Annotated in this window: 111 protein-coding genes, 4 tRNA genes, 1 pseudogene and 1 riboswitch (1 of these 117 cut by a window edge); of the genes and pseudogenes, 52 read left to right on the forward strand and 64 right to left on the reverse strand. The window is 72.2% G+C overall.

All coding sequences use genetic code 11. The features are described 5' to 3' along the window. Positions 1 to 46 precede the first annotated feature (46 nt). The 6 genes from PT931_RS03710 to PT931_RS03735 form a co-directional block, all read right to left on the reverse strand. Positions 47 to 934 carry a hypothetical protein gene (locus tag PT931_RS03710; protein ID WP_456244278.1) on the reverse strand — a complete coding sequence of 296 codons (888 nt, stop codon included), beginning with the start codon at positions 932 to 934 and terminating at the stop codon, positions 47 to 49. Next, complete coding sequence (locus tag PT931_RS03715; protein WP_456244279.1) at positions 934 to 1434, reverse strand: SigE family RNA polymerase sigma factor; 501 nt, start codon at positions 1432 to 1434, stop codon at positions 934 to 936. The genes PT931_RS03710 and PT931_RS03715 overlap by 1 nt, the downstream gene beginning before the upstream one ends. A 193-nt stretch (positions 1435 to 1627) precedes the next feature. Beyond that, positions 1628 to 1828, reverse strand: a complete 201-nt coding sequence (locus tag PT931_RS03720; RefSeq protein WP_456244280.1) for a DUF397 domain-containing protein — start codon at positions 1826 to 1828, stop codon at positions 1628 to 1630. A gap of 17 nt (positions 1829 to 1845) precedes the next feature. Beyond that, positions 1846 to 2673, reverse strand: coding sequence for a helix-turn-helix domain-containing protein (locus tag PT931_RS03725; RefSeq protein WP_456244281.1), 828 nt, complete (start codon positions 2671 to 2673; stop codon positions 1846 to 1848). 92 nt (positions 2674 to 2765) lie between these two features. After that, the gene (locus PT931_RS03730) at positions 2766 to 3752 is read right to left on the reverse strand and encodes a helix-turn-helix domain-containing protein (protein ID WP_456244282.1); all 987 of its coding nucleotides are present in this window, start codon (positions 3750 to 3752) and stop codon (positions 2766 to 2768) included. A 118-nt stretch (positions 3753 to 3870) separates the two neighbouring features. After that, positions 3871 to 4755, reverse strand: coding sequence for a LuxR C-terminal-related transcriptional regulator (locus PT931_RS03735; protein ID WP_456244283.1), 885 nt, complete (start codon positions 4753 to 4755; stop codon positions 3871 to 3873). Positions 4756 to 5082: 327 nt separating this feature from the next. Between PT931_RS03735 and PT931_RS03740 the strand changes: the two genes are divergently transcribed. From PT931_RS03740 to PT931_RS03760, 5 genes are all read left to right on the forward strand, one after another. Next, a complete protein-coding gene (locus tag PT931_RS03740; RefSeq protein WP_456244284.1) occupies positions 5083 to 5241 on the forward strand; it encodes a hypothetical protein in 159 nt (52 codons plus the stop codon). Positions 5242 to 5260: 19 nt separating this feature from the next. Further along, the gene (locus tag PT931_RS03745) at positions 5261 to 5521 is read left to right on the forward strand and encodes a hypothetical protein (protein ID WP_456244285.1); all 261 of its coding nucleotides are present in this window, start codon (positions 5261 to 5263) and stop codon (positions 5519 to 5521) included. A 13-nt stretch (positions 5522 to 5534) separates the two neighbouring features. Next, positions 5535 to 6038, forward strand: coding sequence for a hypothetical protein (locus PT931_RS03750; RefSeq protein WP_456244286.1), 504 nt, complete (start codon positions 5535 to 5537; stop codon positions 6036 to 6038). A 24-nt stretch (positions 6039 to 6062) separates the two neighbouring features. Then, positions 6063 to 7610 (forward strand): hypothetical protein, encoded by a 1548-nt coding sequence (locus PT931_RS03755; protein ID WP_456244287.1) that lies wholly within the window; start codon positions 6063 to 6065, stop codon positions 7608 to 7610. A gap of 139 nt (positions 7611 to 7749) precedes the next feature. Continuing rightward, complete coding sequence (locus PT931_RS03760; RefSeq protein ID WP_456244288.1) at positions 7750 to 8673, forward strand: aldo/keto reductase; 924 nt, start codon at positions 7750 to 7752, stop codon at positions 8671 to 8673. Positions 8674 to 8814: 141 nt separating this feature from the next. On the opposite strand, the gene PT931_RS03765 is transcribed toward PT931_RS03760, so the two are convergent. From PT931_RS03765 to cobC, 5 genes are all read right to left on the reverse strand, one after another. Then, positions 8815 to 9348, reverse strand: a complete 534-nt coding sequence (locus PT931_RS03765) for a hypothetical protein (RefSeq protein ID WP_456244289.1) — start codon at positions 9346 to 9348, stop codon at positions 8815 to 8817. 120 nt (positions 9349 to 9468) lie between these two features. Continuing rightward, a complete protein-coding gene (locus PT931_RS03770) occupies positions 9469 to 9654 on the reverse strand; it encodes a hypothetical protein (RefSeq protein WP_456244290.1) in 186 nt (61 codons plus the stop codon). Between the two features lie 27 nt (positions 9655 to 9681). Then, positions 9682 to 10866 carry a uroporphyrinogen-III C-methyltransferase gene (cobA, locus tag PT931_RS03775; protein WP_456244291.1) on the reverse strand — a complete coding sequence of 395 codons (1185 nt, stop codon included), beginning with the start codon at positions 10864 to 10866 and terminating at the stop codon, positions 9682 to 9684. After that, entirely contained in the window at positions 10863 to 11894 is a 1032-nt protein-coding gene (cobT, locus tag PT931_RS03780) for a nicotinate-nucleotide--dimethylbenzimidazole phosphoribosyltransferase (protein ID WP_456244425.1), read from the reverse strand. The genes cobA and cobT overlap by 4 nt, the downstream gene beginning before the upstream one ends. 5 nt (positions 11895 to 11899) lie before the next feature. Next, positions 11900 to 13012, reverse strand: coding sequence for an Rv2231c family pyridoxal phosphate-dependent protein CobC (gene cobC / locus PT931_RS03785; RefSeq protein WP_456244292.1), 1113 nt, complete (start codon positions 13010 to 13012; stop codon positions 11900 to 11902). Between cobC and PT931_RS03790 the strand changes: the two genes are divergently transcribed. Next, positions 12994 to 15156, forward strand: coding sequence for a transglycosylase domain-containing protein (locus tag PT931_RS03790; protein ID WP_456244293.1), 2163 nt, complete (start codon positions 12994 to 12996; stop codon positions 15154 to 15156). The genes cobC and PT931_RS03790 overlap by 19 nt on opposite strands. Before the next feature lie 33 nt (positions 15157 to 15189). Here PT931_RS03790 and PT931_RS03795 read toward each other — a convergent pair whose 3' ends face one another. Together PT931_RS03795 and PT931_RS03800 are read right to left on the reverse strand one after the other, a co-directional pair. Beyond that, a complete protein-coding gene (locus PT931_RS03795; protein ID WP_456244294.1) occupies positions 15190 to 15594 on the reverse strand; it encodes a hypothetical protein in 405 nt (134 codons plus the stop codon). Then, on the reverse strand, positions 15591 to 16355 hold the full coding sequence (locus PT931_RS03800; protein WP_456244295.1) for an SURF1 family cytochrome oxidase biogenesis protein: 765 nt from the start codon (positions 16353 to 16355) through the stop codon (positions 15591 to 15593). The genes PT931_RS03795 and PT931_RS03800 overlap by 4 nt, the downstream gene beginning before the upstream one ends. Before the next feature lie 69 nt (positions 16356 to 16424). Between PT931_RS03800 and PT931_RS03805 the strand changes: the two genes are divergently transcribed. The 3 genes from PT931_RS03805 to PT931_RS03815 are packed head-to-tail and all read left to right on the forward strand — an operon-like array spanning position 16425 to position 18685. Continuing rightward, a complete protein-coding gene (locus tag PT931_RS03805) occupies positions 16425 to 17036 on the forward strand; it encodes a GNAT family N-acetyltransferase (protein ID WP_456244296.1) in 612 nt (203 codons plus the stop codon). 9 nt (positions 17037 to 17045) lie between these two features. Continuing rightward, on the forward strand, positions 17046 to 17957 hold the full coding sequence (locus PT931_RS03810; RefSeq protein WP_456244297.1) for an ATP-binding cassette domain-containing protein: 912 nt from the start codon (positions 17046 to 17048) through the stop codon (positions 17955 to 17957). Then, positions 17954 to 18685, forward strand: coding sequence for an ABC transporter permease (locus PT931_RS03815; protein WP_456244298.1), 732 nt, complete (start codon positions 17954 to 17956; stop codon positions 18683 to 18685). Before PT931_RS03810 ends, PT931_RS03815 begins: the two co-directional genes overlap by 4 nt. A gap of 44 nt (positions 18686 to 18729) precedes the next feature. Here the strand turns inward: PT931_RS03815 and PT931_RS03820 are convergent, their stop codons facing one another. From PT931_RS03820 to PT931_RS03855, 8 genes are all read right to left on the reverse strand, one after another. Continuing rightward, a complete protein-coding gene (locus PT931_RS03820; protein WP_456244299.1) occupies positions 18730 to 19689 on the reverse strand; it encodes a hypothetical protein in 960 nt (319 codons plus the stop codon). Positions 19690 to 19967: 278 nt separating this feature from the next. Then, the gene (locus PT931_RS03825) at positions 19968 to 21311 is read right to left on the reverse strand and encodes a M20/M25/M40 family metallo-hydrolase (protein ID WP_456244300.1); all 1344 of its coding nucleotides are present in this window, start codon (positions 21309 to 21311) and stop codon (positions 19968 to 19970) included. A gap of 88 nt (positions 21312 to 21399) precedes the next feature. Further along, positions 21400 to 21966: a uridine kinase family protein gene (locus PT931_RS03830; RefSeq protein WP_456244301.1), complete on the reverse strand. Its 567-nt coding sequence runs from the start codon at positions 21964 to 21966 to the stop codon at positions 21400 to 21402. A gap of 155 nt (positions 21967 to 22121) precedes the next feature. Then, on the reverse strand, positions 22122 to 23600 hold the full coding sequence (locus PT931_RS03835) for a cobyric acid synthase (protein WP_456244302.1): 1479 nt from the start codon (positions 23598 to 23600) through the stop codon (positions 22122 to 22124). Then, positions 23597 to 24592: a cobalamin biosynthesis protein gene (locus tag PT931_RS03840; protein ID WP_456244426.1), complete on the reverse strand. Its 996-nt coding sequence runs from the start codon at positions 24590 to 24592 to the stop codon at positions 23597 to 23599. The genes PT931_RS03835 and PT931_RS03840 overlap by 4 nt, the downstream gene beginning before the upstream one ends. A gap of 135 nt (positions 24593 to 24727) precedes the next feature. Continuing rightward, complete coding sequence (gene ssb / locus PT931_RS03845) at positions 24728 to 25195, reverse strand: single-stranded DNA-binding protein (protein WP_456244303.1); 468 nt, start codon at positions 25193 to 25195, stop codon at positions 24728 to 24730. A 70-nt stretch (positions 25196 to 25265) separates the two neighbouring features. Continuing rightward, positions 25266 to 26267, reverse strand: a complete 1002-nt coding sequence (locus PT931_RS03850; RefSeq protein WP_456244304.1) for an ADP-ribosylglycohydrolase family protein — start codon at positions 26265 to 26267, stop codon at positions 25266 to 25268. Next, positions 26268 to 26777, reverse strand: coding sequence for a hypothetical protein (locus PT931_RS03855; RefSeq protein WP_363728056.1), 510 nt, complete (start codon positions 26775 to 26777; stop codon positions 26268 to 26270). A gap of 91 nt (positions 26778 to 26868) precedes the next feature. On the opposite strand from PT931_RS03855, the gene PT931_RS03860 reads away from it, so the two are divergent. The 3 genes from PT931_RS03860 (at position 26869) to PT931_RS03870 (ending at position 28571) form a co-directional block, all read left to right on the forward strand. After that, positions 26869 to 26941: transfer RNA gene (locus PT931_RS03860), tRNA-Arg, on the forward strand. A gap of 327 nt (positions 26942 to 27268) precedes the next feature. Next, positions 27269 to 28231: an alpha/beta fold hydrolase gene (locus tag PT931_RS03865; RefSeq protein ID WP_456244305.1), complete on the forward strand. Its 963-nt coding sequence runs from the start codon at positions 27269 to 27271 to the stop codon at positions 28229 to 28231. Positions 28232 to 28280: 49 nt separating this feature from the next. Beyond that, on the forward strand, positions 28281 to 28571 hold the full coding sequence (locus PT931_RS03870) for a YiaA/YiaB family inner membrane protein (protein WP_456244306.1): 291 nt from the start codon (positions 28281 to 28283) through the stop codon (positions 28569 to 28571). 113 nt (positions 28572 to 28684) lie between these two features. Here PT931_RS03870 and PT931_RS03875 read toward each other — a convergent pair whose 3' ends face one another. Genes PT931_RS03875 through PT931_RS03885 form a run of 3 tightly spaced genes read right to left on the reverse strand, consistent with a single transcriptional unit; the run spans position 28685 to position 31478 of the window. Then, entirely contained in the window at positions 28685 to 29779 is a 1095-nt protein-coding gene (locus PT931_RS03875) for a hypothetical protein (RefSeq protein ID WP_456244307.1), read from the reverse strand. Then, on the reverse strand, positions 29776 to 30480 hold the full coding sequence (locus tag PT931_RS03880; protein WP_456244308.1) for a TIGR03943 family putative permease subunit: 705 nt from the start codon (positions 30478 to 30480) through the stop codon (positions 29776 to 29778). The genes PT931_RS03875 and PT931_RS03880 overlap by 4 nt, the downstream gene beginning before the upstream one ends. Then, on the reverse strand, positions 30477 to 31478 hold the full coding sequence (locus PT931_RS03885) for a permease (RefSeq protein WP_456244309.1): 1002 nt from the start codon (positions 31476 to 31478) through the stop codon (positions 30477 to 30479). Before PT931_RS03885 ends, PT931_RS03880 begins: the two co-directional genes overlap by 4 nt. 108 nt (positions 31479 to 31586) lie before the next feature. Here PT931_RS03885 and PT931_RS03890 point away from each other — a divergent pair, with 108 nt between their 5' ends. From PT931_RS03890 to PT931_RS03915, 6 genes are all read left to right on the forward strand, one after another. Then, a complete protein-coding gene (locus tag PT931_RS03890; protein WP_456244310.1) occupies positions 31587 to 32249 on the forward strand; it encodes a 4'-phosphopantetheinyl transferase family protein in 663 nt (220 codons plus the stop codon). A gap of 112 nt (positions 32250 to 32361) precedes the next feature. Further along, the gene (locus PT931_RS03895; protein ID WP_456244427.1) at positions 32362 to 33162 is read left to right on the forward strand and encodes a metal-dependent hydrolase; all 801 of its coding nucleotides are present in this window, start codon (positions 32362 to 32364) and stop codon (positions 33160 to 33162) included. Between the two features lie 7 nt (positions 33163 to 33169). Beyond that, on the forward strand, positions 33170 to 34114 hold the full coding sequence (locus PT931_RS03900) for an alpha/beta hydrolase (RefSeq protein WP_456244311.1): 945 nt from the start codon (positions 33170 to 33172) through the stop codon (positions 34112 to 34114). Between the two features lie 153 nt (positions 34115 to 34267). Next, positions 34268 to 34399, forward strand: a riboswitch (cyclic di-AMP (ydaO/yuaA leader). Positions 34400 to 34440: 41 nt separating this feature from the next. Then, a complete protein-coding gene (locus tag PT931_RS03905; RefSeq protein ID WP_456244312.1) occupies positions 34441 to 35397 on the forward strand; it encodes a C40 family peptidase in 957 nt (318 codons plus the stop codon). 184 nt (positions 35398 to 35581) lie between these two features. Then, the gene (locus PT931_RS03910) at positions 35582 to 36547 is read left to right on the forward strand and encodes a C40 family peptidase (RefSeq protein ID WP_456244313.1); all 966 of its coding nucleotides are present in this window, start codon (positions 35582 to 35584) and stop codon (positions 36545 to 36547) included. A 323-nt stretch (positions 36548 to 36870) separates the two neighbouring features. Further along, the gene (locus PT931_RS03915; RefSeq protein WP_456244314.1) at positions 36871 to 37752 is read left to right on the forward strand and encodes an alpha/beta hydrolase; all 882 of its coding nucleotides are present in this window, start codon (positions 36871 to 36873) and stop codon (positions 37750 to 37752) included. Between the two features lie 77 nt (positions 37753 to 37829). Here PT931_RS03915 and PT931_RS03920 read toward each other — a convergent pair whose 3' ends face one another. The 5 genes from PT931_RS03920 to PT931_RS03940 all read right to left on the reverse strand — a co-directional run bounded on the left by PT931_RS03920 (position 37830) and on the right by PT931_RS03940 (position 43125). After that, a complete protein-coding gene (locus tag PT931_RS03920; protein WP_456244315.1) occupies positions 37830 to 38312 on the reverse strand; it encodes a GNAT family N-acetyltransferase in 483 nt (160 codons plus the stop codon). Between the two features lie 181 nt (positions 38313 to 38493). Beyond that, the gene (locus PT931_RS03925) at positions 38494 to 39690 is read right to left on the reverse strand and encodes a hypothetical protein (protein WP_456244316.1); all 1197 of its coding nucleotides are present in this window, start codon (positions 39688 to 39690) and stop codon (positions 38494 to 38496) included. A gap of 486 nt (positions 39691 to 40176) precedes the next feature. Continuing rightward, positions 40177 to 41121 carry a sigma-70 family RNA polymerase sigma factor gene (locus tag PT931_RS03930; protein WP_363728044.1) on the reverse strand — a complete coding sequence of 315 codons (945 nt, stop codon included), beginning with the start codon at positions 41119 to 41121 and terminating at the stop codon, positions 40177 to 40179. 200 nt (positions 41122 to 41321) lie between these two features. Next, positions 41322 to 42224, reverse strand: a complete 903-nt coding sequence (locus PT931_RS03935) for a DMT family transporter (RefSeq protein WP_456244317.1) — start codon at positions 42222 to 42224, stop codon at positions 41322 to 41324. A 10-nt stretch (positions 42225 to 42234) separates the two neighbouring features. Beyond that, a complete protein-coding gene (locus PT931_RS03940) occupies positions 42235 to 43125 on the reverse strand; it encodes an N-acetylmuramic acid 6-phosphate etherase (protein WP_456244318.1) in 891 nt (296 codons plus the stop codon). Positions 43126 to 43242: 117 nt separating this feature from the next. Between PT931_RS03940 and PT931_RS03945 the strand changes: the two genes are divergently transcribed. The 5 genes from PT931_RS03945 (at position 43243) to PT931_RS03965 (ending at position 48312) form a co-directional block, all read left to right on the forward strand. Beyond that, entirely contained in the window at positions 43243 to 44499 is a 1257-nt protein-coding gene (locus PT931_RS03945) for an FAD/NAD(P)-binding protein (protein WP_456244319.1), read from the forward strand. A 134-nt stretch (positions 44500 to 44633) separates the two neighbouring features. Further along, positions 44634 to 45050 carry a hypothetical protein gene (locus PT931_RS03950; RefSeq protein WP_456244320.1) on the forward strand — a complete coding sequence of 139 codons (417 nt, stop codon included), beginning with the start codon at positions 44634 to 44636 and terminating at the stop codon, positions 45048 to 45050. Beyond that, positions 45047 to 45349: a hypothetical protein gene (locus PT931_RS03955; protein WP_456244321.1), complete on the forward strand. Its 303-nt coding sequence runs from the start codon at positions 45047 to 45049 to the stop codon at positions 45347 to 45349. The genes PT931_RS03950 and PT931_RS03955 overlap by 4 nt, the downstream gene beginning before the upstream one ends. Positions 45350 to 45404: 55 nt before the next feature. Further along, a complete protein-coding gene (locus tag PT931_RS03960; protein ID WP_456244322.1) occupies positions 45405 to 47216 on the forward strand; it encodes a serine/threonine protein kinase in 1812 nt (603 codons plus the stop codon). 211 nt (positions 47217 to 47427) lie between these two features. Continuing rightward, entirely contained in the window at positions 47428 to 48312 is an 885-nt protein-coding gene (locus tag PT931_RS03965) for a dioxygenase family protein (protein ID WP_456244323.1), read from the forward strand. 230 nt (positions 48313 to 48542) lie between these two features. Here the strand turns inward: PT931_RS03965 and PT931_RS03970 are convergent, their stop codons facing one another. Beyond that, a complete protein-coding gene (locus tag PT931_RS03970) occupies positions 48543 to 49457 on the reverse strand; it encodes a sigma-70 family RNA polymerase sigma factor (protein ID WP_456244324.1) in 915 nt (304 codons plus the stop codon). A gap of 284 nt (positions 49458 to 49741) precedes the next feature. Between PT931_RS03970 and PT931_RS03975 the strand changes: the two genes are divergently transcribed. Continuing rightward, on the forward strand, positions 49742 to 50365 hold the full coding sequence (locus tag PT931_RS03975; protein ID WP_456244325.1) for a TetR/AcrR family transcriptional regulator: 624 nt from the start codon (positions 49742 to 49744) through the stop codon (positions 50363 to 50365). A gap of 45 nt (positions 50366 to 50410) precedes the next feature. Then, positions 50411 to 50935: a GNAT family N-acetyltransferase gene (locus PT931_RS03980; protein ID WP_456244326.1), complete on the forward strand. Its 525-nt coding sequence runs from the start codon at positions 50411 to 50413 to the stop codon at positions 50933 to 50935. Here PT931_RS03980 and PT931_RS03985 read toward each other — a convergent pair. Beyond that, a complete protein-coding gene (locus PT931_RS03985) occupies positions 50916 to 51902 on the reverse strand; it encodes a hypothetical protein (RefSeq protein WP_456244327.1) in 987 nt (328 codons plus the stop codon). The two genes, PT931_RS03980 and PT931_RS03985, sit on opposite strands and share 20 nt — an antisense overlap. A 129-nt stretch (positions 51903 to 52031) precedes the next feature. On the opposite strand from PT931_RS03985, the gene PT931_RS03990 reads away from it, so the two are divergent. After that, on the forward strand, positions 52032 to 55265 hold the full coding sequence (locus PT931_RS03990; RefSeq protein WP_456244328.1) for an ATP-binding protein: 3234 nt from the start codon (positions 52032 to 52034) through the stop codon (positions 55263 to 55265). Here the strand turns inward: PT931_RS03990 and PT931_RS03995 are convergent. Beyond that, positions 55262 to 57313 (reverse strand): hypothetical protein, encoded by a 2052-nt coding sequence (locus PT931_RS03995; RefSeq protein ID WP_456244329.1) that lies wholly within the window; start codon positions 57311 to 57313, stop codon positions 55262 to 55264. The two genes, PT931_RS03990 and PT931_RS03995, sit on opposite strands and share 4 nt — an antisense overlap. A gap of 122 nt (positions 57314 to 57435) precedes the next feature. On the opposite strand from PT931_RS03995, the gene PT931_RS04000 reads away from it, so the two are divergent. Both PT931_RS04000 and PT931_RS04005 read left to right on the forward strand, forming a co-directional pair. Next, positions 57436 to 58824: an N-acetyltransferase family protein gene (locus tag PT931_RS04000; RefSeq protein WP_456244428.1), complete on the forward strand. Its 1389-nt coding sequence runs from the start codon at positions 57436 to 57438 to the stop codon at positions 58822 to 58824. Positions 58825 to 58871: 47 nt separating this feature from the next. Continuing rightward, positions 58872 to 59708: a hypothetical protein gene (locus tag PT931_RS04005; RefSeq protein WP_456244330.1), complete on the forward strand. Its 837-nt coding sequence runs from the start codon at positions 58872 to 58874 to the stop codon at positions 59706 to 59708. On the opposite strand, the gene PT931_RS04010 is transcribed toward PT931_RS04005, so the two are convergent. Then, on the reverse strand, positions 59698 to 60651 hold the full coding sequence (locus PT931_RS04010; RefSeq protein WP_456244331.1) for a pyridoxal-phosphate dependent enzyme: 954 nt from the start codon (positions 60649 to 60651) through the stop codon (positions 59698 to 59700). The genes PT931_RS04005 and PT931_RS04010 overlap by 11 nt on opposite strands. 29 nt (positions 60652 to 60680) lie before the next feature. Here PT931_RS04010 and PT931_RS04015 point away from each other — a divergent pair, with 29 nt between their 5' ends. After that, positions 60681 to 61655, forward strand: a complete 975-nt coding sequence (locus PT931_RS04015; RefSeq protein WP_456244332.1) for a hypothetical protein — start codon at positions 60681 to 60683, stop codon at positions 61653 to 61655. 326 nt (positions 61656 to 61981) lie between these two features. Here PT931_RS04015 and PT931_RS04020 read toward each other — a convergent pair. From PT931_RS04020 to PT931_RS04035, 4 genes and pseudogenes are all read right to left on the reverse strand, one after another. Then, positions 61982 to 62515 (reverse strand): annotated as a pseudogene (locus PT931_RS04020) (methyltransferase); the annotation flags it as partial. Positions 62516 to 62548: 33 nt separating this feature from the next. Continuing rightward, the gene (locus tag PT931_RS04025) at positions 62549 to 63502 is read right to left on the reverse strand and encodes a methyltransferase family protein (protein WP_456244333.1); all 954 of its coding nucleotides are present in this window, start codon (positions 63500 to 63502) and stop codon (positions 62549 to 62551) included. Positions 63503 to 63543: 41 nt separating this feature from the next. Beyond that, positions 63544 to 64725, reverse strand: a complete 1182-nt coding sequence (locus PT931_RS04030; RefSeq protein ID WP_456244334.1) for a 4-hydroxybenzoate 3-monooxygenase — start codon at positions 64723 to 64725, stop codon at positions 63544 to 63546. A gap of 241 nt (positions 64726 to 64966) precedes the next feature. Beyond that, positions 64967 to 65039 (reverse strand) — tRNA-Lys (locus PT931_RS04035). A 143-nt stretch (positions 65040 to 65182) separates the two neighbouring features. Between PT931_RS04035 and PT931_RS04040 the strand changes: the two genes are divergently transcribed. Continuing rightward, a tRNA-His gene (locus PT931_RS04040) sits at positions 65183 to 65255 on the forward strand. Positions 65256 to 65399: 144 nt separating this feature from the next. Here the strand turns inward: PT931_RS04040 and orn are convergent. Then, positions 65400 to 66014: an oligoribonuclease gene (orn, locus tag PT931_RS04045; RefSeq protein ID WP_456244335.1), complete on the reverse strand. Its 615-nt coding sequence runs from the start codon at positions 66012 to 66014 to the stop codon at positions 65400 to 65402. A 60-nt stretch (positions 66015 to 66074) separates the two neighbouring features. Between orn and PT931_RS04050 the strand changes: the two genes are divergently transcribed. The 3 genes from PT931_RS04050 to PT931_RS04060 all read left to right on the forward strand — a co-directional run bounded on the left by PT931_RS04050 (position 66075) and on the right by PT931_RS04060 (position 70541). After that, a complete protein-coding gene (locus tag PT931_RS04050; protein ID WP_456244336.1) occupies positions 66075 to 67034 on the forward strand; it encodes an NAD-dependent epimerase/dehydratase family protein in 960 nt (319 codons plus the stop codon). A 424-nt stretch (positions 67035 to 67458) separates the two neighbouring features. Further along, positions 67459 to 67881, forward strand: coding sequence for a hypothetical protein (locus PT931_RS04055; protein ID WP_456244337.1), 423 nt, complete (start codon positions 67459 to 67461; stop codon positions 67879 to 67881). A 164-nt stretch (positions 67882 to 68045) separates the two neighbouring features. Continuing rightward, positions 68046 to 70541 (forward strand): tetratricopeptide repeat protein, encoded by a 2496-nt coding sequence (locus PT931_RS04060; protein ID WP_456244338.1) that lies wholly within the window; start codon positions 68046 to 68048, stop codon positions 70539 to 70541. 108 nt (positions 70542 to 70649) lie between these two features. Here PT931_RS04060 and PT931_RS04065 read toward each other — a convergent pair whose 3' ends face one another. Both PT931_RS04065 and PT931_RS04070 read right to left on the reverse strand, forming a co-directional pair. Beyond that, entirely contained in the window at positions 70650 to 71585 is a 936-nt protein-coding gene (locus PT931_RS04065) for a GNAT family N-acetyltransferase (protein ID WP_456244339.1), read from the reverse strand. Positions 71586 to 71731: 146 nt separating this feature from the next. Next, positions 71732 to 72646 (reverse strand): hypothetical protein, encoded by a 915-nt coding sequence (locus PT931_RS04070; protein ID WP_456244340.1) that lies wholly within the window; start codon positions 72644 to 72646, stop codon positions 71732 to 71734. A 121-nt stretch (positions 72647 to 72767) separates the two neighbouring features. On the opposite strand from PT931_RS04070, the gene PT931_RS04075 reads away from it, so the two are divergent. Then, positions 72768 to 73625, forward strand: coding sequence for a helix-turn-helix domain-containing protein (locus PT931_RS04075; RefSeq protein WP_456244341.1), 858 nt, complete (start codon positions 72768 to 72770; stop codon positions 73623 to 73625). Positions 73626 to 73780: 155 nt separating this feature from the next. Further along, positions 73781 to 74281 carry a hypothetical protein gene (locus tag PT931_RS04080; RefSeq protein WP_456244342.1) on the forward strand — a complete coding sequence of 167 codons (501 nt, stop codon included), beginning with the start codon at positions 73781 to 73783 and terminating at the stop codon, positions 74279 to 74281. 64 nt (positions 74282 to 74345) lie between these two features. Here PT931_RS04080 and PT931_RS04085 read toward each other — a convergent pair whose 3' ends face one another. The 4 genes from PT931_RS04085 to PT931_RS04100 form a co-directional block, all read right to left on the reverse strand. Next, the gene (locus PT931_RS04085; protein WP_456244343.1) at positions 74346 to 75416 is read right to left on the reverse strand and encodes a helix-turn-helix domain-containing protein; all 1071 of its coding nucleotides are present in this window, start codon (positions 75414 to 75416) and stop codon (positions 74346 to 74348) included. Next, a complete protein-coding gene (locus PT931_RS04090) occupies positions 75417 to 76016 on the reverse strand; it encodes a CAP domain-containing protein (protein ID WP_456244344.1) in 600 nt (199 codons plus the stop codon). A gap of 76 nt (positions 76017 to 76092) precedes the next feature. Then, complete coding sequence (locus PT931_RS04095) at positions 76093 to 77568, reverse strand: M1 family metallopeptidase (protein ID WP_456244345.1); 1476 nt, start codon at positions 77566 to 77568, stop codon at positions 76093 to 76095. A 97-nt stretch (positions 77569 to 77665) separates the two neighbouring features. Beyond that, positions 77666 to 80557, reverse strand: a complete 2892-nt coding sequence (locus PT931_RS04100) for a M36 family metallopeptidase (protein WP_456244346.1) — start codon at positions 80555 to 80557, stop codon at positions 77666 to 77668. Positions 80558 to 80919: 362 nt separating this feature from the next. Between PT931_RS04100 and PT931_RS04105 the strand changes: the two genes are divergently transcribed. Both PT931_RS04105 and PT931_RS04110 read left to right on the forward strand, forming a co-directional pair. Continuing rightward, the gene (locus PT931_RS04105) at positions 80920 to 82014 is read left to right on the forward strand and encodes a hypothetical protein (protein WP_456244347.1); all 1095 of its coding nucleotides are present in this window, start codon (positions 80920 to 80922) and stop codon (positions 82012 to 82014) included. Between the two features lie 10 nt (positions 82015 to 82024). Beyond that, positions 82025 to 83023, forward strand: coding sequence for an endonuclease/exonuclease/phosphatase family protein (locus PT931_RS04110; protein WP_456244348.1), 999 nt, complete (start codon positions 82025 to 82027; stop codon positions 83021 to 83023). 19 nt (positions 83024 to 83042) lie between these two features. Here PT931_RS04110 and PT931_RS04115 read toward each other — a convergent pair whose 3' ends face one another. Next, positions 83043 to 85127, reverse strand: coding sequence for a HelD family protein (locus PT931_RS04115; RefSeq protein ID WP_456244349.1), 2085 nt, complete (start codon positions 85125 to 85127; stop codon positions 83043 to 83045). A 138-nt stretch (positions 85128 to 85265) separates the two neighbouring features. Here PT931_RS04115 and PT931_RS04120 point away from each other — a divergent pair, with 138 nt between their 5' ends. Beyond that, entirely contained in the window at positions 85266 to 86468 is a 1203-nt protein-coding gene (locus PT931_RS04120) for an ROK family protein (RefSeq protein ID WP_456244350.1), read from the forward strand. 4 nt (positions 86469 to 86472) lie between these two features. On the opposite strand, the gene PT931_RS04125 is transcribed toward PT931_RS04120, so the two are convergent. From PT931_RS04125 to PT931_RS04145, 5 genes are all read right to left on the reverse strand, one after another. After that, entirely contained in the window at positions 86473 to 87339 is an 867-nt protein-coding gene (locus PT931_RS04125) for a GDSL-type esterase/lipase family protein (RefSeq protein WP_456244351.1), read from the reverse strand. Between the two features lie 60 nt (positions 87340 to 87399). Then, on the reverse strand, positions 87400 to 88614 hold the full coding sequence (locus tag PT931_RS04130) for a L,D-transpeptidase (protein ID WP_456244352.1): 1215 nt from the start codon (positions 88612 to 88614) through the stop codon (positions 87400 to 87402). Positions 88615 to 89005: 391 nt separating this feature from the next. After that, entirely contained in the window at positions 89006 to 89704 is a 699-nt protein-coding gene (locus PT931_RS04135) for a YcnI family copper-binding membrane protein (protein WP_456244353.1), read from the reverse strand. 18 nt (positions 89705 to 89722) lie between these two features. Beyond that, positions 89723 to 91333, reverse strand: coding sequence for a copper resistance CopC/CopD family protein (locus PT931_RS04140; RefSeq protein ID WP_456244354.1), 1611 nt, complete (start codon positions 91331 to 91333; stop codon positions 89723 to 89725). Beyond that, positions 91330 to 91926: a zf-HC2 domain-containing protein gene (locus tag PT931_RS04145; RefSeq protein ID WP_456244355.1), complete on the reverse strand. Its 597-nt coding sequence runs from the start codon at positions 91924 to 91926 to the stop codon at positions 91330 to 91332. The genes PT931_RS04140 and PT931_RS04145 overlap by 4 nt, the downstream gene beginning before the upstream one ends. Positions 91927 to 91994: 68 nt before the next feature. Between PT931_RS04145 and PT931_RS04150 the strand changes: the two genes are divergently transcribed. The 8 genes from PT931_RS04150 (at position 91995) to PT931_RS04185 (ending at position 96647) form a co-directional block, all read left to right on the forward strand. Beyond that, complete coding sequence (locus PT931_RS04150; RefSeq protein ID WP_363727889.1) at positions 91995 to 92522, forward strand: sigma-70 family RNA polymerase sigma factor; 528 nt, start codon at positions 91995 to 91997, stop codon at positions 92520 to 92522. 49 nt (positions 92523 to 92571) lie between these two features. Next, positions 92572 to 93096 carry a MauE/DoxX family redox-associated membrane protein gene (locus PT931_RS04155; protein ID WP_456244356.1) on the forward strand — a complete coding sequence of 175 codons (525 nt, stop codon included), beginning with the start codon at positions 92572 to 92574 and terminating at the stop codon, positions 93094 to 93096. Between the two features lie 2 nt (positions 93097 to 93098). Next, positions 93099 to 93842: a DsbA family protein gene (locus tag PT931_RS04160; RefSeq protein WP_456244357.1), complete on the forward strand. Its 744-nt coding sequence runs from the start codon at positions 93099 to 93101 to the stop codon at positions 93840 to 93842. Between the two features lie 4 nt (positions 93843 to 93846). Beyond that, entirely contained in the window at positions 93847 to 94893 is a 1047-nt protein-coding gene (locus tag PT931_RS04165; protein ID WP_456244358.1) for a hypothetical protein, read from the forward strand. A 136-nt stretch (positions 94894 to 95029) separates the two neighbouring features. Further along, the gene (bcp, locus tag PT931_RS04170) at positions 95030 to 95503 is read left to right on the forward strand and encodes a thioredoxin-dependent thiol peroxidase (RefSeq protein WP_456244359.1); all 474 of its coding nucleotides are present in this window, start codon (positions 95030 to 95032) and stop codon (positions 95501 to 95503) included. Between the two features lie 45 nt (positions 95504 to 95548). Further along, positions 95549 to 95968 (forward strand): PLD nuclease N-terminal domain-containing protein, encoded by a 420-nt coding sequence (locus PT931_RS04175; protein WP_456244360.1) that lies wholly within the window; start codon positions 95549 to 95551, stop codon positions 95966 to 95968. 79 nt (positions 95969 to 96047) lie between these two features. Continuing rightward, complete coding sequence (locus PT931_RS04180; RefSeq protein WP_456244361.1) at positions 96048 to 96563, forward strand: HNH endonuclease signature motif containing protein; 516 nt, start codon at positions 96048 to 96050, stop codon at positions 96561 to 96563. 11 nt (positions 96564 to 96574) lie between these two features. Then, positions 96575 to 96647, forward strand: a tRNA-Leu gene (locus PT931_RS04185). Positions 96648 to 96698: 51 nt separating this feature from the next. Here PT931_RS04185 and rdgB read toward each other — a convergent pair. From rdgB to murI, 4 genes are read right to left on the reverse strand one after another with little or no spacing between them, the layout of a single operon-like run. Then, positions 96699 to 97292, reverse strand: a complete 594-nt coding sequence (rdgB, locus tag PT931_RS04190) for an RdgB/HAM1 family non-canonical purine NTP pyrophosphatase (protein ID WP_456244429.1) — start codon at positions 97290 to 97292, stop codon at positions 96699 to 96701. 55 nt (positions 97293 to 97347) lie between these two features. Then, positions 97348 to 98094 (reverse strand): ribonuclease PH, encoded by a 747-nt coding sequence (gene rph, locus PT931_RS04195; protein ID WP_456244362.1) that lies wholly within the window; start codon positions 98092 to 98094, stop codon positions 97348 to 97350. Positions 98095 to 98115: 21 nt separating this feature from the next. Continuing rightward, positions 98116 to 98862: an MBL fold metallo-hydrolase gene (locus PT931_RS04200; RefSeq protein ID WP_456244363.1), complete on the reverse strand. Its 747-nt coding sequence runs from the start codon at positions 98860 to 98862 to the stop codon at positions 98116 to 98118. Beyond that, positions 98859 to 99641, reverse strand: a complete 783-nt coding sequence (gene murI / locus PT931_RS04205; RefSeq protein ID WP_456244364.1) for a glutamate racemase — start codon at positions 99639 to 99641, stop codon at positions 98859 to 98861. Before murI ends, PT931_RS04200 begins: the two co-directional genes overlap by 4 nt. Positions 99642 to 99858: 217 nt before the next feature. Between murI and PT931_RS04210 the strand changes: the two genes are divergently transcribed. Then, complete coding sequence (locus PT931_RS04210) at positions 99859 to 100299, forward strand: hypothetical protein (protein ID WP_456244365.1); 441 nt, start codon at positions 99859 to 99861, stop codon at positions 100297 to 100299. A gap of 109 nt (positions 100300 to 100408) precedes the next feature. Here the strand turns inward: PT931_RS04210 and PT931_RS04215 are convergent, their stop codons facing one another. From PT931_RS04215 to clpS, 5 genes are all read right to left on the reverse strand, one after another. Next, complete coding sequence (locus tag PT931_RS04215) at positions 100409 to 101359, reverse strand: PLP-dependent cysteine synthase family protein (RefSeq protein WP_363727877.1); 951 nt, start codon at positions 101357 to 101359, stop codon at positions 100409 to 100411. Between the two features lie 100 nt (positions 101360 to 101459). Next, complete coding sequence (locus PT931_RS04220) at positions 101460 to 101819, reverse strand: MoaD/ThiS family protein (protein WP_456244366.1); 360 nt, start codon at positions 101817 to 101819, stop codon at positions 101460 to 101462. 55 nt (positions 101820 to 101874) lie between these two features. Beyond that, a complete protein-coding gene (locus tag PT931_RS04225) occupies positions 101875 to 102369 on the reverse strand; it encodes a Mov34/MPN/PAD-1 family protein (protein WP_456244367.1) in 495 nt (164 codons plus the stop codon). 47 nt (positions 102370 to 102416) lie between these two features. Beyond that, positions 102417 to 102908 carry a DUF2017 domain-containing protein gene (locus PT931_RS04230; RefSeq protein ID WP_456244430.1) on the reverse strand — a complete coding sequence of 164 codons (492 nt, stop codon included), beginning with the start codon at positions 102906 to 102908 and terminating at the stop codon, positions 102417 to 102419. After that, the gene (gene clpS, locus PT931_RS04235; RefSeq protein WP_363727874.1) at positions 102884 to 103174 is read right to left on the reverse strand and encodes an ATP-dependent Clp protease adapter ClpS; all 291 of its coding nucleotides are present in this window, start codon (positions 103172 to 103174) and stop codon (positions 102884 to 102886) included. Before clpS ends, PT931_RS04230 begins: the two co-directional genes overlap by 25 nt. A gap of 85 nt (positions 103175 to 103259) precedes the next feature. Here clpS and PT931_RS04240 point away from each other — a divergent pair, with 85 nt between their 5' ends. From PT931_RS04240 to PT931_RS04250, 3 genes are all read left to right on the forward strand, one after another. Continuing rightward, a complete protein-coding gene (locus PT931_RS04240; protein WP_456244368.1) occupies positions 103260 to 104573 on the forward strand; it encodes a BTAD domain-containing putative transcriptional regulator in 1314 nt (437 codons plus the stop codon). An 86-nt stretch (positions 104574 to 104659) separates the two neighbouring features. Then, positions 104660 to 105064, forward strand: coding sequence for an acyl-CoA thioesterase (locus PT931_RS04245; protein WP_456244369.1), 405 nt, complete (start codon positions 104660 to 104662; stop codon positions 105062 to 105064). 107 nt (positions 105065 to 105171) lie between these two features. Then, positions 105172 to 105666, forward strand: coding sequence for a beta-class carbonic anhydrase (locus PT931_RS04250; protein ID WP_456244370.1), 495 nt, complete (start codon positions 105172 to 105174; stop codon positions 105664 to 105666). A gap of 132 nt (positions 105667 to 105798) precedes the next feature. Here the strand turns inward: PT931_RS04250 and PT931_RS04255 are convergent, their stop codons facing one another. Genes PT931_RS04255 through PT931_RS04270 form a run of 4 tightly spaced genes read right to left on the reverse strand, consistent with a single transcriptional unit; the run spans position 105799 to position 110937 of the window. Continuing rightward, on the reverse strand, positions 105799 to 106257 hold the full coding sequence (locus PT931_RS04255; protein ID WP_456244371.1) for a cellulose binding domain-containing protein: 459 nt from the start codon (positions 106255 to 106257) through the stop codon (positions 105799 to 105801). A gap of 38 nt (positions 106258 to 106295) precedes the next feature. Continuing rightward, complete coding sequence (locus PT931_RS04260; RefSeq protein ID WP_456244372.1) at positions 106296 to 109016, reverse strand: bifunctional lysylphosphatidylglycerol flippase/synthetase MprF; 2721 nt, start codon at positions 109014 to 109016, stop codon at positions 106296 to 106298. Continuing rightward, entirely contained in the window at positions 109016 to 110308 is a 1293-nt protein-coding gene (locus PT931_RS04265) for an alpha/beta hydrolase (protein WP_456244431.1), read from the reverse strand. Before PT931_RS04265 ends, PT931_RS04260 begins: the two co-directional genes overlap by 1 nt. Positions 110309 to 110364: 56 nt before the next feature. Then, the gene (locus PT931_RS04270) at positions 110365 to 110937 is read right to left on the reverse strand and encodes a TetR/AcrR family transcriptional regulator (RefSeq protein ID WP_363727868.1); all 573 of its coding nucleotides are present in this window, start codon (positions 110935 to 110937) and stop codon (positions 110365 to 110367) included. 78 nt (positions 110938 to 111015) lie between these two features. Here PT931_RS04270 and PT931_RS04275 point away from each other — a divergent pair, with 78 nt between their 5' ends. Then, a complete protein-coding gene (locus tag PT931_RS04275) occupies positions 111016 to 112137 on the forward strand; it encodes an FtsX-like permease family protein (protein ID WP_456244373.1) in 1122 nt (373 codons plus the stop codon). Beyond that, the gene (locus tag PT931_RS04280; RefSeq protein ID WP_456244374.1) at positions 112137 to 112751 is read left to right on the forward strand and encodes an ABC transporter ATP-binding protein; all 615 of its coding nucleotides are present in this window, start codon (positions 112137 to 112139) and stop codon (positions 112749 to 112751) included. The genes PT931_RS04275 and PT931_RS04280 overlap by 1 nt, the downstream gene beginning before the upstream one ends. A gap of 64 nt (positions 112752 to 112815) precedes the next feature. Here PT931_RS04280 and PT931_RS04285 read toward each other — a convergent pair whose 3' ends face one another. Then, positions 112816 to 113053: the final stretch of an isochorismatase family protein gene (locus tag PT931_RS04285; RefSeq protein ID WP_456244375.1), read on the reverse strand. It continues 308 nt past the right edge of the window; the window shows 238 of its 546 coding nt (coding positions 309-546); its start codon lies beyond the right edge, outside the window — the gene reads right to left on this strand; it ends in the stop codon at positions 112816 to 112818.

The raw sequence follows: 113053 nt of genomic DNA on the forward strand, positions 1-113053 counted from the left end.
GCGCGGGGCCGATTCCTCCGCCCCGCGCGCGCCCCCGGTCAGGTGCTCAGTAGCTCAGGCCGGGCAGGGTCACCAGGGTGAGCAGGGAATCCTCGGTCAGCGCGGGCTGCGCCCGCTCCCCCTCGGCCACCGGCACGGTCCGCCACGCGGCGGCCTCGACGTACCCGCCGTCCGCGCGCTTGGCCCAGGCCCGGATCTCCACAGTCGACTGCCCGGAGTTCGGTTTGGTACTCAGGGTCCGCTGCACGGCCACCTTCGTGCCGTCGCCCAGCGTGCTCTCGTGGCAGTACGTCTCCCCGAGCTTCGACAGCGACGCGCAGGTGCCGTCCCGCCCGGACTTCGAGATCATGATGATGAACGCGCCCTGGAGCGGGCTCCCCCCACCGGGGATGTTGCCCTGCGCGGCGTAGCCCGGCGGCGGGTTGCCGTCCGTGGAGCCGAAGTGCTCCCGGGTCAGCAGCGGGTCGTCGTTGGAGTTCAGGCTGGTGGGGCACAGCACGACCCCGGCCGGTACGAAACTGGCCCGCCCGCTGTGGAGGACCGCGGTGAGCGCCGCCGAGTGCGGGCCCGGGGGTGGCGGCTCCTGCTGGACACCGGGCGATGTCGGGGTGGGGAACAGGCTCGCCGGCACCACCGCCATCGCACAAGGATCCACCGGCGCCGAGGTGCTCGGTGCCGGGGTGCTCGGTGCCGGGGTGCCGGTGCCCGGTGCGCCGGCCAGGCTGGGCGCGCCTCCCGGGCCGCCGACCGTGCTGAGCAGCAGTGCTGTCGCCGCGACCGCTCCGAGCGCGACCCCGCCGGCCGCGCTGGCCCGGGTCATGAGGGTGCGCTTGCGGGCCCGGCGGATCAGCGCCGCCGCGTCCAGCCCGCGCGGGGGTTCCGAGCCGAGCGCGGTGGTCAGCGCGTACCGGGCGGTCTCTTCGCCGTCGTCCATCATCGGTGTCCCTCCAGCATGCCGTGCTCCTCGGTGACCAGCTGACGCAGCACGGCCAGCCCTTTCGCGGACTGGCTCTTCACGGTGCTCTCGCTACAGCCGAGGACCTCGGCGACCTCCGCGACCGGCAGGTCCTCCCAGTAGCGGAGCACCACGACGGCGCGTTGCCGGCTGGGCAGCGCGGCGATGGCCCGGCGCATGTCGAGCGCCGCGTCGGTGCCGTGCTCGGGGCCCGCGATGTCCGGTACCTCGGTGACGGTGCGTTCGCGTCGCCAGAAACGGCGGGACGCGTCGATGACCGTGCGGGCCAGTACCTTCCGCGCGTACGCCTCCGGCGAGCCCCCGCCGATCCGGGGCCAGGCGCGGTACACCTTGATCAAGGCCGTCTGCACCAGGTCCTCGGCACGGTGCCAGTCCCCGCAGAGCAGGAACGCCGTCTGCTGCAACCGGTGGCCGCGCGCGGCGACGAACTCGGCGAACTCCGCGTCGTGCTTCCTCAACTGTCACCTCCCTGTCCGGGAGGGAGACGAGGTGGCACCCTGCCGGGGACGCCTGGGATCGGCGGGAACTTTCCGTTGTTGCCTGGGCACGCGGGGTCACGCTGCTGGGGGCAGGTGCTCGGCATGCGGGGCGGTCACTCAGGCGGACCCGTTGGCGGGAGGGGGCCGCTGCCCGGGGCCGGGGCTGGCTGTCTCAGAGGTGCTCGGCCCGGATGGCGGCGACGAAGACCGCCCAGTCGGCCGGGGTCACCGCGAGGACCGGCCCTGACGGGTCCTTGCTGTCCCGAAAACCAACCACTCCGACGGGTACGAAGTCGAAGGTGCACTCCACACAGTTGTCCCCCGCGCCACCGCTGCGGCGAGCTCTGACAAACCTTGCGCGGTCGAAGTCCATCGCCCGTCTCCTCGTTGTCAACGACCGGTCGCCAGCCGCGCCACGAGTTTAGCTGTGTCATCTGGGTTGAGCGCGATCTCTCTCAGCCGAGAGAACATCGCGATGAAGTCCTCTACATCGGCAGGCTCGTCCAGGTAGACCGTAGCCAGTCTGTGTTCGAGGGCGACGATGCCCGGGTCCAAGCCGTCAGCGAATTCCATCACCGCGAATGGTCCATGTAGTGCGGGATGCCCCACCGTGTCGAACGGAACGACTTGCAGCGTCACACTCGGCAACTCCCCTAGTTCCAGGAGCCGTCGGAGTTGCGCTCGCATGATTCGCTCGTCGCCAACCACGCGGTGGAGCACGATCTCTTCCATGATGAGCCGGAAAGACGGCCCAGCAGCCGTGGTCAGCAGCACGCTCCTAGACATTCGGGCCGCCAGGAACTCATCGATCTTCTCCGGTGGTGAATCCGGCAAATGCGACCGCATGAGCGCCAACGCATACTCGGGATGCTGCAAGATGCCCGGCACGAGTATTGGTTCGTAGTTGTGCACCGTCGCCGCCACGGCTTCAAACTTCCGGTATGCGCCCCAGACCGCTCGTTGCTCGCCAGCCTCAGCCAACGCCAGGAGCGCGGCCCGACGCGGCCCGGTGACCTTGAAGACGTCGAGGAGTCGTTCCGCGTCCCAGGGTGTGATGCCGGTCAGGCCGGTTTCGATACGGCTCATCTTCGAGTCCGACCAGCCGACCCGGCGGCCGACCGCCCGGATGGTCATGCGCGACTCTTCTCGGAGCAGCCGCAGGTGCCGGGCGAGCCGGCTACGGAGCGGATACGGCGTGCTGCGCCCATCGCTGACCATGACCACAATTGTCCGCCGTGGACGGACCTCCCCGGGAGTACCGAAACGCACATGCACTTTTGCACCCCCACCCAACAGGGTGCGGCAACCGGCTACGGGGACGCGGCGATGAGGAGGGATTCGGCCGCGGCGGTGCGGGCGTAGAGGACGGAGCGGCCCGCGCGGTGGGCGCTGACCAGGCCGGCGTCGCGGAGGGCCGTCAGGTTCTGGGACACCCCGGCCGGAGAGAGCCCCGTGCGGCGGGCCAGTTCCGTGGTGGACGCCGGGGTGTCCAGCTCGGTGAGGAGCAGGGTGCGGGAGCGGCCGAGGACCACCGACAGGGCGGCGGTGCCCGTGACGGGGCGGGACTCCCAGAGGGTGCCGAGGGCACGCGCCGGGTACGCGAGCTGCGGCGCCTCCGGGAGCCGGACCCGGGTGTGCACGCCGGGGCCGGTGAACGCCGAGGGCACCAGCAGCAGCCCCGGGCCGGCGGACTTGCGGAACAGGGTGCGCTCGCCGCGTACCAGTCGGAGGGTCTGGTCGTCCCAGGTCAGGGACGGGTGCAGGTCGTCGAAGAGCCGGGCCGCGCCGTGCTCGGCGAGCTGGCGGGCGCGGTGGAAGATGTCGGCGTCGAGGAGGGCCCGGATCCGGGCCCAGTAGGGGGCGAGGGCCAGGTCCCAGTAGGTCTCGATCTCCTCGGCGACCCGGGTCAGGCGGGTCGGGTCCGCGTGCAGGTTGCGGAGCCGGGGGCCCCGGGCGCCCTGGTGGTGGCGGAGGTGGTCGAGGTCCTGGCGGATCCGGTCGGCCGGGACGGCCAGGATCGCGGTCAGCTCCTCGTGCAGGGTGGGGGTCGGGCCGACCGGTGCCGGGTTGAGGAAGTCGGGACGGTAGCCGCCGGTTTGCGGGACCAGTTCGGCGAGCCAGGCGTGGTCGAGGCCGGCGGCGGCGAGGCGGGGGCGGACCTGGGCCGCCCAGCGGTGGTGCACGGGGTGCGGGGTGTCGACGAGCAGGAGGCGGTAACTGGAGACGACCTCCCACATCGGGGACACCGCGAACCGCATCTGCGCGAGATCGGTGGCCGAGAAGGCGACCTCGGCCACCGGTACCCCCCTTGTCGGTTTCCGCTCTCTCCCGGGCGACAGGCGCGCGCGCCGGCTGGTCCGGCCCGACGCGTGCGGCCCGGTCGTGGACAGTGTCGGCCTGTTCGTCAGGACGTGACTACAGCCAGCCCCGGCGGGTCGCCTGCACCCCCGCCTGGAACCGGCTGGCCGCGTCGAGGCGTTCCATCAGGTCGGCCATCATCCGGCGGATCGTCCGCAGGGACAGGCCGAGCCTGCGGGCCGCCGCCTCGTCGGTGTGCCCGTCGGCGATGATCTCCAGGAGGGCGCGTTCGTTCGGCGTGCAGCCGTTCTCGTCGGCGACCGGGGGCTGCCCGAACGGGGTCCCCGAAGCCCACGACTGCTCGAACAGGGCGCAGGTCGCCGCGAGGACGCCGGGGGTGGTGACCTCGATCGCGCCCGCCCTGGAGTCGTCCGGGTCCAGCGGCAGAATGGCCGTCTGGCGGTCGAAGACGACCAGGGGCATCGCCACGACGGCGACGGTGCGCATCTGTCCGCCGAGGCCGGTGAGCCAGCGGGCGTGGGCCAGCGTGTCGGCGTCGTTGCGGAAACTGTCCCGGCACACGGCCCGGATCGTGACGCCCCGCTTCAGGGCCTGTTCGTTGAGCGGCCCGCCGGCCTGGCGCGCGTCGGGCCGGTGCGCCCCGCCCGGATTGAGGGAGACGATCTCGGTGCACACCGTGGCCGCCAGTTCCTCCAGGCGACCGCGGACGGCGTCGAGGCCCTCCAGCCGGGTGGAGCCCTCGTGGATGCGTCCGGTCTCGTGTTCGGCGGTGATCGCCGCGATGGCCGCCCGGGTCGCCTCGATCTGGCGGGCGCGGCCGGCGACCTCGGCCTCGGCGGTGGCGAGAAGGGCGGCGAGGCCCACCGCGGGGCTGACCGCGCGGAGACCGCTGGCCCCCTGGACGGCCGGGCGCACGAGCGCGAGGTCGGCGAGCTCGTCCAGCGCCGCCCGAACCTGACTCTCAGTGAGGTCAGTATTCATGGACAGGTCGGATATGCCCCAATCGGAATGAGCCAACATGGCCCGGTAAACCTTTTCTTTCTGGCCCGTCAGGCCCAGCATCTCCAGCATTTTCGCCCCCGCGACTATTACCGAAATCGGCACCTAGTCTGGGCAACCGAATCGCCAGGAGCAAGGGCCAACCGGCCAAATCATTTCCTGGCACCAAACTGCCACGCACGTTGGTGCCAGGCCGCGGGTAGTGACCAGGGCCGGGGCGGCTGGCAGAGTTCACCACATCGGAAGAACGCACCACACCGGAGCGAAACTTCCAAAAGCCAATCAATACGTACACGGGTGGAGTCTGTCATGTCTCGGATCGTCGCGCTCTTCGTCGTCCTCGCCTTCTCCGGTGCCCTCGGCGCCGGCATCAGCGCCACCGCACAGGCCGCGACGCCGGTGCCGACGACCAGCTCCAGCCCGGTCCCGACGGTCTCCACCGACAGTGACGGCGCCTCGTGGGGCTAGTCCCGGACAGGAAACCGCCATGCACCTGATCACCCTGACCCTGTTCGACCCCGAAGCCGGGGGAGTCGGTCCGGAGCGCATCACGGAGATCCTCCGGGCCAGCGCCGAACCCGCCGACCGGATAGAGCACCTGCGGACCCTCGGCGGCCCGGACCGGTACGAACTCGCCGTGTTCCTGCTCGCCGACACCGCATCGCAGGCCAGGACGACGGCCCGACAGTTCTGCGAACGGGTCATCGCCACCGATCCGGCCCTCAGAAACCACCGCCTAGCCTCCTGAAGGAGCCCACACCGTGAGGACACCCGCCCTCCTGGCCGGCGCCGCAATCGTGTTCACCCTGACCGGCTGTGGCACCTCGGACCAGCCCCGGACCGCCCAGCCGCACGCCGCCACGCCCGCGGCCTCCGCCGGCGCGTCCCCCACCGGCACCTCCCCCACCGGCGCGGTCGCACCCCCCACGGCCGGCGCGACCACCAGGCCGGCCACCGCCCCGCCGGGCGCACCGACCACCGGTTGTCCAGCCACGGCGGAGACGCTGCTGGCGGCGTTGCGCGCCCCGGGCAGTGACCTCGACGCGCGGGCCGCGCACCCCGCCGCCCTGCACCAGGTCTCGTGCCACGAGCGGTTCGCCGTGGCCGCGACGGTCCCCGACGGGCAGCACCAGCCCTCCCGGATCGTCTTCGGCTACGACGCCGCCAGCACCACCTGGCGCCCCCTCAACCTCGGATCCTCCGGCTTCTGCGCCGGCTACGTCCCCGACCACCTCGCGGCGAACCTCGCCGGCTGCACCTCCTGAGACCCTCCCCCCAAAGGACACCCCTTGAACACCACCCTGCTCCGCCGTGCCCTCAGCACGCTCGCCGTCACGGCCGTGGCCACCGGTTCCCTGATCACCGGCACCGCCCCCGCCCACGCGGCCTTCACCTCCGGCATCGACGGATACATCACCCGCGCCGAGGTCATCGAACGCGCCCAGTACTGGGTCGACCACCAGCCCGGCCCCTACAGCCAGTCCGAGTACTCCCCCGGCCCCACCGGCGACCGCAACTACCGCCGCGACTGCTCCGGATACGTCGACATGGCCTGGCACACCGGCTCACACCACTGGACCGGCAACCTCTCCGCCATCTCCTACGAGATCCCCCGCGCCGACCTCAAGGCCGGCGACATCCTCAACGACGCCGCCAACCACGTCTTCCTCTTCAACGCATGGGAAGCAGACCACACCTACTTCTCCTACTACAGCTTCGGCTCCAGCCCGGTCCAGAAGGTCAACCACGTCTCCATCAACGCCGGACAGCTCGACGGGCACCCCAACGGCAACTACGTCGCCCGCCGGTACAACAAGATCGTCGACGGGGCGGAGACCTCCTCGGAGTCGTCGCCGTCGGTCATCACCGCCACGGACGGCAACACCCAGGCGTTCGCCCGGGGCTCCGACGGCACGCTGCGGTACCTGTGGATGGACAAGAACAACGGCGTGTGGAGCGGCACGGTCACTCTCGCCTCGAACCTCGCCGGCGCCCCGTCCGCTCTCGTCGGCACGGACGGCAACAGCCTGGTGCTGTCCCGGCGCACCGACAACTCGCTGCGCCTCAACTGGCAGGACAAGAACACCGGGGTGTGGAGCGGCGACCTGACGATCGCGACCGGGGTCGGCGGCGACGCCCGGCTGACCGTGGCCTCCGACGGCAACCTCCAGGTGTTCTTCCGGGGCACCGACAACGCGCTGCGCTACCTGTGGATGAACAAGAACAACGGCGTGTGGAGCAGCACGATCAGCCTCGCCGCCTCGGTCACCGGCACCCCGAGGATCCACCGGGGCGCGGACGGCAACACCGTGGTGTTCACCCGGCGCACCGACGGCGCCGTGAAGCTCAACTGGCAGGACAAGACCAACGGCGTGTGGAGCGCCGACCTCGCGATCTCGGCGAACGCGGCCAGCGACCCGGCCGTCGTCACCGCCTCGGACGGCAACACCCAGGTGTTCTTCCAGGGCACCGACGGCGCGCTGCGCTACCTGTGGATGAACAAGAACAACGGCGTGTGGAGCAGCACGATCAGCCTCGCCTCCGCCACCGCCGGCACCCCGGCGGCGGCGGTCGGCGCCGACGGCAACACCGTGGTCCTCACCCGCCGCGCCGACGGCGCGCTGAAGCTCAACTGGCAGAACAAGACCAACGCGGTGTGGAGCGGTGACCTCGCCATCGCCTCCTCGCTGGCCGGGGACCCCGTCCTGACCGTGGGCGGCGACGGGAACCTGAACGCGGTGTCCAAGCGCACCGACGGCACGCTGCGCCTCAACTGGATGAACAAGAACACCGGGGTGTGGAGCGGCGACCTGACGATCGCGACCAACATCGGCTGAGCACGGGACGGCGGAGCCGGGCGTGTCCTTCGGGGCGCGCCCGGCTCCGTTGCCGTCCGGGCCGGCCGCGATCACCCCGATGGATTCGGTCGTGACTGAATCAGTGGCGGCCTGGATGGCGCGTGGCGATCATTCCGGCATGACCACAGACAAGATCGAAGCGTCCTCCTCGGGTACCTGGACACTCGGCGACCTCCCCGTGCACCGGATCGGCTTCGGCACCATGCGCCTCACCCAGCACGGCGAGGCCCTCATCGAGAACGCCGTCCCCAGCGACCGCGACCGGGCCGTCACGGTGCTCCGCCGCGCCCTGGACCTCGGCGTCAACCACCTCGACACGGCCGCCTTCTACTTCTCCCCGCTCCGGTCCGCCAACGAACTCATCAACCGGGCGCTCGCCCCGTACCCCTCCGACCTCGTCATCACCACCAAGGTCGGGCCCGGCCGCGACCCGTCCGGCGCGTGGCTGCCGCACGCCACCCCCGCCCAGCTGCGCGGCCAGGTCGAGGAGAACCTGCGCCAACTCGGCCGCGACCACCTCGACATCGTCAACCTGCGCATCGTCGGCACCGACTCCGTCGCCGACCGGTTCGGCGCCCTCTCCGACCTGCGCGACGCCGGCCTGATCCGGCACCTCGGCCTGTCCAACGTCCGGCCCGCGCACCTCGCCGAGGCCCAGGCCATCGCACCCGTGGTCTGCGTACAGAACGCGTACGGCATCGGCTCGCCCCCGGAACAGGACGCCCTCCTGCGACTGTGCGGCGAACAGGGCATCGCGTACGTGCCCTTCTACGCCATCGCCGGCGCCGGGCGGACCGCCGGGGCCAGCGGGGCCGACAGCCCCGAGGTGCTGGACGTGGCGCGGGCGCACGGGGCGAGCGCGGCCCAGGTCCGGATCGCGTGGACGCTCAGCCGGGGCGCGCACGTCCTCGCCATCCCCGGCACCGGCGACCCGGAGCACCTCGCGGAGAACGTCGCGGCCGGGGCGCTGGAGCTCACCGCCGGGGACCTGGCCAGCCTGGATGAGGCCCACCACCGGGTGGCCGGGTCCCGGGACCGGTGACCCGGCCAGCTCGACCGTGGGTTGGCGCGGCGGCACGCGCGGCTGGCAACGTCAGGTCCCGGCCCGGGTGTGAGCGGCAACGTCAGGACCCGGCCCTGGCGCGGCTGGCAACGTCAGGTCCCTGCCCCGGACGGACGGGCGTCAGCCGACGATCGCGAAGAGGTGGTCGGACGGGTCGACGATCGCGTTCAGGCGCGCGCCGGCCACCAGGGACGGATGATCCCGGCACAGTGACAGCGCCTCGAACCCGAACCCGGGGCCGCTGATCCACAGGACCAGCTCGACGCCGTCCTCGTCACCGATGGCGGCCGGCGAGAACATGATGATCTCGGCGACCGCGTCGACCCCGGCGGCGGCGAGCCGGAGGGAGTCGCGGTGCGCGCGGCGCATGTGGTTCCACATCAGAGCCGTGCACGGCACGCCGATCAGGATCGCCAGGACGCCGCCGCCGGCCAGGGGCCAGCGTTCGCCCGTCGTGAGGTCCGCGGCGAAGGCCGCGACCAGCAGGGCCGGGCCGATCAGGGAGATGACCGCGCCCGCGGCGTAGAGGAACAGGCGGGCCGGGGTGCCCATCGGGACCGCCGCCTGGCGGGGCATCGACGGGTCGGCGGGCGTGACCACCACGTCGCCCCGGCCCGGCACCCGCCGCCGGCCGCCCCGGTCGCTGATCGCCATGCCCGCACCATAGCCCGGGAAAACGGACACCGCCCACCGCGTGACGGGCTTTCTGGTGAACGGTGCCGCCGGGTGCGGGCCGGCAACGTCAGGTCCCGGCCCCGGACGGTGGTCGCAACGTCAGGTCCCGGCCCGGGCGATGGGTCGCAACGTCAGGAACCAGCCCCGGACGGTGGGTCGCAACGTCAGGAACCAGCCCCGGACGGTGGGTCGCAACGTCAGGAACCAGGCCCCGGGCCGCACCCGCCGGGCACGGGCCTCCGGGTGCCGGGCGCCCCGGGCGGCACGGTGGGCTCCAACCTTCACGGCCGGACACCGCCCACCGTAACCCTCTTAAGAACTTGAACTGAGGACGTTGACGACCTCGCCGACCACCACGATCGCCGGGGGCTGCGCGCCCAGAGTGGACGCCGTGGCGAGGGTCCCCCGGAAGACCTGCTCCCGGACCGTCGTGCCCTCCTGGATCACCGCCGCCGGGGTGTGCGGGTCGCGGCCGTGCGCGATGAGCTCCGCCGCGATGGCCGCCAGGTTCTCCACGGCCATCAGCAGGACGAGGGTGCCGCGCATCCGGGCGAGCGCCGCCCAGTCGACCAGCGAGTCGGGGTGCTTCGGCGGGATGTGCCCGGACACGACGGTGAACTCGTGCGTCACGCCCCGGTGGGTGACCGGGATGCCGGCCAGCGCCGGTACCGAGATCGCGCTGGTCACGCCCGGTACCACGGTCACGGGCACGCCCGCCTCGACGCACGCGAGCAGCTCCTCACCGCCCCGCCCGAAGATGTACGGGTCCCCGCCCTTGAGCCGGACCACGAACTTCCCGGCGAGCGCCCGGTCGACCAGGATCTCGTTGATGGCCTCCTGCTTGAGCTGCCGGCCGTACGGCACCTTCGCCGCGTCGATCAGCTCGACCTCGGGCCGCAGCCCCTCCAGGAACAGCCCGGACGCGAGCCGGTCGGCCACCACCACGTCGGCCTCGGCGAGCAGCCGGCGGCCCTTGACGGTGATGAGTTCGGGGTCGCCGGGGCCGGCGCCGACGAGGGCCACGCCCCGGGGCTTGTCGCCGTGCGCGCCCGGTTCGAGGGTGCCGGCCTCCAGGCCGGCGTGGATGCTGTCCCGGAGCGCCATCGACCGGCGCGGGTCGCCGCCGCTGAGCACGCCGACGGTGACCGGGCCGTGCCGGGTGACGGCCGGGGTCCACGCCGTGGCCTGGGTGCGGTCGTCGGCGCGGACGCAGAAGATCCGGCGTTCCTCGGCGGCGGCGGACACGGCGGCGTTCACGGCCGGGCGCTGGGTGGCGACGTGCACGAACCACTGTCCGTCCAGGTCGGACGGCTCGAAGCCGCGCCGGACCCAGGTCACGGGCAGCGCCTCCAGGGCCGGGGTCAGCGACGGGGAGACGACGGTGACGACCGCGCCGGCCTCCAGCAGGGCGGGCACCCGGCGTTGGGCGACCTGTCCGCCGCCGACGACCAGCACGTTCTTACCGGTGAGGATGAGTCCCAGGGGGTACACCGTCACTTCTCGCTCACCCCTGCCGAGTCGAAGGTCGCCACCTCGTGGAGTACGCGCACCGCGCTGGCCACGATCCCGGACGCGAGCACCGCGCCGGTGCCCTCCCCGAGCCGCAGGCCCAGGTCGACGAGGGGGGTGAGCCCCAGATGCTCCAGGGCCACGGTCGCGCCCGGCTCGGCGGACCGGTGCCCGGCGACCATGGCGTGCCGGCTGTCGGGGGCGAGGGCCACGGCGGCCAGGGCGGCGGAGGCCGCGATCACGCCGTCGAGGATGACGGGTACCCGCTCGGCCGCCCCGCCCAGGATGAACCCGGCGATCGCCGCGTGCTCCAGGCCGCCGACCTTCGCCAGGACGTCGATCCCGTCCTTGCGGTCGGGCCGGTGCATGGCCAGCGCGCCCTCGATCACCCAGGTCTTGTGCGCGAGGGTCCGGTCGTCGATGCCCGTGCCCCGGCCGGTGACGTCCGCGGCCGCGACCCCGGTGAACGCGGAGATCAGCGCCGCCGCCGGGGTGGTGTTCGCGATGCCCATGTCCCCGGTGAGCAGCGCCTTCGCGCCGTCGGCCACCAGGGCGCGGGCCACCGCGATGCCGACCTCCAGGGCCGCGACGACCTCGGCGCGGGTCAGGGCCGGCTCGACGGCCAGGTCCCGGGTACCGTTCCGGACCTTGTACGGGCTGGCCCCGGTGACCACGCCGACGTCCACGACGGTGACGGACACCCCGGCCTGCCGGGCGAACGCGTTGACGACCGCCCCGCCGGCCACGAAGTTGGCCACCATCTGGCCGGTGACCGCCTGCGGCCAGGGCGTGACCCCCTGGGCGTGCACGCCGTGGTCCCCGGCGAAGACGGCCAAAGCGGCCGGCTCGGGCAGCGGCGGCGGGCAGACCCCGGCCAGGCCCGCGAGCTGCGACGCCAGCGGCTCCAGGGTGCCGAGCGCGCCCGGCGGCTTGGTCAGCCGGAGCTGGAGCGCGTCGGCGTCGGCGACGGCCTCCGCGTCGGGGGGGCCGATCCGGCCCAGCGCGGCGGAGAGCAGCTCCATCAGTGCACCTCGTTCTTGAGTACGTCGACGAACGCGTCGGTGACAGCAGTGTGCCGCACGCTGATCCGCAGCCAGTCGGGACCCAGACCGGGGAACGTGTCGCCCCGGCGGACCACGAACCCCCGGGCGATCAGGCGGTCCCGGAGGGCCAGCGCTCCCGGCGTGCGGACCAGGACGAAGGAGCTGACCGGGGTGCCGACGACCTCGACGCCGTGGATCTCGGCGAGCCGGGCGAGCAGGTAGGCCCGGTCGGCGGCGATCTCGTGGGCGATCCGCTCCTCGGCGGCGGTGGCCGTCGCGCAGACCTCGGCCGCGACCAGGGCGGGGGTGGAGACGGGCCAGAGGGGTTGGACCTCGGTCAGGGCGCGGATCAGGGCCGGATCGGCGAGGAGGTAGCCGATCCGCAGGCCCGCCAGGCCCCAGGTCTTGGTGAGGCTGCGGATGACGACGAGGCCGGGGAGGCGGGTGGCTGCCAGGGACTCCGGTTCGCCGGGGATGGTGTCGGCGAAGGCCTCGTCGACGACGAGGGTGCGCCCCGGGACGGCGAGGGCTGCCAGGACGTGGGCCGGATGGAGGACCGAAGTCGGATTCGTCGGGTTGCCGAGGACCACCAGATCCGCGTCGGCCGGGACCAGCCCCGGGTCCAGGGTGAACGGCGGAGCCAGCACGACCCGTTCCACCATGTGCCCGTGCGCGGCCAGGGCGGCCTCCGGCTCGGTGAACTGCGGATGCACCACCACCGCCCGCCGTGGACCCAGAACCTGTGCCAACAAGGTGAAAGCCTGCGCGGCGCCCGCCGTCAACAGCACCTCGCCGGGTTCCCTGCCGTGCCGGGCGGCGATGGCGGCCCGGGCCCAGGTCTGGTCGGGATAGGCCGCGAGGTCGGACATCGAGGCCAGAAGGGGGGCGGACAGCCATTCCGGGTGCGGCTCGGTGCGCACGTTGACCGCGAGATCGACCAGCCCAGGACGGAGCTCGACGTCGCCGTGGTGCCGGAGTGGATCCATGCGGTGATCATGCCGTACCCGACACAGGGCCGCGAGTTGCACTGAAATGAGCAGTGAGGCCGGGCTCCTTAGCATAACGTGAGTTTGTGAGGATTCCAGCCGCATTCCATGCCCTCGGTCGGCTCGGTCCACTCGTGCGCTGCGGTCTGGCGGGCGGGGTCCTGGTGGCCGCCATCGCGATGCCCATCGTGGCGACCGCGGGCTTCGGCGCCAAGAACGGTGCTGAGGCCATCGAACACACCGGTACCGACCTGCCGGCCGGGCAGCCACCCCAGGCGTCGTACGTCTACGCCAACGACGGGAAGACCCTGCTGACCACGTTCTACGACGAGGCGCGCAAGGTCGTTCCCCTCTCCGACGTGTCCGGCGCCGCCCAGCAGGCGATGGTGGCCGCCGAGGACCAGAGGTTCTTCGACCACAACGGGGTCGACGCCAAGGGTGTCGTCCGGGCGTTCGTGAAGAACCAGGTGAGCGGGGAGGTGCACCAGGGCGCCTCGACGCTGACGATGCAGTACGTCCGCAACATCCTGATCACCAACGCCGAGACCCCCGAGGCCGCGAAGGACGCGACCGAGCAGACGAGTACCCGGAAGATCCGCGAGATGCGGATGGCCGTGGAACTCGAGCGCAAGTGGACCAAACCCCAGATCCTCGAGGGGTACCTGAACGTCGCCTACTTCGGACACCGCGCCTACGGCATCTACGCCGCCGCGCAGATCTACTTCTCCAAGCTCCCCAAGGACCTCAACGTCGCCGAGAGCGCGATGCTCGCGGGGCTCGTCCAGGCCCCGTCCGAGTACGACCCGGCGAGCACCGACAAGAAGACCGCCACCGAGCGGCGCGACTGGGTCGTCGACCGGATGGTGTCGGTGGGCTACCTGTCGACCGACGCCGCCGCGAAGGTCAAGGGTTCGCCGATCGAGCTGAAGGTCGGCGCGATCCCCAACGACTGCGTCTCGGTCACGTACAACGACTGGGGCTTCTTCTGCGACTTCATGCACTCGTGGTGGCTCCAGCAGCCGCAGTTCGGGGCGACCCGGGCCGAGCGGGAGAACGCGCTGCGCCGCGGCGGGTACGTCATCCACACCACCCTCGACCCGAACATCCAGGGCATCGCGCACGACCAGGTGACCAAGCGGGAGAGCAACGACAGCTCCTACGCGCACGGCGTGGTCCTGATGGAACCCGGCACCGGCAAGGTCTCCGCGATGGCCGTGAACCGGATCTACGCCCTCGACCAGAGCGGCAACGGCCCCAACAGCAACAGCGCGAAGCGGTCCGCCGGCATCCCCGGCAGCTACCCGAACACCGTGGTTCCGCTGCTCGGCGGCGGGGACATGTCCGGGTACCAGGCCGGGTCGACGTTCAAGATGTTCACGATGCTCGCCGCGCTCGACGCCGGCATGCCGCTGAACACGAACATCTACGCGCCGCCGAAGGTGACCACGAAGTACGTCGTCGAGCCCGGTGGGCCGGCCTCGTGCGGCGACCGGTGGTGCCCGTCGAACGCGTCGGCCGGCATGACCGGTAACCAGCAGATGTGGTCCGGGTTCGGCAAGTCCGTGAACACGTACTTCGCCCAGCTCGTCCAGCGGGTCGGTTCCGAGAACGCGGTCGCCATGGCCGAGCGGATCGGCCTGAAGTGGCACAACGACGTCGACCGGGAGATGGCCACCCCCGAGCGCTCCTGGGGCTGGGGCGCCTTCACCCTGGGCGTCGCCGACACCACCCCGCTGGAGATGGCCGCCGCCTACGCGACCGTCGCCGCCAACGGCGTGTACTGCGCCCCGCTGGCCGTCCAGGGCCTGTGGGACGCCACCGGCAAGCAGGTCAACGTCTCGCCGGCCTGCAACCAGGCGGTCCGGCCCGAGGTGGCCCAGGCGGCCGCCGACGCCGCGCGCTGCGTCACCGGCTACAAGGCCGCCAAGGGCAGCTGCGGGGACTGGAGCACGGCACCCGGGGTGTACCCGCAGGTGAAGCGCCCGGTGGCCGGCAAGACCGGTACGACCGACAGCAACCGGGCGGCCTGGTTCGTCGCGTTCACTCCGGAGCTGTGCGGGGCGTCGTTCATGGCCGACCCCGACAACCCGTTCCACTCCGTCGGCGACTCGAACTCGCAGAAGCCGGTGAACACGGTGGCGGTCCTGCTGCACGACGCGCTGGAGGGCCAACCGGTGCGGGACTTCACCCCGCCGCCCGACTCGATCGTCGGGGCGCCCGCCCCGCCGGCCAGGCCCGCTGGCCGCTGACCCGAACGGCCCCGCTCCGGCGGGGCCGTTTCGTTACGCCGTGAGCGACGCCGAGCGCACGTAGTTGACCTGGTTGTAGATGTGCGCGACCTGGGCCTGGCTCTGCACCGGGATCCGGGTGGTGTACATCTGCCGGCCGTTGCCGACCATCACGTTCACGTAACCCGAGAACCGGGTCTCCTTGGCCAGCAGGAACAGCAGGCTGAAGATCGTCAGGCAGAAGAACCCGAGGATCGCGCACACGATCGCCCAGGTCGGCGTGTGCTGGGTGGCCATGAACTGGTCGGTGGTCGACCAGACGCTGCCCCGGAGCGGAATCTCCCCCGCCGGGGTGCGCGCCACGCGCGGGGTCACCTGGATCTCGCCGATCTGGGCGAGGACGGGCTCCATCTGGTACGCGTTCCCCGCGTACGGAACCGGGAGGGAGGGGTCGGTCACCCCGCTGAGGGTAGTGCCCGCCCGCCACCGGCCGCTTCCCCGGTGCCCGCTTCCTTGCGCGCCAGCCAGAAGTACCCGAAGAGCGCCATTCCCGCGAACAGCCACCACTGGATCACGTAGGCCACGTTCATCCAGGTCGGCTGCCTGCCCGGCTCGCCCGGCACCGCCGTGAACCCCGGGTCGGCGACCTCCACGGAGATCCAGCCGCCCAGTACCGGATAGGGAAGGTCCTTCCCGATCCTCGACGGGTCGATCCGGCGCACCTCCAGCACCCCGCCGGCCCGGTCCACCGGCCCCGGGCTGCTCTCCGGCAGCCGCAGCCGGCCCGCGACCGTCACCAGGCCGCTCGGCACCACCGGCACCGTCGGGTGCGCGTTGAGCCCCGAGGCGGCGGGCGGGACCCAGCCCCGGTCCACCAGCACCGCCGTGCCGTCCGCCAACCGCAGCGGCACCAGCACCTCGAAGCCGACCCGGTTGTCCAGGGTGCGGCCCCGGGCCAGGATCACGTTCGCGGGATCGAACACCCCGGATGCCGTGACCTGCCGCCACTCCTTCGCGTCCGCCGGTTTCGCGCCCGGCGCGCTCAGCTCCGCGACCGGCACCGGCGGGGCCAGCACCGCCGCGTCCACCCGGTCGTTGATCGCGGCCCGCTGGTGGAAGCGCTGCAACTGCCAGTAACCCAGCCCGACCATGCCGGCGCACAGGGCCAGGCACAGCGCGGCCATGCCCAGCCAGCGGGGGGTCGCGAGGAAGCGGTACACGAAGGTCACCGTACCTGTCCCGAACGTGTGACCTGGCTCTCGGAGTGGGCCGCGCGATAGGGTCGCGCGGTGAGAACAGGGATCAGTACGCCCGTACGGCGGTTCCCGCCGATGACCGTCCAGACCCCTCGGCTCCTGGTCCGCACCCTGACCGTCGCCGATGTCCCAGCGGTCACCGCCGTGTTCGACGACGCGCAGACCCGCCGGTGGCTGCCGTTCCCCGACCCCTTCACCGAGACCGACGGCCACCAGTGGTGCACCGACCTGGCCGCCGACCGCCGGGACAGCGGCGACGGCGACCACTACGCCGTCGTCCGCCGCGAGGACGAGAAGCTCGTCGGCTGCCTGTGGGCGAAGCGCACCGACTGGGCCGCGCACGTCACCCAGGTCACCTACGCCATGTCCGCCGAGGTCAGGGGCCAGGGAATCGCGTGCGAGGCGCTCGACGCGCTGTCCGTCGCGCTCGTCCTGGAACACGGCTTCCACCGGGTGGAGCTGCGGATCGCGCCCGGGAACCTGGCGTCCCGCCGGGTCGCCGAGAAGGCCGGCTTCACCTACGAGGGCCTGCTGCGCAACGCCGGCTACGTGCACGGCGGGCGGGTCGACCTGGAGGTCTGGTCACTCGTCGCGGCCGACCTGCGCGGCCCACTGGGGACGGCGTCCTCTCAGCACAGCGGCTAATCTCCATGGATGATCATCGCTGATGGCCTGACCAAGTGGTACGGCATGACCGCCGCCGTCGACAACCTCACCTTCACCGTCCGGCCGGGCCGGGTCACCGGCTTCCTCGGCCCGAACGGCGCGGGCAAGTCCACCACGATGCGCATGATCCTCGGCCTCGACCGGCCCACCGGCGGCCGGGTCACCGTCGGGGGCGTCAGCTTCCAGCGCGCCGCCGCCCCGCTGCGCACCGTCGGCGCGGTACTCGACGCGCGGGCCGTGCACCCGGGCCGCACCGCCCACAAGCACCTGCTCGCGCTCGCCCTCAGCAACGGCATCGCCCGTTCCCGGGTCGCCGAGGTACTGGACATCGTCGGCCTGTCCGACGTCGCCCGGGACCGGGTCGGCGGCTTCTCCCTGGGGATGTCCCAACGCCTGGCGATCGCCGGCGCGCTGCTCGGCGACCCGGCCGTCCTGATGTTCGACGAGCCGGTCAACGGGCTCGACCCCGAGGGCATCCGGTGGATCCGGGGCCTGATGCGCGGCCTGGCCGCCGAGGGCCGGACCGTCCTGGTGTCCAGCCACCTGCTCACCGAGATGGCCGAGACCGCCGACCACCTGATCGTCATCGGGCAGGGCCGGCTGATCGCGGACACCTCCGTGGCGGAGTTCACGGGCCGCGGCTCCGGCGGGTACACGAGAGCGCGCAGCCCCGAACCCGACCGGCTCCTGGAACTGGTCCTCGCGGCCGGCGGCTCGGGCACCGCCACCCCCGACGGGGCGCTCGCCGTGAGCGGCCTGGACTGCGCGACCCTGGGCGACCTGGCCGCCGAGCACGGACTGCGGCTGCACGAACTGACCCCGGTCCGCGCCTCGCTGGAGGAGACGTTCATGGAGCTGACCGGCACGGACGTGCAGTTCCGGGCGGGTGAGCGGGCATGAACACCCTCGCCGTGATCCGGTCCGAATGGTCCAAGGTCTGGTCCCTGCGGTCCACACCGTTCAGCCTGCTCGTCACCGCCGTGCTCAGCATCGCGATCGGCATGCTCGCCGTGTTCTCCACCGAGATGCACGAGGGCACCAACGGCACCAAGACCAGCGCCAGCCTCACCGGTTTCCTGATCGGCCAGCTCGCCATCTGCGTCCTGGGCACCCTCATCGCCACCGGGGAGTACACCACCGGGCAGATCCGGGTCACGCTCGCCGCCGTACCGAACCGCACCCGGTTCCTGCTCGCCAAGGCCACCGTCGCGGCGGCCGTCTCCTCCGCGGGCGGGCTCGCGATCGGGCTCCTCGCCTTCCTCGCCGGCCAGTCCGTGCTCGCCGGCCAGGCCGCGCCGCTCACCGACCCGGCCGTGGCGCGCGCCCTCCTGGGCGTCGGCCTGTACTCCGGCGTGCTCGGCGTGTTCTCCCTCGCCGTCGGGTTCCTGGTCCGGCACAGCGCCGGGGCGATCGCGACCGTCATCGCGGTGCTGTTCATCGCGCCCATCGTGCTGCTGCTGCTCGGCGGGCTCGGAGACTCCCTGACGAGATGGTGGCCGACCAGCGCCGGGGCTCGGATCATGGACCCCGACGCGGCGGATCCGTGGCTGGGGTTGGGGCTCTTCGTGGGGTGGACCCTGGTGTTGGCCGTCGGGGCCTGGGGGATGTTGCGGCGGCGGGACGCGTAGCCCGGGGCGGGGGTGCGGAGCGCCCCCGCCCCGGGCCGGCACGCTCAGGAGGGCCGGACCACGACGGGTACCGGGGTCGCCACCCCGAAGAGGGCCGCCGGGATGTCGCTCACCGTGTGCACGCCCAGTTCGAGGGAGTCCTGCCCCGGGGGCATCGAGTACATGACCGTCAGGACGTAGCGCTCGGCCGGCCCGGCGAACCCGACGGTGCTCGTCACCCAGTGCTCCACCCCGCCGTCGAGCTCCTGCGACCACCCGTTCTTGGTGCCCGCGCCCTGCGTCGCGCCCACCGCCCACACGCCCCAGTGCTGGATGTCCTCGACCGAGCGCATCGCGTGCACGATGTACGCCCGGTCCTCGGCCGCGAGCTTGGCCAGCACGTACGACATCAGGTTCGTCAGGTCGTCCGGCCCGCACTTCATGAAGCCCCAGTACCGGTCGAACCCCGGAACGAACGTCAACCCCTTCATCCCGTACGTGTCCCGGAACCCCGGCACCATCGCGTCCCGCCCGAACTTCCGCCACACCCGGTCGGCCGCGTCGTCCGAGGACCACGCCAGCATGTCCGCGATGTCCTGGCGGTCACCGGCCGTGAGCGTGACCTTCCCGGCCCGGGCCTTCTCGAACACGCTGGCCACCATCGCCAGCTTGATCGTCGAACCGGTCCACGTCGTCCTGTCCGCCGCACCGGCCTTCCACACCGCACCGGTCTGCCGGTCGCGCACCTCGACGCCGAGCTGCCCCGGACTGGCCGCGACCCTGGCCGTGACCTGCGCGAACTTCGGCCCCCACGAGCAGTCCCAGCCCTGCGGAGCCGCGCACGCCGGGGTGGTCGGGGCCGGCGCGGGGGCCGGGAGCGACGGGGTGCCGGGGGCCGTGCCGGAGACGGCGGGCGGCGCGGCGGCCCTCGGCCCGTCCTTGTCCGCCGACGAGCAGCCGGCGACCGCGAGCACCGCCGTCACCGCGCACACCAGCAACCGCGAGAGCGAACGGGACGGTGCCATGGCGGGGGGCCTCCGGCTCGGGGGGCCGGCGGGCGCGGGGCGGCCCCGTCCGGCGACGGTATCCGGCCCATCATGTCCGACCGGGGCCCCAGGGCACACCCGCGAGCACGAATCATTGCCGAGCCCGGACCTGACCGTCCGACCACCCGTTCGGTCCAGCCCCGCCCGGGCCCCCGACCCGTCCAGCCATGGAAACCGATGCATACCGGGTCGGGCCCCACCGTAACCAGATAATGGGGTTGATCCGAGGTGGTGGCCCGTCGCCGGGCCACCGCTCGTCAGGCCTGTTCGGCGAGCTTCGCCAGCAGCAGGGTCTCCGCGAGGCACACCTTGGCGAACTCCCCCAGGTGCAGGCTCTCGTTGGGCCCGTGCGCCCGGGCGTCGGGGTCCTCGACCCCGGTCACCAGGATCTCGGCCTGCGGGAACGCCACCTGGAACTCGGCGATGAACGGGATCGAGCCGCCCACGCCCAGGTCCACGCACGTCGCGCCGTCCCAGGCCTCACTGTGCGCGGCCCGGGCGGCCGTGTACGCCGGCCCGTTCGTGCCGACCACGCACGGCGCGCCCTTCTCGCCCCGGGTCACGGCGACGCGCGCCCCCCACGGCGCGTGCGACTCCAGGTGCGCGACGAGCGCGTCCATCGCGGCGTCCACGTCCTGCCCGGGGGCGATCCGCATGCTGACCTTGGCCCGGACGCTCGGCACCAGCGTGTTCGACGCGTTGCGCACGGTCGGGCAGTCGATGCCGGTGACGGCGATGGCGGGCTGGTTCCACAGCCGCTCGGTGATCGAGCCCCGGCCGATCAGCTGCACCCCGTCGAGGACGCCGGACTCGGTCCGGAACCGGTCGTGCGGGTAGTCCACCGGGGTCGGCCCGGCGTCGTGCAGGCCCTTGACCGCGACGCTGCCGTCGGCGTCGTGCAGGGTGGCGAGCAGCCGGCTGAGCGCGGTGAGCGCGTCGGGCACCACCCCGCCCCACATGCCGCTGTGCACGGCGTGGTCGAGCGTACTGACCTCGATGTAGCAGTCCACGAGCCCGCGCAGCGACGTGGTGAGCGCCGGCGTACCGACATCCCAGCTGGTGGAGTCCGCGATCACGATGACATCGGCGCGCAGGTCCTCCTTGTGCGCCTCCAGCAGGTCCGGCAGCGACGCCGAGCCGAACTCCTCCTCGCCCTCGATGAAGAGGGTCACCCCGACCGGCGGCCGGTTCCCGAACGCCCGGATCGCGGTCAGGTGCGCGACGATGCCGGCCTTGTCGTCGGCGCAGCCCCGCCCGTACAACCGGCCGTCGACCTCGGTCGGCTCGAACGGCGGCGTGTGCCACGCGTCGAGGTCCCCCTCGGGCTGCACGTCGTGGTGCGCGTACAGCAGGACGGTCGGCGCGCCCTCGGGGGCCGGGATCTTGGCGATGACGGCGGGCTGGCCCTCCCCCGCGCGCACGATCCGGACATCGGTGATGCCCACGGAGCGGCACAGCTCCACGACCTTCTCCGCGGAGGCCTGGACGTGGCTGTGGTCGAACCCGGGGAACGCGATGCTGGGGATGCGCGCGAGAGCCTCGAGGTCTGCACGGGCCTGGGGAAGGAGCCGCTGCACTGCGGCGCGAAGGGCGTCGGTCATGCCAGGATCCTATTCGCCGGGCCTTCCCGGTCGTCCGGTTTCCCCGCCGTGAGCCAAGACACCCCTTTTCCGGGTACGCGCCGCCCCGCTACCCGGTCTGGTCGATCCGGATCGTGGCCGCCTCCCGGGTGCCGTCGGCGGCGAAGTGCGCCCGTTCGGCCCCGGCCCAGCGGAGCAGGGGTTCCCGCAGCTCCTCGCCGTCCCGGGCGAGTACCCGGGCGAGCCTGATGTCCTCCGGCGCGTCGACGAACACGTTCGCCACCAGTTCTCTACGGACGGCCGCCCGGCCGCTGGAGACGCCTTCGAGAATCAGGACCGCGCCGGGGTCGACCTCCCGCCAGGGGCCGGAGAACTCCCCCGCCACCCAGTCGTACGCCCGGAACCGCGCCGACCGCCCCTCCCGCAACGGCCCGAGCAGCAGGGACTCCACCCGTGGCCACATGGTGGGCAGGTCGTCCCACCCGTCGAGCAGATCATCGAGGTGTACGACGGCCACCGACGCTCCCTCGGCCACGACCGCCACCGCGAGCCGCTCCGCGAACGTCGTCTTCCCCGCCCCGGACGGCCCGTCCACGGCCACGACCCGCACGCCACCCAGTCGCGGCTCCGCCCCGACCACCGACCGCGCCAGGTCGACAACGTCCTGGTCAGCCATCCTCACCGTCCCTCCACCCCGCCGGGCCCGCCCACGGGCGCCCGCTCTGCCACCCCGCCGGCCCGTCCGCCGGTCCCGCCGTCCCCAGGCCGGGAGCAGCCGGATTCCGAGCTGGGCGGCCTCCGGGCCTTCGGGGCCGCCAGGTGCCCGCCTCCTCAGCGGCCCTCGATGATCGCCGTGAGCAGCTCCGTGTCGAGGTACTCCCCGACCAGGTCGCCCAGCAGGTCCAACTGCCGCGACCGCAACCCGGCGAAATCGGTGTCCGGCGCGGGGCTGAAGTCCCGCCCGGCCTGGGCCGCGACCTCGACCAGGAACGCCCGCCGGAACGCGTCGTTCTCCAGCAGCCCGTGCCAGTGGGTCCCCGCGACCGGCCAGGCGAGCACGCCCTCCCCGCCACCGGGGACCGCGATCAGCGGCGGCACGGAGTCCTCGACGGTCGCCTGCCCGTGGTGGATCTCGTACCCGGTCACCGGCTGCCCCAGGGCCTCCCCGACCGGCCGGGTGAGCGTCTTGGCCGCCGCGAACGTGATGTCCACGGGCAGCAGTCCGAGCCCCGGCACCGCCCCGGCCCGGCTCTCGACGTCGTCGTGGATGAGCCGGGACATCATCTGGTACCCGCCGCAGATGCCGAACACCGGCCGCCCCGCCCGGACCCGCTCCGCGAGCACCCGGTCCAGCCCGAACTCGCGCAGCCAGGCCAGGTCGGCGACGGTCGCCTTGCTGCCGGGCAGTACTGCCAGGTCGGCGGCCGCCACCTCCGCCGGGTTGGACGTGAGCCGCACGGTCACGCCCGGCTCGGCGGCCAGCGCCTCGGCGTCGGTGGCGTTGGAGATCCGGGGCAGCCGGACCACGGCCACGGTCAGGCCCTCGGCCCCCACCGGCGGACGGGGCCGGCCGAGCACCGCGCCGTCCCGGTAGGACAGCGAGTCCTCGCCGTCGAGCCACAGGTCGGGGCTGAACGGCAGCACCCCGAGCACCGGCCGGTCCGTACGCTCCCGCAGCATGTCCAGCCCGGGCTCCAGCAGCGAGCGCGCGCCCCGGAACTTGTTGATCACGAAGCCCCGGATCAGCGCCTGGTCGGCGGCGTCGAGCAGCGCGAGGGTCCCGTACAGGGCCGCGAACACCCCGCCCCGGTCGATGTCGCCGACCACGATCGTGGGCAGGTCGGCGGCCCGGGCCAGGCCCATGTTCACGAAGTCCCCGGCGCGCAGGTTGATCTCGGCCGGGCTGCCGGCGCCCTCGCAGATCACGACGTCGTGGTCGGCGCGCAGCTCGGCCAGGGTGTCGAACACCATCCCGGACAGCTGCCCCTTGAGCTGGCGGTAGTTGGAGGCGTCCACCTGCCCGTACGGCTGCCCCAGGACCACCACCTGGCTACTGTGGTCGCTGCCGGGCTTGAGGAGCACGGGGTTGAACCGCACGCTCGGCTCCAGCCCGCACGCGGCCGCCTGGAGCGCCTGGGCCCGGCCGATCTCCCCGCCGTCCGGGGTGACGGCCGAGTTGTTGGACATGTTCTGCGCCTTGAACGGGGCGACCCGCACCCCCTGCCGCCGCAGCCACCGGCAGATCCCGGCGGTCAGAATGCTCTTCCCGGCGTCCGACGTGGTCCCGGCGACCAGCAGAGCCCCCTTCACCGGCCACCCGCCCGGCCCGTCGCGGCGCGGCGGCGCGTCCGCAGCCACGACGCCACGGCCCGCCGCGCCGGCGCCGCCAGCGCGTGGCCCGCCGTCGCCACGAGGGCCGCCGTGCCGATCGCCCCGGACAGCCGGGCCGCCCGGTAGATGTCCCGGGGCAGGGGTGGCGCGCCGTCTCCGAGCGTGGGCCGGACCTCGACCCGCCCGGCGTAGTCGTTGCGCCCGCCGAGCCGCAGCCCGAGCGCCCCGGCGGCGGCGGCCTCGACCTGGCCGGCGTTCGGACTCGGGTGCTTCGCCCCGTCCCGCAGCCAGGTACGCAGCGCCGGACCCCGGTGCCCCTTCCCCGCCACCAGCACGGTCAGGCCGGCCGCGAGGCGCGCGGGGAACAGGTTGGCCACGTCGTCGAGGCGGGCGGCGGCCCAGCCGAAGTTCTCGTAGCGCGCCGTGCGGTGGCCGATCATCGCGTCGAGGGTGTTGATCGCCCGGTACCCCACCAGGCCGGGGAGTCCCGCGACCGCCCCCCAGCACAGTGGCGCGACGACCGCGTCGGACGTGTTCTCCGCGACGGACTCGACCGTGGCCCGGGCCAGCTCGTCCGGACCCAGGCCGGACGGGTCGCGCCCGCACAGGCTGGGCAGCTTCGCGCGCGCGGCCGGCAGGTCGCCCACGGCGAGCGCGTCGGCCAGGGTGACGGCCTCCCGGCGCAGGCTCGTACCGCCGAGCACCGCCCAGGTCGCCACCGCCGTGAGCGCGGCCCGGGCGAGGGGCCGGTTCCGCGTCGCGAACTGGGCCAGCGCCGCCGCCGCGACCGGCACCCCGACCGCGATGGCGACGTGTCGGGCCCCGGCGGAGCGGGTCGGCGCGTACCCGCGGCGCTCCAGCGCGGCGGCGGCCTGGCCGAAGCCCGCGACGGGGTGCAGTCGGCGGGGATCGCCGAGCAGCCGGTCGAGGAGGACGCCGGCGAGCAGGCCGGTGGCATTGGCGGCGGCGATCGAGGTGCGCATGACAGGGAGCCTAACGACCCGCCGGAGCCCGCCTCCCCGACTGCTCGGGAAGCGAGGCCGGCGGCGAACCTGTGGCGGGTCCACCGCCGGCCGGCCGATCGTCAGCTCACCCCCGGCCGACGCTCACACCCCCACCAGCTCCCCCAGCTCCTCCTCCAGCGCCTCGGTGGCCTCCCCGCCGCTGAACCCGTCCTCCGAGCCGTCCTCGACCATCTCCGTGGGCGCCGGCCGCCACCGGTTGAACCGCCCCGTCCCCCGGGCCAGGTCGTGCCCCACGGCGTCGGCCTCCAGCTCGTAGGAGATCCGCTTCTCGCCGGTCTCCGTCTCGTACTCCCGGGTGTGCAGGCGGCCGGTCACGATCACCGGGTCGCCCTGGGTCAGGGACGCGCCCACGTGCTCGCCGAGCCGCCGCCAGCAGGCGACCTTGACCCGGAGCGAGTCCCCGTCGACCCAGGTCTCGGTGGCCCGGTCGAACCGCCGGGACGTGGACGCGACCTTGAAGTTGGTGACCGTGACCCCGGTCCGGGTGGTCCGGCGGCTCTCCGGTGCGCTCAGGACGTTGCCGACAATGGTGACGTACGTGTCGAACATGGCTTTCCTCTCTGTCGTGTGAGGGAAGCGTGCCCAGAACGCGCAGGTCAGCGCACCAGCCTGTGGATAACTACCCCGCCTGTGGATAACCCGCCGCCGGGTAGCGCACGATCAGCCCCTGCGGGGTGCCGTGCAGCGCCGCCACCAGGTCCTCGGCGACCCGGCCGATCACGTCCGCGAGCTCCAGCCCGGCGAGCCAGTCGGCCGGGAGGGCGCCACCGCCGGCCCCGAACAGGTTGCCGGCCACGGCCCCGGTGGAGTCCGAGTCCCCGTCGTGCGCCACGGCCAGCCGGAGCGCGGCGCGCGCGTCGTCGGGGTGCGACAGAACGGCGTAGACCGCGATGGCCAGGGTCTCCTCGGCGACCCAGCCCTCACCGAGCGTGGCCAGTACCCGAAAATCAGCGGGGGTCGAGACGGCCGCCCGGACCGCCGACGTCAGGGCGGCGAGCACCTCCTCACCACCGGGGGTGACGGCGACCCTGTCCACCACCCGCGGAAGCGCTTCGACCAGGGGCAGACGGGCAACCGCCGTGAGGTGTACCAGCATCGCCAGCGCCCCGGCCGAGACCCACCCGGAGGGGTGACCATGGGTGAGGGCCGCGAGGTCGCACCCGACCCGGTAGGCGGCCTCGGGATCGGCGAGGAACCCGGCCGGCGCGGCCCGCATCACCCCGCCGCAGCCCTTGCTGTTGTTCCGCGGCTCCTCGACGGTGCCGGGTAGGTCGCGCCGGAGCGCGGACAGGCAGGTCAGACCGGGTGCCCGCTGGGCCCACAGGTCGCGCTGCCCGAGCAGCCAGCCGTCGGCCGCGTCGAAGTACTCGCGGTCCTGGGTGAGCAGCCAGCGCCGGTACGCCGCGAACAGCTCGGCGGACAGGGAACCCCCGCCCAGCCGGGCCCGGATCAGCCCCTCGGCGGTGAACAGCGTCATCTGGGTGTCGTCGGAGATGTGCGGACCGGGGCGCAGGTCGGCGGGCATCGCCTCGCGGGACAGGAACTCCACCGGCTCGCCCAGCGCGTCGCCGAGCGCACCGCCGAGCAGGGTGGCCCGGGCGGCGGTCACGAGATCATTCACCTAGAGCGGCTCCCAGCCTCCGGGCCGGCGGACGAGCAACTCGGGGCTGAGCAGGTTCTCGTCGCCGGCGAAGAACACCCGGTCGACGGTACGCCGTGCCTTGTCCAGACCGGACGGCGAGCCCGTACCGGTCACGACCACCACGTCCCGGGCGGGGACGCCGACAACCAGCTCCCCCGTCACGGCCCCGGCGAGCTGGTCCCAGATCTCGTGGTCGGCCGTGAGCAGGCTCGACTCCAGGCCGTCGAAGGAGAGCATGAACGCGGGCGACTTGCCGTGCACCCGCAGCCGGTCGAGCCGCTGGACGAGGTTGCCGGCTGCCTCGGTGCGCAGCCGACAGTGCGTCCAGCCCAGTTGATCAATATCCCCCCAGGTCACAGGGCGTTCACCATAGGGCGGACCGAAGGTGTACGCGACGACGAGACCCGCGCCGAAGTCATCCGCGACGCTGTCGCCGGCATCCTTCGCCTGCCGCAGGAGGGGCAAAAATGTGGTGTGGGTCACCTGCACGTGGCGAACCTATCCGGCGTTTCGCCCTTCAGCAATCAACCGAGCAGACCGGTTTCTGACCCTTCCCTCCAGGCGGTAACCTCTGTTCGACGCGCCTGTAGCTCAGTGGATAGAGCATCCGCCTTCTAAGCGGTTGGTCGTAGGTTCGATCCCTACCAGGCGCACCTCGGGCTTCCACTCCTGGAGAGTGGGGCCCTTTCGCATGCCCGGAGCCACCCGGAGCCGCCCGGAGCCACCCACCAGCCACCCGGCCGCCGTCCGGCCACCGAACCCGGCGTCACCGACCCCCGTCGATACTCGTTATCAACGTACCCAAAAGGATTGATTCGACCGACACGCCGCTATTAGGTAATATCCTGCGAATCGACCGACTCGCCGGGTAAGGTCTCGGCGTTCACGAACTCTCCGCGACGGCTGCGGTGCCCCCGGCCGTCCGCTTCGTCATGCCCTCCACCGCCGACCCAGTGGCGGGGCGGAAAGCAGAGCTGCTCATGTCCACCAACCTCGCCCCCGGGGTTCCCGCGAAACAGGTCAGCGTCGTCGAACACCACTGGGGTGGTTTCCGGTTCGCCTCCCGCGTCGCCTACTCCGCCACCCCGCAGATCGCCCCCGTCGTGATGGTGGGCGGCGCGTTCCAACGCAAGGAGACGTGGGGCCCGTTGGCCCAGACCACGCTCGCGGTGGCCGACGTGGTCACCGTGGACCTGCCCGGCTGGGGGGAGGCCGACACCCTGCCGCCGTCGTACGGGGCCGATTTCCTGGCCGCCACCCTGGTCAGGGTGCTCGACGACCTCGGGCTGGACAAGGTCAACCTGGCGGGGGGCTCCTACGGCAGCTCCATCGCGTACCGGGTGGCCCAGAAGTACCCGTACCGGCTGCGCAGCATGGTCCTGCTCGGCGCGATGAGCCGGATCCCGGACGGCGCGCGGGAGCGGATCACGCACACGCTGACCCTGCTCCGGCAGGGGCGGATGGAGGAGTTCGCCACCGAGTGCGTGGCCCTGATGATGTGCCAGGACCCGGCGCTCAAGGTGCAGCACCGCACGGCGATCAACCGGATCCTGCTGCGCCGGTTCGCCTCGGTCACGCCGGAGGAGGTGGCGCAGTACCTGGCGAACACCCAGCGGCTGCTGGACCACAAGGCGATGGACGCCAAGCCCGCGCCGACCGTGCCGACCCTGGTGGTGACCGGCGAGCACGACCCGCTGACCACGCCGGAGCTGTGCCGGGCGCTGGCCGCGACGTGCACGGACGCCTGGTTCGCGACGCTGGCCGACGCCGACCACCTCAGCTACCTGGAGCGCAGCTCGGAGGCGGCGGACCTGGCGCTGCGGTTCTACACCGGACAGCCGCTGACCAGTCTGCCGTACCTACGGGTCTCCGAGCGGGTCACGCCCCGGCCCGGCACCCCGGCGATGCGCCAGCCGGCCGAGGAGCTCATCGCGGCGGGTTGAGTACCCGTACTCATGCCCTGACCAGGGGGAACGGCCGAGACTATGTGACATGAACACCCCCTTGCAGGCCAAGAACACCGCCGCGTTCTACGTACAGTCGATCATCTCCTTCGGGGTCGCGCTCTCCGCGATGGGTCTCGCCGTCGTCTTCCTGCCGGTGGGGCCGTGGATCCGGTCGTTCCTCGCGCTCGGACTGCTCTACCTGGTCACGGCGTCCTTCACGCTGGCCAAGTGCGTGCGGGACAAGCAGGAGACGACGGAGGTGGTCAGCCGGGTGGACCAGGCCCGGCTGGACAAGCTGCTCACCGAGCACGACCCGTTCCGCACCCCGAAGGTCTGACACGCGGCGGGGCGCCGGCCGACCGACGGGGGCGGCCGCAACGCCCGAAGCCGGACCGGGCCCGCCCAGCCGGCCAGGCCCGGCCCGGTCAGGTCAGGTCAGGTCAGGTCAGGTCAGCGCAGCTTCGACAGCTCCAACGTGTGCCACATCAGCGTCTCGTGGTCCCCGGTGGACCAGAACAGGAAACCGTCGCGCGCGTTGACCCCGGACGCCACGTCGACGATCCGCACGGACCGCTTCGCGGCGGGGTCGTACAGCCAGATCGTGCTGGTCACGCTGTTGGCGTTGGCGGCCCCGGGCGTGGAGTACAACTCGAACCGGCCGGTGGACCCCAGGGCGAAGCCGAGGGTCTGCGCGTCGCCGCCGCCGATCCGCCGCTTGTCCGCGCCGTCGGGCCGCCGCAGTTCGAGCGTGCCCGCGGCGCCGGTGCCGGTCGTGAACCGGCACCACTCCGCCCCGCAGCTGACCTGCTCGCCGGCCTTGGCGGGCACGGTCCGCCGCGCGCCGCCGACCAGGTCGACCAGCTCGACGGGCGTGCCCTGCGGGGTCCACGGCGAGGTGGCCCAGGGCCAGGCCCGAAGAACGAGATCACCCTGCACGGGGGTACGCGTGACCTCGCCGCCGTCCTCCGCCACCGACCGCACCTCGGTCCCGTCGGGGAGGTCCGCCGCCCACCGCAGCCGCCCGTCGACCACCTGGAGGTCGTAGGCGGACCCGAACAGCAGCGGGGTACCGACGTCGGCGGTGACCTGGCGCGGCGGCCCCCCGGCCCGGTCGGCGACGTACAGCGCCTGGGTCTTGTCCCCGGTCACGGCGTCCCGGGTGCCCTGGAACCAGTACACCCGGGTGGCGGTGGCGGCGACCGCGTCGACGGTGCGGAGCTGGTCCGCGGTCCACGGCACGAGTTCGCGCACCTCGTCGCCGGTCCGGAGCACGTAGGTGGTGGTCCGCTTCGCGGGGTTCAGCCAGGTGCTCAGCCAGCCGAGCGAGGTGCTCGGGTCGAGGTACAGGTTCGGCTCGTAGGTGCGGCCGTCCACGAGGGTGCCCGTGGTGGTGCCGGTGGCCACGCCGGGCCAGGCCGCCGCCAGGTCGACGGCCGGCGCGGGCCCGGCCGGGGCGGTGGGGGCCACGGGGGCGGGCAGCGCGAGGAGCAGGCCGACGCCGAGCAGGGCCGCCCCGGTGCCGATGAACAGGCGCAGGTCGGTCATTCGTACGCCTTCTTCGGGGCCGCGATCGGGTTCGCCGACGCCACCGCGATGTACGGGATCTTCTCCGCGCTCACCTCGTCCAGATCGGTGCGCGGGTCGTACTTCCCGATCACCTCGAACCAGCTGTCCGGGGCGAGCCCGCCGGGCAGGGCACCGGTGAGCCCGATCTTGACCGGTCGGGCGTCGGCGGCGCAGCAGTTGATCCGCATCCGGGCCAGGTACACCCGGCCGTCGGGTCCGGCGACGATGAACCCGGACAGCTTGACGGTGCGGTCGGTGAGGGTCCGGCCGCCGTCGAACACCGAGCGGCTCGCGTAGTCCAGCACGGACAGCCGGACCGGGTCCCCGGCGGCCAGCGGCGGGTAGTCGGTGTTGGCCGGGGCGGTGCCGAGCGCCGAGCCGGTCCGGTTGACGGAGAAGCCGCCGAGCGCGGGCGGGGCGAGCAGCAGCACGGCGAGCATCGGCACCATGAGCAGCCACGCGGCGTCGAACCGGCCGCCGTGCTCGTGCCCGTGCTCGCCCGACTTACGGAACAGCCCGACGAGCCCGAGGACGGCGATGAGGACCATGGCGCCGCCGGCCACGTACAGCAGCGGCCACATGCCCTCCTTGACGTAGCGCACGAACGTACCCGAAATGGTGGTCTTCAGGATCGCGCCGCCGACGAGCAGCAGGATCACCGACCGGGTCGCCTGTCTCACCACAGCAGGGCCCCCGTTCCGACGGACACGAGCACGGCGACCGCGAAGGTCGTGGGCGCGAACCGGAGCGCGAACCGCCGCCCGAACGCCCCGACCTGCATCGCGAACAGTTTGAGGTCGACCATCGGGCCGACGACCAGGAACACCAGCCGCGAGGTGAGCGAGAACTGGGTCAGCGAGGCGGCCACGAACGCGTCGGCCTCCGAGCAGATCGACAGCACGACGGCGAGGGCGGCCAGGGCCAGCACCGACAGCACCGGGTTCTCGGCGACGGCGCGCAGCCAGGTGGGCGGCACGGTCACGTTGAGGGTCGCGGCGGCGAACGCCCCGATCGCCAGGTACCCGCCGGCCTGGGTCATGTCGTGCCGGGCGGCCGAGACGAACGCCATCAGCTTGCCCTTGCCCGCGTGGTCGTGGTGCGCGGGCTGGCGCAGCCAGTCGCTGCGGCCGAGCCGGAGCCACAGCCAGCCCATCACGACGGCGGCGGCGAGGCTCGCGCCGAACCGGGCGGCCACCATCGAAGGCTGGCCGGGGAAGGCCACATAGGTCGAGATCATCACGACCGGGTTGATCGCGGGCGCGGACAGCAGGAACGCCAGCGCCGCGCCCGGGGTGACGCCCCGGCGGACCAGCGCGCCGGCCACCGGCACCGAGGCGCACTCGCAGCCGGGCAGGATGCCGCCCGCGAGTCCGGCGGCGGGCACCGCGAGCACCGGGTTCTTCGGCAGCGCCTTCGTGAAGAAGCCCGGTGGCACGAACACGGCGATCGCGGCCGACAACAGGGTGCCGAGCGCCACGAACGGCATGGCCTGGATGACGATGGAGATGAACACCGTGGTCCAGCTCTGGAGCACCGGGGAGTCCATCGCGTCGGCGAGCAGCCCCCTGGCCAACACGGCGACGATGAGGAGGACCGCGAGGACCTCCACGGAACGCACGCGTCTCCGCCGGGGCGGCGCGTCGTGTCCGGTGGCCCGGACGGCGGTCTCTGTCTGCACAGAGTGACGGTACTAGTCGCGCCGCGCCACGCGAAGGGGTGAAACCCCTATAACGGACCTGTTATCTGGTACTCCAGTGGACAATTCGACGCCCGCTACCCTTCACCCGTGACACTGGCGATGGTCCTGGACACCGCGACGGTACTGGCCGACGGCGGCGGGGAACTGCTGACCGACGAGGAACGCGCCCGCGCCGACGCGTACCGACGCGGGATCGACCGGGACGACTACGTCGCCGCGCACGTCCTGGTCCGCCGGTGCGTGGCCGCCCTGCTCGACGTCCCGGCCGGCGAGGTGGTGCTCCGGCAGCGCTGCGCGGGCTGCGGCGCGGTCGACCACGGCCGGCCGTACGTCGACGGGCGGCCCGACGTGCACGTCAGCCTCTCGCACACCCGGGGCGCGGTCGCGGCGGCGGCCGGCTGGGGCCCGGTGGGCGTGGACGTCGAGGCGATCGGGCGACGGCTCGACGACGGGCTGATGGCGAAGGTGCTCGCGGACGGCGAGCTCGCCGCGGTCCGGGCGGCCGGGGACCCGCGCGCGGCGTTCATCCGACAGTGGGTGCGCAAGGAGGCCCTGATCAAGGTGGGGGCGGCGAGCCTGGGGCGGCTGCGGGACACCGACCTGTCGGCGCTGCCGGCGCACGTGCCGGCCGGTACCCATCAGGTTGTCCGATTTGCACCGTGGCACGTGCTGGACTGGCTCGATCCGGCGCACCGCTTCGGTTTCGCCGCCGTCAGCGCCCGCGAACCGCGCCTGCTCACCCCGGGCTGACCGGCCGCCTACCCGGCCCCCCGGACTCCAAACGTGTGCCCCGCAACAATCTGGTCACGGCCGCGTGTCGCAGTCGCCCACCCGGGCACGAACCGGGACGCTCGGCGACATGGTGATGGGTCCGACGCACGCAATGTCCGGGGCCGCCGCGTGGCTGGCGGGCTCCTGGGCGCTCGGTGAGTGGATGAACATCCACCAGCGCCCCGCCGAACTGGTCGTCGGGGCCGCCGTCTGCGCGGGCGCCGCACTGCTGCCCGACCTGGACTGCTCGGGCCGGGTCACCGCCAACAAGGGCGGCGCGACCGTGGCCCGCACCTTCGGGGTCGCGTCGCTGTTCCTCGCCGAGTGCGTGGAGAAGTTCGCCCTCGCCGTCTACACGGTCACCCGGGCCAAACACGACCCGAAGCGCAAGAACGGCCACCGCACCCTCACCCACACCTGGGTCTTCAACGTGGCCCTGGGCGGCCTGGTCGCGTTCCTCGCCGGGCACTGGGGCAAGCCGTTCGTGATCGGGCTGCTGTTCTTCACCCTCGGGCTCGCGATCCGGGGCCTGCTCGCCGACTGGGCCAAGGAGCGCGGCTGGATCGTGGTGACCCTGCTGTCGGCCGGCGCCGCGTACGGGGCCTGGCTGTGGCTGCCCGCCGACCGGGGCTTCCCGCTGCTCGGGCTCGCCATCGCGTTCGGCGGCGTCATCCACACCCTCGGCGACATGATCACCCGGGCGGGCTGCCCCGTCCTGTGGCCCCTGCCGCTGGCCGGCCGGGTGTGGCGCGAGATCGGCGTACCGAACTTCATGGCCGTCCAGGTGAACGGCGGGTTCGAACGCGGTGTCCTCCGCCCGTTTTTTGTGATCGTGGCCGGACTCGCCGGAATTCTTCTGGCGGTGCCCGACATCCTCGACCACCTGCGATGATGTGCCCATGTGGGTCAAGGACATCCTGGGCGACGCCTACGAGGCGCGCACCCTGCCGCTGCCGGACGACGAGAAGGGCGAGCTGGTCGCCACGCTCGTCCGCCGTCGGGCCGGCCAGTCCACCCGGGCGGTGCTCTACGTCCACGGGTACAACGACTACTTCTTCCAGACCCACCTGGCCGACTTCTTCGTCAGCCTCGGCTACACCTTCTACGCGATCGACCTGAGGCGCAGCGGCCGCAGCCTGCGCCCCGGCCAGACGCCGTCCATGGTGGACAGCGTCGCGGAGTACTTCGTCGAGCTCGACGAGGCGGCCCGGATCATCCGCGAGGAGGACGGCCACGACATCCTGGTCGTCAACGCGCACTCCACGGGCGGCCTGACCACCTCGATGTGGGCGCACAAGCTCCAGGGCACCGGCACCATCACGGCGCTCACCCTGAACAGCCCGTTCTTCGACCTCAACGCGAACTGGTTCCTCCGCCGGGTCGCGCCGGTCGTCCTCGCGCCGGTGGGCCGCCGCCAGCCGATGCGCTCGCTCCCGGCGGGCCTGAGCAGCGTGTACGGCGACAGCGTGCACGTCGACCGCAAGGGCGCCTGGAACTTCGACACCGCGTGGAAGCCGATCGAGGGCATCCCGACCCGGCTCGGCTGGCTGGTGGCGATCACGCACGCCCAGCGCCGGCTGCGCAGGGGCCTCAACATCGACGTCCCGGTCCTGGTGACCGCGTCCACCGCGTCGTACAAGCGTCCCGAGTGGAGCGACGACGCCACCCGGATGGACTCGGTTCTCGACGTCGCGCACATCGCGGAGTACTCCCGCGCGCTCGGCCCCGACGTGACATTCATCGAGGTTCCTGACGGCCTGCACGACCTCGCCCTGTCGGCGGAGGAGGCCCGCCAGTTCTACCTCGACACCCTGCAGGAGTGGCTGAACGCGCACGTAGGGTAATCGGGCGGAGCCTAGACCCTCCTCTGAGCTGCGGTGCGACCGGGTGGGGCTCACGTCTGGCCCGTCACTCAGGGTTGCTATGCCTCAGATCCCAGGTAGCGTCAGTCAACGTCCGGGAGTCAGCCACCCATTGATGGGGAGCGCCGGACGGGCCGCCGAGTCATCGTGACCGGTGAGCCGGGGAACCATCGCGGAGGTGCGACTCCTCCGCCGGGGTGAATCCGCGCAGTGCGCGGTAGGGCGCAATTTCTTCCCGTCCGAACCCGTCAGCTAACCCGGTAGGCGGTGTGCTGCCCGTGTAGGCAGACGAGGGAAGAGAGTCCTCCTTGGCACCATGTTCCGTGCCGGGGCTGCTGCGCGCCGCGCTCACTGTTGTGGGCGTCTCCGTGCTGGCCGTCTCGGGTCCGATGACCGCCGCTCAGGCCGATCCCGGTACTGACACTCAGGGCAAAATCGATCAGAACGCCCGCGAGGTCACCCAGATCTCCGGTGAGTACGACAAGGTGCGCGCGACGCTGGCCAGTACCCGGCTCGTCGCCGACACCGTCGCCGCGAAGTTGGCCCCCCTCGCCGACAAGGTCGCCGCGACCGCCAACCCGCTCGGCATCGCCGCCCGGCCCACGACCTCCCTGTTCGACCAGGTCGGAGCCGCCGCCGTGGCCACCCGTCCCGCGCCGGACAGCGTCGGGGACCTCACCAGCGCCCGGGGCGAGCTCGACGCCGAGAAGGCCCGCCTGGACGGCCTGATCGCCGAGCAGACGAAGCAGGAGACCACCCTGGCGGCGAAGAAGGCCGCCCTGGTGGCCGCCAACGCCGCGCTCGTCCAGGAGCGCGACGAGGCGAAGGCCGCCGCCGAACGGGCCAGCCGGTCCGCCGAGCGGTCCACCAGCCCGTCGAACACCTCCAACACCCCGCCGCCGAACGTTTCGGGCAAGGCGGGCGTGGCGGTGCAGTTCGCGTACGCGCAGCTCGGCAAGGCGTACGTCTACGGCGCGGCCGGCCCGGACACGTACGACTGCTCCGGCCTGACCATGCGCGCCTGGGGCGCGGCCGGCGTCGGCATCGGCGGGCACCAGACGAACGCGCAGTGGGCCGCCACCACCCGGATCGGCCGGGGCGACCTGCAGCCGGGCGACCTGGTGTTCTTCTACGGCCTGGGCCACGTGGGCATCTACGTGGGCAACAACCAGGTGATCCACGCGCCCCAGCCGGGCGAGTCGGTGAAGATCTCGAACGTCGACTCCATGGGCGGGTACGACGGCGCGGGCCGGGTCCGCGGTTAGTAGTTCCGGCTTTCCCGGGTAGACCCATTTGTGTGCCCGGTTTCTCGACCACCGAGAAAACAGCTCATCACCTCGCGTGATGGGCTGTTTTCTTTGTGTAGTAGGCATTTCCCGAAGGTGGCACGCATCTCACAAGGCGGGTAACGTGGGCGCGGCTTGTTGCCTATGAAAGGGTCGTGCTGCGTTGACCACCGTCAGCCGGAAACCCCTCCGCGTACTGGCCATCGGCTGCCTCCTCGCCGTCGCCGCAACCCTCGGCGCCTCACCCGCCCAGGCCGAGCCCACCCCCGCCGAGCTCGCCGCCCAGATCGACAAGGCGTCCGAGGAGCTCGAGAAGGTCATCGAGTCCTTCAACAAGGTGACCGAGCAGCTCAAGGTCACCCGCGAGGCCGTCGACAAGCTGAACATCCAGCTCAAGCCGGCCCAGGACAAAGTGGACGCCGCGCGGGGCCGGATCGGCGCCGTCGCCGCCGCCGCCTACAAGGGCCAGAGCGTGTCCTCGATGAGCGCCCTGCTCAGCTCGCAGAACCCGTCGAGCCTGATGGAACAGCTCACCATCCTCGACCAGTTCGCGTACGGGCAGCAGCAGGAGATCGCCGCCTACAACGAGGCCAAGTCCGCCTACGACGGCGAGAAGACCAAGCTCGACGCCGCCCTCAACCAGCAGACCGCCCAGGAGAAGGAACTCTCCGGGCAGAAGGCGAAGATCGAGGAGGAGCTGAAGAAGCTCCAGGAGCAGCGCAAGAAGGCCGGCATCGGCCCGGGCGGCACCGTCGGCCTCCCGGCCCCGCACCTGCCGGGCACCGCGGGCAAGGCCGTCGACTTCGCGTACGGCGTCGTCGGCAAGCCCTACATCTTCAACGCCGCCGGCCCCAACGGCTACGACTGCTCGGGCCTCACCATGGCCGCGTGGAAGTCCGCCGGCGTCTCCCTGCCGCACAACGCGGCCATGCAGTGGGACGCCACGGCGCACATCCAGCGCGGCGAGCTCCAGCCCGGCGACCTGGTCTTCTCCAACGGCCTGGGGCACGTGGCGATCTACGTCGGCAACGACAAGGTGATCCACGCCCCCCAGCCGGGCCAGAACGTGATGATGGCCCCCATCACCCAGATCGGCAGCATCTACGGCTACGGCCGCGTGCGTGGGTGAGGACCCGCTGAGGACGACGCTGGCGGCGCCTCGGCGGAAGGTGCAGGGCGCTGCCCTAGCCCCTTCCGCCGACGCTTGCCAGCCCCGCCCTCAGCGGGCCACTTCGTCTTAGGTCAAAAGCTTTTTGTGGGGTACGCCATTCGGCGTGCCCCACTTTTGTGCGGGGCGTGGAATTGGGTTGAGGAGAGGGTGCGGGGTGTCGCAGACTCGGGGCGTGTGTTCCGTTATCCACAACTGGCAGGCCGCGCGCATCCGGGTGGCGCTCTGACCGTGGTGTCGGCCGTTGTCGGCACCAGGGTCCCGCGTCCACAGTTCACCTCAGGATGACGAGGAAATTCACCATGCGCGCACCCGTACCCCCCATTTTCGTGTTCGTTCACGGCGGCTCCAGCAACGCCCAGGCATGGGGTCCGTTGCAGAACGAACTGGCCCTGCTCGGTCACCGCTCGCACGCCGTCGACCTGCCCGGTCACGGCAGCCGGGCCGACAGCCCCGCCGCCTACTACCGTCAGCCCCAGGACCTCGGGGCGCTCGCCTCGGCGCCCTCCCCGATGCGCGGCGTCACGTTGCGGGACAACGTGCGGCACGTCGTCGACACCCTGCGGCGACTCGCCGGGCCGGCGCCGGTCGTCCTGGTCGGCAACAGTCTCGGCGGCCTGACGATCAGCGCCGTCGCCAACGCCGCACCGGAACTGCTCCACCGCGTGGTCTACCTGTCCGCGCTCTGCCTCAGCGATCCGGCCATGCTCACCGAGCCGTGGGACGTGGTCGACGACAACCTGCTGGACGCGGCGGTGGCCCGGATCGCCGTACCGGGCGAACGCGAACCCGGGGTGGCCCGACTGAACTGGCGCGGCGCCCACGCCGATCCGGAGCTGTTCGCCGCGTTGAAGGCCGCCATCATGGCCGACTCCACCGACCACCAGTTCCGGCTGCTGCTGGACTCCATGGACCCGGACGAGAACTACTCGGTACTGGAGCCGGCGGCCCTGGTCCGGGCCGACAGCTGGGGACGTGTCCCGCACACCTACGTCCGGCTCGCCGCGGACCGCAGCCTCACCCCGGCCGTGCAGGACCACATGATCCGCCGGGCGGACGCTCTGACCCCGGACAACCCCTTCGACGTGCACACGCTGACCGCCTCGCACGTCGGCTACTTCAGCCAGCCCCGGCCCTTCGCGGAGTTGCTGGCAAGCCTCGTCTGAGGCATCCGCGGCGCCCGGGCGGCACGTCCCCGACATCGGTGGCGGGCCGCCCGGGCTCCCGCCACACCCCGGGGTGGTCAGACGGTCGCGGTGGTCAGGTCCAGTTCGGCCACGGGTTGCTCGCCGCTGAGTTCGCCGGTCGGGCGGAAACCCAGGCCCAGGTAGAAGCCCCCGGGGCCGTCGGCGTCGGGCGCGTAGGTGACGGTCGCCCGGGAACCTCCCCGGCGGCGGATCTCGTCGCACACGGCCCCGACGGCGAACCGGCCGTAGCCGCGGCCCTGGTGGTCGGCGGCGATGTTCAGGCGCCACAGGCCGGAGCGGAGCAGTTCGGGCGGGTCGGTGTCGTAGAAGTGGACGTCGAAGAAGGCCATCACGAAGCCGACCGGCTCGTCCCCGTCGAGGATCAGGCGGGGCCAGGCGATGTCGGGGTGCACGTACGCCTCGGCGAGGGACCGCGCGACCGACTCCACGAACCGCTCCTGGCCGGCCCGCACCGTGACCGCGCAGGCCGCGTCGACGTTGTCGGCCGTGATCTTCTCTAGGCGGAGCTCGGAGGTCATCCGGGCACCCTACCCACGCCTCCGGACCCGGTGCGACCGAAATCCGCCGACGCACCCGGAGCTGGGGACGCAGGGAAGCTCAGGCCGTGCGGCCGACCTCGTGGCGGCCCGGGCCCGGGGCGTCGCTCGTGGGGGCCCCGGACCCGGGGCGTCGCTCGTGGGGCCCGGACCCGGGGCGTCGTCAGGGGCTCGACTGGTAGGAGACGCGGATCCGGACGTAGTACGGCGCGGTGTGCAGGTTGATCTCGTCGAACACGACGTAGGAGACGGCGTTCGGGCTGGTCGACTCGCGGCGGCAGTACCGGTCACCGGGGTTGATCGGGTATTCCGGCATGGTCAGCTTGATCGCCTGGTACACGTCGCCGGGGCGGTCCGCGGCGGCCAGGCAGTCCTGGAACGTGGGCCGGTGGTTCGCGACCCGGGTGTCGGCCCAGCCGTAGTAGTAGAGCTGGACGTCGTTGGGCTTGAAGTACATCATCCCGGCCGCCCCGGTCTGCTTGGTCGGCGTCGCCTGGCCACCGTGCCAGTCCACCCCCTCCAGGTCGTACAGGGTGAAGGCCGTCTCCGTCACCTGGTTGTCGGGCTGGGGCTCCGGGCGCGGCTGCGGCGAGGACACGACGCTCGGGCCGGGGGTGGCCCGCACCGGGAGCGGTCCGGCGGTCCGGGGCGGGGTGGTGGCCGACCGCCGTCCCGGGTCTCCGCCCGGGTCGACGGGCAGTGTGCCGGCCCCCGGCCCGTGGGCGGTCCCGCCCGGCGTCGGCGCGAGGGAGGCGGCCGACGGGCGGGCCCCGGCACCCGACTCGGCCCGGCCGCCGCTCCGGTTGAGGTGCAGGACCACGAGCACGACGAGTACCAGCGCCGCGACCACGGTCAGGGCGAGCACCGCCAGTCCGGTGGACCGCACGATGTGCACGTTGTTGGTGCCGTGGTCGTTGGCGGTGAAGTGGAAGTCCCCGCGCGGCACCGGGGGCCGGACCGCCCCGGAGCGCTGCCCGCCCGGCGGGGTTCCCGTGCCGCCACCGGCGTGCGTGCCACCCGCAACGCCTCCGGCCGACGCCGCGATGCTCCCTGCGGCCGCGCCTGCCGCCCCGGACCCGGTCCCGGTCCCGGTCCCGGTCCCGCCGGAAGGATCTCCCGCGCCGCCGTTTCCGGCCCCAGGCGATCCCCCGGCTGGGTCCCCGCCCCGCGCTGCCCGCACCGCCGCCGCCTGCCGGAGGCGCTGGTATCCCTGGTCACCGAGCCCGATCAGCGCACAGAACACGCTGATCACCCCGGACAACGTGCTGGCCCGGGTCGTGTCGAGGAGGGCGAACACGGCGGCCAGTCCCGCCAGGGCCGCACACCCCACCCAGGGTGCGATCCGGAGCCACTTCCGCATCCCTCCATGATGGATCACGCCCCCACCGGCCCCGCTGTCATCTTCCAGACCGCGCCCTGTGCCGGGCGTCCGCACGGGGCCGCCCGGCACGTCGTCGCAATGCCGTCAGCTGCCGGGAAACACCAGCAGCCCGCCCCACACCCGTGCGACGATCACCGCATCCCGACAACAGGTGCCCGGGGCACCCGAGACCTGACAGGTCGAACCGGTGGGAGTAAGAGGCGGCAGGCGGGAGCCCCGCACGCGTGGCGCACGAACGGCGCCCTGAGTAGGCCCCACCGGACCCGGCTCGGCCAAGACGCACCACCCAGCCCGCCCCGGCGACAACCACCCGCCCCGGTCCGGCCGAACGAGCGCGACCAATCCACCACCACACGCCACCCCAGCCGAGCACGGCCAAGCCGCCCCGACGGCCCGGTGCCCGCACACACGAAAGGGGCCCCGGCCAACCGGCCCGGAGCCCCTCCGTCAGAACCTACCCACTACCTACGCCGCGACGGACATACCCTCCGCACGGGCCAGCTCACGGAGCCGCCCGAGCGCCTGGATCTCCAGCTGCCGGATCCGCTCCCGCGAGAGCGAGAACCGCTGGGCGACCTCGGTGAGCGAGTGCTCCCGGCCGTCCTCCAGGCCGTAGCGGGCCCGGACGATGCCGGCGGACCGGTCGTCGAGGTGACCGATCATGGAGTCGATCCGTTCGCGCTCGAGGCCGGCGAGGACGATGTCCTCGGGGCTGGGCGCGTCGGAGTCGGACACCAGGTCGCCGAGGCTCGTGTCGCCGTCGTCGCCGACGGGGGTGTCCAGGGACACGGTGTCCTGCGACCAGCGCTTGAGCTCGTTGACGCGCTCGACGGGGACGCCGAGGGCGTTGGCGAGCTGCTCGACCTCGGGCTCGCCGCCCAGCTCACGGGTGAGCTGGCGGGCCATGCTGCGCATCCGGTTGACGTCCTCGACCAGGTGGACGGGGAGTCGGACGGTGCGCTCCTGCTGGGCGATGGCCCGGCTGATGGCCTGGCGGATCCACCACGTCGCGTACGTGGAGAACTTGAAGCCCTTGACGTAGTCGAACTTCTCGACGGCCCGGACGAGGCCGGTGTTGCCCTCCTGGATCAGGTCGAGCATCGGCATGCCGCTGCGCACGTAGCGCCGCGCGATGGAGACGACGAGTCGCAGGTTGGCCTTGATGAACTGGTCTTTCGCTTTCTGCCCCTCGGACACGAGCTCGGCGAGTTCGTCCGCTTTCACACCCTGGGGTGCGTTGTCCTCGGCGAGCAGTCGGTCCGCGTACAGCCCGGCCTCCACGGCCTTGGCCAGGTCGACCTCCTGCGCCGCGGCCAGCAGCGGCGTCTTCGAAATCTCGTGCAGGTAGACACCGACGAGGTCGCGCTCTTCAGCGACATCTGCCGTTCGCAAAACCCGAGTCTTCTCCACGCGCGCCGAACCTCCCGTGCTTGACGTGTCACTGTCATAACGAGCGAGGACGCCTGACCATTCCGGCGACCAGGCGTCTGGCCGTGAGACGTAGGTAACTCGCGGCTGTGACGGTGCCGCGAGTGGTCACACGTAGTAGGACGCTTGAGCAGGGCCCTCTGGTTCCCACTGTGTAATCGAACACAGCGTGTAACCATATGTTAAGCGTTGTTTGCACTTATTTGTCTGGCCGGAACGGTCGGCCTTCTGACCAGAGCGACAGCGAACAGCACGATCACCATCCCTCCGATCACCTGCAGGCTCAGGGGTTCCTGGAGTAACACGTACCCCAAAAGCACCGCGACAACCGGAAGTAGGTAGGTCACGACGGAGGCGGTGGGGCCCTCGTCGGCGACGAGCCGGTAGTTCAGGACGTACGCGACGCCGGTGCCGACCGCGCCCAGGGCGACGATGGCCAGGAAGGGGCCCCAGTGCCACTCGGGGGCGCGCAGGCCGCCGAGGAAGGGCAGCAGGGGCAGGGTGAGCACGGCGCCGACGGCGAGCTGGGAGGCGGACAGGACGACGGACTCGACGCCGCGCCGGACGATGAACCTGTCCATGTAGATGAAGGTGACGCCGTACAGGGCGGCGGCGGTCAGGCAGGCCAGGCCGCCCCAGCTCGCGGCCTCGGAGCCGGACTTCCAGGGCGAGAAGATCAGCAGGACGCCGACGAAGCCGAGGATGACGCCGGCCAGCCGGAGCGCGGTGACCCGGCGGTCGTGGCCGCTCGCGTACCCCACGAGGAGTGTCCACAGTGGGGTGGTCGCGTTCAGGACGCCGGCGATGCCCGAGGACACCTCGGTCTCCCCCACCGCGAACAGCAGGAACGGCAGCACGTTGGCGATCACGGACACGACGGCCAGGTGCACCCAGAGCATCCGGTCGCGCGGCAGCCTGCGGCCGGTGAGCCAGACGAACAGCAGCAGCACCCCGGCGCCGAAGACCATCCGGCCGAGGACGACCTGGATCGGGCTGAAGCTGCGCAGGCCGATCGCGATCAGCAGGAAGCTCGATCCCCAGATCAGGGCCAGGCCGGCGAGCCGAAACACACTTCCACGCTGCATAGTGCGGACACTAGGCGCCGGATGTAAGGAGCACAAGCGCCTTTCGGACCTGATCGTCGGCTGTGATCAAAGCCGCTCTGGCCTGCGCCGTCGTCACCCCGGCCAGCGCTGTGACCAGCGCCACCTTCAGTTCGCCGTCGGCGGCGGCGAGCGCGGCGGCGGCCTCGGGTTCGGGCAGGCCGGTGGCCTCCATCAGCAGGGTCAGCAGCCGGCCGCGGAGCTTGGCGTTGGTGGCGGACACGTCGACCATCAGGTTGGAGTACACCCGGCCGAGGCGGACCATCACGGCCGTGGAGAAGGAGTTCAGGATCAGCTTCTGGGCGGTGGCGGCCTTCATCCGGGTCGAGCCCATGACCGGTTCGGGGCCGGTGTCGGGGGCGATCAGGACGTCGACGTCGGCGGTCGCGGCCGGGTTCGAGCAGATCAACACCGTGAAGCAGCCGGGGGTACTCAGCGCGCCGAGCACGTACGGCGTCCGCCCGCTCGCCGCGATCCCGACCAGCACGTCCCCGGGCCGGACGGCGTCGCGGGCCTCGGCGGCCCCGGCGTCGTAGTCGTCCTCGGCGTTCTCGACGGCGCGCCACATAGCCCCGGGCCCGCCCGCGAGGTGCGCCTGGAACCAGTCGGCCGGCACGCCGTAGGTCGGCGGGATCTCGGCGGCGTCGAGGCAGCCGAGCCGGCCGGAGGTGCCCGCGCCGAAGTAGTGCACGGAGTTCCCGGCGGCCAGGGCGGCGGCGGCGCGGTCGACGACGCCGGCCAGGGCGTCGAGCACCCCGGCGACGGCCCCGGCGACGGTCGCGTCCTCGGCGTTCAGGGCGGCGAGGAGGTCACGGGTGGACAACAGGTCCAGGTCCAGGGTTCTGGGGTTTCGGCCCTCGGTCGGGGCGGTCACACGGATCATGAGGTCAGTGTCCCGCACACAACCCAAGCCAGCTTTCCCTATCGGACTAGTAGGAATAGCGTTAGGCTGCGACTACGCAGAGCGGCGCTGGAGGTTCCCCACATGAGCCGAAGAGTGATGACTGTCATTGGCGGCGGCTGTAGCGGCGCGATCGTGGCCGCACACCTCCTCAGAACCCGGGACGGCACGGTCCAGCTCGTCGAGCCGCGCGCGCGGCTCGGGCGCGGGGTCGCGTACGACACCGAGGACGCCTGGCACCTGCTCAACTCGCGGGCCGGGTCGATGAGCGCGCTGACCGACGTACCCGACGACTTCGTGCGCTGGTGCACCTGGCAGCGACTGCGCGGCGGTCCGGACGACTTCCTGCCCCGCCGCGCCTACGGCCGGTACCTGGAAGCCACCCTCGAACAGGCCGCCGCCGCGCACCCCGGCCGGCTGCACGTGATCCAGCAGCGCGCCGTCCGCGTGGGCCCGGGTTCCGTCGAGCTCGCCGACGGCACCCGGCTGGACACCGACTGGGTCGGCCTCGCGCTCGGCCACGCCCCGACCAGCGACCCGGTCGGCGCGCCGGTCGGCTCCCCCGGCTACGTCGGCGACCCGTGGGCGGCCGGCGCGCTCGACACCGTGCGCGCCGAGGAGCCGGTGGTGCTGCTCGGCACCGGGCTGACGGCCGTGGACGTCGCGTTGTCCCTGGCCCGGCGCGGGCACTACGGCGGCGTGCACGCCGTGTCCCGGCACGGGCTGCTGCCCCGCGCGCACACCGCGCACCGGGGCGACCCCGTGCCGCACCCCGCGCTGCCGACCGGCGGCGAGTCGCTCGGCAAGCTGCTCCGGATGGTCCGGGAGGCCATGGAGACCGCCCCGGACTGGCGGCCGGTGATCGACGCGCTCCGGCACCGGGTCGACGCGTTGTGGCGGGGGCTGACCGGCGAGGAGCAGGCCCGATTCCTGCGGCACGTGGCCCGGTACTGGGAGATCCACCGGCACCGGATGGCCCCCGTGGTGGGTACGGCCGTCGAGCGGCTGCTGGACTCCGGGGAGTTCACGGTGACCGCCGGCCAGGTCGCGCAGGCCACGGCGAGCGGGGTCGCGCTGACGGACGGCCGGACGCTGCCGGGTCGTACCGTGATCAACTGCACCGGGCCGGGGACCTCCGCGCAGACCGGGGACCCGCTGGTCCGCGCCCTGGTCGCCGACGGCCTGGCCCGGTTCGACCGGCACCGGCTCGGCCTCGACGTGGACGACGACGGGATGCTGCTCGGCCGGGACGGCCAACCGTCGCGCCAGGTGTGGACGGTGGGGCCGCTGCGCCGGGGCCGCTGGTGGGAGACGACGGCGGTGCCGGAGATCCGGGCGCAGACCGCGGCCTTGTAACACGTCGCGCCGGTGCGGGAGGTTGCGTCGGATTTTCCTGCTTCCCCCCAGGTCGCGGCATCGGATAGCCTGTGGCCGCACGTTGGCCGGCGGACCCCCCTCCGCTGGTGGGCACGGGGATCAGGGGCACTTCGATGGACACTCCCGCGGGCGATCTGACCCCCGCGCTGCTGGACGCCGCGCAGTGGACGGACGGGATGCTCGCCGACGCCGGCATTCCGGTGTGCGACGTCCCGTTCGTCAGCGTCGGTAGGGCATCCCGGGTGCCGCAGATCCCGCGTACCCAGCGGATCCGGTCGGACTCCTCCTCCCGGCCGGACAACATCCGGGGCTTCCCGTCGTACGCGCTGAGCGAGGCGTGGCGGGACCGGTCGCTGAAGCACCTCGCCCAGGTGCCCACCGAGCCGGTCGTCTCCGACTACCGGACGCCCCGGGCCGGCACCGTGTTCGCGGGGCCGGAGCGGGAGAGCGCCCGGATCGGGTACCCGTCGATGCTGGTCAAGGGCGCGGTGCGGATGGTGCGGCGGCGGGTACTTCACGACTCGTCGTGACGGTCGCGGCCCTGCCGCCGGATGACTGGTCTTCCGTGCTGGTCAGGGTCGCGGAAGGGGCTGACGGCGAGGCCGCGGGGCGGGGCGGGGCCACGCTCGCGGCGGCCCGGCCGGTGGAGCTGTCCGTCCAGGTCCCGGGCAAGGTCTCCCGCCGGACGTCGGCACTCGTGGCCGCGCTCGGCTGCCGGGTCCTGACCGAGCTGGTCGTCCGCCGGGCCGAGGCGGGTCGAGGCCGGCGTCGAGGTGCTGGAACACCGGGGCGGGGCGGCGCCGGCATCGGCGTTGGTGCTCGGTGGTGACGGGGTGCAGGATGTGCACCTGAACGTGCGGACAGGTGAGTGAGAGTGAGGATCCATGGCGGGTAACGCGCAGCCGCTGCGGTCGGGGGACCCGGAGCAGCTCGGCCCGTACCGGATCATCGGCCGGCTCGGCGAGGGCGGCATGGGCAGCGTGTTCCTGGCCCAGCCCCCGGAGGGCCGGCCCGTCGCCCTCAAGGTGATCCGCGCCGACCTGGCCCGCGAGCCCGAGTTCCGCCGCCGGTTCGCCATGGAGGTCGCCCGGGTCCGCCAGGTGCCGCCGTTCTGCACCGCCGAGGTCCTCGACGCCGATCCCGACCACGACACCCCCTACCTGGTCGTGGAGTACGTGGCCGGGCCCAGCCTCGCCGCCGTCATCGGCGAACACGGCCCGCTCACCCCGTCCAACCTGCACGGACTCGCGATCGGGGTGGCCACCGCGCTCACCGCGATCCACGGCGCGGGCGTCATCCACCGCGACCTCAAGCCCGGCAACGTGCTGCTCGCGCCCGGCAGCCCCAAGGTGATCGACTTCGGGATCGCCCGCGCGGTCGACGTCACCCAGAGCCTGACCCGGCCGGACCAGGTGGTCGGGAGCGTGTCGTACATGGCGCCGGAGCGGTTCGGGCCGGAGGGCGGCGGGGTCACCCAGGCGGCGGACGTGTTCGCGTGGGGCGCCGTGGTCGCGTACGCCGGCACGGGGCGGTTGCCGTTCGCGGGCGACTCGATGCCCGGTACCGTCGCGATGATCATGACCCAGGCGCCGGACCTGGCCGGGCTCTCCGGTCCGTTGCGCGACCTCGTCGAGGACGCCCTTGCGAAGGAGCCGAAGGACCGGCCGAAGGCGCGGCAGCTCGTCGACCGGCTGCTGGCGGGCGGGCCGACCCGGGCGCTGAACCTGGAGAAGCTGATCGTGCAGGACCCGGTGACCGGGGGCGTGTCGGTGTCGGACACGGTCGGCGAAGCCGCGTCGGGGTCCGGCACTCCTGGTGAGGGGTCGCGGGGCGCGGGTGGCCGACCCGGGGCCGGCGTTCCCGTTGCCGTCTCCGACTCCGACACCACCCGGGTGAAGCCGCCCGTCCCGGAACCCGCCACACCAGCCGCGCCGGTCGCCGCACGGTCCCCCCGGGGCGGCGGCCTCAACCTCGTACTCCGCGGCATTCTCGCCGTGTCCATGCTGGTCCTGGCGGCGGCCGTCGTCGGCGTCATCACCGGCGTGATCGACCTGCCCGAGGGCGGCCCGACGGCCGTGTCCGACGTCTCCGGCACCCCGGGCCCGTCGGCGACCCCGTCCGGCCCGGTCCCCGCCGGGGCCACCCTGTTCCTCACGGACCCGCTCCGCGCGGAGGGCCCGTGGAGGTCCCGGGACGAGACCGCCACCCTCAAGGCCACCTGCGCCCTGAAGGACGGCATGCTCGTCGCCGAACGCCGCGCGCCGGGCTCCTACCGCTGCCTCGGCCGGTCCGACTACACGATCGCGAACGTCAGCTTCTTCGTGGACGTGACGATCCTGGCGCCGGGCAGCTGCGCGGGCCTGTGGTTCCGCTTCAGCAACGAGGCCGGGTACGCGCTGCGGGTCTGCCAGGACAAGGTGCAGCTCGTGACGCACGGCAAGCCCGAGGGCAGCTCCGTCAACGTGATGCGCGGCTACCCGCTGGCCAGCCCGCTCGCGCCCGGCACGAAGGCCCGGATCGGGGTCGTCACCAAGGGCTCGTCGCTGCGGTTCTTCCGGGACGGCGTCGAGGTCGGCAGCTACACGTCCACCACGTTCACCGAGGGCCGGGTGATCCTGGGCGTGTTCCAGACCGAGGCGGAGCCCGTACCCGTCAGCCGGGTCGGGTTCGCCGACATCGAGATCTGGGAGGGCTAGGGGCCGCCACCAGGCGTTTCCGGCTACGGCAACTACTCCCCGCACCCCCGGCACCCCCATTTAACCCGTATCGATACGGATTGATCGGTGCGTGCCTTCCGCAGACGATGGGCACGCCGCCCCGTGCGACCCGGACCGCCCCCAGCGGCCCCCGGTCGCCCACGCGGCCCGTTGCCGCCCCCGGGCGGCCCACGTCAGGAAGGCACCCCTCATGACCGAGAACGACACGCCCCCAGCGGGCGAGGGCATCCGCCGCAAGACCATCCTCAAGGCAGCACTGCTGGCCCTGCCTGTTCCGATGCTGATCGGCGCGCTGCCGTCGATCGCCGAGGGCACCACGCCCCACGGGCAGCCCCTCGCGCCCACCCCGTTCTGTGACGACGGCGACGACCCGACGCCCGCGCAGACCGAGGGCCCGTACTTCAAGCCCAACTCCCCGCTGCGGACCTCGCTGCTGGAGGCCAACACCGTCGGTACCCGGCTGACCGTCACCGGCTACGTGTTCGGCCTGGCCTGCCAGCCGATCGCCAACGCGCTGCTGGACTTCTGGCAGTGCGACAACGGCGGCGTGTACGACAACGTGGGCAACAAGTTCCGCGGCCACCAGTACACCGACGCGCAGGGCAAGTACACGTTGACGACGATCGTGCCCGGCCTCTACCCCGGACGTACCCGGCACATCCACGTCAAGGTGCAGGCACCCGGCCGGGGCGTCCTGACCACGCAGCTCTACTTCCCCAACGAGCCGCGCAACGCCACCGACACCATCTTCGACCCGGTACTGCTGATGAACGTGACCCAGGTCGGCAACGCCAAGGCCGCGACGTTCGACTTCCTGCTCAACGTCACGCAGACCCCGCCGACCACCCGGCCGCCGACGAGCAACCCGCCCACCACCCGGCCCCCGACCAGCAATCCCCCCACCACCCGGCCGCCGACGAGCGCGCCGCCGCAGGGGACGTGGAAGGCCGGGACGGCGTACGCGGCCGGCGCCCAGGTCACCTACGGCGGTGCCGGGTACCGGTGCCTGCAGGGGCACACCGCGATGGTCGGCTGGGAGCCGCCGAACGTGCCGGCGCTGTGGGCGCGCGTCTGACCTGGCGCGTCTGACCTGACCCGCCCAGGCCTCGGCCCCGGTCCCGCCACGGGGGCCGGGGCCGGGGGCCTTCCCGGAGGCCTTCTCCGCCCCAGCCGGGACCGTGGCCGGCGCCCCAGCCGGCGTCGAGGCCGGCGCCCCAGCCGGGGCCGGGCCGGTGCCCCAGCCGGGGGCCGAGGCCGGTGCCGCAGCCGGTTCCGGGGCCGGGAAGCCGCCCGGGGCCGAGGCCTTCACGACAGGAGTTCGCGCAACCCGGCCCGGCGCGCCACGATCCCGAGCCGCGCGATGCTCTTCTTCTCGATCTGCCGCACCCGCTCCCGGGTCAGCCCGTACGCCCGGCCCACCTGCTCCAGCGTCTGCGGCTCCCGGCCACCGAGCCCGAACCGCATGCCGAGCACCCCGACCTCGCGCTCCGTCAGGGTGTCGAGCGCCGCCCGCAGCCCGGCGGCCAGTTCGGCCCGGCCGTGCGCGTGGTCCACCGGCGCGGCCCCACGGTCGGGAAGGACGTCGCCCAGCTCCCCGTCACCCCCGTCGCCGAGGGGGAGGTGCAGGGAGACCGGCGGGCGCGCGTACCCCCGAATGGCCTCGATCTTCTCCACCGGGAGGTCCGCCGCCGCCGCCAGTTCGGCCGGGGTCGGCTCGCGGCCCAGGTCGTCGCGGAGTTCCCGCTCGGCGCGCTGGACCCGGTTCACCACCTCGACGACGTGTACCGGCAGCCGCACGGTCCGGGCCTGGTCGGCCAGCGCCCGGCTGATCGACTGCCGGATCCACCACACCGCGTAGGTCGAGAACTTGAAGCCGAGGGTGTGGTCGAACTTCCGCACCGCGCGCAGCAGGCCGATGTTGCCCTCCTGGACGAGGTCGAGCAGCGGCAGGCCCCGCCCCGCGTACCTCTTGGCCAGGGACACGACGAGCCGGAGGTTGGCGGCGAGCATGTGCTCGGTGGCCCGCCGGCCGTCGGCGACCAGGGCCCGCAGCCGGGCGCGCTCGGCCGCCTCCGGCGCGGACCCGAGGCGCGCCTCGGCGAGCGCGCCGGCCTCGATCCGGCGGGCCAGCCCGATCTCCTGGTCGGCGGTGAGCAGCGGGACCCGGGAGATCCGCTGGAGGTAGTCGCGCACCTGGTCGGTTGACGTCTGGACGGTCACAACGGCTCCTTCACTGGTCGGCTGGGGGGCGAGGTGCGCCCGACTAGGAGGTCGGGCGCACCGGCTCGGTCATCGCGCCTTGCCGTTGGTCGGCCGGCGCGGCGGTACGGAGCGCCGGCCGGGGATTCCCCTGCCCTGGTCGCGTCCGCCGCGCGGCGGGACGGGTCCGGTCCTGGGTGCCTGGTGCATGCGTGCCCCTCTCGTTTAGGTACGACACAAACTTATGTCGAGTCTAAAAATATGTCAACAACAATTTTAGGGCGGACCTATGCGAGGATGGGGGCATGACGACGATGAGCCTGCGTGAGCGGAAGAAGCAGCAGACGAAGCAGAGCATTTCGGATGTGGCGACCCGGATGTTCATCGAACGCGGCTTCGACGCCGTGACCATCAGCGAGATCGCGGCCGCCGCCCAGGTCGCGAAGATGACCGTCACGAACTACTTCCCCCGCAAGGAGGACCTGGCCCTCGACCTGAGCGACGCGTTCACCGGCTCGCTGGCCCGGACCGTCGCCGACCGGCCCGAGGGCGAGTCAGCGTTCGGCGCGCTGCGCCGCGATTTCCTGGCCGCCGTCGACCGGGAGGATCCGGTGGTCGGTTTCGCGGGCCTGGCGTTCGTCCGCATGATCACGGACAGCCCGGCGCTGACCGCGCGACTACGGGACCTGCACGACCTGCGGGAGAAGGCCCTCGCCGACGCGCTCGCGGCCGAGACCGGGGCGGCGGACATCACGCCGCGGGCCGTCGCGGCGCAGCTCGGGGGGACGCACCGGGTGCTGTTCGACGAGATCGTGCGGCACACGCTGGCCGGGCTCGACAACGCGGCGATCGCGCGGGAGCTGCGGGGGGCCGCCGAGCGGGCGTTCGACCTCTTGGAACCCGCCCTGGGCGGGTACGCGGTGCGCTGACCCGCCCCCGGGACAGGCCTCCGGCGGGGATGCGATCGTTGCGGAATGACCATCACCACCCGCCTCGTCACCCTCGACGACGTCCCCGCCCTGGTCGACCTGATCAACGTCAACCGGGAGTTCCTCGCCCCGTGGGAGCCGACCCGCGACGCCGCCTACTACACGGTCGAGGGCGTGACCACCGAGGTGCGGGCCGCCCTCGAACGCGACGCGGAGGGCCGTACCCTCCCGCACGTCATCCTGGACGGCGACCGGATCGTCGGCCGGATCACGCTCAACGAGATCCTGCGCGGCCCGTGCCAGTGGTGCAGCCTCGGCTACTGGGTGGCCGCGGCCGAGACCGGGCGGGGCGTCGCCAGCGCGGCCGTCCGCGGGATGATCCGGGTGGCCTTCGAGGAGCTGGGGCTGCACCGGATCCAGGCCGGCACCCTGCTGCACAACGCCGGCTCGCAGCGGGTGCTGGAACGCAACGGGTTCACGCGGTACGGGGTCGCGCCGGAGTATCTGAGCATCGCCGGGCGGTGGCAGGACCACGCCCTGTACCAGCTGCTCAACCCGCGGCCGATGTGAGACCGGGCCGCGCCGCCCCGGGGGCCGGTCGCCGGCGCGCCGCGAGGACCACGGCACCGGCCGCCACGAGGGTGCCCACCGCCACGGCCGCGAGGGCGAGCAGTGTCCGCCGGTCGGGGTGGATCAGGGACTGGCCGCGCTGGGCCTGCCAGGTGAGTACCGCGAACAGGCCGGTGTAGCCGAGCGCCGCCGCCCCGACCAGCCGGGCCCGGACCCGCTCGTCGCGCAGCCAGCTCCGCCGGGCCGCCAGCGCGCCGAGCAGGACGGCGACCAGGAGCAGTACGTGGATGCCGTGCAGGCCGACGAAGTGCGGTACCCGCAGGTCGCCGCCGGTGGAGCTCCAGTGGGTCAGGGGCATGCCGTTGCCGTCCGGGTCGCCGATCCCGTGTCCGCCCACCATGGACACCTGGTTGCCGTGTGCGTCGGTCACCGTGCGGGGCGTGACGCCGGAGGCGTTGCTGAGCCAGACGGCCACGACCATGCCGGCGACGGCCAGGCCGAGCCCGACCCGCAGGGCGCGGGACAGCGCGCGGTCGCCGGCCCGCTGGACCAGGACCAGGACCGCGATGACCAGGGTGACCAGCAGGATCGGGACGACGGCCGCGTTGAAGGCCGTCTGCACCAGGCGCGCCGCCGGGTCCGTCCCGACGTTGAAGTGGCTGAACGTGCCGCGCGAGGCCGCGTAGGCGATGGCCACGACGTCGACCAGCCCCGCGAGGGCGAAGACGGTGCCGAGCCACCAGCCGAAGCGCCGTGCCCTGGTCAGGTGGGCCAGGAGCCAGGCCAGCGTCGCGGAGTACACCCCGAAGGCGAAGCCGAACTTGAGGGGTTTGATCCAGACCGATTCGCCCAGCAGTTGCCGGTCGTCGACGAGCGTGCCGACCGCGCAGGCCGACGCCAGCGCGAACAGGAGGATCGCGCTGGCCAGCAACGGGCGGTGCCAGCGGCGGACGGGGAGGGTGGTCATCGGGCGCTCCAGGAGGTCGTCGGCAGTCCCAGGAGCGTGCCCGCCGCCGGATTCACCGGGCCCTCACCGCGGTTTCACCCGGGGCGCACACCTGAAACCAGGGGCAACTCGGATGGGTACGGTGTGCCGATGAGTGTCGAGCTGATCTTGCTGTCGGGCGTCGCCCTGCGGGGCCAGGAGATCACCGGCCCCCGGCTGCGCGGGCTGCTCGCGCTCCTCGCGACGGACCTCCGCGCCGGGGTCGACTCCGCCCGGCTCATCGACGGCCTGTGGCCCGAGGACGGGCCCGAAAACCCGACCAAGGCGCTCCAGGTACTGGTCTCCCGGGCCCGCTCCCAGTTCGGCGCCGACCTGATCGCCAGCACTCCGACCGGCTACCGGCTGACCCTGCGCCCCGACCAGGTCGACGCGGCGGCCCTGGAGGCGCACGCGTCGGCCGCCGGACGGCACGCCCGGGCCGGGGAGCACCCGGCGGCCCTCGACCGGGCGTCGGCGGGCCTGACCCTGTGGGACGGGACCGTCGGGGACACCGCGGATCCCGTGTCCACGCTGCGCCGGGACCGGCTGCCCACCTTCCGGACCCTGGTGGCCGTCCACGCGGTGGCGCTGTCCCGGCTGGGCAGGTACGCCGAGGCGCTGGGCCCCCTGACCGAGGTCGCCGCCCGGCAGCCGCGCGACGAGGAGGTACTCGCCGAACTCCTGCGCGCCGAGGCCGCCACCGTCGCCCCCTCGGCCGCCCTCGCCCGCTACGAGTCCTACCGCCGGGGCCTGCGCGACGAGCTGGGCACCGACCCCGGTCCGGCGGTGCGGGCGGTGCACCGGCAGCTGCTGCGGGCGGCCGAACCCGTCGTCCGGCACGGCGTCCTGCACGATCCGAATCCGCTCCTGGGCCGGGAGCGGGATGTTTCCGCCGTGACCGGCCTGCTGCGGACCTCCCGGGTCGTCTCCGTCGTAGGTCCGGGCGGTCTGGGCAAGACCCGGCTGGCGCACTCGATCGGGCAGCTGGCCGGGTACCGGGCGGTGTATCTGGTCGCGCTCGCCGGCTGTCCCGAGAACGGCGACGTGGCGTCGCAGGTGGCGGCGGAACTCGGGGGCACCGTGCCGGCCGAGCTCGGGGGCGGGGGCTCCGCGCCGGCGACACCCGGGGCCGGCGGGGCGCTGTCGGCCGCCCGGGTCGCCGGCATCGCCCAGGCGCTCGGGGCCGGCCCCGTCCTGCTGATCCTCGACAACTGCGAACAGGTCCTGTCCTCGGTCGCGGCGCTGGTCGGCCCTCTGGTCGCCACGACCCCCGAGCTGCGGGTACTGGTCACCAGCCGCGCTCCCCTGGGCCTGGCCGCCGAGACGGTGTACCCCCTGCCCGAACTCGGCCCCGCGACCGCCGCCGAACTGTTCACCCAACGCGCCCGCTCGGTGCGCCCCGACGTCGACCTGCCCGCCGACGAGGTGGCGGCCCTGTGCGACCAACTGGACGGACTCCCCCTGGCCATCGAACTCGCCGCCGCCCGGGTCCGGGTCATGTCCGTCGCCGAGGTGTCCCGCCGGCTCGTCGACCGGTTCGCCGTCCTGCGCGGCCGGTCCCGCGACGCGCCACACCGGCACCAGACCCTGTACGCGGTCGTCGACTGGAGCTGGAACCTGCTCGACCGGCGCGGACAGGCCGCGATCCGACTGCTGTCGGTGTTCCCGGGCGGGTTCACCGCCGACGCCGCGCACCGGCTGCTCGGCGGGGACCCGGACGGGACGCTGGACGTGTTGGAGCAGCTCGCCGACCAGTCGCTGCTCCAGGTCGTCGCGGCCGGGGCCGGTACCCGGTTCCGGATGCTGGAGACCGTCCGGGACTTCGGCGCGGTCCGGCGGGGCGAGGCCGGGGAGGACGAACGCGCGGTGGACGGGTTCCTGGCGTGGGCGCGCGAATTCGGCCTGGCCCACCACAGCGACTTCACCGTGGACGACGGCGGGGGCTCCACGGTGGGCGCGGCCGCCCCTGCCGGCCACCTCCGCGCTGAGCAGGACAATCTCGTCCGGGCCCTCCGGCTCGGCCTGGACCGGAACGACGGGCCGACCGTCGCCGCGACCTGGGCGGCACTGGGCCCGTGGTGGTACGTCGGCTCCAGCTACGCGCGGATCGCGGAGGTCGCCGGCGAGTGCGCCCGGGTGCTGTCGCACTACCACCCCGAGCCGCCGTACGTGGACGTGACCCGCACCGCCGCCACCGTGTGCGCGCTGAGCGCCTTCACCCAGGGCGGGTTCGAACTCCGCTCCCTGCTCGTCCTGCGCCGCCTGCCGGAGGCCCCGCCCGACTCCCTGGTGCGCGCCATCGCCGCCGTGTTCCGCGCCGCCCCCGACCCGGCCGCGCTGGACCGGCTGCGGGCCAGCGACCAACCCCTGCTGGCCGGGGTCGCCCACACCGTCGCGAGCCTGCGGGACGAACACGCCGGCGACCGCGCGGCGGCACTCGCGGCGGCCCGCCGGATGCTCGCGGCCTTCGAACGGGCGCCGAACGAGTGGATGCGGTACCAGGCGCACTGCCGGATCGGCCGGCTGGCGCTGCTGTCCGAGCAGGGCGAACAGGCCCGCGCGCACCTCGAACAGGCGCTGCGGCGGATCGGGTCCGGGCCGGACCGGGACGACCTGGTCATCGGCCTCGTGATGGCCGCCCTGCAACGCGGGGACGTCGCGGGCGCGGAACACTGGCTGGCCCAGGTGCCCGACCGGGCCGACCCGTTCGCGCAGCCGGCCAAGCTCGTGGTCGACGCGGAGATCCGCCTCGCCCGGGGCGATGTCGCCGACGGCCTGCGGCGGTGGCGGGAGACGACCGCGCTGATGGCCGGTACCGCGAATCCGTACTACCGGCCCGATCCGCGCGGTGTGCAGGTGTGGACCCTGGAGGGCCGCTCGGCGACGGTGCTCGCGCACGCGTACCACGATGAGGTGGGTCTGGTCTCTGATCTCGTCTCGGATCTGCCCGCGCAGGTGACGGCACTGCTGCGTACTCCCGCGACCCAGCCGGCCGGGTATCTGAGGGAGCTGACCGCCTGTGGGGCCGTGCTGTCGGCGTTGGGGGTGGCGGACATCCGGTCGGGGCGGGCGGCGGCCGGGGCGCGGCTGGTCGCGTTGGCGGAACGGTTCGACCCGCCGCACCAGATCCATCCGACGATGTCCAGTGCGCGGGCGCGCGGGGTGGCCGAGGGGGCGGATCCGGTGGCGTACGCCGAGGCCGTCTCGGCCTACGCGGCACTGGACACGGCCGGGCTGCGGGCCGCCGCACTGGCCGCGCTGCGGGCCCGGGCGCCGTGGAGCCCGAACGGAACAGCCGGGGAACCCCTGGACGGAGTTCCCCGGCTGGCGGACGTCGACCGCTAGCTGGCGGAGAGCTCCGGCGGCAGCCGGTCACCCGACGGGACCGGCGACTGCCGCCCCGGTGCCGCCGACAACGACCGCAACCCCGCCCGGTCATCGGCGGCCAGAACCTTGTACCACGGGTACTCGAAGGTCCCGTTCACGTCCACGAGCAGGTGGGACCACCCGCCGTGGTGGTACACGTTGAACCTGTTCGTCTCGCCGATCTCGGTGATCGTGGCGACGGCGACGGTCTGTCCGGCGGCCGGGTTGAGGTTGCTGGCGGTCGGCCGGGGCGGGTTGCCGTTGAGGGCCGGCCACAGGGTCAGGAACGTCGACTCGGTCGAGTTGACCGCGGTGACGTTCGCCGACAGGGCGATCGTGTTGTCACCGGCGACCGAGGGCGGCGCCTGGATCGTCGTGGTCGACAGCGGGCCGAGCTGGCCGGCGCCGAGACCGTCGCGGGTGTCGGTGATCCGGACGGGCTGTACCGGGTTGAACCGCAGGCCGCGCTCCAGGGCGCCGTTCACGTAGATGCCGACGATGTCGACGATCATGTGGGTGTCGGAGCCGTAGTGGTTGTAGACGGTGACCGAGGTGTCCGGCGAGCAGGACGGCCGGGGCATGCACTTCGACGTCGGCACGATCGCCATGTTCGGCACGGTGCGGTGCGGCGCGAAGTTCAGCGTGGACGTCTGCGGGCGCGGGCCGTCCCCGGACCAGGCGGTGAAGAAGCCCGGGCCGGTCGGGTCGACGGCCGTGATGCTCAGCGCGAGCGCGGTGATGTTCTCGGTCAGGCCGGTGTAGGCGACCGGGACGGTGGCCTGGTAGCCGCCCGGCACCGGGCGCTGGAAGTCGTCCCGCGAGTCGAGCAGCCGCTGGACCTTCACCGGGTAGTAGTCGCTGCCGAGGCCCTTGGTGGCGAGCACGTCGTTGGATCCGGCGTAGTAGCCGACCACGTCGACCAGGACGTGGGCCTGGCCCTCGTGCTGGTAGAGGGAGATCTGCCCGTCCGCGCCGACCGGCACCGTGACGGAGTTGGCCCCGGTCCACCCGGCAGCGAAGTTGAGGCTGGAGACCTGTGGGCGGGCGATGCCCTTGGGGTACGCGGTGATGTAGCTCGGCGCCGACGGGTCGACGACGGTCAGGTTGGCGACCACGGCCGAGACTCCACTGGCCGGCAGGCCCGCCTGACCGGTGACCTGCAGGTTGTGCACCGAGTACGGCCCGTACGTGCCACCGCCGTTGCGGGTGTCGAGGATCCGGGTCGGGCTCACCGCGTAGTAGGTGCCCCTGGCCGGCACGAAACCCTCGCCCTGGAGGCTGACCGCGACGCGCCCGGCCTGGGTGTCGTTCGTCAGTTCGACGGTGGCGGCGGCCGGTCCCTTGGCCTTCGGCTTGAACGCGACCTCGACGAAGCAGGTCTGGCCGTACCCGAGGTCCCGGCCCTTGCAGTCGTCGGCCGTGATCCGGAAGCTGGGTTCCTGCGCCCCGGTCACCGCCGACGCGCCGAAGTGGGTCGCCTGCGGGCCCTGACCGGTGACGGTGATCCGCTTCGATGCGGAGACCTGGCCGATCTCGGTACCGCCCCAGGTCAGGTTGCCGACGGAGGTCGACGTCGCCTGGTAGCCGACGGTCGAGTTCCACCGCACCTCGCCGGCCATGCCACCCCGGCAGTCGTAGACGTAGGACGCCGCGATGACGCTGATGCGACCTTCCGTGTCGTACTTCACCTCGCGGATGTCCAGCGTGCCCGCCGTGTCCGGGCCACAGCCCCATTCGTGCTGGACGACGTCCAGGCCGGCCCGGGTGGCATCGCTGTCGTGGAGCGTCTCGTAGGTCCCGACGTGGAACTTCTGCCCGCTCGGCGGTGTGATGCTGACGTGGGTGATGCCGGCGTTGACAGGCTCCACCGACACGCCGTTGGAGGCCGAGATCTGGATGTTGCGGCTGGTCACGACGTTGCGGCCGGCCTCGTCGATGCTCAGGAAGTTGTACGGCGCCGCGGGCGGAGCGGCGAGCGCCGGACCGGCCGTGAGCAGCATGCCGGCACTGACTCCGGCAATTACCATAATTGTGCGTAAAGTACGCAAGACATTCCCCGTGATGAATAGACCTACTAGATTCGCAGCAGGTTAGCGGGGGTCGAGAGCATCCAACAACCTGCCGCTGGGTACAAAATAATGCCCATTTGGTGGAAATTGCGGGGCGTGCGGTGGAGCTGCCGTCCCGCACCGAGCGGCAGGTCCCGGCGCCGCGGCACGGAGGGCCCACGGTGTCGGAAACGGGACACCATCGCCCGCTGTCGATGGGCAACGGCCCATGGTGTGATGGGACAGTGGGTACGAAACCGGTACTGCGCGATGCGACAACGGCCGACCTGCCTTCACTCGTCGAACTCGATCGCCTGTGCTTTCCGGAGGATGACCTCAGTCTCGAACCAGCCGTCGCCGGTGAGATAGAACGTGCCGTCGAAGCGGGCCGGGTGCGCGTGGTCACGGTCGAGTCCCGCCTGATCGCATTGCTGACGTACGAGGTGCCGAACCCGAGTCACGTCTTTGTCAGCGCGATCGGGGTGCACCCCGAATGGCGCCGGCAGGGTTTCGGAGTTCTCCTGCTCACCGAACTGCTGGAACGCAACGTCCTGCACTCGACGCTGGAGTCACAATCAGTCTCGACCGTGACCAGCCCGGCGAACCACGCGATGCTGAGGATGCTGCTGTCGAACGGATTCGTGGTACGGCGGCTCCTGAAGGACTACTTCGGGCCCGGCCGCGACCGCTACTACTGCCAGTACAAGGTGAAGACCGAGTACGTCGACCCGGATGACCGTTTCTTCGTGCCCATGTCGGCGACGGCACACATCGAATCGCTGCTCTCCCTGGGCCGGTACGCCATCACGGGAGCCTTCACCCTCGCCACGGGTCCGATGTTCGAGATCTCCCACTTCGAAGTCGACGACCTGGCCACCCTGCAATCCGACGAGACCTCCGCGGGGGTCGCGACCTCGAGCGGCATCCTGGCCGCCATCACCTTTCTGCTCGGTCTGTCGCTGACCTCGCCGCTCTATCCCGACGCGGTCCGCATCGTGCTGATGGGCGCCGCGTTGGCGACGACATTCTCGCTGATCATCTACGCGAACACCTCCGGAGAACTCGCGCGGTTGCGGACCAACGTGTTCAGCCATCACATGAAGTGGGGCAACTCGCTGTCCGAGTTCGGCGGCGTCTACCCGTTCCTGATCTCGCTGCCGGTGGCGTTCGGGCGGGTGTCCTCATCGATCTGGGCCGGTCTGGGCGCCGCGCTGTTCGTGACGGTGGCCATGATGCTGTACGAACGATCGAAGTTCTCGATATTCATGCGGTTCCGGCAGACCGTCGTGACGTGGACCTTGTCCATCGTCATCGCCTGCGCCCCCGTGTCCGGCGTTCTCGTGGTCCGGTACGGCAGCCCCGTCATGTCCTGGGCCTGGGCGGCCGCGGTCTGCGCGGCGCTGACCGGGCTGTCGGCGGTGTTCCTGACCCGTCGCGGCAGCGAGTCGCTGACCCCGCAACTGGCCCGACGCTGGCAGAGCCGGCGCTAGGGGCCCGGGGGACGCGTGCGCATGTCCGAGCTGATGGGGGCAGGTTGATGCGTGTACTGGAACTCACCGACGCCGAGGCACGCCAGGTCCGAAGGGCCGCCGTCACCGCCACGGGTACCGCCGAACAGCTCCCGCCCCGGCTGCGGGAACACCTCGCCCGCCTCGTCCCCAGCCGGGCGGGCGTGACCCTGGTGTCGGGGCTCCAGGTCGTCGACGACGATCTCGGTCCCACGCCGGAGCATTGGAGCCAGGTCCGGTCCTTCACCCCGTACGACGCGATGGCGGCCCTGATATCGGCCGCCCTGGGAACGGCGTTCGGATGGCCGGACGAGCAGAACGGCAGGCTCGTCCAGGACATCGTCGCCCACCGGACGCACGCGCACGAGCAGGTGAGTTCGGGTAGCGCCGAGACCATCCGCTGGCACACCGAGGACGCGTACCAGACTCATCCCCCGGCCTTCATAGGCCTCCTGTGCCTCCGCAACGACGAGCGCGCCGAGACGACGTTCGGCCCCATCTCGGGGCTCCAGCTCACTGACCGCGACCTGGTGGCGCTGCGGACACCCTGCTTCGGCTTCAGGCCCGACCTGTCCCATGTGGGCCGGGAGCGGCAGGAGCGCCGCTATCCGATACTGACCGGCCCGGTGGAGGACATCACGATCCGGCTCGACCCGTACTTCATGACGGCGGCGCCGGACGGGCCGCATGCTGACGCGATGGCGCGCCTGTGCTCGCAGATCGAAGGGCGCCTGGACAGTGTCGCGCTGTCACCCGGCGATCTCCTCGTGATCGACAATCTGCGCGCCGTGCACGGTCGCAAACCCTTCCACGCCAGGTACGGAACCCGTGGCAGGTGGTTGAAGCGGACCCACGTCAGAGACTGACGGGCCAGTCGTCGCCGGTGAGCACCGCACACCACGGCGTCCGCCGGCCGTCGTCGCGAGAACCGCGAGCCGCCAGAGCGCCGGCGTATCCGGCCGCCGCACCAGGTTCGACGCGGATTCCCAGCGACCCGAGCAGCGACGTCGCCCCCACCAGCCTGCTCTCGGACACCAGGAGCACATCGTCCAGCACGTCGAAGAGCTCGTCCTTGACGATCGCGCCGTCCTCGAGGTTTCCGGTGAGGCAGTCCGCGACGGAGTCGTCGGGAATGGTCCGAGACCCGCTCAGCCCGTGGAACAGGTCGAACACGAAAGGTGAGGCCTCGACCTGGACGCCCACCACGCGCGGCTTCCCGACCTGGGCCGCCGCCGCGAGACCGACCCCGACGGCGAGGCCCCCGCCGCCGACCGGCACCCAGATCGCCTCGATGTCGGCCTGGGCGAAGGCCTCCACCGCCACGGTGGCGACACCGTAGACGAACTGCCAACTGGCACCGGGCGAACAGAAGAGCATCCGGTGTTCCCGCGCGAACCCACCCGCGTGCCGTGACACGTCCGCGAAATCCCCGTCGACGAGGTGGACGGTGCCCCCGGCGGCGCTCAGCCGGGCGATGCGGTGGGCAGCCGTGCGCGCGGGAAGGAACACGTGCGCGCCGGTGCCGATCATCTCGGCCACGAAGCACAACGCACGGCCGGTGTTTCCGGAGGAGGCGCAGACGACGCCGGACCGAACCTCCGACCCGGGTGCGGAGAGAACATGGTTGAGCACGCCGCGGACCTTGAACGATCCACATCGCTGAAGGTCCTCCCGCTTCAGCCAGGTGCCGTCGGGTGCGAGCTCACACGGGGTTCTCGTGATGTACGGTCCGATTCGTTCGATCGCAGCCTGAATGTTCACAGTGTGGCCTTGATCGGGGAAACCACTGCCATGACGCGGCGGGCGCATGATGGCATCATACGTATGTCGATGTATGGATGAGGCGGGGTCCTGACGTGATGATGCGCGAGAACCAGCGTTTCGCACCCGATCACTACCACCGGTTCTCCTTCCTGCCCGACGAGAGCGAACCAGTGGACCGCTGGTTCCAGGTACCGGACGGGCGAACGGTTCGCGAGGTCGGGCACCTCATCTCGCTGGCCCGCGACCTGGCGCCGTCCGCCGAGCTCGTCGTCGACCCGCTGTGCGGCGCGGGCAGCGCCGCCGTCGCCGCCCGCTGCGAGGACATGGCGTTCAGAGGGTTCGAGGTGTATCCACCTCGCGCGCTGTTCGCCCTCACCAAATGCCGGCCCTACGACATCGGGGCGTGGAAGCGGCTGCTGGAGACCGCCGGGCCGGACCCGGACGCCGCCGACCTCCGACGTGCCGCAGCGGAGTGGACATCGCCCGACCGCTCCGTGCTGACGCTCGCCACCGCGTGCCTGGTGGCGGAAAGCGAGCTCCCGTCGGGGCCGTCGTTCGGGGATCGCCTGCGCTGGATCACCGAGGACCTCGCGGGAGGTCCCGCGGCCACCGACCTGGACGTCACCTGCCTGAGCATTCGCGAGGAGCACGGCGACGCCCCGCCGGACCCGCGGCCGGCGATCCTGCTGACGTCACCGCCCCACCCCAGGACCCGCGGCACGTTCAAGGACCACGGCGATCCCGACCTGGTGGACTCGGTCCACGAACTGCGGCGGACGGGTCGGTACCTCGCCAGCGAGAGCCGCCCCGCCGACATCTCCGGGCTCGTACCGACGATGTTCTCGTTCGTGGAGCGCCGGTACCCCGGGGTGCGGGTCGCCATCATCGAGTTCGAAGACCCGCCCGGCTATCCGTCCGGCTCGACGGCGATCATCCAGGCCGCCGTCGAGCGGGGTTACGAGGTCGTCGAGGTGCTGATCACCTATCAGGCCGCCCCCGACGGACAACATCCGGGCTCCGGCGGCCTGGTGTTCCTGCGCCGCCCCTGAGGTTCTACCGGGTCACGGCCGGAGCACCTTCGGTGACGAGGGCAACAGACCGAGTCACTGTGGGGTCGAGGGCGCCATCGAACTCGTCATCAACGGCACGACGCTCACCGGGATCAGCGCCTGGGATGACGTCAACTGGCTGTGGGGCTACCTGATCGGCATGGCCACCAAGCTCAGAGCGGGCGCGGACGAGGCGAGCACGTACTTCCCCGGCCAGCCCATCAAGCTGACCTTTCAGCGGGAGGGCGGCGGCGTCCGCGTCAGTCGCGAGGACGCCAACCACCGCGTGACGGCCACTGTGGACGAGGACGAGCTCGTGGCGACGCTCAAACGCGAAGGGCGTGCCTTCTGGCTGAGGCCGAGCCGTCGGTGGGCAGGATCCGCTCCACGATCAGCAGGGTGGCGTGCGCCGGCATGGCCTCGGCGCAGTACCGGAGGAGCTGCCGGCAGCGGTCGTCGTCCCAGTAGTGCAGGATCCGGGCGAGGACGTACACGTCGGCGCCCGGTGGCACGTCGGCGAAGTCACCGGCCACGAAGGAGCAACGCTCCTCACAACCGGCCGCGGCCAGCGAGCGTCGGGCGCCGGCCAGTACGTGCGGCCGTTCGACCAGCACCCCGGCCAGGTGCGGGTGTGCGGTCAGGATCCGGCCGAGCAGCTCACCGTTGCCGCCGGCGATGTCGACGACCTGTCGCGCGGTGGCGAACACCGGATGCGCGGGGACGGGTTCGAACATCCGCGAGCTGGCGGCCATCGACCGGTCGAACAGGTCCGCCAGCTCCGGGCGCCGGGCGAAGTAGGCGAAGTGGTGCTCGCCGAAGGTGTGCTCGAAGGCGTCCCGCCCGGTGCGCACGGCGTGTCCGAGGTGGGCGAAGGACTGGTAGAACGGTCCGGCTTACATCAGCGCGAGCGGGCGCATCGAGTGTGGTCCGTCGGCGCGGAGCAGCGCCCCGAGCTCGGTGAGCCGGAAGCCGTCGCCACCCGGTGCCACCACGTCGAGCATCGCCAGGTACCGCAGCAGCCGGGCCAGGCCGTCGGGATCGGTGCCGGTCGCGCCGGCCAGGTCCGTGACGTCCGTGTCCGCGTCGGTGTCCATGGCGTCGGGCACCCCCAGTTCGGCCGCCGCCGCGAGGGCCTGGGTGGTCCATGCGCCCGTCAGCAGGCGCAGCAGTCGTTCGGCCGGCTCTTCTGCGTGCTGTCCGAGGTGGGCGTCGAGCACGTCGCGGTGGTCGCCGGGAACGTACAGTTCCATCCGCTGATAGCACACCTTCGCCCGCGGGGTGCCGAAGTAGAACACCGTGGCGTCCTCGTGCGGGTTGTAGCCCCCGCCGTCCGGGACGGCACCGCGCCGGAGCAGGATCGCACGCAACCCGTGCAGTACCAGCGGATCGGGGTCGTCGACCGCGAAGGCGACGTGCGCCTCTTCGTCCCGGACCCGTTCGCGACCGGCGAGCTCCGCCAGGTCCGAGCCCGGCGGGACGGGCAGCACGAACACCTCGACGGTCCGGCGCACGCCGTCCGGCCCGGACACCTCGGGACGCAGGATCGTCACGTCGAGGGTGTCCGCGCGGCACCGGTGGCGCGCGGCCAACCGGTCGCGCACGACCACGCTCGGTTGCGGGGCCCCGTCCGGCACCAGGCCCGACGCGGCCAACTCGGCCCGCAGCGTCTCCTGGTCCGGCGGGAAGACCACCAGCGCGGCGTGGGAGAACCGGCACCGGTCGGCCAGCGCGCGGGTCTCCAGGCCGTCGAGGTCCGGCAGCAGGAACGGTAACAACGCGGCGGCGTCGTGCTCGCGGACGAACTCCGCGGTCGCTCGCAGCCGGTCCGTGTCATGGGTGGTCGTCATCATCGCGTGCGCTCTCTGATCGGTGGCGTTTGTCGGGGCGGTCACACCCCGAGGTAGTTCTCCGCGAACCAGTCCTGCGTGCTGCGGGACGTGCGCAGCGACGCGAGCCGGGAACGCAGCAGGGCACGGTCGAACGGGGACGCGGCGTGCAACAGCCGGACCATCCAGTGTGTGAACTCCTGCGCCCGCCAGACGTGCGTCAGCGCCCGCTCGGAGTAGCCGGTCAGCGGTCCGGGGTTGCCGTGGTGGAGGTCGTCGACCAGCGCCTCGGCCAGCAGCTCGGCCTCCAGGACCGCGAGATTCGCGCCCTTCGCGGCACACGGGCTGATCAGGCTCGCCGCGTCCCCGGCCAGCAGCAGCGAGCCGTGCCGCAGCGGTTCGAGCACGTCGGACTCCAGGTCGAACACGGTCCGGTCCAGAATCGGCCCCTGGCGCAGGGGCCCATAGCGTTCGGCGCGCATCCGGACCGACAGTTCCGCCCAGATCCGTTCCGCGGTCCAGGTCCCGGCGGCGGTGCCGCGCTCGCACTGCAGGTAGTAGCGGGTGATCTGCGGGCCGCGCGCCATGTGGCCGGCGAACCCCCGGTCGTGGACGGCGTAGCCCACCGCGTCCAGGCTGGGCGGGGCCTCGGCGAGGACGGCAAGCCAGGTCACCCCGTGGTCGTGGTGCCGGCGGGGCGCCGCGCCCGCCGGCAGGGAGCGCCGGGCCGCGCCGTGCCGGCCGTCGCAGCCGGCCACGTACCGGGCCCGCCAGCGCCCCACAGCCCCGTCCGGGCCGCGCGCGGTCACCTGGGGTCGGGTGGAGTCCGCCCCGGTCACAGCGAGCGCCTCGGTCGAGAAGTGCATCCGCCCACCTGCCGCGAGGTACTCGGTCAGTAGGTCGGTGACCAGGTCCTGCTGCGGGTAGACGGTGTGCCGCTCGCCCCGGCCGAGGGTGGCGTAGTCCAGGGTGAAGCGCCCGTCGTCGGTACGGAACTCACACCGGCTGTGCTCGCGGCCGGCGCGGTGCAGCCCCTCGGCCAGACCGTGGCGGTCCAGGATCCGCACGGTGTTCGCGGCGAGGAAGCCGGCGCGGGCCCGGGTCTGCACGTCGGCCCGGGTCCCGCGTTCGAGGATCACGCAGTCGACGCCGGCACGGTGCAGCAGGTTGCCGAGGACCAGCCCGGCGGGGCCCGCGCCGAGAATGACCACGTCGGCCGCTTCCGGGCCCTGAGCATCCACCACGACTCAGCATCATAATCAGACAAATAAGACAAAGAGGACAAATAACTGCATAAAAGTGGCGAGGTTATGCAGAGGCGGCGGGCGGGGGCCACGCGGATCCAGGGAGGACATCCGGGCGGCCATGAGGGTGACAGCAGTCGAGCGGCCGCGCGGTCGGGGCGATCTCGACACATCCGACGGGGAGTCGTGGAGACGAAAAAGGCCCCGGCCTGCGTCTCCGCAGACCGGGGCCTATCTGTTGTGCGCCGCCAGGGACTCGAACCCCGAACCCGCTGGTTAAGAGCCAGCTGCTCTGCCAATTGAGCTAGCGGCGCTCGCTTGCAACGGAGAGAACATTAACACGCACCCCCTCGGGCGAGCCAATCCGGGGGTCGCCGCCGCGCCCGGGCAACCCGCTGGTGCGGTACCCGTGGGATCCGGCTATGATGGGTCGTCGCCCCAGGCAATGGGGCGCATGGTGGCTGTGGCTCAGCTGGTAGAGCACTGGGTTGTGGTCCCGGGGGTCGCGGGTTCGAGTCCCGTCAGTCACCCTGCAAGTGCGAGAGGCCCGATCTCCGGATCGGGCCTCTTCGCGTTTCCCGGGTCGAACGCCCAGGTCGGACCACCACAGCGTCCAGCCAGTCCGCTCGGCCGAGCCGACTGGTGGCGTCGCGCCCACCGAGGGGCGCGACGGGCTACTCCCCGATCGGCATCTCCGCCACGACCTGCGCCGCCACGGCCTTGGCCCCGTCGACGTCCAGCCCGGGGCCGGGGACGAACAGGGTGCGGCGGTAGTACTCCAGTTCGCGGATGCTCTCCTTGATGTCCGCGAGCGCCCGGTGCGCCAGGCCCTTGGCGGGCTGACCGTAGTAGGTCCGCGGGTACCACCGGCGCGCCAGCTCCTTGATGGAGGAGACGTCGATCATGCGGTAGTGCAGGTGCGCGTCGAGGATGGGCATGTCCCGGGCGATGAAGCCGCGGTCGGTCGCGATGGAGTTGCCGCACAGCGGGGCGGTGCGCGGGTTGGGGACGTGTTGGGACACGTACTCCATGATCATCTCTTCCGCCTGACCCACCGTAACGGTAGCGTTACGCACTTCCTTGGTCAGGCCGGATTTCGAGTGCATCTTGCGGACCACCTCGACCATGCCGTTCAGCAGTTCGTCGGGGGCCTTGATGACGATGTCGACCCCGTCTCCGAGCACGTTCAGCTCGGGGTCGGTCACCAATGCCGCCACCTCGATCAGGGCGTCACGCCCAAGGTCGAGGCCGGTCATCTCACAGTCGATCCAGACAAGAAGCTCGCTCACGATGCATAGCCTAGGCGTCCGAGGCCCACCTCGTGGCACTCCACGGGGCATACTTGCCGGATGCGCATGCTGATCCTCGGCGGGAGCGTGTTCCTGAGCCGCTCCATCGCCGGTCAAGCCATCGCCGCCGGCCACGATGTGACCTGCGCCTCCCGTGGAAAGAGCGGGACGGCGCCGGCCGGGACGACGTTTGTCCAGCTCGACAGGTCTGTGGGGCTCGATCCGTTGGCCGACCAGACGTTCGACGCGGTCGTCGACGTGTCCAGCAATCCCGAGCATGTCCGTGAGGCGGTGAAAGCGCTCGCCGGGCGTGTCGCGCACTGGACGTACGTGTCGAGCATCTCGGCGTACGCGGACCAGTCCGTTCCCGGGCAACTCGCCCACCAGACGCCGTTGCACGACCCCGACGCCGAGGGCTACGGGCCGAACAAGGTGGCCTGTGAGGACGCCGTCCGCAGCAGCGGGGTGCCGGCGCTGATCTGCCGGGCCGGCCTGATCGTCGGCCCCGGCGACGCGATCCCCCGGTTCTCCTACTGGCCGCTGCGGCTCGCCAAGGGTGGCGAGGTGCTGGTGCCGGGCGAGCCGGAGCGCCTCGTGCAGTACGTGGACGTCGCGGACCTGTCGAGCTGGCTGCTGCGGGGCGTCACGCAGGGCCTGACGGGCACGTTCGACGGGACGGGGCCGGCCCGGCCGTTCGGCGACCTGCTCACCGAGATCGCCTCCGGCGTGGGCTCCAACGCCAAACTGACCTGGGTCGACCACGACTTCCTGCTCGACCGGGGCGTCGAGCCCTGGGCCGGCCCGCACTCGCTGCCGCTGTGGGTGTGGCGGGAGTACGCCGGCATGCTCTGCCGGGACACCACCCCCGCGACGGCGGCCGGCCTCACGGTGCGCAGCGCGGCGGAGACGGCCCGCACCACGCTCGACTGGTGGCGCGGCCAGAAGACCGAACCCGCCCTGGCGGCCGGCCTCACCCCGGAAGAGGAAGTGGCGCTGCTCCGCGCCTGGCACAACCGCTAGAACCTTCATCCGAGTACGAATCGGCGCGCCCCCGGCACGGTGACCGACCAGCCCTCCCACGGCACGGTCACCCACGGGGGCGCTTCGGCTGGCCTCCCACCGCACGGTCACAACGCGGGCCCGCACCCGGCACGGTCCCCACCCAGCCAGCCCCCGGCACGGTGACGCCCCTGGGAGCCCACGGCACGGTCACGCCCCCGGGCCCACCCGGCACGGTCACGCCCAGGGAGCCCACGGCACGGCCCCCAGCAGCCACTCCCCGGCACGGTGACCCACCAGACCTCCCCGGCACGGCCCCGCACCACCAGCGCCGTGCGCGGTCCCGCCCAGCTGTCGCCGACGCGACTCCCGCGCTGCCGAAGTGGATCGATGTGTGCGCCTAACGTCATGGGTGGATTCCGTACCAGGCAAAGGGTGGTGTGTGGTGGACGCGGAGTTGGTGGCGTTGGCCTCGGCGGCGGGCACGACGGTGGTGGGCCTGCTGGCCACCGACGCGTGGCAGATCACGAAGACGGCGATGGGATCCCTGTGGCGGCGGGTGTGGCCGCAACGCGCCGAGGTCCTGGAGGCCGAGCTCGTCGACGTGCGCGCCGAGCTGCTGGCCGCCCGCGAGGCCGGCGACGCGACGGTGGCCGAGGCCCTGGTCGGCGAGTGGCAGGGCCGCCTGCGACGCCTGCTGGCCGCCGATCCGCAGGTCGCCGACGAGCTGCGCCGACTGCTCCGCGAGGACCTGGCCGCGCCGACCGGTGACCAGGCCTGGACGGGTGACGTCCGCCAGGAGGTCAAGGCTTTCGACGAGGCCCGGGTGAACGTGGTCGGCCAGGGCAGCATGACGGTCAACGAGTAGTGACCACCCCGCCGCAACCCCGCCCCGGGCCGACCGGCGCGCACCGGGACGCGGGCACGCCACGCCGGGGCCCGACCGGCGGAGTGTCACACGAGGTGGACGCGTCGGGCCAGAGCCCGGCCACCGGCCTGAATCAGGACGTGGACACGCCCGGCCATGCTGGCGTGCGCCAGGAGGTGGACGCGTCGGGCCAGGCCCGGGTCAACATGGTCGGCGACGGCACGATCAACGTGTACGAGGCCGCCCGGCCAGGCCCCGTGGCCGTGGTCGAACCCGTGCTCGGCCCGGACGCCGGCCTCGGCGAGGTGTTCGTCGGCCGTGACACCCACGTCACCGACCTGGTGTCCCGGCTGGATCCGGCGGGGCCGCTCTCGGGTGCGACGGTGGTGTCCGCTGTTGCGGGTCTGGGCGGGGTCGGCAAGACCGCCCTGGCCCGGCATGCCGCCGCCGTGGCGGTCGGGCGCGGGTGGTTCACCGGCGGGGCGGTGATGGCCGACCTGCTGGGCTACGACCCCGGCGGCCGGGTGGAGGCCGACGCGGTGTTCGCGCCGATGCTGCGCGCGTTGGGCGTTCCGGCTGCTGACATGCCCGCGACCATCGGTGAGCAGGCGGCCGTCTACCACCAGCTCCTGACCGCACGGGCCACAGCGGGCCAACCGGTGCTGCTGGTCCTGGACAACGTTTCCGGCTCCACCCAGGTCGCACAGCTGCTACCCCGGCACCGGGCGCACCGGGTACTCATCACCTCCCGCCACACCCTGGGTGAACTGCCCGGGGTCGCGATCTTCAAGCTGGACGTCCTCGAGGACGACGCCTGCGTCCAACTCCTCGACGAGGTGCTGCGTTCGCGGGACACGACCGACCGGCGAATCGTCACCGCCCCCGACGCGGCGCTCCGGTTGGCCGAACTCTGTGGCCGGTTGCCCCTGGCCCTGCGGATCACCGCCGCGATCCTGGCCGACGACCCCGACCTGACCGTGACGGCACTGGCCGCCGACCTGTCGGCTCCGACCCGGTTGAAGGACCTCGTCTACGGCGACCGCAGCGTGGCCGCCGTCCTGGACCTGTCGCTCCGGCACCTGACCACCCGCGACGAACAGGCCGCCCGACTGCTGCGCCTGCTGACGCTCAATCCCGGCCCCGACATCGCCACCGAGACCGTCGTCGCCATGACCGACGAGCCGGCGACGACGGTGCGCCGGCACCTCCGGGTCCTACGCAACGCGAATCTCATCGAGCCGTCGGGGGCGGGCCGGTGGCGGATGCACGACCTCATCCGTCTGCACACGTCCACCGCCCGCGTCCATGCGGCGGACGAGACCGCGGCCCACGAACGCCTGACCGCCTACTACCTGACCACCGCGGACGCCGCCGACGACCACCTGCGCGCCCTGCCCGGACAGGCCGTGCCCGACCGGTTCGCCGGGCGCGCCGACGCCCTGGCATGGCTGGACGCCGAACACCCCAACCTCATCGCCACCGCCACCCACGCCGCAACGAACGGCGACCACCACACCGCCGCCAGCCTTCCGGCCATCCTGACGGAGTTTCTGTCCTGGCGACGGCACCTCACCGAACTGGTCACCCTCGCCGAGCTGGCCGTCACCGCCAGCAGCGCCCTCCACGACCGCCGCGGGGCAGCCAGGGCGCTGAACAACCTCGGACTCGCACTGTGGCAGGTACGCCGATTCGAGGAGGCGATCACCGCCTGCGAACGGGCCGCCCTCATCTGCCGGGAGATCGGCGACCGCAGCAGTGAGTCCACGGCGCTGAACAACCTCGGAAACGCGTTGCAGGAGGTGCGCCGGTTCGAGACCGCCATCGACGCGTACGAACAGGCCGCCCTCATCTACCGGGAGATCGGCGACCGGTACGGCGAGGGCATGGCGCTGAACAACCTCGGAAACGCACTACGGCTGGTGCGCCGAGCCGAGGAGGCGATCGCCGCCTGCGAACGGGCCGCCCTCATCTGCCGGGAGATCGGCGACCGGCACGGCGAGGGAACCGCACTGAGCAACCTCGGCCTCGCGTTACAGGGGGTGCACCGATTCGAGGAAGCGATCACCACCTGCGAACAGGCCATCCTCATCTACCGGGAGACCGGCGACCGGCACGGCGAAGGAACCGCACTGAGCAACCTCGGCCTCGCGTTACAGGGGGTGCACCGATTCGAGGAAGCGATCACCACCTGCGAACAGGCCGCCCTCGTCCACCGGGAGACCGGCGACCGGCACAGCGAGAGCATGGCGCTGAACAACCTCGGAAACGCGTTGCAGAAGGTAGGTCGATTCGAGGAGGCGATCACCGCGCAGGAAGGCGATCTGGCGATCTGCCGGGAGATCGGCGACCGGCACGGCGAGGGCCTGGCGCTGAACAACCTCGGGATCACGTTGCACACGGTAAGCCGGTTCGAGGAGGCGATCGCCGTTCACGAACAGGCAACGGTGGTCCTCCGGGAGGCCGGGGACCGGCACGGTGAGGCGACGGCACTGTTCAACCTCGGCCTCGTGTACCAGTCGGCAGACCGCGCTGACGAGGCTCGTCGGTGCTGGGTGGGGGCGGTGGAGGCGTTCGAGGAAAACGGTGACCGGGCGAACGCCGACATGGTCCGAGGCAGTCTTGCCGACCTGGAGGACGTCGGCCCGCGACCTGGTGCATGACGGTCGGACGTCGAGTTCGCATGACTTCGCGCCGGCCGTGAACGCGGCCCACCCAGCAGCCGTGTGGACGATTGGGCGCTCGGCCTTGGCCCGCCGGCGTGGGGGCGCTCATCGCCAGCGCAGGACGACCGACCGTTCGAACGTCCGGTACCCGGCCCGGGCGAACGCCGCAGCCATCGGCACGTTCCCCAGATCGGTGGCCGCCCGGATCCGGGGCACGTCCTGCCCGGCCAGGATCCGGGTCCCCTCGGCCAGGAGGTCGGCGATGTACCCGCGGCCCCGATGCTCCGGCAGCACCCCGACGTACGCGATGATCGGGTTGTAGTCGTTGCGGGCCGGCACCACGAACCCGACGGGCCCACCGCCGGGCAGCCGGCCGATCCGCCACCAGTCGCGCGGGCTCCGGAAATGCGCGAACTCCTCGTCGAACTGCGCCGCTGCGGACTCCGCCGGGGTCATCGACTCCAGGTCGGCCCGGCTGTACGCGTCCAGGGTGCCGTCGAGCACCCACGCCATCAGCTCGACCAGTTCCGCCTCGTCGGTGACCGGGGTGAACTCCAGCCGCCCCGACGGCTCCGGTACGGGCGTACCCGGCAGCCATTCGAGCCGCAGCCGCTCCACGAACAGCTCCGCGCCGGCCGCCGTCAGTACGCCGAGCAGGTCCTCGGTGGCCTGTCGGGTCGCCGGCTCGTCCCGCCAGTCCGGCGGCAGGAAGCGGATGAAGTCCGGCCGCGCGGCCCCTGCCGGCAGCACGGCGGCCGTCGCGGCGGCGAGCAGCGCGGTCCCGGCGGCCACCCGGTCGGGGTCGGCACCGTCGAGGTCGAAGAAGTCGAAGGACTCGGGTGCCACCGCGCCGGGCTGGGACCAGAACGCCAGCCGGGCGACGACCCTGCCGGCCCGCAGCGCCACCCACATCCACTCCGGGCGGCGCCGGCCGGTGGCCAGGTCGTCGGCCAGCTCGTGGTCGAGCACGTACGGCAGGGACCGGAAAAGGGGCAGTTCGGTGGCGTCAGCCAGGGGCCGCAGCACGAGTTCGGGTGTCATGTCCACCATTCGTCGTCAGAGAATCCTGACGAAGCTAGCAGCCGCCCCGACCCGCACGGCACCGAATTCCCCGCCACCCGGTGCCGACCGGACACATCTCACTCCGGCCGGGGCGGACCGGGCCGTCCGCCCCGGACGAAGCCGCGCTACTTGCGTACCGTCCAACGGTCGTTCGCCCCGATTTTCTGGAACTTCAGGGTGTTGCACCAGTAGGTGCTGCCGGTCGGGTTCACGTAGGGCTCCCACGGCGAGTTGGCCGCCGTCGCCGGGCTCCACACGCCGTTCTTGCGGAGCTTGATCCCGCTGGAGTCGAAGCCGGTGCTGGGCATGTCGGCGCAGTAGTAGGCCTGGCCGGTCGCCGGGTTCTTGGAGGCGTAGAACTCGAAGATGTCCCAGCCGTACGGCAGCTCGCTCTTGTCGGTGCCCTTCTGGGTGTAGAAGGTGTCCCAGGCGTTGGTCTGCACGTTGAACAGGTACGCGGTCCACGTGTTGCTGGCCACGACCGTCCGCTCGACCTTCACGGTGTACGCGGGCCGCCCGTCCACCGTCGTCGTGTACTTCGCCAGGAACGCCGCGTCGATGTTCACCTCCTTCTTCGGTCCGCCCTCGCCGCACCAGTCCCAGGCCCAGACCTCGTTGGTGTTGGTCCCGTTGTAGCGCCAGTACGCGGTGGTGATCTCGATGCACGAGCCGCCCGGGGGCTTCATGGTCGGCGTGTACATGAAGTCGCCGTCCTTGCTCGTCTTCCAGGTCGGCACGACGCTCTGGGTGGCCTGGAGGCCGTCGCCGGAGGCGTTGGTGGGCTCGACGCCCCAGAAGTGGTGCAGCTGGGCGGCAGCACCCTGCACGCCGGCCTTCCGCGCCTTGCGGATCTCGTGCAGCTCGCGGAACTTGGCGACCGCCTCGGCGCGCCGGGCCTGCGCCGACGGGGTGTCGGGGAGCGCGGCCACCGTGCCGTAGCCGCCGCTGCGGTCCCCGGTGGTCCGGGCGTCCGCCGTCGCCGGCACCGCCAGCGCCGCGAGGACCAGTGTGGCCCCCAGGACGAGTTTCCCTGCTCTCATACCGTTGCCTCCCTGCAAGGTAAAGGATTGAGATACTTAGGTAAGTCGATGATTTACCCGGGTCGAAGTATCTCGGCGCAAAGAGACCGTGGTCAATGGGTGCAGGCCCTAGACTTTCGGGATGGAAACGTTTGGCACACGCCTGCGCGCGCTGCGGACCGCCCGCGGGCTCACCCAGCAGGCCCTCGCCGGGGCCGCCTGCTCCCGCGCCTACGTGTCCACCGTGGAGGCCGACCGCGCCGTACCCTCCCCCGACCTGCTCGAACACTTCGCCGCCACCCTCGGCCTCACCGTCGCCGAACTGCGCACCGGCCCCGTCCCCGACGCCAGCCACGACCGCGCCCTCCGGCTCGCCCGCGCCTGGCTCCGGCCGCACGGCGCCTCGTTCGTCGGGGGTACGTTCTGGGACGCGTGCGGCCAGGCCCAGCAGGCCCTGGAGGCCGGGCGGTGGGCGGAGGCCGACCAGCTGTTCACCGCGGCGGCCCGGCTCCCCGACGCCGTCCCGCAGTACGCGACCGCGCGCCGGGTGGGGTGCCTGACCGCGGCGGGCGAACCGGAGTACGCGGCGCACCTCGGGGAGGGCGCGCTCGCCGGGCTGCCCGCGCACCCCGATCCCGACTGGGTGGTGTGGCTGTGCGCGGCGCTCCAGGAGCCGTACCGGGCGCTGGGGTCCACCGCGCAGGCCGAGGCCCTGCGGGGGCGGGCGTTGCTGCTGGTCCAGCCCGGGCCGGAGCCGGGCGCGGCGGCGGCGATGCTGATCGCGCACGGGGCGCCGGAGCGGGCCCTGGCGCTGCTGGTGCGGTGGCCGTTGCTGCGGCTGCTGGCCCCGCCGCCGGTGGACGAGATCGCGGCGCTGACCGGGGAGGCACGCGCGCTGGCCGGGGCGGGACGCTTCGGGGAGGCGATCGAGCTGCTGGAACGGGCGTGCGCCGCCGCGCTCAGCCCGCCGCCCGGGGCCCGGCCGCCGCGCGCGGGGTAGCCCGGCCCGGGCGCCGCGCGCGGGGTGGCCCGGCTCGGCCCGTCGGCGACCGCCGCAGGGTCCCGCCGCGCCCCGTCGCCATCCCGCGCGGACCGGGGGCCAGGGTCGAGAAATCGAGACGGGTACCAGTGGACCGGGGACCGTAGGGTCGGGTCGTGGCATTCCGCCGTTCGAGTGTGGCGTTCGCCGTTCTGGCCCTCGGGGTCGGCGGCCTGCTCGTGTTCGTCGCGGTCCGGGGCCCGGCGAGCCTGATTCGCTTCCCCGCCTGCGACCACGTTCCCGGCCTGCCCGCGCGCCTGGGCGCCGACCCCGTCTTCACCCGCCCGCCCCCGGACGCGGCCCCGGTCGACGGCCCGCACGACTGGCAACCGTGCGAACGCGACGGCGAGCCGATCGGCGGCCGCGAACTCACCTACAGCACGACGTTGTCCACCGAGGAGCTCACCCGGCACTACGAGCGGGTCGCCCGGGACGCCGGCTGGCGGCTGACCCCCGACAGCGGGATCCCGCTGGTCCGGGGCGAGCGGCGGGACGGGGAGCGTTGCCTGCGCCTGGCGGTGGGGACGCGCCGGTTGCCGCCGGACGCGACCGGCCGGGGCTACCGCGTGACGGTCACGTTCCACCGGCTCGGCGAACGTTCCGGCTGCTCCGCCTAGTGGTCACCGAACTCCGGCCCGACCACTGGACGGCCACCGCCGCCCGACGGTCACCGCCGCCTCGTCAGGGGCACTCCGGGGGCGTGGCCGAGGACAGGCCCCGCTGGTAGGCGGCCACCGACTCCGCCAGCCGCCCCCGGGCCGCCAACATCCGCCCCAGCGCCCGCCCCGACTCCACCAGCTCCCGCGCCGCCCCCAACTCCTCGAACACGTCCATCGACAGCCGCAGGCTCGCCTCGTCGGGGCCGAGCAGCCCCCTGATCCGGTACGCGTACCCCAGCAGCCAGCCCGTGAGCTCGGCCGCGTCCGGCAGCGCCCCGAGCGCACCCGCGGTGTCCCCCTGCCGCAGCAGCGCCTCGGCGAGCATCGTGCGGGCCTGCAACTGGTAGCTGGTGCCGGCCAGGGCGGCCACGGCGAGCCGGAGTTCGCCGGCCGACGCGTCCCAGTCCAGGGCCTCCATCCGGGCGGAGGCCAGGGCGAGGCGGCACAGTCCGGCGTCCACGGAGTCGGGGGCGCACAGGGCGAGGGCGCGGTGCGCGTACCCGGCGGCCTCGGCGAACCTGTGCTGGTTGATGGAGGAGTGCGTGACGGCGCGGTACACGAAGATCCGCAGCTCGTCGGGGGCGTCGTCGGGCAGGGTCGCCAGGGCCCGGTCGGCCGCGTCGGCGACCCGGCGGGACGCGCCGAGGATGGTGTAGGGCATGACCAGGGCCGCGTACGCGCGCGGGCCGGGGTGTTCGGCCACCAGGGCCTCGCCGTGCCGGACGGCCGCCTGGGTGTCACCGGCGAGGGCCAGGGCGGTCACCTGGCGGCACGCGGCGGTGTCCCGGTCGGCGACGGGCAGGGCGGCCGCGGCGGCGAACAGGCGGGCCGCCTCGGCGTACCCCCCGAGGAGGAGGTGGTGCTCAGCGGTCCGGCAGAGGCCCTCGAACCTCGCGGCGTCGCCGGTGATGTCGCCGATCGTGATCTCTAGCCTGTCGGCGAGATACGTCAGGAGGTCCTCGGAGGCCGGCACCCGGTCGGCCTCGACCATCGACAGGTAGGCGCGGGTGTAGTGCGGTTCGGCGAGTTGGCGCTGGGTGAGGCCCCGGGTCAGGCGGAGGGCACGCAGCCGCGCCCCGACCGACTGCTCCACCTATCCGCCGAAGTTCTGCGTCCAGTAGATCCCGTACTTGCTGCCGGAGCCGTCGGCGACGCCCACCCCGAGGAACTTGAACTTGCAGTTCACGATGTTCGCCTTGTGGCCGGGACTGTTCATCCAGGCCTTCATCACCGAGGCGGCGTCGCGCTGGCCGGCCGCGATGTTCTCGCCCCACGCGCCGCCGGTGAAGCCCGCCGCGGCGATCCGCTCCCCGGGGGACTTGCCGTCGGGGTTGTTGTGGTCGAAGAAGCCGCGCTTGATCATGTCGGCGGAGTGCATCCGGGCGGAGACGGCGAGCCGGGTGTCGGCGGTCAGCGCGGCACAGCCAGCGGTCTTGCGCTCGTTGTTGACGAGGGTCAGCACCTGGGCCTCGCGGGAGTCGCCCGCCCCGCGGGCGTCGCCACGGGTGGCGGCCTGGTCGGCGGCCTGGGCCTCACCGCGTGGCACCTCGACGACGAGGTCGTTGCCGGTCGCGCCGGCGGCGTCGACCCGCTCGGTGACCCCGTGCCCGGCGAACATCGAGAAGCCGGCACCGCCAGCGATCACGAAGAGCAACAGGGCGATCAGAAGGGGTACCCGGAGCCGAGACGACATTCATAGAACTTATCCCATGCGAAAGGGGCCCCCAATAGCTGGCGGCCCCTTTCACTTCATGTGACTGATCGTGTACCTAGTGCTCGTGGCTCATCCGAATGAACTCCCAGGATGCGGGCTTGACCGCAGCGGAGAGTGACGGCGAGGTCGCTACATTGGGCCTGCCCTTGGTGTAGAGCCAGGTGTTGAACAATCCGGACAGATCCTGCCCGGACAGGCGCTCGGCGTACGCGCGGAACTCGGCGATCGAGCCGTCGCAGTACTTCTTGTGCTTGCCCCAGCCGGCGAGGATCCCGAAGAACTTCCGGTCGCCGACCTTCAGGCGCAGCTGGTGCAGGGCCATCGCGCCCCGGTCGTAGACGGCCGCGTCGAACGGGTCCGCCGCGCCCGGGTCACCGGGCAGCACCTGCCAGAACGGCGAGTCGGCCGGGTAGAACGCGTACGTCTCGTCGAACACCTGCTGCGCCGTACCCATGTTCTCGTGCTCCGACCACAGCCACTCGGCGTAGGAGGCGAAGCCCTCGTTCAGCCAGATGTCGGTCCAGTTGTGCACCGAGACGTTGTCGCCGAACCACTGGTGGGCCAGCTCGTGCGCGACGATCGAGGTGTTGGGCCCGTTGCGCCAGGCGCGGTAGCCGTACACCGGGCGGGTCTGGGTCTCCAGGGAGAACCGGATGCCGTCGATCGGGCCGGCCACCCCGCCCTGCGCCTCGAACGGGTACGGGCCGAACAGGGTGCTCCCCCACGCGATGATCTCCGGCGTGCGCCCGATGGAGGCGCGCGCGGCGGCCCCGTACTCGCCGAGGTTGGTCGCGTAGGCGGTGATCAGGGGCTGGCCGTCCGCCCCGGTACCCTTGACCAGGTCGTACTTCCCGATGGCCATGAACGCCAGGTACGTGGCGGTCGGCGTCGTCGTGCACCAGTCCCAGTGCGTCCAGCCGCCCACCGAGTAGGGCTCGGTCTTCAGCACGCCGTTGCTGATCGCCTGGGTCCCGTCGGGCACGGCGATCGACACGTCGAAGGTCGCCTTGTCCAGCGGGTGGTCGTTGCTCGGGTACCACCACCAGGCGCTCTCCGGCTCGTTCACCGCGAGCGCCCCGTCGGAGACCCGCTTCCACGAGGTGAAGCCGTTGACGACGACGCTGGACGGCACGCCGGAGTACGTCACGACCACGGTGAAGTTCTTGTGCCGCTTGATGTCGGTGGCCGGGGTGACGACCAGTTCGTGCGCGCCCTCCCGGGCGAACGCCGCCGGCCGGCCGTCGACGGTCACCGAGCTGACGGACAGGGCGAAGTCGAGGTTGAACCGGGACAGGTGCTGGGTGGCCCGCGCCGTGATGGTCGCGGTGCCGTCGAGGTGGTCGGTGGCCGGCTGGTAGCCGAGCTTCAGGTCGTAGTGCCCGACGTCGTAGCCGCCGTTGCCGTAGTCCGGGTAGTAGGTGTCACCCAGGCCCGACGAGCCCGGGGTGGCACCCGGTCCCCCGGCCGTCGCGGCTCCGGGCGCTGCGAGCAGTACGGCGGCGACAGCGACCGCCGTGAAGATCTTGCGCATAGTCGACACTCCACAGGAGAAGGACTTATCGACCCCTCACGATAGCGAAGGCGGGACCCGAAAGGGCCCCGCCTTCGTGGTGCTTATCTAGCTGGTACTAGCTCGGGGAGCCGTACACCGCGAGCTCGACGGAGTCGACGAACTGGCAACCGCCGAACGGGCCGGGGCACGAGGGCGCCTGGCTCGACAGCATGGTGTAACGGATGTAGCGCACCCCGGTGGCCGTACCGGCCGCCAGCGGCACCACGTTGAGCTTGTTGCGGTTCGCGACCGTGAACGTCGCGTCCTGGGCCAGGGCCCAGGTCACGCCGTCCGCCGACGTCTCGACCGTGTAGTGCCCGGTGGAGGAGCTGCCCGGGTCGCCACACGTGTTCGACGGGTCGATCTTCAGCGCGTCGATGTTGACCGCGTTCGGCAGCTTGATCACGGCGAACCGCGCCTCCATGCCGGAACCGGTCTGCACGACGTCCGAGCTCCAACCGCCGCCGAGCGACTGGTCGATGATGGCCCGGGGGCCGCAACCGAACATGTCGTAGTCGACGCCGTTGAACGCGGTGATCGCGCCGCCGCCGGCCTCGGAGGCCCAGTTGCGGACCAGGGAGAAGTTCGCCGTGGTGCCGCCGACGGGGACCACCAGCGTGGTGCTGGCGCCCTCGTAGCCGGGACCCTTCGCGTTGAACTTCGGGTAGTTGCCCGCGACCAGGCCGGTGAACGAGTAGTCACCGTTGGCGTCGGTCACCGCGGAGAGGCTGCCCCCGGCGGCGGCCGGGTGGCCGGCGAAGGAGATGACCGCACCCGGGACCGGAGCGCCCGACGCCGAGTTGGTGACCTTGCCGGTCACCGAGTAGGTCGGGGTGCCCGCCGGCGGCGGGGTGCTGAAGTCCTCGGCCGGAGCCACGTCGTCGCCGTTGGTGGCGGCGGCGAAGAAGCCCATGCCACGCGTGGCGAAGACCTCCCAGATCTTCTTGTGGTACGCGCCGCCGAAGACGACGGTGTCGGCGAGCAGGATCGCGTTGCGCTCGTCGAGGTACGACGGGTTGCTCGGCGACAGCTCCATCGCGCGGGTCACGAGGGACCGCGCCACGCTGCTGCCGACCTCGCGACGGAGGTCCCACAGGGTCGAGGCCCAGATCTCACCGTCGGCGTGCACCTCGGGACGACCGATGATCTTGCCGAAGTCGCCGTAGGTGTAGCCACCCGGACCGGCACCCGGGGTTCCGGGGCAGTTCGGGTCGTCGGTGCTGCTGACCTTGCAGTCGATCGGCTGGCTGCGGACGGAGTCCAGGCCGTGGCCGACGTACTCACCGGTGCGGACGTCGCCGACCAGCTTGCGGTCGTTGGTGTAGCCCTCGCCGACGAGGAAGTCCATCGCGTACCAGTCGGACCACGCCTCGCCCATCGAGCCGGCCTGGCCGGCGCCCAGCGTCGAGACGCCCATGGCGTCCACGACGAGCCGGTTCGACAGGCCGTGGGTGAACTCGTGGTACAGGATGCTCGCGTCGTCACCGCTGTTGGCGGCGAGCCACGGGAAGCTGCCGTCGTCCAGGAACAGGTACATCTGCATCCGCGGCGCGAAACCGTCCGGAGGAGTCGACATGTTCGCGTTGTTGGAGTTGCCGCCCGGCATCCCGTTGTCGGAGTTGGCGCCGTCCATGGCCTCGCCCTGGATGCCGTCGCCGTCACGGGTGTCGAAGTTGCCGGCCTCGCGGGTGAACCCGATCGGGCCCGCCTCGAGGTGGTCGTGGAAGCGGCCCAGGTAGTAGTACATCTGGACGGCGTTCTGCTTCGCGTTGGTCTGCCACGAACCGGGCGTGCCCGGGTCCCAGGAGCACTGGTAGTGGCTGCTACACGGCGCGCCGACCTTCTTGATGAAGTTGGTGAACGGGTACGCGAAGTCGCCGTTCGGCCCCTTCGGTCCCACCTCCTCGTTCGGGTCCGCCGCGTTGTTGTTGTTCAGGTCGAGGTACACGTGACCCGCGACGCCCTCGAGCTTGGTGGCGTCCTTGGACAGGCCCGGCAGGCTCCTGGTCTGGCTGTCGCCGCCGCGCAGGGCGCCCGGGAACTGCTCGAACACGCTGCCCGTGGCCTCGTCGGCCGCGTGCGAGACCAGGCTGCGCCGGTACAGCGTCTGCCCGCTCTCCGCGTCCAGGACGTGGATGTACTGCTCGCCCTTGCTCGGCGCGACGATGGTCTGCCACGCGAGACGCGGGCCGCCCACCGTCAGGAACACGACCTGCTGGGCGTGGTCGCCGTTGGCGAAGCTGGTGGTGGTGCCGGTGGACTTGGCGACGGCCGACGCCTTGGCGTCACCCTTCACGTCCGCGACGGCCTTGGCCCGGGCGCTGGACGCGTCGAGCTTGCTCTTCGCGAAACCGGTCGGCAGCGCGGTGGCCGGCGAACCGTCGATGGAGATGAGCGCGCCGTTCTTCGCGACGTGCGCCTTGAAGCCGTTGCCGAACAGCGGAACGCCGTCGACGGACTGCACGTAGGACAGGTGGGTCGTGCCCTCCACGTCCTTGTACGCCTTGCGGAGCGACAGCCCCGAGATGTCCTTGGCGGTGAGGCCGAGGGCGGCGGCGTGGTCACGCAGGAAGCCGAGGGCGACGCCCTCGGGAGCCGTCTTGCTCGCGGAGGTGAGGAAGCCATCCAGCTTGCTGACCTGACGGAAGGAGCCGGTCAGCGGGTCGGTCTCGACCACGCCCTCGATACCCAGCTCGGTACGCAGGGCCTGGAGGCCCTGCCGGGGTGCAGCTGCCTGCTTCGCGGCCTTGGCCTGCAGCGCCTTCTGGCTGCCGGCCGACGTGCGCGCGTCGTAGAACTCCCCCAAGTCACCCTTAGCGGTGTCTCCGTAGGACGACAGGGGCGACTTCGCGCCCGCCCCGTCCTTGCCGGGATCGCCAACGGCCGTGGCCGGCACCGCCGCGACTGCGAGTGCAGCAGCCAGGGCGGGGATCAGCCGGAGATAACGGCCGCGCGAGGGTACTGCCATAGGAACCCCCTGTTGAACGGACTGCGTTTCTGTGGCCCTGGAGATCCACGGCATCCCGGCCTGGCGATGTACGGCGCCGACCCGGTGCCTGTGGCCCTCGGGCCTCAGGGACGTCGATATGGCGTCCCGCCGGGCAGCCTGCCGCTTTCGCAAGGTGTTACACAATGGCTCACGTCGATCTTGGAGTCCACTAAGTCCGAAAGGCGAGAACTATTCTGCGGACTGTCAGCCATTTGACAGAAACGGTCGCGTAAAGTGATCATGCGGCTACACGGCCCCGTCAGGGGTCGGGGCTTCCCCGGATGTCTTTTTGCTCTCGGGTGGGTGACACTGTTTCCTCGCACACCTTGGGAGGAACGGCAGTGAACGTGATTGACCAGGCCCGAGCCTGGGTCGAGCTCGCCCGGCGCGGGCCGGAACCGGCCCAGCGCGAGCAGATGCTCCGGCTCGTCTACCGGCTCTGGGCGGTCGCACTGCTCCTCAAGATGCTCGGCGCGTCGTGGGACGTCTCCTGGCACTTCAAGTGGCTGCGCGACGACCTCGCCCCGCCGCACCTGTTGAACACGGTCGGCACGGTGCTCGCCGTCGCCCTGGTCGTCTTCCACAGCTACACCCGGTTCGGGATGGACACCCTGGCGCTGCGGGTCGCCCAGGCCGGGACCGCGATCTTCCTGGTCGCGATCCCCGTCGACCTGCTCAACCACGCGGTCAACGGCCTCGACATCACCTCGTGGAGCTACAGCCACGCGCTGCTCTACCTCGGCACCGCGCTGATGATCGCCGCCGTGATCCGGGGCTGGTGGCTGACCGGCAACGGCGCCGTACTCGCCGTCGCGTTCTGGCTGTTCTTCTTCGAGAACGTGCTCTTCCCCAACCAGCACCAGGAGTACGGGGTGCTGTCGATCCAGGCGTGGGACCGCGGCGCGCCGTACGCCGAGCCCAGCCTGCTCGCCTTCGCCGCCAACCAGATCGGCCGGCCCGTCGACCGGGTCGCCGTCCTGCACTTCGCGATGCCCGTCGAGCACTGGCTCTACCCGTTCTACGCGGCCCTCGCCGGCATGTTCGTGCTGATCTGCGCGCGGCAGTTCGTCAACCGGCCCTGGGCGGCCACCGCCGTGGCGGGCACGTACGTCGCGTACCGCTGCGTGATGTGGCTCCTGCTCTCCGGCACGGGCTTCCCACCCTCGACGGTGCCGTTCCTGCTCCTGCTGGGCGCGGTCGCCATCGACGCGGCGTTCCTGCTGCCCCAGGCGGTGCGGCTCTACGCCGCGGCGGTCGGCGGCTTCGCGGGCGCCTACCTGGGCGTGTACCTCCAGGACCAGCTGCTGGAGGCCCCGCCGTCGGACTACGCGGCCTGGCCGTACGCCCTCGCCGGACTCCTCATCCTGTGTGCCGTTCTGGACGCTTTCCAGCGGAATGGCCACCGACTGCGACACCTCGTTCCGGCCGCTCGCTAAGCTGAAGGGGATGGCTCGCCGGATCAGCACACCCCAGAACCCGCCCGCTCCGACCGCTCCGCCGGTCCGGAAACCCGCCGCGAAGAGATCGGGCACCACCCCGGGCGGGCTGGTGCTCGCCCTGGTGATCCTCCTGGTCACCGGCCTGCTGCTCGGCCACCGGCTCATCCCCAACGGCAACGGCTTCGGCTCGCTGGTGGAGAGCTTCCTGCCGTGGCTGGGCGTGCCGCTCGGCGTCCTCGGCCTCGTCGCCGCCCTCCTGCGCAGCAAACCGGCGCTGATCGCCACCGGCTGCGCCGTACTCGTCTGGGTCGGCATGTTCGGCCCGACCCTGGTGCCGCGCGGCCCCGGCGGCGCCGCCGACCTGCGGGTGCTCTCGCACAACATGTTCGCCGCCAACTCCGACCCGGCCGGCACCGCCCGCACGCTGCGGGACGCCGGAGCCGACGTCGTCGCCGTGCAGGAGGTCGCCGGGGCCTCCGACGGCGCGCTGCACGCGGCCCTCGACCCGGCCTACAAGAACCGGCAGAGCCGGGGCACCCTCGGCGTGTGGAGCAGATTCCCGCTCCGCGACGTGCAACCCGTCGACGTGGGCATGGGCTGGGTGCGCGCCCTGAAGATGGTCGTGGACACCCCGAAGGGCCCCGTCACGTTGTACGTCGTGCACCTCGCCTCGATCCGGTTCGGCGCCGACGGCCTGGCCAGCCAGCGCCGGGACGCCACGCTCACGGCGCTCACCGGGGCGATCGAGGACGACCCGGCCCGCCGGCTGATCCTCGCCGGGGACCTGAACACCGCCAGCACCGACCGCAGCCTGGCCGGGCTGACCGGACAGCTGACCGAGGCCCAGGACAAGGCCGGCAGCGGCTTCGGGTTCACCTGGCCGACCGGGGTCCCGATGGTGCGGCTCGACCACATCCTGTCGCGGGGACTGACCGCGACGGACGCCACCGTGCTCGCCGGGACCGGCAGCGACCACCGGCCGATCACGGCGAGCTTCCGGTTCTAGGCGGCGTCTCCCGGCCGGCTCAGGTCAGGAGTTTCTGCCAGTCGGCGGTCGACGCGACCGTGATCAGCTCCTGGGTCGCGCGGGTCAGCACCACGTAGAGGGTGCGCAGCCCGACCGGGGACTCGTCCGCGATGTCCCCGGGTTCGAGGATCACCACGCCGTCGTACTCCAGGCCCTTGGTCTCCAGGCTGCCGACCGCGTGCAGCCGGCCCGGGGCCAGCCCCTCGATCCAGCCGGCCACCTCGTCGCGGCGGGCCATCACGCACGCCACCCCGATGGTGCCCTCCAGCCGCTCCAGCAGCTCGGACGCCGCCGCCCGGACTGCCCCGCGCAGGTCCGGGGCCACCCGGTGCGAGGGTGCGACCCCGGTGCGCCGGACGGCCGTGGGCAGCACGATGCCCGGCAGCCCCCGGCGGGCCACGGCGGCGGCCTGCTCGAAGATCTCCGCCGAGTTGCGGTAGTTGGTGGTCAGCTCGAAGCTGTGTCGGCGGGTCCGGCCCACGGCCTGGTCGCGGGCCCGGCGCGCCTCGGCGGCGTCCTCCCACGAGGACTGCGCGGGGTCGCCCACGATCGTCCAGCTCGCGTACTTGCCCCGGCGGCCGAGCATCCGCCACTGCATCGGGGACAGGTCCTGGGCCTCGTCGACCACGACGTGCGCGTACTCGTCGTAGTTCTCGCCCCGCACGACCGACTGCCGCGACGCGTACTCCCGGTCGGCGACCGTGGTCAGCTCGCGGATGCCGTCGACGACGTGGAACGGGTCGGACTTCTTCGGCTTCGGCGGCTCGCCGAGCAGCATCCGCAGCTCGTCCAGCAGCGGCACGTCCTGCACGGTCGGCCGGTCGGCGAACCGCAGCGCGCGGGGCCCGTTGAGCCGGCGGACCATGGCCGGGTCGCGCAGCCAGCCCAGGACCTGCTCCGGGGTGAGCTGCGGCCACCACCGGGTGACGAACTCCAGCAGCTCGGAGCGTTCCTTCATGTCCGCGACGAAGGAGTCGCGCTCCTCGACCGTGGGCTCGTGCAGCCGGTCGCGGTAGAGCCGCCACAGGTCCGCGATCAGCGCCGCCGCCGCCCGGTTACGACCATGATTGGGAAGAATGCCTCTTTCGTGGACCCGGGCCCGCGCCGCCCGCAACACGTCCGCCTCCAGCCGGAGCACCTCGCCCCGGTAGGTGATCCGCAGCTCCGTGGGGGCCTCCGGCGGGGCCTGGCGGACCAGCTTCACCAGCAGGGGCCGGATGCCCAGGGAACCCTTCAGGGCCGCCGAGCGCGCGTCGTCGTGGTCGGCCGCCTCCACCCCGTCGAACAGGCTGCCCAGGGACCGCAGGGTCACCGCGTTCTCGCCCAGGGACGGCAGCACCCGCTCGATGTAGGTCATGAACACCGCGGACGGGCCGAGGACGAGCACGCCGCCGCCCTCGTACCGGCGGCGGTCGGAGTAGAGCAGGAAGGCCGCGCGGTGCAGGGCCACGGCCGTCTTCCCGGTACCGGGGCCGCCCGTGATCAGCGTGACGCCGCTGCCCGGGGCGCGCACCGCCTTGTCCTGCTCCGCCTGGATGGTGGCCACGATGTCGCGCATCTGGTTGCTGCGGGCCCGGCTCAGGGCAGCCATCAGGGCGCCGTCGCCCACCACGGTCATCCCCCGGCCGCGCTCCGGGTCGAGCAGGTCGTCCTCGATCCCGATCACCTTCGAGCCGGTGGACCGGATCACCCGGCGGCGGATCACGTCCTCGCGGTGCTCGGGGGTGGCCTGGTAGAACGGGGCGGCGGCGGGGGCCCGCCAGTCCACCAGCAGGGCGTTCATCTGCTGGTCACGCAGGCCGAGCCGGCCCACGTAGCGGACCTTGTCCTCGGCGAGGTCGAGCCGGCCGAACACCAGGCCCTCGTACTCGCTGTCGAGGGTGCGGAGCCGCTTGGCCGCGTGGTAGACGAACGCGTCCCGCTCGACCAGCGCGCCGGGCACCCGGGCGTCGGACTGCCGGTAGCCGGCCGCCTCGTTGGCGACGGCCTCCGCGCGCAGCTGCTCCAGCCGCAGGTAGACGCGGTCGACGTACTCCTGTTCCGTGGCGATCTCGGTCTCGACGGTCGACGGGATGTCTGACAACGCAGCTCCGATCACTCACCAGTGGGGCTATGGAATCTTACGGACCCCCGCCGACCTCCGGGGCGGCGTCCCCTGTCTGATCACAGCTGGCTGTCCGAGCTATGCACCGATAGGTATGTTTCCGGTACGTTGACAGGCGTGGACGAGCAGTTGGGCGGCGACCTTACCCGGCTTCGACAGCTCAACGCGCTCAATGTGATCCGGGCGCTCCGGGGCCAACCGGCACAGGTCGTCAGCGACCTGGTCCGGCGTACCGGGCTGTCCCGGCCCTCGTGCGAGGACCTGCTCGGGGTGCTCCTGGACCAGGGCTGGGCCGCCGTCGAGCCGCCCGCCCAGGGTGGCCTGGGCCGCCCCGCCCGGCGGTACCGGTTCCGGGCCGAGGCCGGCGTGGTGCTCGGCCTCGACATCGGGGCGTACCACGTCCGCGCCGCGCTCGGCGACCTCAACGGCACCGTCCTGGCCACCGCGCACCGCCAGGTCGAACCGGAGTGGTCCGCCGCCGACCGGCTGGCCGCCGCCGACGCCGCGGCCGCCGCGTGCCTGGCCTCGACCGGGCACATGGCCGCCGACCTGTGGACCGTGGCCGCCGGGGTGACGGGCCTGGTGGACCGGGCCGGGAACATCGTGCTGTCCGGTTCGATCCCCGACTGGGCCGGTACCCCGCTGATCGCGCACCTCGGCGAGCGGTACGCGTGCCCGGTCCTCGTCCAGAACGACTGCAAGCTCGGCGCGCTCGCGGAGAAGGTCCGGGGCGTGGCCGCCGGGGTCCGCGACGTCGTCTACCTGCACGCGGGCCGGCGGACGGCCGCGTCGATGCTGCTCAACGGCGCGCTGTACCACGGGCACTCCGGGGCGACCGGCGAGATCGGCACCCTGGCGGTCACCCGGTGGGACGACGCGGCCCCGAAGCTGCTCGCGTGCCCCGTGGTGCCGGCGGGCACCCCGACCGACGAGATCGGCCGGCTGGTGTTCGCCGCCGCGCGGGCCGGGGACGCGGCGGCGGTGGCCGCGGTGAAGCAGTACACGAAGGACCTGGCGGTCGGGGCGGCGGCGCTGGTGCTGACCCTCGATCCGGAGCTGGTCGTGCTCGGCGGCGGCTTCTCACAGTCCGGGGACGTGATCGCCGAACCGCTGCACCGGGCGCTGTCCCGGTTGTGCCTGCGGATGCCCCGGCTGGAGGTGTCCACGCTCGGCGCGGAGTCGGTGACCCTGGGCGCGGTGAGCTACGCGATCGAGCACCTGGACCGGCTGCTGTTCTCCGCCGAGTCGGCCGGGCTGCCGGTGCCGCAGCCGCCGCGCCGGGAGCTCTCGGGGATCGTGGAACCGCTCGGCGTGGAGTGACGGGTCAGGCGTACGGCCCGGCCTTCCAGGTCACCTCCGCCAGCGCCTGCTGCCCGCTCGCGTTCGGGTGGAAGAAGTCGATCGGCGACAGGTGCCTGACCTCGAACCGGTACCGGTGCACGGCGCCCCCGTCGTAGTCGCACAGCCGCCCGTACCTCGAGCAGGCCGCCGACAGCGCCGTGTCGTACGCGGTCACCCGGTCGCGCACCTCGCCCCGGCGTTTGCGGTCCGCCGCCGCGTCGGAGGTGGGGTTGGCCAGCATGCTCGGGCACACGCCCCGGTTCCAGACCCGCACGACGGTGTCGTTGGTGTGCCCGACGTCCCACAGCCGGTACAGGTCGGGGACGCTGGCCACGAACACCTTCGCCGTGGGCAGGCCCGTCTTCAGGATCCGGAGCGCCTCGTCGATCTGGGCGCGGAAGTCGGCGGCACTCGTCATCTCGGCGGCGGTCGGCCGGCAGGCGTCGTTGGCCCCGACCAGCACCGTCACGTACTCCGCGCGGGTGTCCACCGCGGCGCGGGCCTGCGCGGCCAGCCCCGCCGCCCGCGCGCCGACCACGGCCAGGTTCGTGGCGTGGCCGGTGATCGCGGGGTTCAGGGCCTTGAGCCGCTGGTAGTGCGTGCCGCCCCGGTCGCTGTCGCCCGTGGACCACGAGTTGCGCGGGCACGGCTGCGGGAGCAGGCAGGACGCGTACGCCACGGTGATCGAGTCGCCGATCGCCGTGATCGAGTTCGGCAGCCCCTGGGGGGTCTTCGTGGGACCGGGCCGGGTCTGCGTGGGGCCGGGACCCGGGCCGGGGTCTCCCCCGGACTGGCAGGCGATGGCCACAAGGGACGCGACCACGACGAGGATGACGCTCCAGCGGCGCATGTGTCCAGAATAGGGCCAACCGGTCGTGCCGCGACAGGGCTGCCGGTCAGCCCACCGCGCCTAGTTGGCCCACTGCGCCCACGGGATGACCCAGTCGCCCAGACCGTCGCGGGGGTCGAGCACCCGGGGGCCGTTCTTGACGTCCACGATGTCGCCGGCGTTGAAGTTCTCGAAGAACCACTGGGCGTTGCCCGGGCCGACGTTGATGCAGCCGTGCGAGTCGTTGACCTTGCCGAGCCGGCCGAGGTCCCAGTCGCGCAGGTGCACGTACTCACCGGCGGAGGAGATCCGGACCGCGAAACCGATCTTGCTGTCGTACGCGTCGGGGCCGGTCGTCGGGCCGCCGTAGCTCGCGGAGGTCATCCGGACCTCACGGTCCTTCGTGGTCACCACGTGCGGGCCGGTCCGCGTCCAGTAGTCGATCGTGTTGTTGCCGACCTGGACCGTGCCGCCCTTGCCGAGGCTGACCGGGAACTCCTTGACCATCGCGCCGTCGAAGAAGACCTGCATCTTCTTCGTCACCGAGTCGGCGACGGCGATCTTCGACGGGCCGATGTCGAAGGCGACGGACTTGTCGTCCTGGCCGTAGAGCCCGTTGCCGAGGTCCACGCCGTGCACCTTGGCGGTGACGGTGACCTTGGTGCCGGGCTTCCAGTACTCCTGGGGGCGCCAGTGCAGCTCCTGGTCGTCGAACCAGCGCCACGCGCCCACGGTCTCGGGGCTGGTCGTGACGGTGAGCGCGGCCTGGGCCTTCTTCCGGTCCGGGATCCGCTCGTCGAAGCGCACGACGATCGGCTGGCCGACGCCGAACGTGCCGGGGGCGCCGGGGGTGAAGTACGGCAGGGTCTGGTTGTTCGGCTTGATCGTGGTGAAGCTGCTCGTCGCCTCGGCCTTCTTGCCGCTGGTGCTGACGGCGGTGGCCTTCACGGTGTACGACTTCTGGTAGCCGAGCGGCTCGCCCAGTGTCCACGTGGTCTTGTCGGCGGACAGCTCGCCCTTGACGACCTTGCCGGCCTCGTTGGTGAGCACGACCTCGTCGAGGGTGCCGCGTTCGACCTTGACGGTGACGGAGGCGGGGCTGGCGTCCCGGGCCCCGTTGGCCGGCGTGATGGTGATGGCGGCCTCGGAGGTCGGAGTCGGGGTGCCACCGGACTCGGCCTTCACGCCCTCCGGTTTGCCGGTCTTCTTCTCGTCTGAGCCACAGGCCGCGAGAAGGGGCAGCGCGGCGGCTCCGGCTAGTGCGCCGAGTACTCCGCGTCGCGACCGGTCCGACATCTGGGCCACCTCTCGTCACTGGGAACAGTCAATGAACCAGCGTCCCCCGCCGCCTGACTTCGCGGCAACCCAACCGGCTCGTGACATTAAACGCTGCGACCGCCGTGGATGGTTGCACGCAGTCCGAATGTTCCAGTGAAGAGAGTTTTACGACGCACAGAGAGTCCGACTATGGGGTACATAGCAAGATTTGCCTGAAAAATATAGGTCTGGTGAGTTTGTGTCACCAGGAATAGCGTTGTGCACACGAAGGGTGACTGCACCTCCGGTCGAGAAAGGAGTGACGGCCCCCACACCCGACGTCGTGGCCGCCGGGAGACTCCCCGCCCGGCACAGCGAGGCCCCGCGCGGGATGTCGCGCGGGGCCTCCACTGCCAGAATCAGCCGGGTACTACGAGGTCGCCCGCCGGCTCCGCGCGAACGCCGCCGCGCCGAGCCCCAGGCCCAGCAGCCCGGCCACCGCGCCGGTGATCGCCAGCGGCAGGGTCGCCTTGTTCTCCGAGGCCGCCGTCTCGGTCTTCTTCGCGGCCGGGGCCGGGGACGCGTCGGCGGCGACCAGCTTCAGCGTGGGCGCGGGCTTGGCCGGCTCCTCCGAACCCGTCTTCTCCTCGATCCACCGGACGATGGTGCCGTCCGAGTAGGTCTGCAGGGCCTTGAACACCATCTGGTCGGCCTTCGGCAGGCCGCCCAGCGACACCGGGAACTCCAGGTACTGGCCCGGCTTGATCCCGTCCTCGGCGGTGTTCGCCGTCCACGTGATCTTCGTGACCGCCTCGGTGATCTTCCGGCCGTGCGACTCCAGCGGGGTCGCCAGCTTCGTCTTCTCCGTCTCGACCTTCCAGCCCGGGACCGGCATCGTGCGCACCGAGGACAGCGGCTGCGACTCGGGCAGGGTCACCTCGAGCTTCACAGTGGACGCGGTCTCGCTCTCGTTGGGGACCCGGAACACGGCGCGGGCCGTACCCCCCTGCTTGTTGGTGGTGCCCGCGTCGATCGTGACGTGCGCGGCCGCGGGACCGGCCAGAGCCACGACACCGACGACCGCCACGCCGAGTACGACGAGGAGCTTCCGTCCGAGGACACTGCGCATGAGGGGGACCCTTTCGGTCTACTTGATCTGCACCGTCTGGCTGACGGTCGCCTGGTCGATGTCGGACACCCGGAGCGTGAAGCGCAGCTCCCAGGTCCCCGCGGTCGGCAGCGTGAGCTCCCCGACCGCGTGGTCATCGGTGAGTTGGAGGACGGGCACCTCGATCGGCGCGATCTCCTTCGACGGCATGCCGACCGTGACCTGCCACTCCAGGACCTTGATCGGCTTGCCGTCGGGGGTGAACGCGTACATGTGCATCGAGTTGTTGCCGACGGACCCCGGGTCCAGTTCCACCTGGAGCCGGAAGATGTTGCTGTTCAGCGTCGCCGAGACCGGCAGGTTCGCGCTCGCCGACGGCAGGGCCGCCTCGGTGCGGGCCGGGGTCTGCTGGACCAGGAACGCGGTGACCGCCAGGATCACGGCCGTGACCGCCAGCTCGCCGAACACCAGCCGGCGCACCTTCGGCTCCCCGCCCAGCACCTTGCGCCGGGCCAGCGACGCCACGGCCAGGACGGCGGCCAGCAGCACCGCCTTGACGATCAGGAGCTGGCCGTACCGGGTGTTGAACAGCGCCGGCAGGGTACCGACCTCGATCAGCGCCTGGGCCACGCCCGCCACGACCAGGGCGGTGACCGCCCAGCCGGCCCAGCGCGACCACACCGGCAACAGGGCGCGCAGCTCCGTCTCGTTGCCCTTCGGCAGCAGGTGCAGGGCCAGACCCACCAGGCCGCCCAGCCAGACGGCCATCGCGAGCAGGTGCACCAGGTCCACGGCCACCGTCAGCGGCGGGGCGGGCGAGGCGCTCGGGTGGCCGGCGAGGGGCCAGGTGAGGGCGGCGACGAACGCCAGTACCCCCAGGATGATCTGGTCGCTCTGGGTGTTCTTCGCGGACAGCACGCGGCGCAGCAGCGGGATCGCGGCGGCCAGGATCGCCAGCCGCGCCAGGCCGGTGAAGCCGAACCGGCTGGACAGCACCTCCGACAGGTCCGCCCCCGACACCCCGAACAGCGAACCTCCGGTGACATAGGGGGCCTGGAGGTACAGCGCCAGGACCGTGCCGCCGGCCAGCAGGCCCACGCCCGTCCAGACCAGCTTCCCCGGCCGGGCCAGCCGGGCCGGCCACAGGCCGATCATCAGCAGCACCGGGCCGATCACGAGCAACAGGCCGGCGTAGCCCGCGAACCGGGACACCGGCAGCAGCGCCCGCACCACCGGGTCCACCTCGGCGCCCTGACCACCCGACACCCCGGGGGCCGTCGTCGACGGGGCCTCGATCGAGAACGCGAAACCGCCGGACACCGGGTGGCTGTCGTCGGAGATGATCCGGTACGAGACCAGGTACGTCCCCCGGCCGGCGCCCTCGCGCAGCGGGATGGACACCTGCGCGCCGTCCACCGTCGGCTCGCCCCGGTCGGCGCGCTTGCCGTCCGGGCCGATGATCCGCAGCTGGCCGGGGACGGCTGTGACCGGTTCCGTGAAGTACAGCGTCACCTGACGCGGGGCCTGCGCCACGATCGAACCCGAGGGCGGGTCGGTCCGTTGCAGGCCGGCGTGCGCGCTGGCGGGCGCCGCCGGCAGGAGCAGCAGCCCCGCCACCAGCGCGACGATGAAGAGTGCCGATTTTCTCACGGTGTGACCGTAGCGGGACGGGACCCGCCACGTACCGAGGAGCGGCCCAGAGCCCATAACAACCCGGCCTGGACGAGCGCCACCAGGTGCCCCGTCTCGTGCGCCAGGGCCGTGGAGTCGTTGAGCACGTCCATGCCGCTCGTCAGGGCCAGGCAGCCGGCGAGCACCGCCGCGACCGGCACGAACGCCCGGGCCCGGGACGGCTGCCACGCGGCGAGCAGGAAGCCCACGGCCAGCGCGATGTCGAACGAGGCCATCTCCCGGCTCGCGTGCGGCCCCGAACCGCCGTCCAGGAGCACCGGCAGGGCCAGCAGCAGCTGGATCACGGCCGCCGCGCCCACCGCGAACCGGAGGATCTGCCACCGGGCCCGCCGGGCCGCCCGCTCGTCCTCCGCCACCGCGGCCAGCACCCGGGCCGTCAGGTCCGGCGGGGTCGCCGTCCAGGTCAGGTCCGGCAGCCGGAGCGCCCGGGCCTTCCACGTCCGGCAGGCCGCGCAGCCCGACAGATGAGCTTCGGTCGCCTGCACCGAGAGCTCCGCCACCTCACCGTCGAAGAGCGCCGACAGCGCCGCCCGGACCTCACCACACGTCATGTCCCTGTAGTCGGTTCCGGGCACTCTCCAGTTCCCGTGACGTGGGCCACTCCCGTATTGTCAGCTTCGTGAATCCCGCTCCCGACTCCGCGACGCAGTGGGCGCTCGCGGCCCGGGACGGCGACCCGGTGGCGCAGGCGGCCCTGGTCCGCGAGACCCAGTCCGACGTGTGGCGGCTGTGCGCCAGCCTCGCCGACGCGGGCGTGGCCGACGACCTGACCCAGGAGACGTACCTGCGGGCGTTCAAGGCCCTCGCCCGGTTCGAGGCCCGCTCCACGGTGCGGACCTGGCTGCTCGGCATCGCCCGCCGGGTGTGCGTGGACCACATCCGGGTGATCGTGCGGCAGCGGCGCGCGGACAACGCGTTCGACGAGCCGGCGCACCAGCCCGACCCCGCCGGGCGGGTCAGCGGGCAGGACCTGCTGGAGCGGCTGCCGGCCGACCGGCGGAGCGCGTTCGTGCTCACCCAGGTGCTCGGCCTGTCGTATGCCGAGGCCGCTGACATCGAATCAGTACCTATTGGGACAATCAGATCACGGGTCGCACGGGCCCGGGCAGATCTGGTCGAGGCGGTAGAGACAGCCCTCACCAGCTGAGTCGGAACCAACCGCAGAGGCGGTGCGACTAATGGGCGTGGGAATCGACATGTCAGAGCCACGAACGGCCGCTCCCGGCCGGCGTCGGCACGTCACGAAAGTGATCAGCACCCTGGCCAGGCTCGGCCTCGCCGGGGTGTGGCTGGTCGCGGGAGGCTCCAAGGTCTCAGACCTCGGCGGCTCCGTCCGGGCGGTGAACGCCTACGAGCTCCTCCCCAACGGCGCGGCCCAGATCGTCGGGTCGGCGCTGCCGTTCATCGAGATCATGGTCGGCCTGCTGCTGCTCGCCGGGCTCTTCACCAGGGCCGCGGCGATCCTGTCGGCGGGACTGCTCGTGATGTTCATCTTCGGCATCGCCACCGCGTGGGCCCGCGGGCTCCAGATCGACTGCGGCTGCTTCGGCGGCGGCGGGGCGCTGGCCGCCGGCGAGTCGCCCACATACTTTTGGGAGACTTTGAGGGATATAGGGTTTCTGGCCGGGGCCGGATTCCTGATCCTCCGGCCGCGTACCTGGCTCTCCCTCGACGGGGTGCTTCTGGGTGGCCCGTCGGGGCCCGAAACGAGCAAGGGATAACAGTGAGCAGAAGAGTTGAGCAGAAGACGGCCGCCCGGGTCGTCCGCGAGCAGATCGCCAAGGAGGACCGGCGCCGCCGCGTGATGTGGACCGCGATCGGCGTCACGCTCGCCGTGCTGGTCGCCGGCGCGATCGGGTACGGCGTCTGGCAGGCCCAGCAGCCGACCAAGTACAACGTGCCGGCCACCGCCACCGAGAAGCAGGACGGCATGGTCATCCCGGGCACGACCGGGAAGGCCAAGGTCGAGATCTACCTCGACTACCAGTGCCCCGCCTGCAAGCAGGTCGAGGACGCCATCACCCCGACCGTCGACCAGTGGATCAAGGAGAACAAGATCACACTGGTGTACCACCCGGTCGCGATCCTCGACCAGTTCTCGGCGCCCAACCAGTACTCCACCAGGACCTCCTCCGCCGCCGGGTGCGCCGCCGACGGGGGCAAGCTCTACGAGTTCAGCAAGCAGCTCTTCGCCCGCCAGCCCGCCGAGAACACCGGCGGCCTCCCCGACGACGACATCATCGCCGCCGGGGGCGACGCCGGGCTGATCGACCCCGCGTTCGCGCGGTGCGTGCGGGACGGCACGTACAAGGGCTGGGCCAAGAAGTTGACCGACGACTTCACCAAGCGCGGCCTCAAGGGCACCCCGACCCTGTTCGTCAACGACGTCGAGGTCGTCGCGGACAAGAGCAAGGGCGACACCAGCGTCGTCGACGCCCTCAAGCGCATGGTGACTGACGTTAAATAGCCATGTGAAGGTGTGGCGGGCGCTGCTCGCGGGAATCGTGGCCGGGCTGGCAGTCGCCAGCCCGGCCTCCGCGCATCCGCAGGACGCCCCCGGCGCCAGCGACTACCGCACCACGGTCACCGGCATCAGCCCCGCGCTGCCCGGCCTCACCATCCGCACCGCCGACGCCGGCGCCAGCCTCGAACTCCGCTACGCCGGGCCGGCGACCGTCGAGGTGCTCGGCTACTCCGGGGAGCCCTACCTGAGCGTCGGACCCGGCGGGGTGCGGCAGAACACCCGGTCCCCGGCGACGTACCTCAACGAGACGCTGCGCGGCGGCACCGAGGGCGGCGACGCCGGGGCCGCGCCCGAGTGGAAACTCCTGTCCAGCACGCCCGTGGTGCGGTGGCACGACCACCGGGCGCACTGGATGGGACCCCAGCCGCCGATCACGGTCCGCGAGCCCGATCGGCCGCACCGGCTCCGGGAGTGGTCCATCCCCCTGCGCGAGGGGGTACGGGAGTTCCGCGTCACCGGGACCCTCGACTGGGCGCCCCGGCCGGGTACCTGGGGGTGGTGGGGCGGGGTGGTGCTCATCGGGCTCGCGGTGGCGGTGCTGGGCGGGTGGCGGATGGCGTCGCCGGGCGCGCCGCCGGTCGGGGGGCGCCCGGTTCGGTGGCAGGCGGTGCTGCGGCGCGGGTGGTTCGTGGCGCCCGTGCTCGGCGTACTCGCCGGAGGGTTGTCGCTCTTCGACTCCGTCGGGCGGGTGCTCGACGCCGGGACGTTCCAACGCGAGGACCTGTGGGGGTTCGCGGCCGGCGGGGCGATGCTGGCCGCCTCCGGATACGCGCTGCTGCGCCGGCCCGCCGCCGACTTCGCGCTCGGGCTGGGCGGCGCGGCACTCGCCCTGCTCTGCGGGTTCTCCCGGGCGGCCGTGTTCCAGCACGCCATCGCACCCGTACCGTGGAACGGGCTCTATGCCCGGATCTGTGTCGCCGCGTGCCTCGGGGTCGGACTCGGGCTCGCGGCCGCCGCCGCACACCGGCTCCGGCGGGCCGCCCCGGCCGCCTGAGGCCTGGCCGCTCCCGCCGCCGTCCGGCAGGCCCGCCGGCCCGGTGCGAGCCCTGGGTCCGCCTGTGCGGCGGGTCGTCCGGCGGGTCCGCCCCGGGCGTCTGGGACGTGTCGGAGGGGCGGGATATGGTCGGTTCATGACTGAGAAGCTCACGCCCGGCGATGTCGCGCCCGACTTCAACCTGCCCACCGCCGACGGCGGCCAGCTCGCCCTCAAGGACCTGCGGGGCCGCAAGGTCGTCCTCTACGCCTACCCTGCCGCGATGACCCCCGGCTGCACCAAGCAGGCGTGCGACTTCCGCGACTCGCTCGCCTCGCTGAAGGCCCAGGGCTACGAGGTCGTCGGCATCTCCCCCGACAAGCCGGAGAAGCTGGCCAAGTTCGTCGAGCGCGACGCGATCACGTTCCCGCTGGTCTCCGACGTGGACAAGAGCGTCCTGGACTCCTACGCGGCCTACGGCGAGAAGATGAACTACGGCAAGGTCAGCATGGGCGTGATCCGGTCCACGTTCGTGATCGACGAGGAGGGCAACATCGAGCACGCCTTCTACAACGTCAAGGCCACCGGCCACGTGGCGAAGCTCCGCCGCGACCTCGGTCTGGACCAGTAGTGTCCCGGGGCTGCGGCGCCAGAGCCGATCGGGGATGATGCCGCCGTGGCCCGCATCTACGCACTCCTCGTCGTCCTCGACATCATCCTGCTGGTGTACGCGACGATCGACTGCATCACGACCCCCCAGGACGAGGTCCGCAACCTGCCGAAGGTCGCGTGGATCCTGCTGATCCTGTTGTTCTCCCCGATCGGCTGGATCGCCTGGTTCGTGGCCGGGCGGCCGTCGTCCGGGCTGACCTCCCGGGCGGCCGGTTCCTCGCACCCGGCCGGGACCGGGCTGCGGCCCGGCGGGGTGGCCCCGGGGCGGCCCCGGCAGGTGGCGCCGGACGACGATCCGGAGTTCCTGGAGGGGTTGTCGAAGCAGAACCGGGACGACGAGAAGCTGCTGAAGGACTGGGAGGCGGATCTTCGGCGGCGTGAGGAGGAGCTCCGCAAGAAGAAGGACGAACCCGAGGAGTCCTGAATTGTCAGGGGGTGCGGCTAGCGTCCCCGCCCAGGATAACTCGCGTCCACGATGGAGCCGGGTGACCTATACCCGGGACATGCTCGAGAAGGCCGTCGCCGAGTCGGTCAGTGTGATGGGCGTGATGCGCGCGCTGGGGATACGTCTGACCGGTGGAAGTCATGCCCACCTGAAGCGCCGCATCACCCGCGAGGGGATCGACATCTCGCACTTCACGGGCAGCAACCACAATCGGGGCAAGAAGTCGGTCTACCGACTCAGCGCGCAGCAGATCCTGATCGTGCGAAGGTCCGACCAGAGCCGCGCGAAACCCGAGAAGCTCCGCCGGGCGATGCGCGAATCGGGGTTGCCACATGCCTGCGCCGAGTGCGGAAACCCGGGCACGTGGCAGGGCCGGCCACTGACCCTGCATGTCGATCACATCAGCGCGGATTTCGCCGACTGCCGGCTGGAGAACCTGCGTTTTCTCTGCCCGAACTGCCACAGTCAGACTCCGACCTACGCGGGCAAGGGCAAGCGGAAACGGACAGTCGACCACTCGACAGGGCCCGCGAGCCCGGCCGTAGACTCGGAGATCACAGCGGAGACTTCGTGACCGTATGTGGTGGGGCCGTAGCCCAGCGGTAGAGGCACACGGTTTAGGTCCGTGACAGGGTGGGTTCGAATCCCATCGGCCCTACATGATCGCGGCGGGGTCGGCTTCTGCGAGCCGGCCCCGTTCGCGTCGTGGTCAGGTCCGGGGCAGGTCGGCGATCAGGGCCGCCAGCTCGCGGAACGCCTGCCCCCGGTGGCTGATCGCGTCCTTCGCCTCCGGCGTCAGCTCCGCGCTCGTCACGTCGTGCCCGTCCGGCACGAAGATCGGGTCGTACCCGAACCCGCCCGTCCCGCGCGGCTCCCGGATGATCGTGCCCCGCATCTCGCCGAGGACGACATGCTCCTCCCCCGACGGCAGTACCAGGGCGGCGGCGCAGACGAAGCCGCCGGCGCGGTACTCGTCGGGGACGTCGCCGAGCTGGCCCAGCAGGAGCTGGAGGTTCGCCAGGTCGTCGCCGTGCTTCCCGGACCAGCGGGCGCTGAACACGCCCGGCATGCCGTTGAGGGCGTCGACCGCGAGGCCGGAGTCGTCGGCGACGCAGGGCAGGCCGGAGACACGGGCGCCGTCGCGGGCCTTGAGCAGCGCGTTCTCCTCGAAGGTGAGGCCGGACTCGACGGTCTCCGGGAAGTCGGGCACGTCGTCGAGGCCGACGATGTCGAGGTCGGTCATGATCCGACGCAACTCGGTGATCTTCTTGGCGTTGCGGGACGCGAGGAGCAACCTCATCAGCGGACCTTCTTCGAGGACGCGGTGGCCTACCGGCCGGGATCGGACAGGGACGGGGTCAGGCCAGGCGGACCGCCGTGGCGCCCCGGGCGGCCTGCTGGAGCAGGGTCAGCTCGGCGCACCCGGCGACCCCCAGGTCGAGCAGCGCGTTGAGCTGGTCGCGGTTGAAGACGCCGTCCTCACCGGTGCCCTGGACCTCGACGAACTGGCCGTCGCCGGTGCAGACGATGTTCATGTCGACCTCGGCGTTGACGTCCTCGGCGTAGCTCAGGTCGAGGCGGGCCTCGCCCTTGATGACGCCGACGCTGACGGCCGACACCGAGCGGTGCAGGGCCTTGGCGGGGCTGGCGGCGAGCTTGTGCCGGGCGGCGAGCCAGTCGACGGCGTCGGCCAGGGCGACGTAGGCCCCGGTGATGGCGGCGGTGCGGGTGCCGCCGTCGGCCTGCAGCACGTCGCAGTCGAGGACGATGGAGTTCTCGCCGAGGGCCTTGAGGTCCAGGCAGGCGCGGAGGCTGCGGCCGATCAGGCGGGAGATCTCGTGGGTACGCCCGCCGATCTTGCCCTTGACGCTCTCCCGGTCGCTGCGGGTGTTGGTGGCGCGGGGCAGCATCGAGTACTCGGCGGTGATCCAGCCGAGGCCGGAGCCGCGCCGCCAGCGGGGCACGCCGTCGGTGACGCTGGCGGTGCAGAGCACCCGGGTGTCGCCGAACTCGACGAGGACGGAGCCCTCGGGGTGGCGGGACCAGCCGCGGGTGATGTTCACGGGGCGGAGGTCTGCGGCCGTGCGGCCATCGGGGCGTGACATCCCCCGAGCTTATCGGGCCGCTCAGATCTCGTAGACCGAGCCGGAGCGGACGATGTCGAGGGGGCCGGAGTACGCGTCGCGGACCTCCCGGAGGGTCTGCTCCTCGTCCCCCCACGCCGCGACCAGGTGGGTGATGAGGAGCAGCTTCACCCCGGCCTGGGTGGCGTGCTCGCCGGCGTCCTTGCCCGTGAGGTGCAGGTGCGGCGGGTTGTCGGCGCCCTCCAGGTAGCTGGCCTCGCAGAGCAGCGCGTCGGCGCCCTGGGCGAGCTTGAGCAGGGCGTCGCAGGGGCCGGTGTCGGACGAGTACGCGAGGCTGCGGCCGTCGTGGTTGATCCGGAGCCCGAAGGTCTCGACGGGATGGTCCATGAGCTCCGTGGTGACCCGGAACGGGCCGAGGTCGAACTCGCCCGGGGTGAGCTCGTGGAAGTCGTACACGTCGTCGAGGGGGGCCTCGGTGCGGTCGTACACGTCGTGCAGGCGCTGGGCGACGCCCGTGGGGCCGTACAGCGGGAGGGTGGGGAGTTTGCCCGTCGGGCAGTAGCGCCGGGCCACGACGTAGGAGGCGGCGTCGAGCATGTGGTCGGGGTGCAGGTGGGTCAGGATGACCGCGTCGACCGCGTACATGTCGCCGAGGCGTTGCAGGGCGCCGAGGGTGCCGGTGCCGAAGTCGATGAGGAGCCGGAAGCCGGCCGCCTCCAGGAGGTAGCCCGAACAGGGGGACTGGGGGCCGGGGAAGCTGCCCGCGCAGCCCAGAACGGTGAGCTTCATGACGAGACCTCAATATTCCCGAGGAACCGGCCGGCCAGCTTGGTGAAGGCGGCAGCGTCGCCTGTGGTCGTGAAGGTGTGCCCGGGCGGCGGCGCGTCGGTCGGCCGCAGCAGGTCACGTTCTGTGAGGATTCTGTACAGATCGCGCGCCGTCTCGTCGGCGCTGGACACCAGGGTCACGCCGTCGCCCATCACGAGGCCGAGCATGCCGGCCAGGAGCGGGTAGTGGGTGCAGCCGAGGACGAGGGTGTCGACCCCGGCGCGTTCGAGGGGTTCGAGGTAGCCCTGGGCGAGGCCGAGGAGCTGGCGGCCGGTGGTCACGCCGCGCTCGACGAAGTCCACGAACGCGGGGGCGGCGACGGTGTGCACGGTGACGTGCGGGGCGGCGCCGAACGCGTCCTCGTACGCCTTGCTGTTCGCGGTGGCGGTTGTGCACACCACACCGATCTGGCCGTTGCGGGTGGCCGTGACAGCTCGTCGCACAGCGGGGCGGATCACCTCGATGACCGGCACCGGGTAGCGCTCCCGGGCGTCGTGCAGGCAGGCGGCCGACGCGGAGTTGCACGCGATCACGAGGGCCTTGACGCCCTCGTCCACGAGCTGGTCGAGGCACTCCAGCGCGTACCGCCGGACGTCGGCGATGGGCTTGGGGCCGTACGGCACGTGGGCCGTGTCGCCGAGGTAGCGAAGCTCCTCATGCGGGAGCGCCTCAAGGACTGCTCGGGCGACCGTGAGCCCCCCGACCCCCGAGTCGAATATGCCGATGGGCGCGTCCGTCACGCTGCGCAGCCTACGCTGTGAGAGCCGCCCTGCCAGCCGATCTCCTGTCAGATGTCGCGAAGGTGACATCGAGCGGCTTCGGGGCGAAGATCACAGCGGGGGTCCCCGTGTGCCGTTCGGGCCCGCCCCGGTACCGGAGACCCGCAGCTAGGGGGATACTGCGCTTTTCGTGGGTCGTGTGTCGGGCGGCCGCTGGGATACGGAAGAATGGTGCAGCGTGAGCAGTGACACTGAACGCAACGAGCAGGATCCCGCCGCCGGTTTCGGTTCCGCCCTCGGTCTGGCGGACGCCGACGCGCCCCGGGTCGACCCGAACGCCTCGTTCCGCACCCGGCTCGCCGCGGCCGTGAGCAGCGACAGCCGGCGGGGCGAGCGGGACTTCACGGCCCCGCCCCCGCAGCGGATCCTGGCGGCCGTCTCGGTGTGGGCGTTCGTGCTGGCGCTGGGCGGCATCGTCGTCGGGATCTCGGCGCTGGTCCGGATCATCGCGGGCGCGCCCGGCTGGTTCGAGCCGGTGATCATCCTGGTCGGGATCGTCGGGATGGCCTTCACGGTCGCGGGGTTCGCGACGGTGCGCAGGCCGATGATCCCGTGGGCGGTGCTGGGCGCGGGCACGCTGACGCTGATCGCGGGCGCGGTCATGACGGCCTCGGCGTAGACCCCGAAACCCGAAGCGCCGGACCGGATCACACCCTCGAGAGCATCAGAGGGTTACGCCGACCCACCGGCCCGGCTCCTGGAGGCACTGCCCCGCACCTCCCCGGGCGTCACGCCCAGAGCTGCCCCTCCAGAGCCGCCTCGGCGTCGGCGAGCGTCCCGCCGTACGCGCCCGTCGACAGGTACTTCCAGCCGCCGTCGGCCACGATGAACGCCACGTCGGCCTCCTGGCCGGCCCTGGCCGCCTCGTGCGCCACGGCGAGCGCGGCGTGCAGCACGGCCCCGGTGGAGAAGCCGGCGAACAGCCCCTCGACCTCGACGAGCTGCCGGGTACGCAGGACGGCGTCCTGGGTACCGACGGAGAACCGGCGGGTGAGGACCGAGGCGTCGTACAGCTCGGGGACGTAGCCCTCGTCGATGTTGCGCAGGCCGTAGACGAGCTCGCCGTACCGGGGCTCGGCGGCGATGACCTGGATGCCCTCGACCTTCTCCCGGAGGTAGCGGCCGATGCCCATCAGGGTGCCCGTCGTGCCGAGCCCGGCGACGAGGTGCGTGATGGTGGGCAGGTCGCGGAGCAGTTCCGGGCCGGTGGTCTCGTAGTGGGCGCGGGCGTTGGCCTCGTTGCCGTACTGGTAGAGCATCACCCAGTCGGGATGCTCCCCGGCGAGGACCTTGGCCTTGGCGACGGCCTGGTTGGAGCCCCCGGCGGCGGGCGAGAAGATGATCTCCGCGCCGTACATCCGGAGCAGGTCGACGCGCTCGGAGGAGACGTTCTCGGGGAGGACGCAGACCAGCCGGTACCCCCGGAGCTTGGCGACCATGGCCAACGCGATGCCGGTGTTGCCGCTGGTGGGTTCCAGCAGGGTGTCGCCGGGTTTGAGCCGGCCGGACTCCTCGGCCGCGCGCACCATGTGCAGGGCGGCGCGGTCCTTGATGCTGCCGGTGGGGTTGCGGTCTTCCAGCTTGGCCCACAGGCGCACCTGGGGGGACGGCGACAGGCGGGGTAACCCGACCAGCGGCGTGTCCCCGCAGGCGGCCAGCAGCGAGTCGTATCTCGCCATGACAAGTCCTCTGGGAGGTGGATGCTTTCGGCCGGGCCCTGGCGGGCCCGGCCGAAAGCCACAATAAAGACCCCGGCCCCGGAAAAGGCCGGAACAGAGCCTAGTGCCCCGCGAGAACCTGCCCGCGCAGCGCCACATCGGCGCCACCCGTCCACCCCAGCGCCGCGAGCGCCGCGAACCCGAACGCCCCGCCGGCGACGGCCGGCAGGATGGTGACCGAGTCGCCGTCGGCGACCTTGGTCTCCAGGGAGCCGGTGAACCGGACGTCCTCGTCGTTGACGTAGATGTTGACGAACCGGTGCAGGCCGCCGTCGTCGGTGATCAGCCGGCCGCGCAGGCCGTTGAACTGGCCGTCGAGGTCGGTGAGCAGCTCGGCGAGCGTGCTGCCCGCGCCGCTGACGGCCTTCTCGCCGTTGGTGTAGGACCTGAGAATGGTGGGGATTCGGACTTCGATTGCCATGGTCGGAGTGCTCCTGTGAACGAGGGTTGATCAGGGACTGGAGACGAGACGTCTCTTAACAGTCGTAGACCACCGTCGTCGGCGTCTGCCCGAACATGTACGTCTGCACAGCGTCAGAATCGGCGCTAGTCCGTTCAGCGTCGGAGTCGACGACCTGGATCGGCTCCTCGGTGACCACCTGGTCAACGATGCGGAACGACCGCAGCTCCGTCTCGTCGTCCGCCCGGGTGGAGACGAGCACGTAGTGGGCGCCCGGCTCGGCGGCGAGGTTGATGTCGGTGCGGGACGGATACGCCTCGGTGGCGGTGTGCGAGTGGTAGATGACGACGGGCTCCTCGTCCCGGTCGTCCATCTCGCGCCACACCCGGAGCTGCTCCATCGAGTCGAAACGGTAGAACGTCGTGGACCGTTCCGCGTTCGCCATCGGGATGTGTCTGACCGGTTTGTCCGATCCGGCCGGGCCTGCCACGACACCGCACGCCTCGTCCGGGTGGTCCCGGCGCGCGTGGGCGACGATCGCGTCGGCGATCGCACGGTCGATGGTCAGCACTGCGCCATCGTACCGGCTGGGGGTGCCGGCGGTCTCCATGGCATGGGTCACGACGAGCGCAGGGAGTCGATCAGGGATTCCTGGAGGTAGGACAGGTAGCCGTACACCGAGATCTGGAGACCGCGCTCGTCGTCGGCGTCCTCGTACTCCTCCTCGATGTCGAAGTCGTCGTTGATCTCCAGCCGGGTGCCGAGGGCCAGGCGCACGTCGTTGACCGCCCGCAGCCAGGCGTCGGCCTGGTCCTCGGTGAGCACCGTGCGCTCGTCGAGGGTGTCGAGCACGACGGCCGCCGCGTCGACCTTCTCCTGCTTCAGATCGTCTTCGGTGTACCGGCGCAGCTCCGCCGCCTCCACCGGGTTGTCCGGGTAGATGTCGGGGAACAGCCGCGCGACCACCGGGTCGGCCCGGAGCCCGTCCGTGACCAGCCCGGACACCTCGGTCACCACCATCCGGAGGACGTCGATCTCCTCGGGGCGGAACGTCGCGACGATCTCGTCGCCCTTGCGGTGGAAGGTCACTGCTTCTCCACGGTCGCCCAGAGCCCGTAGCCGTGCAGGCGGGTGGCGTCGAACTCCATCCGCTCCTTCGCGCCGTGCGACACGACGGCGCGGCCCTTGTGGTGCACGTCGAGCATCAGCTTCTCGGCCTTCTCCTTCGAGTACCCGAAGAGCTTCTGGAAGACCCACGTCACGTAGCTCATCAGGTTCACGGGATCGTTGTGCACCACGGTGATCCAGGGCCGGTCGGCCTCGAAGACCTCCTCGACCTCGGTCGCCTCGGCGGGCAGGGCCTGGGTGCCGGTCATTCCCTCACCCTAGCCCGAACCGCCCGGGAGGAGATCCCCCACCTCACCGCCCCGCACCCATGATCACGGGTACTAGCCTCACCGCATGGAGTTCCGGGTGCTCGGCGGCGTGGACGTGCTGGTGGACGGGGTGCCCGTGGACCTCGGCCGGCGCCGGATGGAACGCTGCCTGCTCGGCCTGCTCGCGCTCAACCTGAACGCCGCGCTGAGCATCGAGCGCATGATCGACCTGCTGTGGGGCGAGGACGCGCCCGGCAGCGCCCGCGCCGCGCTGCACGTGCACGTGTCCCGGCTCCGGACCGGGCTGGCCGCCGTGGACGCCGAGCGGCGCGGGTTCCGGCTCGCGACCCGGGCCGGCGGGTACGTGCTGGAGGGCGACCCCGCCCGGGTGGACGCGCACCGGTTCCGGGACCTGTGCCGGCGCGGACAGGAGGCCACCGGGCCGGCCGCCCGCCGCGAACTGCTCGGCCCGGCCCTGGCGCTGTGGAAGGGCCGGCCGCTCGGCGCGCTGTCCACCCCCCGGATCCGGAGCGCGTACGGCCGGGGGCTGGAGGAGCTGCACCTGTCGATGACGGAGCTGCGGATCGAGGCGGACCTGGCGCTGGGCGGGCACGAGTCCGTACTCCCGGAACTCGCCGCCCTGACCCGCACCCACCCGCTGCGGGAGCGCCTGGTGGAGCTGCACCTGCTCGCCCTGTACCGCGCGGGCCGCCGCGCCGACGCCCTCGCCGTGTACGACCGGGCCAGCCGGCTGCTCGTCGACGCGACCGGGCTGGACCCGCGTGCCGAGCTGGACGAGCTGCACCAGGCCATCGTGCGGCGCGACCCGGCGCTGGACCCGGCCCGCGCGCCGCTGCCCCGGACCGTGCCCGCGCTGCTGCCGGCGGACGTGGCCGGGTTCGCGGGGCGGCGGGAGGAGCTGGAGTTCCTCGACGGGCTGCTGCCGGGGCCGGGGCAGGCCGGGCCGCCGTCGGTGGTGATCAGCGCGGCGGGGGCCGTGGGGAAGACGGCGTTGGCGGTGCGGTGGGCGCACCGGGTGCGGGACCGGTTTCCGGACGGGCAGTTGTTCGTGGATCTGGCCGGCGGTCCCGCCCGGGCCGGTGCCCCGTTGACGCCCGTGGTCGCGCTCGGGCTGCTGCTCGCGGCGCTCGGGGTGGCCGCCGAGTCCGTGCCCGACGGGGTCGAGGAGGCGACGGACGTGTACCGCAGCCTGGTCGGTGACCGGCGGGTCCTGCTGGTCCTCGACAACGCCACGCACGCCGACCAGGTCCGGCCGCTGCTGCCGAGCAACCCGGGCAGCCTCACGGTGATCACGAGCCGGGACCGGTTGTCGAGCCTGATCGCGCTGAACGGGGCCGCCCGGCTGCTGCTCTCGCCCCTGCCGGAAACGCCGACGTAGCCGGACCCGCCGCCCGCCGGGCCCCGCGCCCCGCCGGGCCCCGCGCCCCGCCCGGCCCCGACTCCGGCCCGTTGTAGGGTGCGGGCATGTCCCGAGCCGTCCACCACGCCCAGGTCCGCTGGTCCGACCCCGACCAGCTGGGGCACGTCAACCACGCCCGCTACCTGTCCTATTTCGAGGACGCCCGGATGGAACTGATCGGCACCTCGCCGTCGGGGCTGGCCGGGGCGCCGGGCGACCGGGGGTACATCGCGGCCCGGGTGGCGGTGGACTACCTGTACCCGGTGGAGTACCGGCCCGGGCTGAGTCTGCGGGTCGAGACCTGGGTGAGCCGGCTGGGCACGTCGTCCTGGACGCTGAGCCAGGAGTTGTTCGACGGCGAGGCCCCGGTGGCCCGCTGCGAGTGCGTCCTGGTCGCGTACTCCTACGCCGACCGCGCGTCGCGTCCCCTCGCCGACGACGAGCGCGCCTTCTGGAAGGAACTCTCCTAGCCACCCGTCCCCGGGCGGCCCGGATCCGAACCACGGACGTATTCCCTACTTGTTCAGTAGGAATAATGGGGATAACGTTTCCGTAACCCGATCCGAGGAGGTCCACCATGACCGTCACCGACGAACTGGTCTCCAGCGCCGCCGGCTACGCCGCGAGCTTCGACAAGGGTCACCTGCCGCTCCCGCCCGGCCGGGGCGTCGCCGTGGTGGCCTGCATGGACGCCCGACTGAACCCGTACGGGCTGCTGGGGCTGACCGAGGGCGACGCGCACGTCATCCGCAACGCGGGCGGCGGCGTCACCCCGGACGTGCTGCGCAGCCTGGCGATCAGCCAGCGCCTGCTCGGTACCCGGGAGATCGTGCTGATCCACCACACCGACTGCGGGATGGTCACGTTCACCGACGACGAGTTCAGGGCCGGGATCGAGGCCGAGACCGGGCTGCGTCCGCCGTGGGCCGCCGAGGCTTTCCCGGACGCGGGCGAGGACGTCCGCCAGTCGATCCGCCGGGTGCTGGCCGACCCGTTCGTGCCGCACAAGGACGCCGTGCGCGGGTTCGTCTACGACGTGCACACCGGCGCGCTGGTCGAGATCACGGAATAGACCACGTCGGCCGGGGTTCCCAACAGCCCCGGCCGGCGTCTCGCTCCCCGACCCGCGCGCCCAGGACCCGCGCGGGTCGGCACTCCGCGGCCCGCCCGGGTCGGCCACGGAATGCCCGTCGGCCGCGCATCGTCAGGTCAGCACGTGGCAGGGCTTCCCCCGCATCACACACGCCGTCACCGGACTCCCGATCGACTCCCCCGCGGGCTTGCGCGCCAGGAACCGGTACGTCACCTGGGCACCGGGGGCCACCGGATCCCCGCCCTCGGACTGCCAGAAGTCCACCTTGTCGCCCGTCTGCCGGTACTCCATCCCCCACGCCTCGCGCACCGCGATCGCCGGTTGGACGGTCATCGCCAGCTCCCAGCCCCGGACCGGGTCGGCGCCGTGGTTGGTGAACGTCAGGCGCCCGTCGAAGCCGGTGTCCCACACGTCGATCACGCAGAACGTGACGTCCACGCCGTGCGGGTCGGGGGTCGCGGACGGCACGTCGGGGCAGTGCGCGGTGGCCGGCGGGGACGGGGAGCTCCAGGCCGGTACGGGGGCGGCGAGGAGCACCGCCGCAGCCGTTAGTACAAGACGGGCGAACATGAGGAAACCGTACCTTGTCAAGACCCAAATAGTGCGAATTATCCGACCACTTTGCGGACCAGTCTTAGCCCCTGGGCCGGGGTGAGGTGTGGTAGGTAGGCCCGGCCGATCGCGCTGGCGATGGTGGGCAGCGCCGCCGGGTCCGGGTACGCCATGAACATGGGCCGGTACACCGGCTGGAACTTCGCCTTGAACGCGAACAGCGACCGGAACCCGTACACCGGCTCCAGGGTGCGGCCGGTGAAGTCGAGCAGCTTCTGGAGCGCGCCCGGGTCGTCGCCCCGGTCCAGCCGGGCCAGCGGCGCGCCCGACAACGACAGGAACTCCGCGCCCTCCTCCTTGAAGCCGAGCGCCGCCGAGGCGATCAGGAACTCCATCACGCCCCGGAAGTCGGTGGCGCCCCGGCGCATGAAGTCCAGCGTCCAGCCGACCTCCGCGCCGTCCCGGTACACCGGAAGCCAGCTCGTCACGCCGTGCACCCTGCCGTCCGCGTCGACGGCGACCAGGCACCGGACCCGGGGGTCGTCCAGTTCGGTCAGGCTGCCCAGGGTGAAGCCCATCTCCGGCAGGCCCTTGTCCGCGACCCAGTCCTCGGAGATCTCCCGGATCTGCTCGCTGATCGACAGCGGGGCCTCCGGGAACCGCCACCACTGGGCCGTGATGCCGGCCTTGGTCGCGTTGTTCAGCGCGGTGCGCACGTCCTGCCACTTCTTGCCGGAGAACTTGAGCTCCGGCAGCGGCAGCACCGTGTCCTCGGCGACCTGCACGGCGCTCCAACCCAGCTCCTCGGCGGCGAGCCGGGCGTCCTCGGTGACGCTGTAGAAGCACGGGGTCCAGCCGTTGGTCTGGCAGAAGTCCGCGAACCCGGCCACCGCGGCCCGTCGGCCGGCCGGGTCGCCGAACGGGTCGCCGGTCGTGACGGCCACGCCGCCGATCACCCGGTAGGCCACGGCCGCGTCGCCGGTGACCGCGAACCAGTAGTCGTTGCCCTCCCAGGTGGTCATGTAGGACAGGTTCGAGCCGCCCCGGGTGAGCAGCGCGCGGGCCCGGTCGGCCGCGCCCGGCTCGCTGGTGGTGCGGCTGCGCAGGAACAGGGCGAGCAGACCGACCAGGATCACGACCCAGAAGACCATTCCGGTGTACCCGAACAGCAGCTTGGCCACGTCGCCCTTCGGCAGCAGCCGCACCCCGAAGAAGTCCGCGTACCCGGTGGGCAGCAGCCGCACCGGCAGGTCCAGCAGCAGGTCCGCCGTCGTCGGCTCGGGGTCGAACTGGTCGGCCACCAGCTGCCCGATCCACACGTACCCGAAGCCGACCACGGCCAGGGTGCCCAGCACGTACAGGCCGAAGCCGATCAGGTTCGTCCGGGGCACCCGGACCGCGAAGTGCCGCCGGGTGGCCAGCAGGACCACGACGGTCGCCACGCACAGCAGCACCGGTTCGAGGTAGCTGAACAGGATCCAGCCGGCCTGGGGCTTGCTGCCGGGGTAGTCGTCGGGCAGCGGGTGCCGCAGGTACTGGTACGCCGACCAGGCCACCAGCGCGATCATGAACAGGTTGACCACCAGGCCCAGCCACCAGGCCAGCCGGCGGCCCCGGCGCAGCCCCTCGGCGATCACCAGGAGCAGCAGGGCCGGGGCGAGACCGAGCAGCAGCCCGGGGAGCCCGCGCAGCGCGTCGCCGGCCAGCGCGCGCCGGCAGTCCAGCGCGAACTCCGGGTCCGCGCACGTGTTGGCGACCTCCTCCGGGGTCCACGCGGGGTAGACGAGCAGGTCGCGGTACGTGGACAGCGGGCCGATCGCGTAGTCCACCACGACGGTGAGCATCGCGCCGAGCGCGCCGACGGCCACCACCATCGCGACGAGGACCCGGGTCTCGGCGTGCGACGGGGCGCCGATCCGCCGGCTCCGTACCGACCGGCCGAAGACGAGCAGGCCCGCCACCAGGCCGATCACGCCGCCGCACAGGCGTTGCAGGTCGATGATGTGCCCGACGTACAGCGCCCAGGTCAGCAGGCCGGCGATCAGCAGCAGCCGGACCCGGCGGCGCCACAGGGCCGACAGCCCGAACGTGGCGGCCAGCGCCAGGCCTGCGGCGGCCGGGGACGCGCCCATCTCGTTGTAGTTGCTGATCGAGAACAGCCAGTCCTCCTCGGCGCGCTCGCCGAGCCAGATGATCCCGACGGTCAGGAGCGCGCCGCCGACCTGGCTGACCAGCATCAGGCCGAGCAGCCGCCACACGCCGACCCGGCGTTCGACGGAGACGCCGACGACGAGTACCAGGAGGGTGGTCGTGAGGTAGTTGACGAAGCCGGTGCAGTAGACCGCCGAGGTCAGGGGGCTCCACCAGTGCCCGTCGCGGAACGCCTGGAGGCCCACGCCCCACTTCTCGACGGCGGCCTCGGTGGGGCCGTGCGCGATGGTGCCCCTGACGAGCCCGACGATCCACAGGGCCGCCACCAGGGCCAGGGTGACCGGGGCGTGGGTGATCGCCGCCCAGACGGCCGCGGCGACGCTCCGCAGCTTGGAGGGGACCACGGGGGTACTCGGCGCGACCGGGTCGGCCGGGGGCGCCGGGTCGGCGGCGGCCGAAGCCGGGGCCTGGGCCGCCCTGCCACCCGGAGCCGGTGCCGGTGCCGCTGCCGGTGCCGCTGCCGGTGCCGCTGCCGGTGCCGCTGCCGGGTCGCCCGGAGCCGGGGCCTTCGGGCCGGTCACGGCCGGCGCCGGGCCGCCGGGGCCGTCCACGGGGTCGGTGGTCATCAGTGCGTCATCCCCGTTCGTTGGGCCAGCCAGGGCAGTGACAGGTCGAGGCTGTCCAGCCAGACGATCGCGTCGTGCCCGCCGGGCCGCTCGATGAACTTCACGGCGACGCCGGCCTTCCGCAGGGCGGCGGCCACCTCGCGCTGCTCCGGAAGGTACACCCTGTCCCTGAGACCGACGGCGATCACGGCGGCGCTGTCCGGGAACCGCTTGACGGCCAGGATGTCCAGCGGGTTGTACGCCGCGAACCGCGCCGCGTCCCCGCCGAACACCGTGTCCACAGTGTCCTTGCGGTTGCCGACCGTCGGCTCGCGCTGCCCGGAGATGTCGATGAACGACGGGTAGACCTCGGGCGCCCGCACGCCGAGCTGCAGGGCGCAGGTGCCGCCGTGCGAGTAGCCGCCGATCGCCCAGGACCGGGGGCTCGGGTCGACCTGGAGGTTGGCCCGGATCCAGGCCGGCACATCCGTCTTCAGGTACGTCTCGACGTTGCCCAGGCGCCCGTCCGTACACAGGGGATTCTGGGGCACCGTGCCGAGGTCGTCGGGGAACACCACCACGGGGGCGAGCCCGTCGTGCGTGTTGGCGAACCGGTCCAGCCGCTCCTTGAGCCCGAACGTGAACCAGTCGGCGGTACTGCCCGGCTGGCCGGCGAGCAGCACCAGCACGGGCAGCTGGGCGCGGGGCGTGGTCAGGTACGCCGGCGGCAGGTACACCCGGGCGATCCGCGGTTTCCAGCCGGACACGGTGCCCGGGATCTCGACCTCGGACACCGCGCCCTGGGTGGGCATCCCGGCCGGCGGCTTCCACACGTCACTCAGCGTCTTGCCCGCCGGGGCGGTCACCAGGGTGCGGTCGCCGGGGCGGAACTCGGTGGTCTGCACGTTCAGGCCGAGGACGGCGCGCAGGGAGGGGTAGAACGCGTACACCTTGTTGATCTGCAGGGCGGACATGGCGAGGACGGGCAGCACGGCGAGGACCACTCCGGCGCGCCCCCACCAGCGCAGGCGCGGGAACGCGGCCCCGGCGAGCCCGGCGGCGAGCAGGGTCGCGCCGGCCCAGCCGACCAGGCTGTCGGGGAGCTCGTCGGGGAACGGCCTGAGCCAGTTGTCCACCGCGTACTTGACCCCGAACGCGAGGCCGAGCGCCGCGAGCGCGCTGATCGGCACCACCCGGGTCCACCAGGTCCGACCACGGCGGGTGAGCAGGAACGCGAGGCAGCACAGGCCGATCACGGTGACCACGATGGGCAGTGGACCCCTGACCAGAGACCAGTTCAGCGGATTGGCCATCGTCACCCCGTTCACGCTACCAAGGGTGACGGTACCGATATGACCATCAATGGGGGCTAGATCCCGGAAACTCCGTGCAGAATCTGACCGACGGTCACTGTGATCAAAGCCTCCGAGTCGGCGACCGGCAGCCGGTTCGCGGACTCCACAATCGCCTGCACCAACATGGCGCGCAGCCGGGCCTCGGCGACCCCGGCCTCCTCCAGCACCCCGATCAGGGGCTCCAGCAGGCGCAGGTGGCCGTCGCGGATCCGCTGCCGGGCGTCGTCGGGCAGCGCGTGCGCGGACAGGGCCACGGCCGCGGCGTGCCGGCCGTCGCGCATCAGCTCCAACTGCATCCGCACGTACGACTCGATCTTGGCGGCGAGCGGGGCGTCCCCGGCGAGCGAGTCGGCGACCAGCTCCGTCCAGCGCGGCAGCTCGTCCTCGATGATCGCGGCGGCCAGGTCCTCGCGGGACTTGAAGTACTCGTACAGGCTCGGGCGACTCAGGCCGACCCGCTTGGCCAGGTTGGCCAGGGTCAGCGCCTCGGGGCCACCCTCCGTGACGAGGTCGCGGCCGGCCTCCAGCAGCGTCACCAGTCGCCGGGAACGGTGCTCGGCGACGGTGGGGGCGCTGATCCGGGGCATAGGGGGATCATAACGGGCCTTGCGTTTCCGACGTGGCGTAGGTATGTTTGCCGACAACTTGTAGGAAAGGTTGTCCCCATGTGGTTCCTCGCCTGGCGCGAGATCAGACACAGCCGCGTCCGCTTCGGCCTCCTGGCCACCCTCGTCGCCCTCGTCGCCTACCTCGTGTTCGTCATGACCGGGCTCGCCGTCGGGCTCGGCGAGGCCTCCGTCTCCGGCCTGCGGCACCTGCCCGCCGACCAACTCGTCTTCGCCGGCAACGTCCAACGCTCCCTCGACCGCAGCGACCTGCCGGGCGACCTCGGGGCCCGGCTCACGGCGGCCGGCGCGCGGTCGGCGACCCCGGTCGGGTTCTCGATGGCCAACCTGGCGGCCGGGGAGGACGTGGTCTCGGTCGGGCTCCTCGGCTGGCCGACGACCGGCTCCACGGCCGGGGGCCAGCCCGGCACCCCGGCCCCCGGCGCCCCGGCTCCCGGCGGCGCGGCGGGCAGGGCCGCCCCCGGCTGGGACGGCACCGGCCTGCTCCTCGACCGGTCCGCCGCCGACAAGGGCCTGAAGGTCGGCCAGACGGTGCGGGTCCAGCCCGGCGGCGTCGAGCTGACCATCGGCGGATTCGCCGACCTGGGCACCTACTCGCACACCCCGATGGCCTACGTCCCCCTCACCACCTGGCAGCAGATCCGCCGCACCCCCGACCGGGTCTCCGCCTACCTGATCGAGGGCAGCGTCGGAGCCGGAGCCACCGGCGCGGTCCCGGGCGTCCCCGGCACCGAGGCCGTCCCCCTGGACACGGCCATCACCTCCGTCCCCAGCTACACGGCGGAGACCGGCACGGTGAACCTGATCCGCTCGTTCCTGTACGCCGGCGCGGCCCTGCTGATCGGCACCGTGTTCTGGATCCTCACCCTGCAGAAGGAGGGCTCCCTGGCCGTCCTGCGGGCCACGGGCGCCCGGCGGGGACTGCTGCTCGGCTCGTACCTGATGGAGGTGCTCGCCACCCTCGGCGCGGGGGTCGCGGTCAGCGCGGGGGCGGCGTTCGCCAGTGCGGCCCTGCTGCCGGCGGGGGTGTTCCTGCTGACGGTCGGCGACACGCTCGGGGCGGCGGCGCTGCTCACGGTGCTCGCGCTCCTCGGTTCGCTGGTGTCGATGCGCCGGCTGCTCACCGTCGACCCGCTGCTCAGCCTCGGAAGGAGCGTCTGATGCTCGCCCTGACCGCGATCACCCACGCCTACGGCGACGTCGAGGTGCTGCACGGCGTCGACCTGACCGTCCCCGCCGGCGAACTCGTGGCCCTGCTCGGCCCGTCGGGCTCCGGCAAGACCACCCTGCTCGCCATCGCGGGCGGCCTGCTGTCCCCCACCTCGGGGACGGTGTCCGCGCCGGGCCGGCCGGCGTTCGTCCTCCAGGGCGGCGCGCTGATCCCCTACCTGACCGTCGCGGAGAACCTGCTGGTCCGCCGGGTGGTGGCCGGCGCCCGGATCACGGCCGCCGACCGGTCCCGGGCCGCAGAGATCCTCGACGCCGTGGACCTGGGGAAACTCGCCGACCGCCATCCCGCCCAGCTGTCCGGCGGCGAGAAGCAGCGGACCTGTGTCGCGCAGGCCCTGTTCACCGGCGCCCCTGTGCTGCTGGCCGACGAGCCGACCTCGGCCCTCGACCGGGAACGCGGCCGGGCGGTGATGGAACTGCTCCGCCGCCAGGCCCACGACGAGGGCGCGGCGGTCCTGATCGCCACCCACGACGAGCGCTCGTTGGACCTGGTCGACCGGGTGGAACGCATCGACGACGGCGCCCTGCTGGTCGCCGCGCACTGAGAACCACAGATCAGGAGCGCCTTCACCGGGTACCCGGAGGAGCGCGCTCTTGATCTGTGTCCGGTCAGGCGATCGTGACCCCGGCCTCGCGCAGGTCGTCGAGAGCCCGGTCCGTCGACTCGGGGGCCACGCCCGCCGTCAGGTCCGTCAGCACCGTCGTCGTGAAGCCCTCGCGGGCCGCGTCCAGCGCCGTGGCCCGGACGCAGTAGTCGGTGGCGATGCCCACCACGTCGACCTCCATCACGCCCCGCTCGCGCAGCCACTCGGCCAGGGTGACGCCCTCGGCGGCCCCCTCGAAGCCG

It is taken from the genome of Longispora urticae, assembly GCF_053902585.1.

Bases quoted from the DNA above. Each gene is read 5' to 3' on its own strand.
- PT931_RS03725 (WP_456244281.1), bottom strand. From the start codon at position 2,673: ATGGTCAGCGATGGGCGCAGCACGCCGTATCCGCTCCGTAGCCGGCTC.
- PT931_RS04135 (WP_456244353.1), bottom strand. From the start codon at position 89,704: ATGCGCAGTGTCCTCGGACGGAAGCTCCTCGTCGTACTCGGCGTGGCG.
- PT931_RS04050 (WP_456244336.1), top strand. From the start codon at position 66,075: ATGCGCATGCTGATCCTCGGCGGGAGCGTGTTCCTGAGCCGCTCCATC.
- PT931_RS03975 (WP_456244325.1), top strand. From the start codon at position 49,742: ATGACGACGATGAGCCTGCGTGAGCGGAAGAAGCAGCAGACGAAGCAG.
- PT931_RS03925 (WP_456244316.1), bottom strand. From the start codon at position 39,690: ATGCGGAAGTGGCTCCGGATCGCACCCTGGGTGGGGTGTGCGGCCCTG.
- PT931_RS04275 (WP_456244373.1), top strand. From the start codon at position 111,016: ATGTGGTTCCTCGCCTGGCGCGAGATCAGACACAGCCGCGTCCGCTTC.
- PT931_RS03980 (WP_456244326.1), top strand. From the start codon at position 50,411: ATGACCATCACCACCCGCCTCGTCACCCTCGACGACGTCCCCGCCCTG.
- rph (WP_456244362.1), bottom strand. From the start codon at position 98,094: ATGTCACGCCCCGATGGCCGCACGGCCGCAGACCTCCGCCCCGTGAAC.
- PT931_RS04220 (WP_456244366.1), bottom strand. From the start codon at position 101,819: ATGGCAATCGAAGTCCGAATCCCCACCATTCTCAGGTCCTACACCAAC.
- PT931_RS04090 (WP_456244344.1), bottom strand. From the start codon at position 76,016: ATGTCGTCTCGGCTCCGGGTACCCCTTCTGATCGCCCTGTTGCTCTTC.
- PT931_RS04005 (WP_456244330.1), top strand. From the start codon at position 58,872: ATGCGTGTACTGGAACTCACCGACGCCGAGGCACGCCAGGTCCGAAGG.
- PT931_RS03765 (WP_456244289.1), bottom strand. From the start codon at position 9,348: ATGGCGATCAGCGACCGGGGCGGCCGGCGGCGGGTGCCGGGCCGGGGC.
- PT931_RS03920 (WP_456244315.1), bottom strand. From the start codon at position 38,312: ATGACCTCCGAGCTCCGCCTAGAGAAGATCACGGCCGACAACGTCGAC.
- PT931_RS04265 (WP_456244431.1), bottom strand. From the start codon at position 110,308: ATGGCCAATCCGCTGAACTGGTCTCTGGTCAGGGGTCCACTGCCCATC.
- PT931_RS03720 (WP_456244280.1), bottom strand. From the start codon at position 1,828: ATGGACTTCGACCGCGCAAGGTTTGTCAGAGCTCGCCGCAGCGGTGGC.
- PT931_RS04155 (WP_456244356.1), top strand. From the start codon at position 92,572: ATGTCAGAGCCACGAACGGCCGCTCCCGGCCGGCGTCGGCACGTCACG.
- PT931_RS04075 (WP_456244341.1), top strand. From the start codon at position 72,768: ATGGAAACGTTTGGCACACGCCTGCGCGCGCTGCGGACCGCCCGCGGG.
- PT931_RS03830 (WP_456244301.1), bottom strand. From the start codon at position 21,966: ATGGCTGACCAGGACGTTGTCGACCTGGCGCGGTCGGTGGTCGGGGCG.
- PT931_RS04095 (WP_456244345.1), bottom strand. From the start codon at position 77,568: ATGCGCAAGATCTTCACGGCGGTCGCTGTCGCCGCCGTACTGCTCGCA.
- PT931_RS03900 (WP_456244311.1), top strand. From the start codon at position 33,170: ATGTGGGTCAAGGACATCCTGGGCGACGCCTACGAGGCGCGCACCCTG.
- PT931_RS04125 (WP_456244351.1), bottom strand. From the start codon at position 87,339: ATGCGCCGCTGGAGCGTCATCCTCGTCGTGGTCGCGTCCCTTGTGGCC.
- PT931_RS04130 (WP_456244352.1), bottom strand. From the start codon at position 88,614: ATGTCGGACCGGTCGCGACGCGGAGTACTCGGCGCACTAGCCGGAGCC.
- PT931_RS04240 (WP_456244368.1), top strand. From the start codon at position 103,260: ATGGAGTTCCGGGTGCTCGGCGGCGTGGACGTGCTGGTGGACGGGGTG.
- PT931_RS03760 (WP_456244288.1), top strand. From the start codon at position 7,750: ATGACCACAGACAAGATCGAAGCGTCCTCCTCGGGTACCTGGACACTC.
- PT931_RS04260 (WP_456244372.1), bottom strand. From the start codon at position 109,016: ATGACCACCGACCCCGTGGACGGCCCCGGCGGCCCGGCGCCGGCCGTG.
- PT931_RS03965 (WP_456244323.1), top strand. From the start codon at position 47,428: ATGACCGAGAACGACACGCCCCCAGCGGGCGAGGGCATCCGCCGCAAG.
- PT931_RS03960 (WP_456244322.1), top strand. From the start codon at position 45,405: ATGGCGGGTAACGCGCAGCCGCTGCGGTCGGGGGACCCGGAGCAGCTC.
- clpS (WP_363727874.1), bottom strand. From the start codon at position 103,174: ATGACCGGCACCCAGGCCCTGCCCGCCGAGGCGACCGAGGTCGAGGAG.
- PT931_RS03710 (WP_456244278.1), bottom strand. From the start codon at position 934: ATGGACGACGGCGAAGAGACCGCCCGGTACGCGCTGACCACCGCGCTC.
- cobC (WP_456244292.1), bottom strand. From the start codon at position 13,012: ATGCGGCTGGAATCCTCACAAACTCACGTTATGCTAAGGAGCCCGGCC.
- PT931_RS03985 (WP_456244327.1), bottom strand. From the start codon at position 51,902: ATGACCACCCTCCCCGTCCGCCGCTGGCACCGCCCGTTGCTGGCCAGC.
- PT931_RS03820 (WP_456244299.1), bottom strand. From the start codon at position 19,689: ATGGCACCGTCCCGTTCGCTCTCGCGGTTGCTGGTGTGCGCGGTGACG.
- PT931_RS03810 (WP_456244297.1), top strand. From the start codon at position 17,046: ATGATCATCGCTGATGGCCTGACCAAGTGGTACGGCATGACCGCCGCC.
- PT931_RS04245 (WP_456244369.1), top strand. From the start codon at position 104,660: ATGTCCCGAGCCGTCCACCACGCCCAGGTCCGCTGGTCCGACCCCGAC.
- PT931_RS04065 (WP_456244339.1), bottom strand. From the start codon at position 71,585: ATGACACCCGAACTCGTGCTGCGGCCCCTGGCTGACGCCACCGAACTG.
- PT931_RS04180 (WP_456244361.1), top strand. From the start codon at position 96,048: ATGCTCGAGAAGGCCGTCGCCGAGTCGGTCAGTGTGATGGGCGTGATG.
- PT931_RS03865 (WP_456244305.1), top strand. From the start codon at position 27,269: ATGTCCACCAACCTCGCCCCCGGGGTTCCCGCGAAACAGGTCAGCGTC.
- PT931_RS04110 (WP_456244348.1), top strand. From the start codon at position 82,025: ATGGCTCGCCGGATCAGCACACCCCAGAACCCGCCCGCTCCGACCGCT.
- PT931_RS04255 (WP_456244371.1), bottom strand. From the start codon at position 106,257: ATGTTCGCCCGTCTTGTACTAACGGCTGCGGCGGTGCTCCTCGCCGCC.
- PT931_RS04100 (WP_456244346.1), bottom strand. From the start codon at position 80,557: ATGGCAGTACCCTCGCGCGGCCGTTATCTCCGGCTGATCCCCGCCCTG.
- PT931_RS03870 (WP_456244306.1), top strand. From the start codon at position 28,281: ATGAACACCCCCTTGCAGGCCAAGAACACCGCCGCGTTCTACGTACAG.
- PT931_RS03825 (WP_456244300.1), bottom strand. From the start codon at position 21,311: ATGACCGACGCCCTTCGCGCCGCAGTGCAGCGGCTCCTTCCCCAGGCC.
- PT931_RS03815 (WP_456244298.1), top strand. From the start codon at position 17,954: ATGAACACCCTCGCCGTGATCCGGTCCGAATGGTCCAAGGTCTGGTCC.
- PT931_RS04215 (WP_363727877.1), bottom strand. From the start codon at position 101,359: ATGGCGAGATACGACTCGCTGCTGGCCGCCTGCGGGGACACGCCGCTG.
- PT931_RS03995 (WP_456244329.1), bottom strand. From the start codon at position 57,313: ATGGTAATTGCCGGAGTCAGTGCCGGCATGCTGCTCACGGCCGGTCCG.
- PT931_RS03950 (WP_456244320.1), top strand. From the start codon at position 44,634: ATGGACACTCCCGCGGGCGATCTGACCCCCGCGCTGCTGGACGCCGCG.
- PT931_RS04010 (WP_456244331.1), bottom strand. From the start codon at position 60,651: ATGCGCCCGCCGCGTCATGGCAGTGGTTTCCCCGATCAAGGCCACACT.
- PT931_RS03915 (WP_456244314.1), top strand. From the start codon at position 36,871: ATGACGAGGAAATTCACCATGCGCGCACCCGTACCCCCCATTTTCGTG.
- bcp (WP_456244359.1), top strand. From the start codon at position 95,030: ATGACTGAGAAGCTCACGCCCGGCGATGTCGCGCCCGACTTCAACCTG.
- PT931_RS04200 (WP_456244363.1), bottom strand. From the start codon at position 98,862: ATGAAGCTCACCGTTCTGGGCTGCGCGGGCAGCTTCCCCGGCCCCCAG.
- PT931_RS04070 (WP_456244340.1), bottom strand. From the start codon at position 72,646: ATGAGAGCAGGGAAACTCGTCCTGGGGGCCACACTGGTCCTCGCGGCG.
- PT931_RS04280 (WP_456244374.1), top strand. From the start codon at position 112,137: ATGCTCGCCCTGACCGCGATCACCCACGCCTACGGCGACGTCGAGGTG.
- PT931_RS04250 (WP_456244370.1), top strand. From the start codon at position 105,172: ATGACCGTCACCGACGAACTGGTCTCCAGCGCCGCCGGCTACGCCGCG.
- PT931_RS03875 (WP_456244307.1), bottom strand. From the start codon at position 29,779: ATGACCGACCTGCGCCTGTTCATCGGCACCGGGGCGGCCCTGCTCGGC.
- PT931_RS04145 (WP_456244355.1), bottom strand. From the start codon at position 91,926: ATGACGTGTGGTGAGGTCCGGGCGGCGCTGTCGGCGCTCTTCGACGGT.
- PT931_RS04270 (WP_363727868.1), bottom strand. From the start codon at position 110,937: ATGCCCCGGATCAGCGCCCCCACCGTCGCCGAGCACCGTTCCCGGCGA.
- PT931_RS04025 (WP_456244333.1), bottom strand. From the start codon at position 63,502: ATGACGACCACCCATGACACGGACCGGCTGCGAGCGACCGCGGAGTTC.
- PT931_RS03735 (WP_456244283.1), bottom strand. From the start codon at position 4,755: ATGAATACTGACCTCACTGAGAGTCAGGTTCGGGCGGCGCTGGACGAG.
- PT931_RS04015 (WP_456244332.1), top strand. From the start codon at position 60,681: ATGAGGCGGGGTCCTGACGTGATGATGCGCGAGAACCAGCGTTTCGCA.
- PT931_RS03990 (WP_456244328.1), top strand. From the start codon at position 52,032: ATGAGTGTCGAGCTGATCTTGCTGTCGGGCGTCGCCCTGCGGGGCCAG.
- PT931_RS03945 (WP_456244319.1), top strand. From the start codon at position 43,243: ATGACTGTCATTGGCGGCGGCTGTAGCGGCGCGATCGTGGCCGCACAC.
- PT931_RS03940 (WP_456244318.1), bottom strand. From the start codon at position 43,125: ATGATCCGTGTGACCGCCCCGACCGAGGGCCGAAACCCCAGAACCCTG.
- PT931_RS03745 (WP_456244285.1), top strand. From the start codon at position 5,261: ATGCACCTGATCACCCTGACCCTGTTCGACCCCGAAGCCGGGGGAGTC.
- ssb (WP_456244303.1), bottom strand. From the start codon at position 25,195: ATGTTCGACACGTACGTCACCATTGTCGGCAACGTCCTGAGCGCACCG.
- PT931_RS03740 (WP_456244284.1), top strand. From the start codon at position 5,083: ATGTCTCGGATCGTCGCGCTCTTCGTCGTCCTCGCCTTCTCCGGTGCC.
- PT931_RS03935 (WP_456244317.1), bottom strand. From the start codon at position 42,224: ATGCAGCGTGGAAGTGTGTTTCGGCTCGCCGGCCTGGCCCTGATCTGG.